This window comes from Bartonella machadoae, from assembly GCF_022559585.1.
Lineage (GTDB): Bacteria > Pseudomonadota > Alphaproteobacteria > Rhizobiales > Rhizobiaceae > Bartonella > Bartonella machadoae.
This window is the reverse complement of sequence record NZ_CP087114.1, coordinates 2,569,214-2,684,556: the sequence shown is the minus strand read 5'-3', so window position 1 is coordinate 2,684,556 and position 115,343 is coordinate 2,569,214. Positions and strand designations below refer to the sequence as shown.

The 115,343-nt window shown below is 38.7% G+C and carries 76 protein-coding genes, 1 tRNA gene and 11 pseudogenes (2 of these 88 running past the window's edge); 45 read left to right on the top strand and 43 right to left on the bottom strand.

The annotated features are described in order from the left end of the window. The 3 genes from ilvD to LNM86_RS12615 form a co-directional block, all read right to left on the bottom strand. Positions 1–573, bottom strand: the 5' end (the start) of a protein-coding gene (ilvD, locus tag LNM86_RS12625; RefSeq protein WP_241437943.1) for a dihydroxy-acid dehydratase. It extends 1,266 nt beyond the left edge of the window; the window shows 573 of its 1,839 coding nt (coding positions 1–573); the start codon lies at positions 571–573; its stop codon lies beyond the left edge, outside the window. A 459-nt stretch (positions 574–1,032) separates the two neighbouring features. Beyond that, positions 1,033–1,108: transfer RNA gene (locus tag LNM86_RS12620), tRNA-Ala, on the bottom strand. A gap of 123 nt (positions 1,109–1,231) precedes the next feature. Continuing rightward, positions 1,232–1,615 carry a TIGR02300 family protein gene (locus LNM86_RS12615; RefSeq protein WP_241437942.1) on the bottom strand — a complete coding sequence of 128 codons (384 nt, stop codon included), beginning with the start codon at positions 1,613–1,615 and terminating at the stop codon, positions 1,232–1,234. A 186-nt stretch (positions 1,616–1,801) separates the two neighbouring features. Here LNM86_RS12615 and aroA point away from each other — a divergent pair, with 186 nt between their 5' ends. The 5 genes from aroA (at position 1,802) to pncB (ending at position 15,867) form a co-directional block, all read left to right on the top strand. Further along, a complete protein-coding gene (gene aroA / locus LNM86_RS12610; protein ID WP_241437941.1) occupies positions 1,802–3,130 on the top strand; it encodes a 3-phosphoshikimate 1-carboxyvinyltransferase in 1,329 nt (442 codons plus the stop codon). Continuing rightward, entirely contained in the window at positions 3,127–3,774 is a 648-nt protein-coding gene (cmk, locus tag LNM86_RS12605) for a (d)CMP kinase (RefSeq protein WP_241437940.1), read from the top strand. The genes aroA and cmk overlap by 4 nt, the downstream gene beginning before the upstream one ends. A gap of 146 nt (positions 3,775–3,920) precedes the next feature. Then, positions 3,921–5,621: a 30S ribosomal protein S1 gene (gene rpsA / locus LNM86_RS12600; protein WP_241437939.1), complete on the top strand. Its 1,701-nt coding sequence runs from the start codon at positions 3,921–3,923 to the stop codon at positions 5,619–5,621. 234 nt (positions 5,622–5,855) lie between these two features. Then, positions 5,856–14,447 (top strand): glycoside hydrolase family 94 protein, encoded by an 8,592-nt coding sequence (locus tag LNM86_RS12595; protein WP_241437938.1) that lies wholly within the window; start codon positions 5,856–5,858, stop codon positions 14,445–14,447. Between the two features lie 115 nt (positions 14,448–14,562). After that, positions 14,563–15,867 (top strand): nicotinate phosphoribosyltransferase, encoded by a 1,305-nt coding sequence (gene pncB, locus LNM86_RS12590; RefSeq protein ID WP_241437937.1) that lies wholly within the window; start codon positions 14,563–14,565, stop codon positions 15,865–15,867. 412 nt (positions 15,868–16,279) lie between these two features. Here pncB and LNM86_RS12585 read toward each other — a convergent pair whose 3' ends face one another. From LNM86_RS12585 to nth, 10 genes are all read right to left on the bottom strand, one after another. Beyond that, positions 16,280–16,666 carry a YbaN family protein gene (locus tag LNM86_RS12585; protein ID WP_241437936.1) on the bottom strand — a complete coding sequence of 129 codons (387 nt, stop codon included), beginning with the start codon at positions 16,664–16,666 and terminating at the stop codon, positions 16,280–16,282. 389 nt (positions 16,667–17,055) lie between these two features. After that, entirely contained in the window at positions 17,056–17,961 is a 906-nt protein-coding gene (locus tag LNM86_RS12580) for a metal ABC transporter permease (RefSeq protein WP_241437935.1), read from the bottom strand. Beyond that, entirely contained in the window at positions 17,958–18,824 is an 867-nt protein-coding gene (locus tag LNM86_RS12575; protein ID WP_241437934.1) for a metal ABC transporter permease, read from the bottom strand. The genes LNM86_RS12580 and LNM86_RS12575 overlap by 4 nt, the downstream gene beginning before the upstream one ends. Then, positions 18,821–19,651 carry a manganese/iron ABC transporter ATP-binding protein gene (locus tag LNM86_RS12570; RefSeq protein WP_241437933.1) on the bottom strand — a complete coding sequence of 277 codons (831 nt, stop codon included), beginning with the start codon at positions 19,649–19,651 and terminating at the stop codon, positions 18,821–18,823. The genes LNM86_RS12575 and LNM86_RS12570 overlap by 4 nt, the downstream gene beginning before the upstream one ends. Further along, positions 19,648–20,556 (bottom strand): metal ABC transporter substrate-binding protein, encoded by a 909-nt coding sequence (locus LNM86_RS12565; RefSeq protein WP_241437932.1) that lies wholly within the window; start codon positions 20,554–20,556, stop codon positions 19,648–19,650. The genes LNM86_RS12570 and LNM86_RS12565 overlap by 4 nt, the downstream gene beginning before the upstream one ends. Positions 20,557–20,834: 278 nt before the next feature. Continuing rightward, a complete protein-coding gene (gene pheT / locus LNM86_RS12560; protein ID WP_241437931.1) occupies positions 20,835–23,249 on the bottom strand; it encodes a phenylalanine--tRNA ligase subunit beta in 2,415 nt (804 codons plus the stop codon). A gap of 31 nt (positions 23,250–23,280) precedes the next feature. After that, positions 23,281–24,366: a phenylalanine--tRNA ligase subunit alpha gene (gene pheS / locus LNM86_RS12555; protein WP_241437930.1), complete on the bottom strand. Its 1,086-nt coding sequence runs from the start codon at positions 24,364–24,366 to the stop codon at positions 23,281–23,283. Between the two features lie 95 nt (positions 24,367–24,461). Further along, on the bottom strand, positions 24,462–24,863 hold the full coding sequence (gene rplT / locus LNM86_RS12550; protein ID WP_241437929.1) for a 50S ribosomal protein L20: 402 nt from the start codon (positions 24,861–24,863) through the stop codon (positions 24,462–24,464). 33 nt (positions 24,864–24,896) lie between these two features. Continuing rightward, entirely contained in the window at positions 24,897–25,100 is a 204-nt protein-coding gene (gene rpmI / locus LNM86_RS12545; protein ID WP_241437928.1) for a 50S ribosomal protein L35, read from the bottom strand. Between the two features lie 190 nt (positions 25,101–25,290). After that, positions 25,291–26,040 (bottom strand): endonuclease III, encoded by a 750-nt coding sequence (gene nth, locus LNM86_RS12540; protein WP_241437927.1) that lies wholly within the window; start codon positions 26,038–26,040, stop codon positions 25,291–25,293. 118 nt (positions 26,041–26,158) lie between these two features. Here nth and LNM86_RS12535 point away from each other — a divergent pair, with 118 nt between their 5' ends. Further along, entirely contained in the window at positions 26,159–26,590 is a 432-nt protein-coding gene (locus tag LNM86_RS12535) for an Hsp20 family protein (RefSeq protein WP_241437926.1), read from the top strand. A 26-nt stretch (positions 26,591–26,616) separates the two neighbouring features. Further along, positions 26,617–26,868, top strand: coding sequence for a BQ00720 family protein (locus LNM86_RS12530; RefSeq protein ID WP_241437925.1), 252 nt, complete (start codon positions 26,617–26,619; stop codon positions 26,866–26,868). 838 nt (positions 26,869–27,706) lie between these two features. Here the strand turns inward: LNM86_RS12530 and LNM86_RS12525 are convergent. After that, the gene (locus LNM86_RS12525) at positions 27,707–28,294 is read right to left on the bottom strand and encodes a transglycosylase SLT domain-containing protein (RefSeq protein WP_241437924.1); all 588 of its coding nucleotides are present in this window, start codon (positions 28,292–28,294) and stop codon (positions 27,707–27,709) included. Positions 28,295–28,704: 410 nt separating this feature from the next. On the opposite strand from LNM86_RS12525, the pseudogene LNM86_RS12520 reads away from it, so the two are divergent. After that, positions 28,705–29,143, top strand: a pseudogene (locus tag LNM86_RS12520) (phage integrase central domain-containing protein); the annotation flags it as partial. A gap of 16 nt (positions 29,144–29,159) precedes the next feature. Here LNM86_RS12520 and LNM86_RS12515 read toward each other — a convergent pair. Continuing rightward, positions 29,160–30,350 (bottom strand): DNA recombination protein RmuC, encoded by a 1,191-nt coding sequence (locus LNM86_RS12515; RefSeq protein ID WP_241437923.1) that lies wholly within the window; start codon positions 30,348–30,350, stop codon positions 29,160–29,162. Between the two features lie 90 nt (positions 30,351–30,440). Here LNM86_RS12515 and def point away from each other — a divergent pair, with 90 nt between their 5' ends. From def to truA, 3 genes are read left to right on the top strand one after another with little or no spacing between them, the layout of a single operon-like run. Continuing rightward, complete coding sequence (gene def, locus LNM86_RS12510; protein ID WP_241437922.1) at positions 30,441–30,971, top strand: peptide deformylase; 531 nt, start codon at positions 30,441–30,443, stop codon at positions 30,969–30,971. Then, a complete protein-coding gene (gene fmt, locus LNM86_RS12505) occupies positions 30,971–31,900 on the top strand; it encodes a methionyl-tRNA formyltransferase (RefSeq protein ID WP_241437921.1) in 930 nt (309 codons plus the stop codon). The genes def and fmt overlap by 1 nt, the downstream gene beginning before the upstream one ends. A gap of 1 nt (position 31,901) precedes the next feature. Beyond that, a complete protein-coding gene (gene truA / locus LNM86_RS12500) occupies positions 31,902–32,645 on the top strand; it encodes a tRNA pseudouridine(38-40) synthase TruA (protein WP_241437920.1) in 744 nt (247 codons plus the stop codon). Positions 32,646–32,678: 33 nt separating this feature from the next. On the opposite strand, the gene LNM86_RS12495 is transcribed toward truA, so the two are convergent. Further along, positions 32,679–33,542 carry an LOG family protein gene (locus LNM86_RS12495; protein ID WP_241437919.1) on the bottom strand — a complete coding sequence of 288 codons (864 nt, stop codon included), beginning with the start codon at positions 33,540–33,542 and terminating at the stop codon, positions 32,679–32,681. Positions 33,543–33,648: 106 nt separating this feature from the next. On the opposite strand from LNM86_RS12495, the gene dapD reads away from it, so the two are divergent. Beyond that, complete coding sequence (dapD, locus tag LNM86_RS12490; protein ID WP_241437918.1) at positions 33,649–34,497, top strand: 2,3,4,5-tetrahydropyridine-2,6-dicarboxylate N-succinyltransferase; 849 nt, start codon at positions 33,649–33,651, stop codon at positions 34,495–34,497. A 71-nt stretch (positions 34,498–34,568) separates the two neighbouring features. Here dapD and lepA read toward each other — a convergent pair whose 3' ends face one another. The 5 genes and pseudogenes from lepA to argB form a co-directional block, all read right to left on the bottom strand. Next, entirely contained in the window at positions 34,569–36,374 is a 1,806-nt protein-coding gene (gene lepA, locus LNM86_RS12485; protein ID WP_241439028.1) for a translation elongation factor 4, read from the bottom strand. A gap of 300 nt (positions 36,375–36,674) precedes the next feature. Further along, positions 36,675–36,896 carry a hypothetical protein gene (locus LNM86_RS12885; protein ID WP_308219217.1) on the bottom strand — a complete coding sequence of 74 codons (222 nt, stop codon included), beginning with the start codon at positions 36,894–36,896 and terminating at the stop codon, positions 36,675–36,677. A gap of 306 nt (positions 36,897–37,202) precedes the next feature. Beyond that, positions 37,203–37,733, bottom strand: a pseudogene (locus tag LNM86_RS12475) (Arm DNA-binding domain-containing protein); the annotation flags it as partial. 566 nt (positions 37,734–38,299) lie between these two features. Then, the gene (locus LNM86_RS12470; RefSeq protein WP_241437917.1) at positions 38,300–39,214 is read right to left on the bottom strand and encodes a DMT family transporter; all 915 of its coding nucleotides are present in this window, start codon (positions 39,212–39,214) and stop codon (positions 38,300–38,302) included. A gap of 31 nt (positions 39,215–39,245) precedes the next feature. Then, positions 39,246–40,151 (bottom strand): acetylglutamate kinase, encoded by a 906-nt coding sequence (gene argB / locus LNM86_RS12465; RefSeq protein ID WP_241437916.1) that lies wholly within the window; start codon positions 40,149–40,151, stop codon positions 39,246–39,248. 1,508 nt (positions 40,152–41,659) lie between these two features. Here argB and LNM86_RS12460 point away from each other — a divergent pair. Next, a pseudogene (locus LNM86_RS12460) lies at positions 41,660–41,741 on the top strand (DUF4102 domain-containing protein); the annotation flags it as partial. 151 nt (positions 41,742–41,892) lie between these two features. On the opposite strand, the gene dnaJ reads toward LNM86_RS12460, so the two are convergent. Both dnaJ and dnaK read right to left on the bottom strand, forming a co-directional pair. Then, positions 41,893–43,038: a molecular chaperone DnaJ gene (dnaJ, locus tag LNM86_RS12455; RefSeq protein ID WP_241439027.1), complete on the bottom strand. Its 1,146-nt coding sequence runs from the start codon at positions 43,036–43,038 to the stop codon at positions 41,893–41,895. Between the two features lie 157 nt (positions 43,039–43,195). Then, on the bottom strand, positions 43,196–45,088 hold the full coding sequence (gene dnaK / locus LNM86_RS12450) for a molecular chaperone DnaK (RefSeq protein WP_241437915.1): 1,893 nt from the start codon (positions 45,086–45,088) through the stop codon (positions 43,196–43,198). 800 nt (positions 45,089–45,888) lie between these two features. On the opposite strand from dnaK, the gene LNM86_RS12445 reads away from it, so the two are divergent. Continuing rightward, positions 45,889–46,443 carry a copper chaperone PCu(A)C gene (locus tag LNM86_RS12445; protein ID WP_241437914.1) on the top strand — a complete coding sequence of 185 codons (555 nt, stop codon included), beginning with the start codon at positions 45,889–45,891 and terminating at the stop codon, positions 46,441–46,443. Between the two features lie 121 nt (positions 46,444–46,564). Here the strand turns inward: LNM86_RS12445 and lysM are convergent, their stop codons facing one another. Next, on the bottom strand, positions 46,565–47,020 hold the full coding sequence (gene lysM / locus LNM86_RS12440; RefSeq protein ID WP_241437913.1) for a peptidoglycan-binding protein LysM: 456 nt from the start codon (positions 47,018–47,020) through the stop codon (positions 46,565–46,567). Between the two features lie 372 nt (positions 47,021–47,392). Here lysM and LNM86_RS12435 point away from each other — a divergent pair, with 372 nt between their 5' ends. The 7 genes and pseudogenes from LNM86_RS12435 (at position 47,393) to thpR (ending at position 52,726) form a co-directional block, all read left to right on the top strand. After that, positions 47,393–48,115: a response regulator transcription factor gene (locus LNM86_RS12435; RefSeq protein ID WP_241437912.1), complete on the top strand. Its 723-nt coding sequence runs from the start codon at positions 47,393–47,395 to the stop codon at positions 48,113–48,115. A 39-nt stretch (positions 48,116–48,154) separates the two neighbouring features. Beyond that, positions 48,155–49,936, top strand: a complete 1,782-nt coding sequence (locus tag LNM86_RS12430; RefSeq protein ID WP_241437911.1) for a sensor histidine kinase — start codon at positions 48,155–48,157, stop codon at positions 49,934–49,936. 22 nt (positions 49,937–49,958) lie between these two features. Then, entirely contained in the window at positions 49,959–50,423 is a 465-nt protein-coding gene (locus LNM86_RS12425) for an HPr kinase/phosphatase C-terminal domain-containing protein (RefSeq protein WP_241437910.1), read from the top strand. 132 nt (positions 50,424–50,555) lie between these two features. Then, complete coding sequence (locus LNM86_RS12420) at positions 50,556–50,945, top strand: PTS sugar transporter subunit IIA (protein WP_241437909.1); 390 nt, start codon at positions 50,556–50,558, stop codon at positions 50,943–50,945. Positions 50,946–50,969: 24 nt separating this feature from the next. Continuing rightward, positions 50,970–51,266, top strand: coding sequence for an HPr family phosphocarrier protein (locus LNM86_RS12415; RefSeq protein ID WP_241437908.1), 297 nt, complete (start codon positions 50,970–50,972; stop codon positions 51,264–51,266). A 411-nt stretch (positions 51,267–51,677) separates the two neighbouring features. Next, positions 51,678–51,807 (top strand): annotated as a pseudogene (locus LNM86_RS13050) (integrase); the annotation flags it as partial. A 379-nt stretch (positions 51,808–52,186) separates the two neighbouring features. Further along, complete coding sequence (thpR, locus tag LNM86_RS12405; protein ID WP_241437906.1) at positions 52,187–52,726, top strand: RNA 2',3'-cyclic phosphodiesterase; 540 nt, start codon at positions 52,187–52,189, stop codon at positions 52,724–52,726. Positions 52,727–52,847: 121 nt separating this feature from the next. Here thpR and grpE read toward each other — a convergent pair whose 3' ends face one another. Next, entirely contained in the window at positions 52,848–53,510 is a 663-nt protein-coding gene (gene grpE, locus LNM86_RS12400) for a nucleotide exchange factor GrpE (protein ID WP_241437905.1), read from the bottom strand. A gap of 126 nt (positions 53,511–53,636) precedes the next feature. Continuing rightward, positions 53,637–54,707, bottom strand: coding sequence for a heat-inducible transcriptional repressor HrcA (hrcA, locus tag LNM86_RS12395; RefSeq protein WP_241437904.1), 1,071 nt, complete (start codon positions 54,705–54,707; stop codon positions 53,637–53,639). Between the two features lie 313 nt (positions 54,708–55,020). Here hrcA and rdgB point away from each other — a divergent pair, with 313 nt between their 5' ends. Next, positions 55,021–55,668 (top strand): RdgB/HAM1 family non-canonical purine NTP pyrophosphatase, encoded by a 648-nt coding sequence (gene rdgB / locus LNM86_RS12390; protein ID WP_241439026.1) that lies wholly within the window; start codon positions 55,021–55,023, stop codon positions 55,666–55,668. Further along, the gene (gene hemW / locus LNM86_RS12385) at positions 55,665–56,864 is read left to right on the top strand and encodes a radical SAM family heme chaperone HemW (RefSeq protein ID WP_241437903.1); all 1,200 of its coding nucleotides are present in this window, start codon (positions 55,665–55,667) and stop codon (positions 56,862–56,864) included. Before rdgB ends, hemW begins: the two co-directional genes overlap by 4 nt. 89 nt (positions 56,865–56,953) lie before the next feature. On the opposite strand, the gene dapE is transcribed toward hemW, so the two are convergent. The 4 genes from dapE to LNM86_RS12365 form a co-directional block, all read right to left on the bottom strand. Beyond that, positions 56,954–58,135, bottom strand: a complete 1,182-nt coding sequence (dapE, locus tag LNM86_RS12380) for a succinyl-diaminopimelate desuccinylase (protein ID WP_241437902.1) — start codon at positions 58,133–58,135, stop codon at positions 56,954–56,956. A gap of 205 nt (positions 58,136–58,340) precedes the next feature. After that, positions 58,341–59,108, bottom strand: coding sequence for a M48 family metallopeptidase (locus LNM86_RS12375; RefSeq protein ID WP_241437901.1), 768 nt, complete (start codon positions 59,106–59,108; stop codon positions 58,341–58,343). A 17-nt stretch (positions 59,109–59,125) separates the two neighbouring features. Then, a complete protein-coding gene (locus tag LNM86_RS12370; protein ID WP_241439025.1) occupies positions 59,126–59,917 on the bottom strand; it encodes an alpha/beta hydrolase in 792 nt (263 codons plus the stop codon). A gap of 174 nt (positions 59,918–60,091) precedes the next feature. Further along, entirely contained in the window at positions 60,092–60,883 is a 792-nt protein-coding gene (locus tag LNM86_RS12365; RefSeq protein WP_241437900.1) for an alpha/beta hydrolase, read from the bottom strand. A gap of 191 nt (positions 60,884–61,074) precedes the next feature. Here LNM86_RS12365 and infC point away from each other — a divergent pair, with 191 nt between their 5' ends. The 4 genes and pseudogenes from infC to LNM86_RS12345 form a co-directional block, all read left to right on the top strand. Then, entirely contained in the window at positions 61,075–61,593 is a 519-nt protein-coding gene (gene infC, locus LNM86_RS12360) for a translation initiation factor IF-3 (protein WP_241437899.1), read from the top strand. A gap of 217 nt (positions 61,594–61,810) precedes the next feature. Continuing rightward, positions 61,811–63,577 (top strand): ABC transporter ATP-binding protein, encoded by a 1,767-nt coding sequence (locus LNM86_RS12355; protein WP_241437898.1) that lies wholly within the window; start codon positions 61,811–61,813, stop codon positions 63,575–63,577. A gap of 58 nt (positions 63,578–63,635) precedes the next feature. Beyond that, positions 63,636–64,031 carry an ATP-binding cassette domain-containing protein gene (locus tag LNM86_RS12350; RefSeq protein ID WP_256460926.1) on the top strand — a complete coding sequence of 132 codons (396 nt, stop codon included), beginning with the start codon at positions 63,636–63,638 and terminating at the stop codon, positions 64,029–64,031. A gap of 427 nt (positions 64,032–64,458) precedes the next feature. Beyond that, a pseudogene (locus tag LNM86_RS12345) lies at positions 64,459–64,613 on the top strand (integrase arm-type DNA-binding domain-containing protein); the annotation flags it as partial. Between the two features lie 1,238 nt (positions 64,614–65,851). Here the strand turns inward: LNM86_RS12345 and LNM86_RS12340 are convergent. Then, positions 65,852–70,499 (bottom strand): annotated as a pseudogene (locus LNM86_RS12340) (translocation/assembly module TamB domain-containing protein). After that, on the bottom strand, positions 70,499–72,460 hold the full coding sequence (locus LNM86_RS12335; protein WP_241439024.1) for an autotransporter assembly complex protein TamA: 1,962 nt from the start codon (positions 72,458–72,460) through the stop codon (positions 70,499–70,501). Before LNM86_RS12335 ends, LNM86_RS12340 begins: the two are co-directional and overlap by 1 nt. Before the next feature lie 432 nt (positions 72,461–72,892). Here LNM86_RS12335 and LNM86_RS12330 point away from each other — a divergent pair, with 432 nt between their 5' ends. Then, positions 72,893–74,425 (top strand): YifB family Mg chelatase-like AAA ATPase, encoded by a 1,533-nt coding sequence (locus LNM86_RS12330; RefSeq protein WP_241437897.1) that lies wholly within the window; start codon positions 72,893–72,895, stop codon positions 74,423–74,425. A 12-nt stretch (positions 74,426–74,437) separates the two neighbouring features. Here the strand turns inward: LNM86_RS12330 and LNM86_RS12325 are convergent, their stop codons facing one another. Beyond that, positions 74,438–75,322 (bottom strand): transporter substrate-binding domain-containing protein, encoded by an 885-nt coding sequence (locus LNM86_RS12325; RefSeq protein ID WP_241437896.1) that lies wholly within the window; start codon positions 75,320–75,322, stop codon positions 74,438–74,440. 710 nt (positions 75,323–76,032) lie between these two features. Here LNM86_RS12325 and LNM86_RS12320 point away from each other — a divergent pair. Further along, positions 76,033–76,207, top strand: a pseudogene (locus tag LNM86_RS12320) (integrase); the annotation flags it as partial. Positions 76,208–76,966: 759 nt separating this feature from the next. Here the strand turns inward: LNM86_RS12320 and LNM86_RS12315 are convergent. The 9 genes and pseudogenes from LNM86_RS12315 to LNM86_RS12275 form a co-directional block, all read right to left on the bottom strand. Next, a complete protein-coding gene (locus LNM86_RS12315) occupies positions 76,967–77,746 on the bottom strand; it encodes a hypothetical protein (protein WP_241439023.1) in 780 nt (259 codons plus the stop codon). A gap of 76 nt (positions 77,747–77,822) precedes the next feature. Then, the gene (locus LNM86_RS12310; protein WP_241437895.1) at positions 77,823–78,320 is read right to left on the bottom strand and encodes a hypothetical protein; all 498 of its coding nucleotides are present in this window, start codon (positions 78,318–78,320) and stop codon (positions 77,823–77,825) included. A 73-nt stretch (positions 78,321–78,393) separates the two neighbouring features. After that, positions 78,394–79,077 carry an LbetaH domain-containing protein gene (locus LNM86_RS12305; protein ID WP_241437894.1) on the bottom strand — a complete coding sequence of 228 codons (684 nt, stop codon included), beginning with the start codon at positions 79,075–79,077 and terminating at the stop codon, positions 78,394–78,396. Between the two features lie 84 nt (positions 79,078–79,161). After that, complete coding sequence (locus LNM86_RS12300) at positions 79,162–79,833, bottom strand: LbetaH domain-containing protein (protein WP_241439022.1); 672 nt, start codon at positions 79,831–79,833, stop codon at positions 79,162–79,164. 1,388 nt (positions 79,834–81,221) lie between these two features. Beyond that, entirely contained in the window at positions 81,222–86,189 is a 4,968-nt protein-coding gene (locus LNM86_RS12295) for a DEAD/DEAH box helicase (RefSeq protein WP_241437893.1), read from the bottom strand. Between the two features lie 575 nt (positions 86,190–86,764). Beyond that, complete coding sequence (locus LNM86_RS12290; protein ID WP_241437892.1) at positions 86,765–88,366, bottom strand: YfjI family protein; 1,602 nt, start codon at positions 88,364–88,366, stop codon at positions 86,765–86,767. A 70-nt stretch (positions 88,367–88,436) separates the two neighbouring features. Beyond that, positions 88,437–88,995: pseudogene (locus LNM86_RS12285) on the bottom strand (DUF7146 domain-containing protein); the annotation flags it as partial. Positions 88,996–89,095: 100 nt separating this feature from the next. Beyond that, entirely contained in the window at positions 89,096–89,302 is a 207-nt protein-coding gene (locus LNM86_RS12280; RefSeq protein WP_241437891.1) for a helix-turn-helix transcriptional regulator, read from the bottom strand. Positions 89,303–89,520: 218 nt separating this feature from the next. Continuing rightward, on the bottom strand, positions 89,521–90,687 hold the full coding sequence (locus tag LNM86_RS12275; RefSeq protein ID WP_241437890.1) for a tyrosine-type recombinase/integrase: 1,167 nt from the start codon (positions 90,685–90,687) through the stop codon (positions 89,521–89,523). A gap of 198 nt (positions 90,688–90,885) precedes the next feature. Here LNM86_RS12275 and LNM86_RS13045 point away from each other — a divergent pair. The 6 genes and pseudogenes from LNM86_RS13045 to LNM86_RS12250 form a co-directional block, all read left to right on the top strand. Beyond that, positions 90,886–90,993, top strand: a pseudogene (locus LNM86_RS13045) (tyrosine-type recombinase/integrase); the annotation flags it as partial. A gap of 335 nt (positions 90,994–91,328) precedes the next feature. Next, positions 91,329–93,761, top strand: coding sequence for a DNA topoisomerase (ATP-hydrolyzing) subunit B (gyrB, locus tag LNM86_RS12270; RefSeq protein ID WP_241437889.1), 2,433 nt, complete (start codon positions 91,329–91,331; stop codon positions 93,759–93,761). 121 nt (positions 93,762–93,882) lie between these two features. Continuing rightward, entirely contained in the window at positions 93,883–94,665 is a 783-nt protein-coding gene (gene ubiE, locus LNM86_RS12265; RefSeq protein ID WP_241437888.1) for a bifunctional demethylmenaquinone methyltransferase/2-methoxy-6-polyprenyl-1,4-benzoquinol methylase UbiE, read from the top strand. Between the two features lie 2 nt (positions 94,666–94,667). After that, on the top strand, positions 94,668–96,254 hold the full coding sequence (gene ubiB, locus LNM86_RS12260; protein ID WP_241437887.1) for a 2-polyprenylphenol 6-hydroxylase: 1,587 nt from the start codon (positions 94,668–94,670) through the stop codon (positions 96,252–96,254). 62 nt (positions 96,255–96,316) lie between these two features. Next, positions 96,317–97,714, top strand: a complete 1,398-nt coding sequence (gene coaBC / locus LNM86_RS12255) for a bifunctional phosphopantothenoylcysteine decarboxylase/phosphopantothenate--cysteine ligase CoaBC (RefSeq protein WP_241437886.1) — start codon at positions 96,317–96,319, stop codon at positions 97,712–97,714. 526 nt (positions 97,715–98,240) lie between these two features. Beyond that, positions 98,241–99,027, top strand: a pseudogene (locus tag LNM86_RS12250) (tyrosine-type recombinase/integrase); the annotation flags it as partial. Here LNM86_RS12250 and LNM86_RS12245 read toward each other — a convergent pair. Continuing rightward, positions 99,009–99,311 (bottom strand): hypothetical protein, encoded by a 303-nt coding sequence (locus tag LNM86_RS12245; RefSeq protein ID WP_372712441.1) that lies wholly within the window; start codon positions 99,309–99,311, stop codon positions 99,009–99,011. The pseudogene LNM86_RS12250 and the gene LNM86_RS12245 sit on opposite strands and share 19 nt — an antisense overlap. A gap of 622 nt (positions 99,312–99,933) precedes the next feature. On the opposite strand from LNM86_RS12245, the gene LNM86_RS12240 reads away from it, so the two are divergent. The 10 genes and pseudogenes from LNM86_RS12240 to addA all read left to right on the top strand — a co-directional run. Continuing rightward, positions 99,934–100,656, top strand: coding sequence for a sulfate transporter family protein (locus LNM86_RS12240; RefSeq protein WP_241437885.1), 723 nt, complete (start codon positions 99,934–99,936; stop codon positions 100,654–100,656). Between the two features lie 552 nt (positions 100,657–101,208). Further along, positions 101,209–102,129 carry an acetyl-CoA carboxylase, carboxyltransferase subunit beta gene (accD, locus tag LNM86_RS12235; protein WP_241437884.1) on the top strand — a complete coding sequence of 307 codons (921 nt, stop codon included), beginning with the start codon at positions 101,209–101,211 and terminating at the stop codon, positions 102,127–102,129. Between the two features lie 4 nt (positions 102,130–102,133). After that, complete coding sequence (locus LNM86_RS12230) at positions 102,134–103,453, top strand: bifunctional folylpolyglutamate synthase/dihydrofolate synthase (protein ID WP_241437883.1); 1,320 nt, start codon at positions 102,134–102,136, stop codon at positions 103,451–103,453. Between the two features lie 42 nt (positions 103,454–103,495). Then, entirely contained in the window at positions 103,496–104,494 is a 999-nt protein-coding gene (locus LNM86_RS12225) for a complex I NDUFA9 subunit family protein (protein ID WP_241437882.1), read from the top strand. A gap of 535 nt (positions 104,495–105,029) precedes the next feature. After that, positions 105,030–105,235: pseudogene (locus LNM86_RS12220) on the top strand (integrase); the annotation flags it as partial. 422 nt (positions 105,236–105,657) lie between these two features. Then, on the top strand, positions 105,658–107,055 hold the full coding sequence (ahcY, locus tag LNM86_RS12215; protein ID WP_241437881.1) for an adenosylhomocysteinase: 1,398 nt from the start codon (positions 105,658–105,660) through the stop codon (positions 107,053–107,055). 38 nt (positions 107,056–107,093) lie between these two features. Beyond that, positions 107,094–109,559 carry a sensor histidine kinase gene (locus LNM86_RS12210; RefSeq protein WP_241437880.1) on the top strand — a complete coding sequence of 822 codons (2,466 nt, stop codon included), beginning with the start codon at positions 107,094–107,096 and terminating at the stop codon, positions 109,557–109,559. A 52-nt stretch (positions 109,560–109,611) separates the two neighbouring features. Next, positions 109,612–111,105 (top strand): tRNA (adenosine(37)-N6)-threonylcarbamoyltransferase complex ATPase subunit type 1 TsaE, encoded by a 1,494-nt coding sequence (gene tsaE / locus LNM86_RS12205; protein ID WP_241437879.1) that lies wholly within the window; start codon positions 109,612–109,614, stop codon positions 111,103–111,105. Between the two features lie 272 nt (positions 111,106–111,377). Next, positions 111,378–114,491 (top strand): double-strand break repair protein AddB, encoded by a 3,114-nt coding sequence (addB, locus tag LNM86_RS12200; protein ID WP_241437878.1) that lies wholly within the window; start codon positions 111,378–111,380, stop codon positions 114,489–114,491. After that, positions 114,488–115,343 carry the 5' end (the start) of a double-strand break repair helicase AddA gene (addA, locus tag LNM86_RS12195; RefSeq protein ID WP_241439020.1) on the top strand. 2,621 nt of this gene lie beyond the right edge of the window, so the window shows 856 of its 3,477 coding nt (coding positions 1–856); its start codon is at positions 114,488–114,490; its stop codon lies off the right edge, out of view. The genes addB and addA overlap by 4 nt, the downstream gene beginning before the upstream one ends.

Here is a 115,343-nt window from a genome sequence, read left to right as displayed (position 1 = left end):
TGTAGGACAAGCAGCCCGTTCTATCTCCGCAACTTCTTCTTCTGAATTCTGCTCTGAAGCCGCAGCAATCATTGCATCAACTAAGTCAACAGTAAGATCTTGGCCTTTCCATTTAATCTTACCGGCTTCCATAGGACCACCTGAAATAAAAATTGTTGGAATATTTAACCGCAAAGAAGCCATTAACATACCAGGTGTAATTTTGTCACAATTGGAAATACAGACAAGCGCATCAGCACAATGTGCATTGACCATATATTCAACAGAATCCGCAATGATTTCACGCGAAGGCAAGGAATAAAGCATCCCATCATGCCCCATAGCAATTCCATCATCTACAGCAATTGTATTAAACTCTTTCGCAACACCACCAGCAATAGCGATCTCATGTGCTACCAGCTGCCCAAGATCTTTTAAATGAACATGCCCTGGTACAAATTGCGTAAAAGAATTGGCAATGGCAATAATGGGTTTACCAAAATCGCTATCTTTCATCCCTGTTGCACGCCAAAGACCACGGGCTCCGGCCATATTGCGCCCATGAGTCGATATTCTTGAACGGTAAGAAGGCATTATTTTTTCCCCTCAAATAATTCCATTTTCTTTGTTGTGCTGCAAGCCAACCTTAAAAACAAGAGCGCATGCATAAAAAAGAAAAAAATACCTCTTTTGAGACATTTAAATCACAAAATCCGAAGTTAACTATAAAACCTCGTGCGACAGTATTTTTCATATTCTTATAAAGTTTCTTTTCATCGTTTTTACCGCTGCTCCTTTTTACAAATGATATTAATCGGCATAAAAAATGCGCCTTTTATAGGCATCCAATGAATATCACGCACTTATTTTTTCGCTTCTATGACAGTAAAGCTCTATAAACAACGAAAAAGCATGGTCAAAAACTGCAAACAAATATTGTTTAAGAAACATTAAAATACGGAAAGAATAGCAGCAACTATACCTGCATCCCTTCAAATGCATAAATTCCTGTTATAAATAACGGTGCTTTTCTTACAAAAATTTGTCTCTTTTTGGTGGAGCTAAGCGGGATCGAACCGCTGACCTCTTGCATGCCATGCAAGCGCTCTCCCAGCTGAGCTATAGCCCCATATTAAAGACAGATCATCTCCAAAAAGGATAAAAATACTCTCAATGTGATTTTCTAGAACGAGAAAAATCGAAGATCAAGAAAAATTTATATTTAATTAAAAGAAGCCCCTCTTAACTTCTTTTATAGATCATCATCGTTAGAAACACCACCTCCGATAATACCCGTCACGTCATCGTCATCATCATCTTCTTCATCGTGAGATAAAAACGTATCATCGTCATCACCGAGATCCACATCACTATCTTCCAAATCAGGAAGATCATCATCTTTAGAATCGTCATCATCCTCTTCAAGAAGCATAAAGGCAGACTTTTCAAGTGCTGTATCAAGTTCTTCCGCATCAACTTCTTCTTCATTACTCGCTTCAGCTGCTGCAACTTCAAAATAAGAGCGTGGGTAAGAAATTCCCGTATAAGGTGATACAATGGGGTCGCGATTAAGATCATAAAACTTTTTTCCTGTTTCTGGATCAATACGCTTCGTTCCAAGTTCTTGTTTTGCCATGAACTATCCCTCTTTAATTAACTCCAATTGCGTTAAAAGATAAATTTTACGGTCCTTAATCGAAAAATAATGTCTTTGTCAAAGATAAATACCTCGTTCCACATAGATTTTCTCATGACGCTTGTCAAAGCATGTGCTAGAAAGTACTTCATTAATCAAATTTCGATAAAGTTAAATAGAATTTCTATGCAAAAAGCAATATCCATAACTTCTTACAAATCTACTAATCTTTCTGGTAAAATTAAAATACCAGGAGATAAATCAATCTCCCATAGATCTCTTATATTGGGAGGCTTAGCAAATGGTGAAACACATATCCACGGCTTGCTGGAAAGCGATGATGTGCTCAATACAGCTGCTGCTATGCAAGCTCTGGGTGCTTATATCCAAAAGAAAAATGATCTCTGGGTCATACGAGGAACGGGGAATGGCTGCCTTTTAACCGCACAAAACCCTTTAGATTTCGGAAATTCTGGAACAGGGGTTCGCCTCGTTATGGGATTGGTTGGTCCTTATCATATGAAAACAACTTTTATCGGGGATGCCTCTCTTTCCAAACGCCCAATGGGTCGTATTCTCGACCCACTTCGTTTAATGGGTGTCGAAATTGAAGCAACTCAAGGCAACCATCTGCCTTTAACGCTTTATGGACCCAAAACGGCTAACCCGATTCGCTACCGTATTCCAATGGCTTCTGCCCAAGTTAAATCCGCCGTCCTTCTTGCTGGGCTTAATACTGCTGGTACCACAACTGTTATTGAACCCATTCCCACACGTGATCATACGGAAAAAATGTTAAAAGCATTTGGCGCTGAACTTGAGGTGGAAATAAATACAGAAGGGGCGCGCTTTATTCATCTCAATGGTCAACCGCACCTTACTGGACAAGCAATTGATATTCCAGGTGATCCTTCTTCTGCCGCTTTTCCACTTATCGCTGCCCTTCTTGTAGAGAATTCTGATATCACTATTGAAAATGTTCTTATCAATCCTTCTCGCATGGGACTTATCGAAACATTATGGGAAATGGGTGCGCAAATTACGCTTTTGAACCAACGCCAAACAGGAGGAGAAAATGTTGCCGATTTGCGCGTCACATCCTCAAGGCTCAAAGGTGTCACGGTGCCTAAAGAACGCGCCCCCTCAATGATTGATGAATATCCCGCTCTAGCGGTAGCAGCAGCCTTTGCTGAAGGAAAAACAACAATGCGCGGAATCGAGGAATTACGCGTTAAGGAATCAGATCGCTTGTCTGCTCTTGCGCAAGGACTCAAAATGAATCATGTAGAATGTGAAGAAGGGAAAGATTTTCTCATTGTTCACGGAAAAGGCTCCGAAAAAGGACTGGGTGGTGGAAATGTTATCACATATCTTGATCATCGAATTGCCATGTGTTTTCTCATCTTCGGGCTCGTATCAGAAAAACCTGTTACTATTGATGATAAACGAATGATTGCTACGAGTTTTCCAGAATTTATTCCTTTTATAAAACAACTTGGGGGAAAAATCTCTTGAAACCTTTTGTGATTGCAATTGATGGACCAGCAGCCTCAGGGAAAGGAACATTGGCACGAAAAATTGCTGCTCATTATCATCTTCATCATCTTGATACTGGTCTTACTTATCGCGCTGTTGCTTATGCACTTTTACAAAAAAAATTGCCTCTAGAGGATGAAAAAAGTGCTCTTGCTTGTGCTATAGAGCTTGATTTTAGTACTTTGAATCCAGCTCTTCTCTCTTCTCATCAACTTGGTGAAGCCGCTTCAAAAATAGCGCTCAACCCTGCTATACGGGAAGTTCTTGTCGCTAAACAACGTGATTTTGCTCACATTTTACCCGGCAGTGTCCTTGATGGACGTGATATTGGCACTGTCGTTTGTCCCAATGCTGATATTAAATTTTATGTTATAGCCAATGTTCAAACACGTGCAAAACGTCGCTATCAGGAAATTTTAAAAAAAGGCATACAGGCAGATTATCATGAAATCTTAGCTCAACTTGAACAACGCGATAACCGTGATGCAACGCGCAAACAAAGCCCGTTAAAGCCAGCAAAAAATGCCCACTTGCTTGATACATCAGAATTGAGTATAGAAGCAACATTTGCAATTGCATGCGCTTTTATTGATCCAATCATAAAATTGCGTATAATTGGATAAAGTCGTCAAGGTGATTTTCAGCCTAGCGCTCATTTTTCTTCTTATATTAAAGATAATTATATTAAGAAAAAAGGCATGAAGTCATCCGTGTTAACACTAACCTAGCGCTTATACCTTTTAAATGAAGGTATGTATCAGGAGTTCTTATGTCACAATACAATCCCACAACAGCGGATTTTGAAGCCCTTTTAACAGAATCTTTTCAAACCAATGATCTCAACGAAGGATCCGTTGTTAAAGGTCGTGTCATTGCAATCGAAAAAGACATGGCCATTATTGATGCTGGACTTAAAGTCGAAGGACGTATTCCACTCAAAGAATTTGGAGCTAAAGGAAAAGATGGTTCCTTAAAAGTTGGCGATGAAGTTGAAGTTTATATTGAACGTATCGAAAATGCCATGGGTGAAGCCGTCTTATCGCGTGAAAAAGCACGGCGCGAAGAAAGTTGGATTCGTTTGGAAGAAAAATTCAATGCTGGCACACGCGTTGATGGGGTTATTTTTAGCCAAGTTAAAGGAGGTTTTACAGTCGATCTCGATGGTGCTATTGCTTTCTTGCCTCGCAGCCAAGTCGATATTCGACCCATTCGTGATGTTTCCCCTCTCATGCACAATGCACAATCCTTTGAAATTTTAAAAATGGATCGTCGCCGTGGCAATATTGTTGTTTCACGCCGTACTGTCTTAGAGGAAAGTCGTGCCGAGCAACGTTCAGAAATTGTACAAAATCTTGAAGAAAACCAAATCGTTGAAGGTGTTGTTAAAAATATCACTGATTATAGTGCCTTTGTTGATCTTGGTGGAATTGATGGTCTCTTGCATGTTACAGATATGGCTTGGCGCCGTGTTAACCACCCATCTGAAGTCCTCACAATTGGTCAAACGATTAAAGTGCAAATTATTCGCATCAATCAGGATACACACCGCATTTCCCTTGGCATGAAACAGCTTGAAAGTGATCCTTGGGAAACCATCAGTGCTCGATATCCCGTTGGTACAAAAATTACTGGTGCTGTTACTAATATTACCGATTACGGTGGTTTTGTTGAAATAGAACCAGGAATCGAAGGATTGATCCACGTTTCTGAAATGAGTTGGACAAAGAAAAATGTGCATCCAGGAAAGCTTCTCTCCACATCACAAGAAGTGGAAGTTGTGGTTCTTGAAATTGATCCTTCTAAGCGACGTATTTCCCTCGGCTTAAAGCAAACATTTGAAAATCCATGGATTGCTTTTGCCAATAAGTTTCCTGTCAATTCACAAATTGAAGGGGAGATCAAAAATAAAACAGAATTTGGTCTCTTCATTGGGCTTGAAGGTGATGTTGATGGTATGGTTCATCTTTCCGATCTTGATTGGAATCGTCCGGGTGAACAGGTCATTGATAGTTACAATAAAGGTGATGTTGTTAAAGCCGTGGTTCTTGATGTTGACGTGGAAAAAGAACGTATCTCTCTTGGCATTAAGCAACTCTCCAGCGATAAAGTGGGAGAAGCTGCTGCGGCTGGCGAACTGCGCAAAGGGGCTGTCGTAACGTGTGAAGTTACTGCGGTTAATGAAAATGATATCGATGTCAAATTGATTGATCATAATCTTGAAACAACCATTCGCCGTGCTGACTTGGCTCGTGATCGTGATGAACAGCGCCCTGAACGTTTTTCAATTGGTCAGAGAATTGATGCGCGTATCACCGCATTTGATAAAAAAACACGCAAGCTTTCAGTGTCTATCAAAGCTTTAGAAATTGCCGAAGAAAAAGAAGCTGTTGCACAATATGGTTCTACAGACTCAGGGGCTTCTCTTGGTGATATTCTTGGTGCCGCTTTGAAAAAACAAGAACAAAATTAACGTTCAATCATTAAAATACATTATCAAAACGAAGGTCGCTCATCTTTTGATGCGGCCTTTTTTTTAAAGAAATTGTTTGCTTTTTTCTTCAATGATCTCTGCAAAAAACGCAAAGACTCTTAGAAGAGAAATAAAAATTTTACTTTTTCCTCTCAACCCCTCATTATTAAGATAAAATATTTATAGATTATTCAATATAAAGAAAACACGGAATTGAACAGCACTTAAAATATTATGGCACGCACAATATCTTTTATGAATTATCTCTTTTCTCAAAAAAGCAAAACCTATCATCTTATTAAAACCAATTCCCCTCTTCGTTCAACTTATAAATCACAAGATGAATTGTATCAATTAGGCTATGATATCGCCTCTCAAAAAGAAATTTTACTTCCTGAATATAACGGAGAAAATAATTTTCACAAAAGCTTGAGAAAAAATGCTAAACTTATTCTCCGTGCCTTTCAAACCAGTGATATCGCTGCTTGGAATGATGAAACCATTGCTCCAGCTGCCCAATGGCTCATTGAGAATCATTATACTATTGATAAAACGATACAACAACTGCGTCGTAATCTCTCTAAATCCTTTATCAAAAAGCTTCCTGTTTATAAACAAAATACAGGCATACCACGTATCTTTGCTTTAGCTTGGCTTTATATTGCTCATACAGATAGTGGATTTTCACAAAAAACACTCACGGCCATGATCAATGGGTTTCAAGAAATTTGTAACCTTAAAATTGGTGAATTATGGGCACTCCCTTCTGTCATACAAATGCTATTAATTGAAAATGTTTGTCGTCTTTCACAGCGTATTGAACAAACACGATCTATGCGCCATCTTGCTCATAAAGTCGCTGATAAAATTTCTCTTGCAGATAATGAAACAAAATTACAGTCTCTTTTTATACGGTATGAACCATTTACTGTAGATCCAACTTTTTCAACGCATTTATTCTACCGTCTCCGTAGCGCATCTGTTGATTCAACAAACGCATTAACTTGGCTTGAAAAACAATTACAAAATCGAGAAAGTAACTTAGAAAATGTAACATCTGATGAACACAGCCGCCAAGCGGCCGATGGTGTAACCATGGGCAATATTGTTCGTTCCCTTAAAGCCATTGATGATGTTGATTGGACAGTATGGTTTGAAACTGTCAGTTCTGTAGACGCTATTTTGCGTGAAAATAGCGATTTTTCCGAAATTGATGCTCGTTCACGCAATATTTATCGACAAGTCATCGAAAAAATTGCACGTCTTTCGCCTCTTAGTGAATGGGAAGTTGCACGTAAAGCTGTAAAAATGGCATACGCTTCTGCTAAAGGGTCCTCTCATCATAATCATTCCTCTGTTGGTTGGTATCTGGTTGATGATGGTCGTTATGCTTTTGAAAAAGCTTGTCAATACACGCCTCCTTTGTTCATAAAATGGGCACGCGCTTTCACTTCTTTACGAATAAAAACTATTACAATTCCTGTTTCTTTTTTAACCTTTGCTTTTTTGCTTACAATTTATTTTCTACTATCGATATCTGGCATAGCTCCATGGATGACTATTTTCTTTACCGCTTTAGCACTTTTTCCTGCTATGGATGCGGCTTTTGCCTTCTTTAACACTGTTGTTTCATGGACTATTCCATCAAAACAGCTCATTGGTTATGAATATAAAGAGGGAATTCCTAAAAATGCACGCACAATGGTTGTCGTACCTACTCTGATTTCATCCCATGAGTCTATTGATGAACAAGTGCGTAATCTTGAAATACACTTTCTTTCTAATCCGAAAGGTGCCATTCATTTTGCTCTGGTAACAGATTGGGGTGACGCTCCCTTCGAACAAACGCAAGATGATCTTGATCTGCTGCATTATGCACAAAAAAAAATTGATCAACTCAATCGTTGTTATCATCGTGATGATATTCCCCTTTTTTTTCTTTTACACCGTCGGCGTCTTTATAATACCAGCGAAAAATGCTGGATGGGATGGGAGAGAAAACGTGGCAAACTTTATGAACTCAATCTGTTATTGAGAGGCGATAAAAATACAAGCTTTTACCCTCCAAATCCACATCTTCCCACGGATTGCCGTTTTGTTATGACGCTCGATTCAGATACACGTCTTACCCATGAAAGTGTGACAAAACTCGTTGGAAAACTTAACCATCCGCTCAATCAACCAGTCTTTGATACACAAAATAAAAAAATTGTAAAAGGTTATAGTATTTTACAACCCCGTATAACACCTTCCCTTACAACAGGAAAAGAAACATCAATTCTGCAACGTGTTTTTTCTACAAACCGTGGTCTTGACCCTTATGTCTTTGCCGTTTCTGATACTTATCAAGATCTTTTGGGAGAAGGAACCTTCATTGGTAAAGGCCTTTATAATATCGATGCATTTCAACAGTCCCTTGAAGGAAAGATTAAAGAAAATACTGTTCTTAGTCATGATCTTTTAGAAGGAGGATATGCACGCACTGCCTTGGTCAGTAATGTAGAAGTAATCGAGGATTATCCAACATCTTACAATATTGATGCGATGCGTCATCACCGTTGGATTCGCGGTGATTGGCAACTGTTGCCTTATCTGTTTTCCCCCAAGAAAATCAGTTCTACAACACGTTGGAAAATGCAAGATAATCTACGTCGTTCTCTCACACCACTTATGTGGATAATCGCTGCCTTCGCGGGGTGGTCTCTTTTACCATTTAAAAGTGCAATCATCTGGCAAATATTTCTGCTTCTTAGTCCCTTCATCTCACCAATTTTAGGCGTATTACAAACTCTTGTTCCATCCACGATTGATTATTCTCTGCAAGGATATTTTCAATTCATTTTGAACAAAATTACCCTTACGGGGGCAAATATCTTTCTGAAAATTATATTTCTTGCCCATTCAGCTTATTTTATGACTGATGCCATCATGCGCACACTCTATCGCATGACGATTTCAAAACAACATCTGCTTGAATGGAAAACTTCTGTGGCAACAAAGTCAATGCCCAACAGTTTAGGCTTTTATATCCTTACAATGTGGCCTGCATCGCTTATTGGTATTCTTGCCGCAACATACCCTCTTTTTTTTAAGAGTTCCGCAAGCCTTATTGCTTTGCCTTTTGGGCTTGCATGGTTTTTTTCACCCTTGATTGCTTGGTTTGTCAGTCAACCTTCAGAATTTCAAAATACCCTTGATATCTCTTCCGAAGATAAAAAAACACTACGATCTCTTGCACGGCGCACATGGCTTTATTATGCAACTTTCGTCAATGCACAAAGCAATTATTTACCACCTGATAATTTTCAAGAAGATCCAGAACCTCTTATTGCTCATCGCACATCTCCTACTAATATTGGAGTTTATCTTCTTTCCATTATTTCTGCACGTGATTTTGGCTGGATTAGTTTTGAAGAAACAATGACACGCGTTGAATGTACATTAAACTCTCTTGCAAAAATGGAAAAATTCCGTGGACACTTCTACAATTGGTACACGACTGATACACTCAACCCTCTCTTGCCAACTTATATATCAACAGTTGATTCAGGAAATCTCGCCGGTCATTTGGTGACACTCTCTTCAGCCTTAAGCCAATGGGCTGAAAAACCTCATGTTTTTTTCCAAAGTGATCGAATGGGACTCTGGGATGTTTATACTATTCTCGAAGAAACTGTAAAAGAAATTCCCAACAATCAATCTAACACATATTCCTTACGCAAACGAATCGAAGAGCATATCTCTAACTTTCATTGCGCCATGCGCGCTCTCATAGAACAATCAGAAACAACCTCTTTCTCTACCACAAACCTTTTACTTAACGCCGGCAATATTGCACACTTAATAGAGGAATTTCATCAAAAAACGCAAACCGCAGAATCTGCCCGTGCATACTGTTGGGCTCAATACCTCGTAGAAACATGCCAAGCACATCATCATGATAACACTTGTGTCTACGATACCCAAAAAATATGTCAAAAATTAGATACTTTAGCGACAAAGGCACGACAAATAGCCTTTAATATGGAATTTGACTTTTTAGAACAGCCGGAACGGCAACTCTTGTCCATTGGCTACCGTGTTCAGGAAAACAAACTTGATGAAGGATGTTATGACCTTTTGGCGTCAGAAGCACGCCTCTCAAGCTTTTTTGCCATCGCAAAAGGCGATCTAAAATTCAAACATTGGTTTCATTTGGGTCGATTACTCATCCCAATTGGTGGGAAAGGTGCGTTATTATCGTGGTCTGGCTCCATGTTCGAATATCTGATGCCATCTCTTATTATGCACGAACCTAAAGGTTCAATCCTCAATCAAACAAATAGGTTAATTGTTCGTCATCAAATACAATATGGTTATGAAAAAAAATTGCCATGGGGCATTTCAGAAGCCGCATTTAATGCGCGCGATCATTTAATGAATTACCAATATGCTAGCTTTGGAGACCCAACCCTTGGACTCAAACGTGGTTTATCACGCAATACCGTTATTGCTCCTTATGCAAGCCTTTTAGCAGCACAATATATGCCAACCCATGCTGTAAAAAATTTAAAACGACTCCGTGATCTTGGCGCTTTAGGAACATATGGTTATTACGACTCTATCGATTTTACGCCTTCACGTGTTCAAAAAGGAGAAAAATACGCCATTGTACGTAATTATTATGCACACCATCATGGTATGTCAATTCTTGCTATCAACAATGTCATTTTCGAAGGACGGATGCGTAATCGTTTTCATCGTGACACAGTCATTGAAGCAACACAATTGTTATTACACGAAAGAGCACCACATCAAATTCCCATCATTCACACAAAAGTTACCAATCCCACCCGCAATAACGCTCAGGAATTTGATAATATCTCTACTCGTATTATTACGAACCCACTTCTCAAACCACGTGCAACTTTACTCTTATCTAATGGCGTTTATTCTACAATGTTGACAGCTAATGGCTCAGGTTATAGCCGTTGGCATGATTATGCGATTACGCGCTTTATTCCCGACGCCACAGAAGATCAACAGGGACTTTTATTTTTTCTACGTGATATGCATAGTGGACGTTGGTGGTCTGTCACCGGTGAACCAACACGCGTTGCTGAAGAAGAAGCAATTAGCATTTTCACCGATGAAAAAGCTGATTATATGAAAATGGTTGATGGCATAAAATCAACACTCGAATGTCTCGTTACATCCGAAAATGATGGCGAAGGACGGCGTCTCCAACTTATCAATATGACCAACAAAGAGCGCTTCATTGAAGTGACTTCCTATGGTGAATTAGCGCTCGCAACTATGGAGACAGACTGCGCTCATCCTGTTTTTTCACATATGTTTATAGAAACAGAAATCGCTGAAGAAGGAAGAACAATTTTTGCTAAAAGACGCAAACGCTCGCCTCATGATCCTGAAATTCATATTGCCCATTTTGTAAGCGATATTATGAATAGTATCCAAGAAACAGAAGCTGAAACAGACCGTTCTCTGTTTATTGGTCGGGGTAAATCCATTCATCGCCCTGCTGCATTTGATCAAAATGCTCGTTTTAGCAACAGTCAAGGCTGTGTCCTTGATCCAATCATCTCACTTCGCTGTCGTGTAAAAATCCCTGCCTATGAAAAAGTCGAACTCATTTTTTGGACTTTTGCTGCTCATGAAAAAGAAACATTGCACAATCATATTAAACATTATCGACAGCCCAATATATTCCAGCAAGAATTTTCAATGGCGTGGACACGCTCACAAGTCTCGCTCTATCAACGTGATATAAGCCTTAAAGAAGCTATTACTTATCAAAAATATGCAACACCACTTATCTATCCAGACCATACATGGCGTCTTCCCCCTGAAATACTAACAAAAACTCTTGGCAAACAATCTGATCTTTGGCCAATGTCCATTTCAGGAGACAACCCCATCTGCCTTTTAAGATTAGATAATGAAATGGATATACCTGTCCTTCGCGAACTCCTTAAAGCACATGAATATTGGCGTATACGTGGTCTTATTGTTGATCTTGTTATTTTAAATGAGCAAGCCTTTTCCTATATACAGGATACACAACGCGCTATTGAATGGGTATGCGAATCCTACCGGCATCACACGCATAACATGGATGAACGCCAACATATTTTTACCCTGCGGCGTGATCAAATGAATGAACAAAGTTTCAAAACACTCCTTGCATCAGCCCGTATCATCCTCTATGCGCAAAATGGATCTTTGTCTGAACAACTCAAACGTATGGAAAATATTGACTCTGATCTGGCGACACGCAACAGTAATCAAGAATTTGATAATAAATTCAATGACAGCAAATATGACAAAAAAAAGCAAATAGCGATACCAACTCAACCCAATCCCTTTACTTCTATTGGCCTTATTGGCCAACAAAAAGCCTCACCCCTTGCTACAAAAGGCAAAGATCTAAAATATTGGAATGGTTACGGTGGCTTTAATCATGATAATCATTATGTTATCCGTCTTCATGGACACACAACGACACCGCATCCGTGGATTAATGTCATTGCTAACCACGGCTTTGGCTTTCATGTTTCTGCTGAAGGTGCACTCTTTACTTGGGCGAACAATAGTCGTGATTATCAATTAACACCTTGGGCAAATGATCCTGTTTCTAACCGACCAGGAGAAGCGCTTTATCTGGTAGATCGCCTAACTTTAAAACGTTTCTCACCCGTTTCTGCCGTTGAATGTGATGAAAATGTTACTTATGAAGCCTGTCATGGTTTTGGATTCTCAACATTTAAATCTACACATTCAGAAATTGCATTAGAGCTTACCCATACGCTTGATCAAGAAAAACCTGTTCGCTTTTCACGTCTTATTCTGAAAAATGAAGGAAAAAAGTTGCGCAGTTTACGCCTCTATCATCATGTTGAATGGGTTTTAGGAAATGTTCGGACCAAATATGCACCTTTTATACTTCCCTCTTATGATCCAAAACAGGGTGCGCATTTTATTCAAAATCCCTATCACATTGAAAAATCTCAACAAACAACATTTTTATCAGCATCCGAAATGCCAACCAGCACTACTACCAATCGCACCGAATTTATTGGTTCAACAGGAACGGTGACACATCCTCATGCAATCCGCAAAGCTGATGTCCTTTCAAATAAAATTGAAGCAGGATGTGATCCTTGCTCGGTATTTTCTTATGATATTGATCTGTTACCAGGACAAACAAAAGAAATAATCTTTTATCTTGGTAGTGCTGAAAATAGGCAAGAAGCAGAAAAACTCCTCGATCAAGTGCGCACAAGTGATTTTGAAATTCTGCTTACACAACAAAAAAAGCAATGGAGTGATTTTGTTTCCCCACTCCAAGTAAAAACACCTGATCCCTCTTTTGATATTATGGTCAATCATTGGCTTCCTTATCAAATTTATGCATGCCGTATGATGGCGCGTACAGCTTTTTATCAAGCAAGTGGTGCTTTTGGTTTCCGTGATCAATTGCAAGACAGCTTGTCCTTGTTATTATTAAAACCACAACTTGCGCGTGAACAATTGTTAAATGCCGCAGCGCATCAATTTCTCGAAGGGGACGTACAGCATTGGTGGTTGCCTGACACCAATGCGGGTGTTCGTACACGCATTTCTGATGATATTGTCTGGCTTGCATACGGAACAGCTCTTTATGTCAATACAACTGGTGACTATGAATTTCTTGATACCCTCATTGCTTTCATTGAAGGCGCTGCTTTGAATATCGAACAACATGATGCTTATTTTCAGCCCACACAATCTTCAAAGGTCGCAACACTTTATGAACATTGTGCTTTCGCTTTAGATCTTGCCATCGAACGCTGTGGACAACATGGACTCCCACTTATTCTAGGTGGTGATTGGAATGATGGTATGAATTTGGTAGGAATTAAAGGAAAAGGGGAAAGCACTTGGCTCGGTTGGTTTCTTGGTGCAACGTTAAACGCTTTCATCCCCATTGCCAAAAAACGTGGTGACAACAGCCATGTGCAAATATGGAGTACATATCTTAAGCATTTGAAAAAATCTCTCGAAAAAAATGGTTGGGATGGTGCTTGGTATCGACGTGGTTATTTTGATGATGGGACCCCTCTTGGTTCCAAGATAAATGATGAATGCCAAATTGATACCATTGCTCAATCTTGGGCTGTCATTTCTCAAATGGCATCACTTAAACGTCAAAAACAGGCAATGGCATCAATGCTTGAACGTCTCTATGATGAAAAAAGCAATCTTATACGCCTTTTCTGGCCGCCTTTTGATAAAAGTACCCTTGAACCCGGTTATATCAAAGGTTATCCACCAGGAATTCGAGAAAATGGTGGTCAATATACACATGGTGCCATTTGGAGCATTTTAGCCCTTGCCCAAATGGGGGAAAGTGATAAAGCTTATACTTTATTTTCTATGATAAACCCTGTTAATCACGGGAAAAATCCTGAAATTTATCGTGTTGAGCCTTATGTGATGGCCGCAGATATTTACGCTATTGAACCACGTCGTGGACAAGGTGGGTGGACATGGTATACAGGCTCAGCAGGCTGGTTTTATCATGCCGCAACACAAGCCATTCTTGGCATTAAGCGTCAAGCGCATCAATTGTTTTTACAACCAAATTTACCTTCCTCCTGGCCTGAATATGAAGTAAAAATGAAATTGTATGACGCTGTTTATACCATTAAAGTAAAATGGGGCTCTAAAAATATGCTTAGCGTTGATGGTAAAAAATATGCTGATGTTGATGCGGGTATACAATTACAAAAAACGGGAAAGCATAAAATCATACGAACCATTAAATCTTTAAAAGAGAAAAGATAAAAAGCGTTTTATTCTTGCCCAAAAACTTAGAGTTGTTATAGTTTTTGTAGCCCCTATATTGTTCGTGTTGGTACACAGTAATTTTAGATTTGATGAAACTGAAAGAAGTAGGGTTATGAATCACCCAGATATTGCTAGACGCGTTTATGATCACACTTGGAAACTTGATCCCATTATTCGTTCACTTCTGGATACGGATTTTTATAAACTTCTTATGGTACAGATGATTTGGGGACTTTATCCTCATGTCAATGTCACTTTCTCTCTCATAAACCGTACCAAAACAATCCACCTCGTCGATGATATTGATGAGGGTGAATTGCGTGCCCAACTTGACCACGCTCTTAGTTTGCGTTTTACAAAAAAAGAAATGATCTGGCTTGCTGGTAATACATTTTATGGACGTAAACAAATTTTTGAACCAGATTTTCTTCATTGGCTTGAAAATTTTCAACTCCCAGAATATGAACTAACCCGTAAAGATGGCCAATATATTCTCCATTTTCATGGCCCTTGGGCCAATAGTTCTATGTGGGAAATTCCCGCCCTTGCTATCATAAGCGAATTGCGTTCACGTGCCGCTATGAAAAACTTAGATCGTTTTGCTCTTGATGTGCTTTATGCACGTGCTAAAGCAAAAATGTGGAGTAAAGTTGAACGTCTCAAAAAATTGCCTGATATTAAAATATCCGACTTTGGCACAAGACGTCGCCATTCTTTCTTATGGCAACGATGGTGTGTTGAAGCATTAAAGGAAGGAATTGGCGATTCTTTTGCTGGAACTTCCAATGTTCTTCTGGCCATGGATACAGATTTAGAAGCGCTTGGTACCAATGCACATGAATTGCCCATGGTCATTGCTGCCATTGCCAATGATGATAGCGAATTGTGTAAAGCACCCTATAAAGTTCTGCAAGATTGGAACCGTTATTATGGTGGAAATCTTCTCATTGTTTTACCTGATACCTTTGGTACAGAAGCGTTTTTACGCAACGCTCCAGATTGGGTAGCAGATTGGACAGGTTTTCGGCCTGACAGTGCTCCACCTATTGAAGGTGGTGAACGCATTATACAATGGTGGAAAGAAAAAGGAAAAGACCCAAAGGAAAAATTATTAATTTTTTCCGACGCCCTTGACATCAATACAATCGAAAAAACCTACCATCATTTCCATGGTAAAGTGCGTATGAATTTTGGATGGGGAACAGATCTTACGAATGACTTTGCAGGCTGCGCTCCTCAAGAAATTGCAACCTTTGATGCTCTTTCCCTTGTTTGTAAAGTCACCCATGCCAATGGTAAACCCACCATAAAACTCTCAGATAATCCTGAAAAAATGATCGGTGATCCACAAGAAATACAACGCTATCTCAATCTATTTGGTAATGAAAAACGTGTTTCTAGACCTCTAAAAAGTTAACCATAGATGCATTAATGAATTTATAAAGTTGTAATGTAATTTCCTTCCTTTCTAAATATATGAAAAATAAGCAGATATAAAATCCTATTATTAATGGATATTAGTAGAAATACACCAATTCTCTCAGCACCAATAAAACCGCGCTCTTTGTATAAATGTCGTCTATCGTTACTGATCAAGGGGGCTTTTAAACTCTTAATTCAGCTATTCGTATATCATCTTCTCTACTCATAAAACTGTTTGCACGAACACATCATTCTACCTCATAAACCATTTTTAAAAAGCGCATTGTCTTATATATTCTTGATAGCGAAACGTGACTTTTAAGCTTTGAGAAAAAACTGTACCTTTAGTTCTCATAAACCAACTAAAGACAAAGAAACATTTGGTCCGTAAGATCCTGTTTCTGTCATTATGAAGATGGACGTGTCACAATATAAACGGCAATAAACAGCAAAACAGTGGCAACGAATAAAGCAAGCCACAAAGCAGGACGCATCATCACTAAAAAAGATAAAAAACCACCTGCCATACTCACCACCGCAAAAATTTTAACAAATTTGGAAATAGCCCCTTTTTCCTCCCATTGTTTAATAGGAGGACCGAAGACACGGTGATTGTGCAACCAACAATGAAAACGTGGTGATGAACGAGCAAAGCACCATGAAGCAATTAATAAAAAAGGTACGGTCAGCATAACAGGCAATACGATACCGATAATACCTAATGCCATCATAACCCACCCTACTATAGAAGTAAAAATACGCAAAGGGTGAGATATTTTAAAATTTTTCTTCATATTTTAGCACTATTTCCCTTTATGAAAAACCATTATACATTTTTCTTCTTCTCAACACTTTCGTGCATAACGCCTATACATTTTTATTGGTAAGCATATTTTCTATGATAACCTCCTTTAAAGCATAAAATGGCTTATGCAATATGATGATCATTTCAAAATTTTCAAGAAATCAGCAAGAATTTTCAAAAAAGCTAAAAATAAAAAGGCTGCAGAATAAATCAATGCAGCCTTTTAATTACAAATGCAGTGTTCGGGGGAGAATATATACTGCACTCATCTGCTAGACATTAGGAGGAAAATATACTAGCACCACGTCTTCTAGTTAAAGCACGCATGACAGGCAACATACAAAAATGCATGTCTGCTATGCATAAATCTTATTGCACTTAGATCTCCTGAATTGTCGTTCGACGAAAGAAGAGTGATATAAAAATGGTGATAAAGATGAGTGTTAAAATCAACACAATTGTGGAAGCAGAATCAGAACCGATAAATAAGCTTAAATAAATGCCTAAAAAACCAGAAAAAGCTGCAACAAGGATAGCAATCACTAACATAAAAGAAAATCGCTTTGTGATAAGATAAGCTATTGCTCCTGGTGCTATCAATAAAGAAATAACCAGAACAATTCCAACAGCTTTCAAAGCCGCAACAATCGTGAGAGAAATCATTGTTAAAAGAGTATAGTGGAGTAACGATATTCGCAACCCCATTGCACGGCCTTGAACTGAATCAAAAATATACAGCATAAAGTCGCGCCACTTCGCTCCTAAAATACAGGTGACAATAGCAGAAATTATTGCTGTCTGGGTAATATCAAGCCAATTAACACCCAACAGATTGCCAAATAGAATATGATTCAAATCTAAGCTACTGTAAATAGCTGTTGCTAAAACAAGCCCTAAACCAAACATGGATGAAAAAACAACACCCATCACTGTATCCTGTTTGATACGGCTATTGCTTCCCAAAAAACCCGTCAGAACAGAACAAATCATACCCGCAACAAAAGCACCACAAGTAATCAAAGTCATGGTAACATTTTCTGGACGCATATGCTGAAACCAAGAAAATGACAAAGAAGTTAAAAATGTTAATACCCACGGTGTTGCCATATAACCAACCACAACGCCAGGAAAAACTGCATGAGAAATTGCATCACCCAAAAGGGCCCATCCTTTCAAAATAAGAAAACAGGAGAGCATCGCCATTGGAACAGAAAGGATCATGACAATAAGCATGCCCTTAAGCATAAAAGAAAACTGAAAAGGAAGAAGTAATTGATCAATCATGATAATATCATCCCTTTTTTTGCCGCTTTTATCCGTAAGCGTGCGGCAATAAACCCGTGTTTTGGGGCAAAAATAAAAGCTACCATAAACAGAAATGCTTGGAACAGTACAACAACACCACCCGTTTGCGCATTCAAAAAATAGCTTACATAAACACCCAATATGCTTGTGAATGTTCCAATGATAACGGCAATAATCAAAACATTTATAAAACGATCACTTAAAAGATAAGCTGTTGCTCCAGGTGTCACAACAAGACAGATGACTAAAAATGCTCCAACTGTTTGCATGGCAGCAACGGTACAAGCGGCAAGGAGTGTGAAAAAAAGAATCTTGAGAAACTTTACATTTAACCCAATGGCACGTGCATGGGTTTCATCAAATAAAGAAACGAGGAGATCTTTCCATTTCAAAAGCAATATAAACAAAGAAAGAAAACCAATAAAAGCCAATTGTATAATATCTGATGAACTCACGGCTAAAATATTTCCTAAAACAATCGTATCAATATTAACTGCCATGGGTTTTAATGATTTGAGAAACAATCCAAAAGCAAAAAAGGAAGAAAAAATGAGACCAATAATGGTATCTTCTTTTAGCTTCGTTCGGTGGTTAAAAAAGAGCATTGCTGCGGCGGCAAGACCACCAGAAAAAAAAGCTCCAAGTGAAAAAGGTAACCCTAAAAGATAAGCCCCCGCTACGCCAGGAACAATCGAATGGGAGAGGGCATCACCAATCAAGGACCAACCTTTCAACATCAAAAAAGCAGAAAGAAAGGCACAAACACATCCCACTAATCCCGAAACCCACATCGCATTAACCATATATTGATAGCTTAAGGGTTCAAGCAACAAAGAAATCATGCAACATGCTCCATATTTCGCGTATTTTCAAGAATGAGAGGCTGTTTCCCCCCTGTCAAAACATCCTTTTTTTTTGTGCTTTGAAGATCAAAAATATGATGGTGCAAAGATCCACCAAAAGTTTTCTCAAGATTTTCTTTTGTAAAGACAGTTTCCGTTAGCCCTGAAGCCAAAACCGTTCCCTTTATTAAAACCGTATGATCACAAAACTCACGAACAGAACCCAAATTATGGGTAGAAACCAAGATCACAGCGCCTTCTTTACGCAGATCTTGTAACAAAGAAATAATTTTATCCTCTGTTGTGACATCAACGCCTGTAAATGGCTCATCTAATAAAATGGCTTTTGCCTGCTGGGCAAGAGCACGCGCCAGAAAAACACGTTTCTTCTGTCCACCAGAAAGTTCGCCAATTTGACGCTTGGCAAATGCCAACATATCGACACGTTCTAATGCAACACGAACAGCTTCATAATCCCGTGCACGGGCATAACGAAAAAAATTCATGTGGCCATATCGTCCCATCAAAACAACATCTTCAACGAGAACAGGAAAATTCCAATCAACATCTTCACTCTGAGGGACGTACGCAATAAGATTTTGCTTTAAAGCCATATCAACGGGCAAACCAAACATGCGAATTTTTCCTTTTGATGGTCGCACGAACCCCATAATAGCTTTAAACAACGTTGATTTACCTGATCCATTAACACCAACCAATGCCGTAATGGAACCCGTTGGACTCTCAAAATTTACTTCACGCAAAGCTGTATGCCCATTACGATAAGTTACTGTCACACCTTGAGCAAATATTCCAGATTTTGTCATTTGCTTTGTACTCCCTCTAATAAGGCTTTGCTAATACGCCCGCTTGTGACACGCAATAAATCAATATAGGTTGGAACTTCACCGTTTTTTTCACTCAAAGAATCCACATAAAGAACACCACCATATTTAGCCCCTGTTTCTCTCGCAACCTGTTTAGCCGGCGCAGGGGAAATAGTGCTTTCAGAAAAAACTACGTGAATATTATATTTGCGAACCATATCAATAACATGCTTCACTTGCTGCGGGGTCCCCTGCTGATCAGCATTAATGGGCCATAAATAAAGTTCTTTTAGACCAAAATCACGCGCCAAATAACTAAAGGCTCCCTCACTCGTTACAAGCCAACGCTTGTCTTGTGGTACTGCTTCTAATTCAGCCTTAATTGGATCAATTGTTGCGCGTATCTTTTGTTTATAAATTTCAGCATTTTCTCGATAAAGAGCAGCATGCTCAGGATCATACTTTACAAAAGCATCACGAATATTATCAACGTAAATCAAAGCTGCGGTTGGTGACATCCATGCATGAGGATTGGGCTTACCACTGAAAGGTCCCTCACCAATTTTAATTGGTACCACGCCTTCAGAAACAACAGCACTTGGAACATCTTTAATATTTTGAAAAAATTTCTCAAACCAAAGTTCCAACTCTAACCCATTCCACAATATAAGATTTGCTCCTTGTGCACGCATCAGATCGCGAGGTGTCGGTTGATATTCGTGAATTTCAGCACCTGGTTTGGTGATTGATTCAACGTCAGCGGCATCACCTGCTACATTTCGCGCCATGTCAGCAATAATTGTAAATGTCGTAACAGCTTTAAACTTACCAGCACACAAAGCTAAATGAGGTGTGAAAAAAAGAACACTTCCCCAAATTATGGTAAAAAACACCTTTACGTTCATTGATCCTCTCTCTCGTTTATTGTCTTTGCTTATTGCTAATGATTTGCATTATTATTTAGCAGTAACAGTTATTTTTCATATTTGCAATGAAGGATTCTGCTAAAAATAACTTTTTAGGATGTTTAAAAACATGCTTTCTGGCTTGAAAAGACGGATCATTAAAAACTTCTAATATGGAAAACTTGCCTTTTAGAAGCTCTAGAGATCTTAAATGCCAAAAAATAAGGGAGCACTCAAAAGTACTCCCGCTTTATAAAATCATCTGATAAAGAATGGATTCAACAACGCAAACGTGCACCCGTTGCTTTAGTAACATTTTCTACTATTTTTAAAGTAAGCTCTTCTAAATCTTCATCCGTGAGCGTTCGTTCGATGGGTTGAAGAGCGATTTCTATTGCGACGGATTTTTTATCTTCACCAAGACTTGAGTCTTCAAAAACATCAAAAACCTGCACTGACTGTATAAGCTTTTTATCCGTTCCACTTACAACGCGAACAATAAGAGAGGCAGCAACCGTTTTATCAACGACAAAGGCAAAATCACGTCGTACCATTTGAAAAGGCGATAGTTTTAAAGGAGAACGGCTTTTTGTTGCCTTTTTCTTTGGTTCTGGAATCCGATCTAGGAAAACTTCAAATCCACATAAAGGACCACTCACATCTAACTTTTCTAATGTAGCAGGATGAAACGTACCAAAAAAACCGAGAATAATCTTTGATCCAAGCTTCATAACCCCTGAAAGACCAGGATGATACCAATCGGGTGCTCCAACCTCAATCTGCACCTTATCAATATCCATACCACACGCTTCCAAAACAGCTAATGCATCTGCTTTTGCATCAAAAACATCAACGGCCTTTGCATTCCCATTCCAAAAGCGCCCCGCGCCTTCAAATCGTTCTGTTCCACGGCGAATTCCACTAGCAACGCGCTGTTGTTTATCCGGTGTATCACCTTCGTAAATGCTTGAAACTTCAAATAAAGCAAAATCTGGCAAACCACGATCAGCATTTCGTTGTGCCGCGACTAGCAAACCAGGTAAAAGAGAAGGACGCATGACAGACATGTCAGAAGAAATAGGATTGATTAACTTAAGCTCTGCTTGCCCCCCTCCAAAAGCAAGTGCTTGTTTTTCAGAAACAAAAGACCACGTCACTGCTTCCTTCATACCACGCTGTGCTAAAGCCAAACGCGTAACACGTGAACGAAGCTGCGAATATGTTAAACCTTGATCTTTTCCCTCTGTAAAATTTTCTAACGGAATGGGCTTAATTTTATCCAACCCATAAATTCTCATTACTTCTTCCACTAAATCTGCTTTACCAGCAATATCAGGGCGCCATGTTGGTACTTGAACCGTTACCACATCGCCTTCCCCTTCAATACAAAACCCAAGCTTTGTTAAAATAGTAAGAACTTTCTCACGTTCTATTTGTAAATTTGTCAAACGCTTAACTTCAGAAAAGGGAAAAGGTATCTGTTTGATCTCCGGCTGCTGATAATCAACAATTTTCGTCTTTGAGCTTTCACCACCACAAAGTCGTAGGACCAATTCTGTTGCGATCTCAAGCCCTTTTTCCATAAAAGCGGGATCAACACCCCGTTCAAACCGATAGCGGGCGTCGCTGATAAGTCCCAATGTGCGACCCGTTTGTGCAATGCTTTGCGCATCCCAAAGTGCTGATTCAATAATAACGCGACGCGTCGTCTCATCACAGCTCGTTCTTTCACCACCCATAATACCAGCAATCGAAACAACGCCCTCATCATCGGCAATAACACAATCTTTCACACTCAAATGATAGACTTTTCCGTTTAGTGCCTGAAGCTGTTCACCTTCACGCGCACAACGTATATGCAAATTGCCTTTAATCTTATCGGCATCAAAAACATGAAGTGGACGCCCAAAATCAAAACTAATGTAATTGGTCATATCAACCAGCGCATTAATCGGTCTCAAACCAATTGCATTCAAACGCTGTTGCATCCATTGCGGCGATGCACCATTTTGAACATTGCGCACTTCACGCCAAGCAAAACCTAAACATAACGATGAATTTTCTGGAAAATCTAAAGAAACATCAAGCGGTGTTGCAAAAGTAGAGGGAAATTGTGGTATGGATGACTCTTTTAACTGACCAATTCCAGCCGCCGCAAGATCACGCGCAATACCATAAACACCTGTGCAATCAGAACGATTAGGTGTTAAACCAATATCAATGATCGGATCATCTATACCTGCATAAGTAGCAAAGGACGTTCCAATAGGTGCATCTTCTGAAAGTTCGATAATGCCATCATGTTCACTTGATAATTCAAGCTCTGCTTGTGAACACATCATCCCAAAACTTTCAATCCCGCGGATTTTTCCTACCGATAATGTCACATCAAGCCCAGGAACATAAGTGCCCGGAAAGGCAAGAACACCAACGAGTCCAGCACGTGCATTGGGTGCCCCACAAACAACTTGTATAGGCGTACCAGATCCCGCATCGACAGATAAAATCTGGAGTTTATCTGCATCAGGATGTTTTATGGCCGTTAAAACTTTGGCAATAACAAAACCTTTCAAAGAAGAACGGTCATCCACATGATCAACTTCAAGACCTATAGCCGTTAGTTTATCACAAATTTCATCTAAAGATGCATTTGTCTCTAAGTGATCTTTCAACCAAGACAATGTAAATTTCATTTTAAAACCTCACATCAAAGCTATGATAAGATCACGCATTCTTTAAACCAGGGAAAAAAGCCGGCATATCAAAGCAGCGAAAGCCATAATGCTCTAACCAACGAAGATCGGCATCGAAAAAAGCCCGTAGATCTGGCATACCGTACTTCAACATGGCAATGCGATCAATGCCCATCCCCCACGCAAAACCTTGATACTCATCGGGATCTAGACCAACATTTTGCAATACATGAGGATGTACCATTCCACATCCTAAGATTTCTAACCAATCTTCTCCCTCTCCGAAGCGGACTTCTGAACCAGAACGATCACATTGAATATCCACCTCCATCGATGGTTCAGTAAAAGGAAAAAAAGAAGGACGAAAACGCATCTTTACAGAGGGAACTTCAAAAAATGCTTTACAAAAAGTCTCATGAAGCCACATCATATGTGCAATGGTAGAGGTTTTATCAATGACAAGACCTTCTACCTGATGAAACATTGGTGAATGCGTTGCATCCGAATCCATACGGTATGTTTTGCCAGGAATAATGATACGTATCGGTGCTTTTTGCTTTTCCATTGTACGAATTTGTACAGGTGATGTATGGGTGCGTAATAATTTCCGCTCTCCCGTTTTATCAACATCAAAAAAGAACGTATCATGCATTTCGCGCGCTGGATGACCTTCAGGAAAATTCAATGCCGTAAAATTATAATAATCCGTTTCAATATCTGGCCCCTCTGCAAGAGAAAAGCCCATCTGCGTATAAATAGCTATAATTTCTTCAATGACATGTGAAATAGGATGTATGCGCCCCCGTTCTATAGGAGAAGAGCGCACAGGCAAAGTGATATCAACCGTTTCACTAGCAAGACGCGCATCCATTGCTTGGCGTTTGAGAAGATCACGCTTTTGTGCCCACAGTTCTAAAACACGATTTTTTAATCCATTAAGCAATGGTCCAATTTTATGGCGCTCACTAGCATCCATCTTTCCTAATGCTTTTAATCTTTCAGAGATACTGCCTTTTTTGCCTAATGCCGCAATACGTACGGCTTCAAGTGCCTGTTCATCACTTGCTGCTTCTAAAGCCAAACAAATTTCTTGTTCCAAACGCTCAATGTCGCTCATATTGTTGCCTATTTTTTGAATAGAAAAAAACCCGCACTCGTAAAAACCAGTACGGGGTCCCGAAAAAATGAATGCTTTAAGAGAACACGACTGGCTTACTTAACAGCACTCTCAAAAGCATTAGGTGTTGTGTTTTTCAAATATTCCAAAGCCTTCTTTGCCGAAGCAACTAAAGCAGAAAATGCTGCTTCCTCATGAATTGCTATATCTGAAAGAACCTTACGATCAACTTCAATACCCGCTTTCGATAAACCATCAATAAAGCGCCCATATGTTAAGCCTTCTGCCCGTACAGCGGCATTAATTCTCTGAATCCATAAAGCACGGAAAGTCCGCTTTCTATTTTTGCGATCACGATACGCATACTGTTTCGAACGATCAACAGCTGCTTTTGCTGCACGAATAGTATTTTTACGCCGACCGTAAAAACCTTCAGCCTGTTTAAGAACTTTTTTGTGTTTAGCGTGCGCTGTCACACCTCTTTTTACACGTGCCATGTTATATTCTCCTAAAAATCAAAAGCGTAAGGCCTATAAACCATTTGGCAAATAATGTTGAATAACTTTTTGAGCATCTTGTTCGCATAAAACCATTGTTCCACGCGCGTCACGAATAAATTTATTCGAACGCTTAATCATGCCATGGCGCTTACCGGCAGCTGCTACTTTAATTTTGCCTGACGCAGTGATTTTAAACCGCTTTTTAGCGGATGATTTGGTCTTCATCTTGGGCATTTTGCTACTCCATACATTTTATATATTCAATTGAATTTCTTTATTCTTATTTATTTAAGTTCATTCAAGTCAATTTATTGATTCAAGCGGACCAACACTTGAACAAGCCTTTAAGCAGCCACGGCATGCCCTGCCGGGCGGCTTTAACAGCGTTTTCATAAGCTAGTATCAACAAAATAGCAAGAGTATATCAAAAAAAAATCGGCGCGCCGTTTCCTTGAACTTCAACCAAAGGTGCTGGAATGGCGTTTGTTTTGATGGCAGCTTTACACAAATCAGCAATAATGCATTGCCTACAGTGTGCTTTACGTGCTTGGCAAATATAACGCCCATGTAAAATGAGCCAATGATGCGCATGACGAAGATAACGCACTGGTATAATCTTTAAAAACTTTTCTTCAACAATTTCTGGTGTCTTGCCGGGTGCTAAACCAAGACGGTTGCCAAGACGAAAAATATGTGTATCTACCGCTAGTGTAGGCTGACCAAAAGCAATATTCAAAATAACATTCGCCGTTTTACGCCCTACTCCAGGAAGAGCCATAAGGGCTTCACGACTGTTAGGCACTTGACCACCATATTGATCTATTAAAAAACAGCAAAGTGCATAAACATTGCGCGCTTTTGCGCGCCAGAGACCAATGGTACGAATATGACGTGCAATCTCTTCTTCTCCCAATGCAATCATTTTTTCTGGTTGATCCGCAAGATGAAATAATTCTTTTGTTGCTTTATTAACACTGGTATCTGTCGCTTGCGCCGAAAGAACAACTGCAACCAAAAGCGTAAAAGCATTGGTATAGATAAGATCACTCTTAGGTGTTGGACGTTGTACAGAAAAACGGCGAAAAATTTCCTCAATTTCCTCTTTCTCATACAATATTTCAGAAATTTCAGAAGATTTTTGCATCTTTGACAATTTACGCGTTCTTTGAATCATTGAACTCTCTTATCTTCTCTCTTGAAGTTATCGTCTATGCTTGCCATATGAGAGGAATGCAGCAAACACTTTTTATAGAGTTTGGTCAAATAAAGCCGCTTTGAAGAGGAAATTCACAATGACACATGTGACGCCTTTCTCCAATCCCTTTCTTTTAGGATTTGAAACGATAGAAAAAACGTTGCGACGTCTCGGTAAAGCTGATGAGACTTATCCCGCTTATAATATTGAACGTTTACATAAAAACGATGACGCAAATCACATACGTATAACTCTCGCTGTTGCTGGATTTAAAGTTGATAACCTTAATATCTTGCTCGACGATAATCAATTAATCATTCACGGTAAGCAAACAGACAATCAAAATCATCAATATTTGTATCATGGGATAGCAGCACGTCAATTCCAACGTACTTTTGTTCTCGCAGAAGGAATGCACGTTACAAATGCTGAGTTGAAAAATGGTCTCTTATCAATTAATCTACATCAACCAAAAGTAAAAAAACAAACAAAGCAGATTCCAATCGGAGTCAGTGATAGTGAGTCGTAAAAATTAAAGCGTAAAGGAATAGTGAAATGGGAGAACACAAACAAAACTTGTTGTTGCAAGATACTACCCATTTTGATGCGGGGCAGATTGCTTATTTAAAAAAGGTTTGTACAGATGATTTGGCTAAAAACTTCCCAGATCTTCCACCAATGACTCCAGGCATTACAATATGGGCTCTTTTTGGTGAAACAGGTTATCCAATTATTTTGTCTGACGAACGCTCTATTGCTCTTGCAGGTGCTAATGAGCATGAACTACAAATTGTAACTCTACACTAACCTGTTTTATGAAAAGCAACTGAAACATCTTTCTAGACCCTTTCAGTCTTGCCCAATAAGGCATGGCTATGGGTCTTTTTGTAAATAAGATAAGTTTTTTTGTAAATAAATTGAAAGAAAATCTTTTTAATTTTACAGAGTGTCACTCTTCGTAAAATTTCGTAAAATAAAGTGTTGTCATAAAAATGAGCACTGCCATAAAAACATCATCGTGCTTCACTTTGCACTCTTCCACCACATATCATTAATTTTTTTAAGCAAGCGGTATCTCTGTTTTTTTCATACAAAATATACTTTTACGAGGAAAAATTTTTACTAAACGGAGCTCTTTACAATATTTTAAGCTAGCCTTTGTTCGCACAGAGTCCATTACTCTTACAAAAATATAAAAGATAATTTTTACATTATCTCGCCGGTTATATTGATAAAGTCAACGATGATGATTGCGATGTGTATAAAAATGTATACGCACTTTTATGCGTTATGGTTCTACTATAAGGTCTACTGTATAACCAGTATTAAAGTATTTATACATGATATATATAATAGAATTAAATAGAAATTTTGGTGTCATCAAAATAATAGCTTTCTCTGTCTAGTTTTGATCTTTGTAACGGTATTGCTTTTATATTGAACTTTTTAGATCTTGATATCGCTTCTTTCTTTAATAAAGATCTTGAGACAAATCCTGTCCATAATGTTCTCAAATACCTTATAAAGGTTCCTGTTGTCTCGATATCTTCAATGTGGCAAGCGCAAAATCATATCTGCTTATAAGCAATCCTGCCTGCGTATTAATTTTAAAACGCGCACAAGCCTTGGTTGAGAATATTTCTTTCTAACGCCATCCACATGTCCTTAATTGTTGCTCATAATTTCTAGAAAGGCTTACCATACGCTGCGCCGCTTGTGTAAGCGCTGTAGAGACATAACCTCCACTGCGTGCATAAGCACCATGACCCATATGATAGTTTAAATAAAGGCTATAGGCATCATTAAATCTTACACCATTGCGTTGAACCGTTTGACGATGATACCAAGCAACAAAATCAGCAGCATCTGCAAAATTGGTACGCCATGCAAAAGATCTTCCTGTGGAACGTAGATACATTGCCCAAGTACTATCAAGCGCTTGCGAATAACCATATGCTGTCGACCGGCGTTTCCACGGAATAAAGCCTAAAAGTTTGGTACGTGGAGGGCGTGCATTGTGACGAAAATTTGACTCCATTTTAATGGTGGCAAGAATGATAGGCATCGGAATTCCATAGCGCATTTCCGCACGTTTAGCAGCCTTGCCCCAATTATCAAAAAAACCATTTTTTTGAGCTAAAATGGCGCAAGCATTGTTTGTATACAGGGGGCGGCTTGTTGTGCATCCCTCCAGCAAGAACACCAATACTCCTAACAACAAAAGGTGTCGCATCTTTTCTATTCCTCTCATTGGGAAATAAAATATGTTATAGGTAGCAAAAAAAGATTACCAACCAATAAAGAACGCTTATCTATAATACAACACATTGATTTATAATCATAATTTATCATTTTTCCTGTTGAATGAGACCCCCGAATATTATAAGACATTCTCATCTTAAATCCTCTTATGTTGAATCAATCAAAACTATGTTTCTGCACGTCATAAGCGGTGCTGTCATGTGGGTAAAAACTCTAAAGAAAGAAGTAAAAATGCCTTTAATGAATTGTCTAAATACCAAGAGCTGTCGCAACATTGGAGCCGGTAAAGAGTATGATGAGACCGGCTTGTATCTTCATAAGCGTAAAGATGGTGGTGCTCAATAGTTTTTACGCTATACCATCCACGAGTGCCGTCGTGAAATGGACTTCTGTGCACTGAGAGAGATGTCTCTTTAAAACAAGACTGTGAATTGGCAACTGGGTGACGTTCTGTTTTACGTGAGGGTCGTGCCCCCATAAAAGAACGTGAGAAACAAAAGCGTGGGCAATGCGTAATCTCCATTACTTAAAAGATATTACTGTATATGCCTTTGAAAGTCGTAAAGCTGAACGAAAAGGAGATGGTAAAAATGGCGAGTGGTTTTCATCTTTAAAACTTCATATTCTCCCTAAATTAGGCTGTTTACCGGTTTCAGAGATTACGCAAACTGATAGACGCAATACACTTGCTCCCATCTGGCATACAAAAGCTAAAACAGCAGAGAAAGCATTAATCCGCCTTAATCTTTATCTCAAACATGCTGCTGCATTGGGTTTGGATGTTGATTTACAAGCAACAGAAAAAGCACGCGCGCTCTTATACTGAAAAGCGCACTTTATTCTTCATCAACCAAACGCAATGTTTGGGACTGAACAGGAGAAGGCATTTGCTTTTGCTTTGACCCTGAATCTTGCTCTTTTAATTCAAAAGTTTCAATACGACTGGCCCGTTTCATAATTTTTGAGGATGATATTAAAATCCCTTCAATATCTTCACCTGCTTTGGAAAAATGTTTCTGTAAAGCACGCACACGTGTGTCCATTCGCCCAAAATCTTCCATCAACTTTACTACTTCTGATTGAATCAAATGCGCTTGTTCACGCATCCGCGCATCTTTCATTATGGTTTGGACAACCTGAACAGATAACATCAACAAAGATGGCGAGACAATAATCACATGTAATCGATTGGCTTTTTGTACCAATGGCTCAAAATCTTCATAGATTGTTGCAAAAATGGATTCCGATGGTACAAAAAGAAAAGCCGTATCATGTGTTTCTCCAGGAATTAAATATTTCTGCGCAATATCGCGAATATGAACGTCCATATCAGTGCGAAATTGGCGTTCTGCCTCCTGACGTTCTTGAGCTGATGCTGCTTTACGCATGGCATTCCAAGCTTCCAGAGGGAATTTAGCATCAACAACAAGAGAAGGTGCCTTATGAGGCATATGAATGAGACAGTCTGGACGTTTCCCATTGGAGAGAACAGCTTGAAAAACATAAGAATTCGCTGGTAAAGCATCGGCAATAATTGCTTCCATCCTCCCCTGACCAAAAGTGCCTCGCGTTTGCTTATTGCTTAAAATAGCCTGCAACTGAACAACTTGTCCCGTAAGCGATTGAATGTTATTTTGTGCCGCATCAATTACTGCTAAACGCTCTTGTAGACGATTCAGATTTTCATAGGTAGATTTGGTTTGTACCTGAAGAGTTTGACCCAAATTGGTGGTCATTCCATTGAGTTGTTCGCTGATAGATTTATTTAATTCTGCTTGTCTTTGACCAAAAATTTCTGCCATAGTCTGCATCCGACCTTGCATTTCAGCCTGTGTTTTCAACAATGTGTCCATCTGTATCTGTGCCTCACGAGCACGGTTAGCAATTTCACTTTCCAAAAGTGCCTTTTTCCGATGAGAATGTATCAACATAAAAAATGCTAAGCAAACAAGCACAAATAAAAGTACAATCATCCACTGAACGAAAGACTCACTGAGAAGCATAAAAGAAGGAAACGAATCAAACATAAGAGATAATATAACGCTCTTACCGTAAAAAAGTGCAAGAATCTGTTATTCTATATTGACCCATAACAAACCATTGATTAATCTACGCTTATGCCAATAAAATCTTTAGTTACTTTACCTGATCCGATTTTACGGGAAGTGTCCAAGCCTGTCGAGCATATTGATGCTGCTCTCCAGAGGCTTGCTGATGATATGTTGGAGACGATGTATCATGCCAAAGGTGTTGGTCTTGCTGCTATTCAGATTGGCATACCACTGCGTATGTTGGTTATCGATGTTTCTGGAAATGAGACCCCAAAAAATCCACTTGTTATTATAAACCCTGAAATTTTATGGCTTTCGGATGAACGCAGTATTTATAAAGAGGGTTGCCTTTCCATTCCTGAGTATTATGCGGAAGTTGAACGTCCCAAACGGTTGCGTGTTCGCTATCAAGATCGTGAAGGAAAACAAACAGAAATTGAAGCAGATGATCTCTTAGCTACTTGTTTACAGCACGAAATTGATCATTTAAATGGCTGTCTTTTTATTGATCATATTTCGAAGCTTAAACGTGATATGGTGATACGAAAATTTAAAAAACGCGCAAAAGAAAAAAAGACAGAGGAAGCACTTTTGTAATGGCATTAAGATTAAGTTTTATGGGAACACCTGATTTTTCTGTTCCCATTTTACATGCTTTATTGGATGCCGGTCATGATGTTGTTGCTGTTTATAGCCAACCTCCTCGTCCAGCAGGACGTCGTGGTCTTAAACTTATTCCCTCAGCTGTGCAAAATGCAGCACAAGAAAGATCTATTCCTGTATTTACGCCCCAAACACTGAAAACAGCCGAACAACAAGCGCAATTTGCCGCACTTTCTGTTGATGCTGCTGTTGTTGTTGCCTATGGACTCCTCCTACCGAAAGCTGTTCTTGAAGCACCCCGTTTTGGTTGTTTTAATGCCCATGCTTCACTCTTACCACGTTGGCGGGGTGCTGCACCTATTCAACGTGCAATTATGGCTGGTGATAAGGAAACAGGGATGATGATTATGAAAATGGATGAAGGACTTGATACTGGTCCTATCGCTCTTTCCCACTCCATTCCTATCACCGACAATATGACGACCTTTGAACTTTCAAATGAACTTTCACATATAGGCGCTAAACTGATGGTAGAGACACTATCTGCTCTTGAAAAAGGGCAGCTTAAACTTACCCCACAATCCGAAAAAAATATCACCTATGCCTCCAAAATTAAAAAAGAAGAAACCCGCATTGATTGGACGAAGCCTGCAGAACTTATTCATAGACATATCTGCGCGCTCTCTCCCTCTCCTGGTTGCTGGTGCAATATGATGATTGGTGGAAAAGAAGAACGCGTGAAAATTCTTGGTAGTCGTTTAACAACAGGTCCTTCCCTTGAAATTGGTCGGATAGAACCAGATTCTTTGGTTATCCATTGTGGACAAGGGCGTCTTGAAATAACCCATCTGCAAAGATCTGGTGGTAAAGTTCTTGAGAGCGCAACATTTTTGCGAGGCGCTCCTATTTCTGCTGTTTTTTAATATGCCCCGTTTTAAACTCATCCTTGAATATGATGGCTCAAATTATGCTGGTTGGCAGCGCCAAGTCGAGCTTCCTACCATACAAGGTGCCATTGAGCAGGCTATTTTTCACTTCTCTGGACAACAATTAACCATTACGACAGCAGGTCGAACTGACGCAGGTGTACACGCTACCGGACAAGTTGCACATGTTGATTTTGAAAAAAACTGGCACACACATACTATATGCGATGCACTCAATGCTCATTTACAAAAACAGGGGGAAAATATTTCAGTCTTGAATGTACAAAACGTTCCTGATAGCTTTGATGCACGATTTTCCGCTGTAAAACGTCATTATCTCTTTAAAATTCTCAATCGCCGCTCTCCACCTGCTCTAAATGCTAAACGCGTGTGGTGGTTGCCAAAACCCCTCAATGCTGAAGCGATGCATGAAGCTGCACAAAAACTCGTAGGACGACATGATTTTACCACTTTTCGTTCAGCGCATTGTCAAGCCAAAAGCCCTATTCGTACTCTTGAACGACTCGATATTCAAAGGGAAGGAGAGGAGATTCTTCTCTATGCGCAAGCGCGCTCTTTTCTTCATCATCAAATTCGTTCATTTGCTGGAAGTCTCATGGAAGTTGGTGTTGGACGCTGGACAGTAAGTGACCTTGAAGCAGCCCTTCATGCTAAAGATCGCACACGTTGTGGTGTCGTCGCCCCCCCTTCAGGACTCTATTTGACACAAGTTGATTATTAACTCCCCTTTAAAAATCATTTCCCTACAAAGTGGTTAGGACAGCTTATAAAAGACACGAATTTGTTCAAATGCTTCTGCTGCTGTATCAACAAATGTTATAAGTGTGAGATCTGAAGGAGAAATTGTACCTTGCGCAGATAAATAATCAAAATTGATTACATTGTTCCAAAATTCTTTGCCAAAGAGCAAAATTGGAACCTTTTTCATACGCCCTGTTTGCATTAAAGTGAGTGTTTCAAATAACTCGTCCAGAGTGCCAAAGCCCCCAGGGAAAATAGCTAATGCCTTTGCACGCATTAAAAAATGCATTTTGCGCATTCCCAAATAATGAAAATTAAAACATAAATGCGGTGTCACATAAGGATTAGGGGATTGTTCATGGGGTAACAGAACATTTAAACCAATTGTTGGCGCACCAACGTCAAAAGCACCACGATTTCCTGCTTCCATTACCCCTGGACCTCCCCCCGTGACAACCACAAATTCGCGATATTCAGTTGTAGCAGAATAGCATGAGCACAAACGTGCAAATTCCCTTGCTTCATTGTAATAATGCGACATAGCATGCAAATTTTTCTTTTGTATGTCATTTTTTGCTGCCCATGCTTCTTGCCCAGGCTCAGGAATACGTGCTCCACCAAATAACACAACAGTTGATTGAATATCGCATTCTTGGAGTGCTATTTCTGGTTTCAAAAACTCCAAACCAATACGTTGTGAACGTAGTTCAGGACGCATCATAAACTCTTGGTCAAGATAAGCTAAACGATAAGCAGGTGAACAGATTTGCGCTGAATTAGAGACTTTATGTCCCTGTTGGAGAGCATCTTTCACATGAAAAAATGAGCAGTAACTGTTTTTTTCTTCTTTTCTTTTTTCTTTATAGCCTTTTTTCATGCATCTGTCCTATTTCTTTATCGTTTTATTGACTGAAAACATTTCTTCACGTAGATCATAGACAATAAATCTTGAAGCTTTCAACTTGTTTAACGGAACTGCGATCATGACTCATCTTACGCAACTTGAAATGGTTATTGAAAAAGCATTTGAAGAACGCGATTCTATCAATACTATGACAAAGGGGGAAATCCGCGAGAGTGTCGACCATGTATTAAACCTTCTCGATAAGGGTGAGATCCGTGTTGCACAACGTCAAGAAAATGGGCAATGGCATGTGCATCAATGGTTAAAAAAAGCTGTTCTTCTCTCTTTCCGGCTCAATCCTATGCACCTTATTGCTGGTGGAATAAATGAAACATATTGGTGGGATAAAGTCCCTTCAAAATTTTCTGGTTGGCAAGAAACTGAGTTTAAAAAAGCTAATTTTCGTTGTGTTCCTGGAGCAATTGTCCGTCATTCTGCCTACATTGCTCCCAATGTTATCTTAATGCCATCCTTTGTCAATCTTGGTGCCTTTGTCGATGAAGGGACGATGGTTGACACATGGACAACCGTTGGTTCTTGTGCACAAATTGGCAAAAATGTTCATCTTTCCGGTGGTGTTGGAATTGGAGGGGTATTGGAACCACTGCAAGCAAACCCAACAATTATTGAAGATCATTGCTTTATCGGCGCACGATCTGAAATCGTTGAAGGTTGTATTATCCGTGAAGGAGCCGTTTTAGGAATGGGAGTCTTTATTGGAAAATCTACCAAAATTATTGATCGTAACACAGGTGAAGTTTTTATAGGTGAAGTACCCGCCTACTCTGTCGTTGTTCCAGGTTCTCTTCCCGGAAAAACACTCCCAAACGGTGAAGCAGGTCCAAATCTTTATTGCGCTGTCATAGTAAAACGTGTTGATCAAAAAACACGAGAAAAAACATCTATTAATGATCTTTTGCGTGATTAAAAAAAGTTCTGAAAATCTTAACCAATCAACGCAAAAGCGCAAATGGATAATGAAGAAGGCTCTTTTTTTCGTTATTTACTCATTTTGAGCGCTTGAATAAAAGCTGATTGAGGGATTTCTACTTTTCCGAATTGGCGCATTCGTTTTTTGCCCTCTTTTTGCTTTTCTAAAAGTTTGCGTTTACGCGTTACATCCCCGCCATAACATTTAGCCGTCACATCTTTACGCAATGCACGAATTGTCTCACGCGCAATGATTTTACCACCAATTGCTGCTTGAACTGGAATCTGAAACATATGTTGAGGAATAAGATCTTTTAGTTTTTCGCACAATGAACGCCCACGTTTTTCTGCAATCGTGCGGTGCACAAGCATCGACAATGCATCAATGGCTTCTCCATTTACCAAAATAGACATTTTAACCAAATCTCCCTCGGCATAATCCTTCATTTGATAATCAAAGGAAGCATATCCCTTCGAGATTGATTTTAAACGATCGTAAAAATCAAAAACAACTTCATTCAACGGTAAATCATATGTCACCATAGCACGTGTGCCAACATAGGACAAACTAACCTGTACCCCTCGCCGTTCTTGGCAAAGTTCTAAAATTGAACCAAGATAGTTATCAGGAGTCATTATTGTTGCCTGAATCCATGGTTCTTCGATAGAAGAAATTTTAACAACATCAGGCATATCTGCTGGATTATGCAATTCTTTGACAGAACCATCATTCATATTCATGCGATATACAACCGAAGGTGCTGTCGCGATTAAATCTAAATTAAACTCGCGCTCCAACCGCTCTTGAATAATTTCGAGATGAAGCAGACCTAAAAAACCACAACGAAAGCCAAACCCTAAAGCTGCGGACGTTTCCATTTCAAAGGAAAAACTCGCATCATTTAAACGCAATTTTCCCATGGCTGCACGTAAATCATCAAAATCAGCAGCATCAATGGGAAAGAGTCCACAAAAGACAACCGGTTGCGCAGGTTTAAAACCCGGTAACGCCTCTTCGCAAGGACGGCGCTCTTCTGTAATGGTATCACCAACCCGTGTATCCGCAACTTCCTTGATAGAAGCTGTTATAAAACCAATCTCCCCTGGACCCAATTCATCCATCTGAATCATTTTGGGCGTAAAGACCCCAACCCGTTCAACCGGATATTTTGCTCCTGTACCCATCATACGAATGGTTTGGCCTTTTTTCAGCACACCATCAATCACCCGTACCAAAACGATAACGCCAAGGTAACTATCATACCAACTGTCAACCAACATTGCCTTTAAAGGCTTATTAACATCACCAGTACGTGGAGAGGGCAATTGTGTAACAATTGCTTCCAAAACATCGGGAACACCCAAACCCGTTTTTGCAGATATTTCTACGGCTTGAGAAGTATCGATGCCAATCACATCTTCAATTTGCTCTTTAACACGCTCAGGTTCTGCTGCTGGAAGATCAACCTTATTGAGCACAACAACCAATTCATGAGAGTTATCAATAGCTTGGTAAACATTTGCCAAGGTTTGTGCTTCTACGCCTTGGCTCGCATCTACAACCAAAAGGGAACCTTCACAAGCTGCCAATGAACGTGAGACTTCATAAGCAAAATCAACATGTCCAGGTGTATCGATAAGATTTAAAATATACGTTTCACCATCTTTTGCTTTATACTGCAAACGCACTGTCTGCGCTTTAATGGTAATTCCACGTTCACGTTCAATATCCATGGAATCGAGCACTTGCTCTTTCATTTCTCGCGTCTCAAGTCCCCCTGTCATTTGAATCAAACGATCAGCCAAAGTTGACTTTCCATGGTCAATATGTGCCACTATAGAAAAATTGCGGATATAATTACGATCTCTTGTCATAGGAGGCGATTTAGCAAAGAATAGCACAAAACGCAAAGACCAATTATGATCCTTTGCAAACCTTTTAAAAAATACAAATAAAAAGAACCTTGCCAAAAACAATGTTTCATAATCTAAAAATGAGGCTTTTGTTCGCTCACCAAGCCCATAAACGAGAATGAAAACCCTGCGGGCGCATGCTTTAAGTCCTGTCTCTCATAGATTGGATAGGTAACTCATACTAAGGAGCCACAACCGATTACAGAAAAAAGAAATCATTTCATGATAGCAAGCGCACTTGTTGCAAAACTTCTAATGCTTCTAATGATAAGGGGATACGCGAAACTCTGTTGTACTATCACAGAGACCTTTCATATTCTCATTCTCAGCAGAGATGGTCCAAATATCACAATCAATCTGATTTAAAATATAATATAAAAGATTTGTACAAATGCCTGTAAAGATAAGAAACCACCAAGCTAAGTAGATCATTGTTGTTGTTTCACAAAGTATTTTATAAAAGCTGGTATCTTTCCAATCCATAGCAGGTATATTTTTGACTTTATGGCATTGTTTTCCTAAAAGCGCGCGCGCTTTTGCTATTGTCTGTCAATCAACATCTAACTCCAATGTAGCAGCATATTTGAAACAAATATGACAAGATATTGATTTATAAAGATAATTTATTTTTTGCATATTGAATTAGCCCCCCGAACATTGTAAGTTTCTCTCATCTCAAACCTGCTTATCTTGAATCAATCAAAATCTCTTGCTTGCACGTCACAAACGGGACTGATGCGTGGGTAAAAAACTCTAAAGAAAGGAGTAAAAATGCCTCTTATGAATCGTCTCAATACCAAGGGCTATCGCAATATTACGGCGGTTTAATGCTCCCTCTGCTGTTACAGCTTTTGTATGCGAATGAGAGCGAGAACATTGCATATATTGGTGGTCTGTATCACTTCTGAAACGGAGAGACTGCCTCATTTTAGAAGAATATAAGGTTGTAAAGAGAGAAACCAATTTCCAACTCCATCATCATTTTTAAATTCAGCTTTACGACTTTCGAAAGCATCCCCAGCAATATTTTTTAAATAATGAAGATTACGCATTACTTCACGTTTTTGTTTGTTACGTTCTTTAATGGGGGCACAACCTACACGAAGAACGCAATACCATTGAGTTGTACATTTACAAGCTTGTTTTAAAGAGATATCTCTTAAGGCACCCAAACCTGTTTCACGGTGCTACCTATGAAAGCTATACCGGTAAATCCATTGAGCACCACCATCTTTACGCTTGTAAAGAAGCAAAACCGCACCTATCATACTCTTTACCAGCCTTCAATATTGCAACAGCCATTGCCTTTAGATGATTCATTAAAGGTGTTTTTACGTCCTTTCTTTAGAGTTTTTGTAATCCACATGATCATTCCACTTATAGATATGCAAAAAAATGGTTTTGATTGATTCAATATAAGTAAAAATAAGCAAGATTGAAATGAGAGAATCTTACGGTATCTAGGAGTCTCATTTAATATGAATAGATTATTTTTATAAATCAATGCGTTATAAGATAAATGCAATATCAGTGATAAAAATAATAACAATGCTCTTCATGTTCTTATATCCGTTGGTATGCGTCGCTTATGTTACAATATGAGAAATGCATATATAGCTAAACTTGCGACTAAAATTCGCAAAAAATTCTGTTTTAATTTGCACACGATAAAAACGATAGAAGCAGATTAATCTGTTCAACTCTTTAACTTTTCGAAATATATTTTTTTGCGCAATACCTCTTGAAAAAGGGTATCTTGCTAAAAGATTTTTTCTCTCTTCTTGTTTAAAAGTAAAAAAGAATCCCCTTCGTTTTTATGCAAAAACAATGAAAGTTCTTTCAATAAAAACATCATAAAAAAGCACAACAGGAAAGATGAGACAAAATTAATCCGTTTTTTTAATGACTTTATCTTTTTTACGCCATTGTGAAGGTTGTAACTCCGCCACGATGATTCCAATCAGAATGAGCATTCCTCCCAATAACGCTAAAGAGGATAAACGCTCACCAGCTAAACGCCCAACAATACCAGCCCATACCGGTTCTCCTGCATAAATAAGTGTTGCGCGCGTAGGTGAAATAGACTTTTGTGCCCAATTCATTGCTAATTGAATGATAGCACTCATCAATGCCAATCCTGCACCAATACTCAACCATATCCATGAAAACTCAGGAATTCTTTCCCCCACTAAAGGCATACAAAAAAATGAAAAAAGACCACCAAAAAATAACTGTATAATTGTTACCCGTCGACTATCAACTTTGTTGGCAAAAATTCCGATGAGTATAATTTCTCCAGCAATTGCTAAAGCACCTAATAAAGTTAGAATTTCACCTTTTGAAAAATCAAAACTCCCTGGCTTTTGTCCAGAAACAAGGATAAGACCAATAAAAGCAAAAACAATACCAATCCAACAAGCTAAACGAGGGGGCTTTTTAAAAACAATCCACTGCAAGATTGGAACCATCGGAACATAAAGTGCCGTAATAAAAGCAGACTGACTACTCAGAATTGTTTGAAGCCCCATAGCTTGCAAACCATAACCCAAAAACATCCCTAAACCAATCGCTATCCCTGCAAAAATTTCATAAACAGTTACACCTTTCAGAGAACGCCCAAAAATTACCCCACACATAAATGACGCAACCATAAGACGAAATCCAACAAAAAAGAGGGGACCACTATAGCGTACCGCAATGTGAGTCACTAAAAAGGTAATGCCCCATAATATTGTCGCAGCAAATAACGCCAATTCCTGCTTGCTCAATAACGGATGTTTCAACAGTTCTCTATCAACCATGAAAGATTTTTGCCTCCAATTTTTCCACATCTTATGCAACAATAAGTGTTCCAACACCTTGTTCAGTAAAGAGTTCTAGCAAGACAGAATGGGGGGTTTTACCATTTAAAATAACCACACCTTCTACACCATTTTGAAGAGCCTTTATACAGGTTTCTACTTTTGGAATCATTCCCCCTGAAATTGTCCCATCTTTGATGAAACTTTCCGCTTCAGAAATAGTCAATTCTTTTAAAAGTTTACCCTGTTTATCCAAAACACCAGGGACATCGGTGAGAAATAAAAGGCGTTTGGCCTCTAATGCACCGGCAATAGCTCCAGCAAAAATATCAGCATTGATATTATAGGTTTTGCCATCACGGCCTGGAGCTACAGGAGCAAGAACTGGAATCATTTCAGAACATGCTAAAAGATCTAATAATGTGCGATCAACTTCAACGGGTTCACCAACAAACCCCAAGTCTAAAACACGTTCAATATGCGAATCAGGATCAATGACCGTTTTATATGTCTTTTCGGCAAAAACCATATTGCCATCTTTGCCACACAATCCTATTGCCCATTCACCCTCAGCATTAATAAGAGCAACAATTTCCTTGTTTATGGAACCTGCTAAAACCATTTCAACCACTTCAACGATACGCTCATCAGTGACGCGTAAACCGTTTTCAAAGCGTGATTCAATCCCCATTTTCATCAAAATTTCAGCAATTTGAGGTCCTCCACCGTGAACAACAACGGGGTTAATGCCTGATTGTTTTAATAAAGCAATATCACGGGCAAATGCCCGTCCCAAAGCAGCATCGCCCATAGCATGACCGCCATATTTTACAACCACCGTTTCATTTTCATATTTTTGCATATAAGGTAGAGCAGACGATAAAAATGCTGCTTGTTCTTCAAAAACATCTGCAACATCGCTTTCAACATCATCCATCAAAAAGCCTCCTCTTTACTTTTTACCCAATCTTTATGGAATTTAGGGAAAGTGAAAAAAATTTAAAGCACGTTTTACTCTATCCATCCCCCTGAAAAACATTCATTTTTCTTTCAATGACCTCAAAATTTATAACGAGATGAAACAAAACAGCTTTCTTAAAAAGAACTATTATCTAAAAATCAAATAAAATAGGCGTACAAAATTTCACTGTTTCATAACCTCATATGTATAAAATTTGGAAGCAGAATTTAGAATAATTTTTAAGCTGCATTGTACATTCAACTTAATATTTTTACCTCAAAATGGAATCTTTAACAATCAATAGAAAGATATACAATCATTGATTTTATAAGATGCAAACAAAATCATATATAATAATGAAATGAGGCATCATATCGCAAATACAGGAAATGACTCAATCATACATCCATTCTTTCTAAATAGACTAAAATTTGAACTTAAAATTCGTCTTTTTCTCAATTATTGAGAATGAAAAATATCAATTATATGATTTATGACTCTATATTATGAAAAAATATAATATATTAATCTATAATCATAATTTGTCATTTTTGACTTAAATAAAAGCCTTTCATATAGGAATACTTCCCCCAATTCCAACCCCCTTTTTATGATGAATCACAATAAAAGCCATTTGTTTATATGTTACAAATGGTATTGGCATATAAAATACTTTAAAAAGAACGAAAAAATCTCTTATGGCACATCCAATGTAAGAGATATTAGAGACGAACAAATAAATGATAAGATAAACCAGTGTAGTGCTATATCTGAAAACTTGTAGCACAATACAACCTCTTATCTTTAAATCATAAAAAACCCTTGAAGAGAGCTTAAAATTATTCGATTGTTCCTCTCTTCGTTATAGTCCTAATAGCTGAAGCCATAGACAGAGAGTCAGTAAAAAGTATTATGAAAGAAATGAGAATAACGCTTCACAGAACTTCTTTGATGATAACAAAAATCTTTTTGTTATCATCAAACTAAAAATGGTTCTCTCTCTTCTCTCTATAAAAGATCGTTCGGTTCTTTTATTGAAAAGACCACAGAGCTTATATAGCAAATGTGTATAGTGCTTTACTTAACAGTGTGAAAATCAATAAAAGGCTTTTATTTTTTCAATTTTTTATAGAATAAAGGCATTACTCTTTTATTTTCCCGTCTCAAAAATAAACAAGAGCAGAATATTCATCCTAAACCTTTTAAACCTGATACGCTTCTTGCTTTAAGTGCTTTTCTTGTTCATAAACCCTCTGCTCCTTTTAAAGAGACGTGTCTTTTCGTAAGGAGTCATGAAAATTCTGTTCAACGGCAACACATTGATTTATAATGATAATTTACTGTTTTGCATATTGAGTGAGACCCCCGAATATTGGAAGATTCTCCCAATTCAAATCATATTATGTTCAATCTTAAAGTCACTTATTTGCACGTCATAAGTGGGGTTGGTGTGTGGGGTGAAAACCGTTTAGAAAGGAGCAAAAATGCCTTTAATGAATCGTCTCAATACCAAGGGCTGTCGCAACATTGGGGGCTGGTAAATATAATGATGGTGCTGACTTGTTACGGATTCACTTCATGTTCTCGCAGTCATCCGCTCTTTCAGAAAGAGGAATGTTCCTTCATCCCTCTACAAAAATTGCGATACAATAAAAACTTTAATGAAAAGTGATTTTTCAAATATGCTCTTCCAATCATTAATTCTAGTGTGCATATATTAATGTTGTCTCGAGATATTTTCAAAAAATTCTTTCATGCGTGAAAAGAAACCATGCGATTGCGGTGAATTCTCATGATTTGAAAGCTTCTCAAACTTTTGTAACAATTCGCGTTGCTCTGATGTTAATTTCTGCGGTGTTTCAATAGTGATATGAATATAAAGATCACCCCTAGCTTGTTGACGACGCAACATGGGCATTCCTTTCCCTTTAAGGCGGAACTGACGCCCGTTTTGGGTCCCTTCTGGAACCTTAACACGCGTTTTGGTACCATTAAGGTCGGACACCTCAAATTCACCCCCTAAAGCAGCTGTTACCATCGAAATAGGAACACGACAATGAAGATCCGCCCCTTCTCGTTGAAAAAACTCATGCGGCTTAATAGAAAGAAAAATATAAAGATCACCGCTAGGACCACCACGAATACCGGCATCTCCCTCACCAGAAAGACGAATACGCGTTCCATCTTCAATACCAGCTGGAACATTCACGCTCAATGAACGATTTTTTTCTATCCGTCTCGTCCCCTGACATTTTGGACATGGATCGGTAATGGTTTCACCACGCCCATGACATGTAGGACATGTGCGTTCAATAGAAAAAAAACCTTGTGCAGCACGTACACGTCCAGATCCATGACATGTTCTACAAACTTGTGGCTTAGAGCCCTTTTTCGCGCCAGATCCTTCACAAACATCACAAGTAACCGAACTCGGAATATCAATTTGTGCAGTTTTTCCTGAAAAGGCCTCTTCCAAGGTCACTTCCATATTGTAACTCAGATCCGCACCACGCTCGCGGCCATCATTGCGTTTACGGTGCATCCCCCCCATAATCTCACCAAAAAAATCTTCAAAAATGTCAGCGAATCCACCTCCCGCAGCAAAACCACTAAAGGGATTTGCACCCTCGCGGCCATTACCTTCAAAAGCCGCATGACCAAAACGATCATAGGCAGCACGCTTTTGAGGATCTTTGAGAACTTCATAAGCTTCGCCAATTTCCTTAAATTTTCGTTCTGCTTCTTTATCCCCTGCGTTGCGATCAGGATGATATTGCATTGCCAACTTACGAAAAGCAGATTTTAACTTTTTATCATCGCATTCGCGTGTCACGCCAAGAATTTCATAATAATCTACTTTCATCATGTATTCCTGATAATTTCTATTATCCATCTTGATGGATAATCTTTGCTTTCAATTTATATTTTTAGTAAAAAAGTTGCAACTCATCCCAAATGATAAAGCCCAGCCTTATATTTCAAAAGCCGGGTTTATCAAGGGGTTACCACATTTGCTTATACTATTTCTTCTTATCATTAATTTCTTCAAAGTCAGCATCAACCACATCATCATCCTTTGTCTCTGTGTCTTCAGTGGCTGTTGCTGCTTGCGAAGCTTCATACATAGCCTGTCCAAGCTTCATACTCACTTCTGCTAGTTTTTGCATTTTTGCTGTTACTTCTTCAGTATCGGTGCTATCAAGCACAGACTTTAAATCAGATATCGCGGTTTCAATCTGTTCTTTATCTTCAGATGATACCTTATCACCATATTCTTTCAGCGATTTTTCAGTTGAATGGATAAGAGCCTCGGCTTGATTTTTAGCCTCCACACCTTCACGGCGTTTTTTATCCTCAGCTGCGTGATCTTCTGCATCTTTTACCATTTTTTCAATATCAGCGTCACTTAAACCGCCCGATGCTTGAATACGAATTTGATGCTCTTTACCAGTTCCTTTATCTTTAGCCGAAACATTGACAATACCATTTGCATCAATATCAAAAGTAACTTCAATCTGAGGCATACCACGCGGTGCTGGTGGAATACCAACAAGATCAAATTGCGCTAATAACTTGTTATCATTAGCCATCTCACGTTCACCTTGGAAAACACGAATAGTCACAGCATTTTGGTTATCATCAGCTGTTGAAAAAACTTGCGATTTTTTCGTTGGAATAGTGGTATTGCGTTCAATAAGGCGTGTGAAAACGCCTCCCAATGTCTCAATTCCCAAAGATAAAGGCGTCACATCCAAAAGCAACACATCTTTCACATCACCCTGCAATACCCCACCTTGAATAGCCGCTCCCATTGCGACAACTTCATCGGGATTAACGCCTTTATGGGGATCCTTGTTGAAAAATTTTTGCACAACTTCTTGAATCTTGGGCATACGTGTCATGCCGCCCACTAAAACAACTTCATCAATCTCACCCGCTTTCAAACCTGCATCTTTTAACGCAGCTTTACAAGGCTCGATAGTGCGTTGAACCAAATCATCAACGAGAGATTCAAATTTTGCCCTCGTCAATTTCATCGTTAAATGCTTGGGACCAGATTGATCCGCCGTGATAAATGGCAAATTAATTTCTGTTTGTTGTGAAGAAGAAAGTTCAATCTTTGCTTTTTCTGCTGCTTCCTTTAAACGCTGCAATGCCAATTTATCATTCTTTAGATCAATCCCTTGTTCTTTCTTGAATTCATCGGCAAAATAACCAACGAGGCGCATATCAAAATCTTCACCGCCTAAAAAAGTATCTCCATTGGTCGACTTAACTTCAAAAACACCATCTCCGATTTCAAGCACAGAAATATCAAATGTACCGCCACCAAGGTCGTAAACAGCTATGGTTTTGCCGTCTTTTTTATCCAAACCATAGGCTAAAGCCGCAGCTGTTGGCTCATTGATAATCCGCAAAACTTCAAGTCCAGCAATTTTACCTGCATCTTTGGTAGCCTGACGTTGTGCATCATTGAAATATGCAGGGACAGTAATAACCGCTTGCTCAACTTTTTCACCAAGATAAGACTCGGCTGTTTCTTTCATCTTTTGCAAAATCATCGCAGAAATCTGTGATGGAGAATATTTCTTACCGGCTTCTTCCACCCAAGCATCACCATTATCGCCTTTAACAATTTTATAAGGCACAAGTGCTTTATCTTTTTCAACCATGGGGTCATCAAAACGACGGCCAATCAAGCGTTTAACTGCAAAAACCGTTCCTTCAGGATTCGTAACAGCTTGCCGTTTAGCAGGTTGTCCCACAAGTCGCTCTCCACCATCTGTAAAAGCAACAACAGAAGGTGTTGTACGTGCTCCTTCTGAATTCTCAATCACTTTTGCGTTTTTGCCATCCATAACAGCAACACAAGAGTTCGTCGTCCCCAAATCAATACCAATTACTTTTGCCATATTATAATCTCCATTCAGCAAGCTACCTCAACCTTCATCAAGCATCTTTCTAAGACAGCTCCTCGTAAAACTTAAAAGCCTGCACCTCACTGCAAAGTTACACAGACAACAAACAGCAAGTCGCAATAGCCTTTTCTGCTCCGTATATAAGAACACGCTCTTATCGCTACAAGAGAAGAATGAGAGAAACATTCTTAAAATAAAATTTTTCTTTAAAAAGAGGCATTCTTATTATACTCAGACAGCCCTAATTGTATAAAAAAGCTGCTTTTTTTCATTGAAATTGAAAAAATACAAGATAATGACAAGACTTTTTCCTTGATTCCTCACAAGAAAAATTTCTTAAAGGCCACTCAAACGCAAATGATTTATATCACAATCATAGCTTCCCGTACCCAAATCTCTATAATGAATGATACTATAGAGGCACAACGCCCCCTATAACATGAAATCTCATCATGCTAAATGTATAATTTATAAGAAGTTCCGCCAATCGCCCCTAATAGTTCCACCTCTAATGGCTTAGAGAGTCAACATTCCTTTAGATATACCTTACATAACATTCTTCTAATAGAATCTTTTTTCTCTGCTTATTAAATTTGTAAATATATTAAAAGTTGTCTTTTGCCTTTAAGCACACTGTTATCTTAAAATTTACCGCCTTCCTCTAAAACCAAGAAGCTCTTCTCTTTGCTTCTTACATTTAAATTCATATAACTCTCGCAATTCCCTCTTTTATTTTGCATAAAAATTCTGCTAAAAGTAAGTAAAAGTGAAACACACTCAAAGAGGGTAAATCAATGATAATATTTATTGTCGGAAGAATAAAAGATCTTATATCTAAAAATCTAACTCTCACACAATCTCTACTCAGGAATATTATCAAAAATATTGTGTGGGCTTGTTTCTTTACTTTTGTAACCCTGCCTGCAACTGCTCAACAATATAAAATTGGAGATATCGAAATCCTTCATCCTTGGACGCGCGCAACACCTAAAGGTATAAAAGTAAGCAGTGGTTATCTCTATATCATTAATCACAGTGATACCCCTGATCGTTTGGTTTCTGTTTCAACAAATGGCGTACAAACAACAGAAATCCACTCCATGGCTGTCGTTAATGATATTATGAAAATGGAAAAAATGCACAATGGTGTTGAAATTCCTGGAGATGGTGAAGTCTCTCTTAAACCTGGAGGTGACCATATCATGTTCATGGGGCTTTCACAGCCATTTAAATCAGGTGAAAAAATTAACGCAAAATTAACATTTGAAAAAGCAGGAACCATTGACGTTGAATTTTCCGTACATGCTATACATGATAAATCACCTGCCAAAACAGATTCTACGCATTAAACTCTTTTATGACAATTTAACGCGTAATTAAGCATAATATTAATGAAGGAGCATGAAGAGAATTTTCATACTCCTTCATTTTATGTAACTCCGTAAAAATAAGATTTAATCTCTTTCTGAATTAAGCGCGGTCAATTTCAGGAATACGCAAAACTTGTCCAGGATAAATTTTATCGGGAGATTTGAGCATTGGCTTATTGGCTTCAAAAATAAATGTGTTTTTATTCCCTTGTCCTTTTCCATAGACTTCTTCAGCAATTTTCCAAAGATTATCACCAGATTTAACCTCATAAAAGCGAGACGCTTTTGTAGATTCAGCATTGGCAATCTTTAATTGGTCAATATCAACAGAAGAAATACCCTGTGAATTACCAACAACCAAAAGCGCTTTTTCAAGAGTTTCTCTATCTGGAACCTCACCGCTCAAAATAGCTTTGCCGTTTTCAACCTGAATATTTACTTTTTCCGTACTCAGTTGAAAATTATCAAAGGCATTTTTAAAATCCTTTTCTTCTGGCTCTTTATCCCCAATACCTAGTTTTTCCCCAACCGTTTTCATAAAATTAAAAAATCCCATTGTGTCCTCCTATTGTGCGGTGGAAAAAAATCTTTTGTATATATATCACCGCGCTTCTTTGCTCTTAAAAACAGATAGGCGGTTTTTCTAAACTTCAACAATCAAAAACAAAACTGTTCAATTATGGGACAATGCCAATAATAAATTTTGATAAAAAATGACTCTATGAAAAATTTCTCTCAAGAAAATGGATCTTAACACACGCAAAAACATTATAAAATTATGAAAGCAAAACAAGCTTTTATCGTCATGATGAAAGGTTTTTTACTCTGCTACAATTTGTATCATATTTGTTTTGCAAAAAAAATGTGAAATCCCATATAAATAATATGGTTAGTTTGCTACTACAGCAATAGAAAGGTCTGAGAAACCATGAAAGATGCACCAGCAATCACGCAAACGATTGTACTTGTTGATGATGACCGCAATATTTTAACATCTTTATCTTTTGCGCTTGAGACAGAAGGCTATCGAGTTGAAAGCTACACAGATGGAGCATCTGCACTCAAAGGCTTAACACTTCATCCCCCACATTTAGCCATTTTTGATATTAAAATGCCCCGAATGGATGGAATGGAACTCTTGCGTCGATTGCGTCAAAAATCTGATATTCCTGTTATTTTCCTCACCTCTAAGGATGATGAAATTGATGAGCTGTTTGGTCTCAAAATGGGCGCAGACGACTTTATTACTAAACCTTTCTCTCAACGCCTGCTTATTGAACGGGTAAAAGCTATTTTGCGTCGTTCCAGTGCACGTAACCAGCCGCTTGCAACTGGAACTTCTCCCACCTCTTCTCTTAAACGTGGTGATCTGGTGATGGACCAAGAGCGTCATACCTGTACATGGAAAGATAAACCTGTTACCTTAACTGTTACAGAATTTTTGATTCTGCAGACCCTAGCACAAAGACCAGGAGTTGTAAAAAGTCGTGATGCTTTGATGGATGCTGCTTACAGTGATCAAGTCTATGTAGATGACCGCACCATCGACAGTCACATTAAACGTTTGCGTAAAAAGTTTAAACAAGTGGATGATGATTTTGCAATGATTGAAACACTTTATGGTGTAGGCTATCGTTTCCATGAGGTATGAAGTTCTTTTGTCGCATTCGTCTAAACACCAATCAAATCGATGACAAAAAATACACAACCGGAAACAATACAAAAAACGATACCAAAGAGTATAGCGGCATTATTTTCTATGTTTGTCCATTTGTGTCTTCGGGTACAACGTCTCATCAGACAATTGCTGTTTTCTAGTCTTACACGCCGTATTGTTATACTTAATATTGCTGCTCTTGCCGTTCTGGTGACAGGCATTTTATACCTTAATCAGTTTCGTGATGGTTTAATTGAAGCGCAAGTAAAAAGTTTATGCACCCAAGGAAAACTAATCGCTGGAGCCATTGCCGCTTCTGCAACCGTAGATACAGATTCTATTTTTATTGAACCTAAAAAGCTTTTAGAATTACAGGCTGGAGAAAGTATCACACCCACACCCCAATCAACTGACTCTTGGGACTTTCCTATTAATTCTGAACGGGTTGCCCTCCTTTTACGATATCTCATCACACCGCAAACAACAAGAGTGCGTATTTATGATCGTGATGCTACTTTACTTCTTGATTCGCGTGTTCTTTATTCGAGTGGTGAAGTTTTTAGCTATAATTTACCCCCACTTAAAACTGAACAAAACATTTGGCAACGTCTTACATTATGGTTTTCAAATGTATTTTATGGAAAGGGTATCACGGTTGATAAAGAGCAAACAAAAAACAGTGATATTGCTCACCCTGAATTGCACCAAGCATTAAAGGGAACTCTTACTACCGCCAAACGGCGCAATAGACAAGGTCAACTCATCGTTTCTGTTGCCGTACCTGTTCAACGCTATCGTACGGTGGTAGGAGCGCTTCTTCTTTCAACCGTAAATGCAGATATAGATGACATTGTAAAGGATCAAAGACTCGTTATTTTAAAAATCTTTGCCGTTGTATGTAGCGTGCTTTTGGTACTTTCCCTCTTTTTAGCCCACACGATTGCGCATCCTTTAAGCAAACTCTCTGCTTCTGCCAACCGTGTGCGTAATGGCAATAATAAACGTATAGAAATTCCTGATTTTTCAATGCGTGAGGATGAAATTGGCCATCTTTCATCCTCTATTCGTAATATGACCAATGCTCTTTATATGCGTATTGAGGCCATCGAACGTTTTGCTGCAGATGTAAGTCACGAATTAAAAAATCCCCTTACCTCACTACGGAGTGCTGTTGAAACGCTACCTTTGGCTAAAAATGAAGAAGCGCAAGAGCAGTTATTGGAAATTATTCAACATGATGTGCACCGTCTTAACCGTTTAATTACTGATATTTCTGACGCATCCCGACTAGATGCAGAGCTTGCGCGTGAAACAGCACAGATTGTTGATATGAGACTGCTTTTGGAAAGTCTTGTTCGTGCTGTTCAAGAAGTATATCGGAATACACAAGTCATTGATATAAGCCTTAATATTATCCCACGTCCTCATGGAAAAGCCTATTTTGTTTTGGGTTACGAACTTCGTTTGGGACAAGTCATTTCCAATATCATTGAAAACGCACGTTCTTTTATTCCCCATGATAGTGGTAAAATTTCTATAACTATGAAAAGTCAGGCTTCAACTCTCATTTTAACGATTGAAGACAATGGACCTGGTATTCGTTCAGAGAATATTGAACGTATTTTTGAACGTTTCTACACGGATCGACCAAATGAAGATACTTTTGGGCAAAATTCAGGACTCGGACTTTCTATTAGTCGACAAATTATCGAAGCACATAATGGGACAATTACAGCCGAAAATATTATTGATCCTAAATTTAAAAAGAATAAAATTGGTGCACGCTTTATTATTATGCTTCCCTTAGCAAAATAAATCTTTTATCCAAATAAAAGGTATGAAAACAGAAAATGAAATATTGCACGCAAATTGCCTCCACCTAGGAGGAAAGGGATTGCTCGTTATAGGTCCATCAGGATCAGGAAAATCGACCCTCACTCTTTCTTTGCTTGACCGTGCTAAATGGTCAAAACGTGAAGCAAAACTTATCAGTGATGATTATACTCTTCTCCGTGTAAAAAATGGAAAACTCTACGGATACACTCCTGAAGGTTTACAAGGTGGTATTGAAATTCGCGGTGCTGGCCTTTACGCGATAGAGTTTGAAACACAAACAACTATCGATTGCGTTGTTCTTCTAGGACCTGAATATGAACGCTTTTCCACAAACCAGACTTTTCAATTTGCAGATATACATATTCCTCTTTTAAAACTTCCTAGCCTTCATGAAGCCGATTGCACAGCCATTTGTCAGGCTATTGAAGCCTTCTTTTTTAGAAAAATATGGTGCAAATCTGTCTAATTTTTTCAAATAAGAAAAAAATCACTCTTTTTGCCTTTTTTTTGCAAATTTTTCTTGGCAGCAGTACAAAGTCTTGTAAAATACTCTTTCCTCCAATATGGTTGGATCTTTAGTTAACAGGAGTTTGTGTAAATGATTGGACTCGTGCTTGTAATGCACGGCGAGCTGGCTATTGAATTTCTACATGCTGTAGAACATGTTGTTGGAGCACAAGAAAAATTCGCAACAATATGTGTCTATCCTGATGATGACCTAGATCAGCGCCGAAGTGATATTGTAGCCGCAGTTTCCTCTACAGATACAAACCATGGCGTGATTATATTAACAGACGTATTCGGTGGAACACCATCAAATATGGCTATTCCTGCTATTGAAAAGGGACGTGTTGAAATGATTGCCGGTGTTAATTTGCCTATGCTCATTAAACTGATTTCTATTCGCCAATGTCCTGATATTTCATTATCAGAAGCTTTAAGAATAGCACAAGAAGCGGGGCGTAAATATATTAATGTACCAGTATGATTTTATAGCGGATAATAAACACTGATGCTTTCCAAAAACCCTCTTCCCTCTCAACTAAGTCGTCATTTCAATATTTGTAATAAACGTGGACTGCATGCACGTGCTTCTGCGAAATTTGTCCAAACTGTTGACAATTTCAACGCCATTGTTGAAGTTGAAAAAGATGGCAAAATCGTTGGTGGCTCATCAATTATGGGACTGATGATGTTAGCGGCTTCATCTGGTTGCAATCTTACCGTCCGAGTTTCAGGACCAGAGGCAACGGATGCTCTCAATGCTCTTGAAACGCTGATAAACAATAAGTTTGGAGAAGAACACTAAAGTTCTTCACAAGAAAAAACATCATGATTATTCTCGAGATAAGAAAGTTTTCTCCCATCATGATATGGGTTGATTTGCTTGTTTGTCTCTTCAAAATACCAATGTCCATTATATGATTGATATCACGGTTATCGTGAGTATAGCTTAGAACCATTGTGCTGTGCACAATATTTGTATTCGTGTTCTTTTACCAATAATATTTGAATGTTTGTTGCATATTATAGCTGCTAACAACTTACAACGCATTGATTTATAATGATAATTTACTGTTTTGCATATTGAATTAGACCCCCGAATATTGTAAGATTTTCTCATTTCAAATCATTTCATATTGAATCAATTAAAGTCACTTATTTGCACGTCATAAGCGGGGTTATCATGTGGGAAAAAACCGTTTAGAAAGGAACAAAAATGCCCCCTATGAACCGTCTCAATACCAAGGGTTGTCGCAACATTGGGGAGCGGCAAATAGTATGATAGTGCCGGCTTGTACCTTCATAAGCGTAAAGATGGTGGTGCTCAATGGCTTTTACGCTATACGAAGAGGTATGATTAAATTACAGAAAAAAGAGAAATATGCATCCTTCACAGAAAAGGCTTATTTTTAAGCCCCTTGAGGAAATGTCAAAGTGTTCTCATAATGAAAAATCTCTTCACTTTCCTCTTTTTAAGCTGTTGTGGTCATGAGAATAAACGCTCATCCACTGCATATTGTTACAATAAAATGCATGTAAATATAGGTTTTATTGACTGCATAATTGTTTCGTGAAGATGAATAAAGCTTACGAATCAAATTCATCGCCATTGTGGACATTTCTTAGCCATTCTTTCTCACCATAATTGTCTTATTTGAATGATATATTTGGTTTTCACAATCCGCCATTGTGCTTACTGTAACGTTTTTATTGTAAGGAGATACCATGCAACGTCTATTTAGTGCTCTTCAGATTCCTCAACAAACTACACAAGCACTCATCTCACTGCAAAATGGCTTACCGAATGCGCAGTGGATTAATCCACAAAACTTTCATATTACTTTATCTTTTTTTGGCGAAATTGAGAGCTCCGTAGCAGATGCGCTGATTTGTGCCTTTGATACAATAAAACTCCCTCCTTTTGTGCTACAACCAAGGGGATTTGAAGTTTTTGGTTCAGAAAACGCTCCCCATTCTCTCGTTGTTCGTATTGAACCTTGTAAAACTCTCAATCTTCTACACGAAAAAATGCAATCTATTCGAAACAGCTTGCACTTAACACCGGATGAAAAACAATTTACTCCACATATCACTCTTGCACGATTGCTTGCTATTAAACCTGAAGATCTTCCTCCTTATCTGTCATCTCGAGGTGATTTTTCATTTCCTTCTTTTGAAGTTGATTCTTTTGTTTTATTGTTCTCGCCATCTCCCTCAAGCAATGTCCCGTATATTGTGGAAAAAAGATGGGCACTACAAGGATAAAAGGGTGTTTCAAACACCCTTTCTCGTTCTCGGTTATCAATATCTAATTTATAAATTGCTTAATGAATACGGATTGATAATGCCTATGCTTCTGTATCAATAATGTTATTATTTATAGAATTTAGGCCGAATCAGCTTCAACAGGAGCTTCTTTTGTTCCTCTTTTGGCTACACCTACTATAGCAGGACGTAAAACACGTTCACCAATAATGTAACCGGCCTGAACAACTTGCTGAACAGTGTTATCGGGAACATCAGAGTTAGGAATCTCAAACATCGCTTGATGAAAGTGAGGATCAAATTTTTGCCCCTCTGGATGAATTTTTTGCACCCCGTGACGTTCTAATGCTGCTATCATTGCACGCTCAGTCATTTCCACACCTTCAGCTAATGTTTTCAAACCAGCGTCATTCTCTTTTGCCCCTTCTGGAATAGCCTCTAAAGCCCGATTGAGGTTATCAGAAACAGAGAGCATGTCACGTGCAAAACTCGCAATTGAATACGCCTTTGCATCCGCAACATCACGCGCGGTACGACGCCGAAGATTTTCCATATCAGCAGCAAGACGTAAAAGTTGATCTTTCAACGCTTTGTTTTCATCCTGCAAAGCAACCAAGGGGTCGATAAATTCATCTTTTTCTTCTTCAACCTCTGCACGAGATTCCGCTTCACGCGTTTTTAAAAATTCATCAGCTGCTTGTTTAAGCGCAGCACAATCCGTTGGATTCTTCAAATCGCAATTTTCAAATGAAGCGTCAGTAAATTTGTTTTTTTCATCAGACATAGAAATTCCATTCCTTCATAAGATTTATTATTCTCGATATCGAAATTTTGCAGACAAAAATCAAGAGGCATTTACGCATCTTAAAGAGAATAAGCGTTTATAGCACAAATATTCCACCTAATCGTTTTAACGCAACAGTTGCGATACAAGTTGAGCCGTATAATCAACCATAGGTACAATCCTCGCATAATTAAGTCGTGTGGGTCCAATAACCCCTAAAGCACCAATGACTCTTTGTTTTGAATCGCGATAAGGTGCTACCACTAAAGAAGAACCAGAAAGCGAAAATAACTTATTTTCTGAACCTATAAAAATACGAACCCCCGAACCTTCATCCGTTAAATCGAGAAGTTGCGCCATACTTTCACGCGTTTCAAGATCATCAAACAGATGTCTTAACCGCTCTAAATCTTCTTCTGCTTTCACATCTTCAAGCAAATTACTACGCCCACGAACAATAAGATGTATTTTATGATCGGCATCTTCTCCCCCCCAAACAGCTAATCCCGTTTCAACAAGATGATGAGATAAATGATCGAGCGCAGCACGTGTTTCTGAGCATAAACGTGCAATTTCTTCTTTTGCCTCACTCAATGTGAGTCCCTGAATATGGGCATTAAGAAAATTCGTTGCTTCTGTCAATTGCGCATGCGTAACCCCTTCTGGTAAATGCACAATACGATTTTCAACCTCACCTTGTTGTGTCACTAAAACAGCAAGAGCATGCTCTCTATCAAGGCGCACAAACTCAATATGCTTTAACGTCCCTTCTTGTTTTGTGGCTAAAACAAGCCCTGCTCCACGGGAAAGATCTGAAAGAACACGACTTGCTTGGATAAGAAAATGTTCAACTGACTGCGCATGACCAGCCTCTTTGACTTGCATTTCAATACTTTCCCGCTCCTCATTTGGCAAATCACCCGCTTCCATGAATACATCAACAAAAAATCGTAATCCTGATTGTGTTGGCATTCGTCCCGCAGAGACATGAGGTGCATAAATCAAACCAAGATGTTCAAGATCACTCATCACATTGCGAATTGTCGCAGGAGATAAAGTCTGTCGTAAAAGCCGCGAAAGATTTCGTGATCCTACAGGTTCACCATCATTAAGATAGGCTTCCACAATATGGCGAAAAATATCACGCGAACGTTCATCAAGATATTTTAGTTCATCGTCAATAGGTTTGTGTTTCATTACAATTGTTTCACTACTTTAAAAACACTTCTCTCTTATATAAACTTTGCCAAGGGTTGGTCAAATAATCTAAAGTAGTACAAAAACATATTATAATTTTATTATAAAAAAATGCTATCATAAAACAAAGGAGCATACTATTTAATCATTGGTCTCATCAAATACGAAAATTTTTCATCTCAATGGAATATCAATGATATATATAAAATCATATCGTATAAAATCCAGCAAGATGTATCTATACTGAGTATTTAAGCTCATTTTAGGTTTTTAACATCAAAGAACTCCCTTCTATCTTTGGAGAAAAATGTCTATGAGAAGCATAGCAACCGAAAAACTTGTCATTGCAACACATAACATCGGCAAATTGCACGAAATTACGGCTTTGCTTACTCCTTTTGGTTTAACGATACAATCCGCAAAGGAGCTCGGATTGCCAGAACCAAAAGAAACAGGAACAACATTTGAAGAAAATGCCTATATCAAAGCCTTTGCAGCAGCAAAAAAGACAGGACTTCCTGCTCTTTCTGATGATTCGGGCTTGGAAGTAGATGCATTGGACGGCGCACCGGGTGTTTATACAGCTGACCTTGCTCTTCAACCCGATGGTACACGTAATTTTGCAAAAGCTATGCAAAAAATAGAAGATGAACTGCAAAAAATTGGAGCGCTTAAAAAAAGCCAACGGAAATGCCGATTTATATCGGTCATTTGTATCGCATGGCCTAATGGCTATGCAGACTATTTCCAAGGCAGCGTTGAAGGAACATTTATTTGGCCCCCACGTGGAGATAAAGGTTTTGGTTTCGACCCCATTTTTTTACCAGATGGATATGAAAAGACCTTTGGTGAAATGTCAACGGAGCAAAAACACGGTTGGAAACTCAATGATAAAACACCTCTCTCGCATCGTGCACGTGCTTTCAAGCTTTTAGCAGAAAACCTTTTGACAGTCTCATGAATGAATTTTTTGGCATTTATATTCATTGGCCCTTTTGCGCAACAAAATGTCCTTATTGTGATTTTAATTCACATGTGCGGATTCATGGCGTTGATCAACCACGTTTTGTAACCGCCTTTGAACGCGAAATAGAAACGCAATATCATAAAATAGGTCCACGGCGTATTACCAGTATTTTTATTGGTGGAGGAACGCCTTCTCTTATGATGCCTCAAACTGTTGATGCCTTATTGCAAGCACTTGCAAAAAAGTGGACAATCGATGATAAAGTTGAAATTACACTGGAAGCTAATCCATCAAGTGTGGAAGCAGAACGCTTTCGCGGGTATCGCGCAGCAGGTGTTAACCGCTTGTCTCTAGGGGTTCAAGCGCTCAATGATAAAGCATTGCGAAAACTTGGCCGTCTTCATGATGTGAAACAGGCTCTTCACGCTATTGCTTTGGCACGCGAAATCTTTCCACGTTTATCCTTTGATCTCATTTATGCCCGCCCTGAACAAACGTTAGAGCAATGGAAATCTGAACTGTTTCAAGCGCTTGATTTGGCAGCAGATCATCTTTCTCTCTACCAACTCACAATCGAAGATGGAACCGCTTTTAAACGGCTTCATGCCGCAGGAAGACTTATCCTTCCCACTTCAGAACTTGCAGCAGACCTCTACCATCTTACTCAAGAAATTACTGCGACACACGGACTGCTAGCCTATGAAATCTCAAATCATGCAATCCCGGGTGCCGAATCGGCACACAATCTTCTCTATTGGCGTTATCATGAATATGCAGGCTTTGGTCCAGGAGCTCATGGGCGTTTTATTGAACATACCCCGAATCACTCCCCTCCCTCTTCAAAAGCATCTATCTCTCAAGTTGAAAACTGTAAACGTTATGTCACAATAAATGAAAAACACCCTGAAAGTTGGCTCGAATTGGTAGAAACAACAGGGCATGGCTGTATTGAAACAGAACAATTAACCCCATTACAACAAGCAAATGAAATGCTCCTCATGGGACTGCGTCTTTGCGAAGGCTTGGACCTTCCACGTTATGAAACCTTAAACCCAAAGAGCTTACCAATGGAAAAGCTTATCGATTTACAACAACAAGGACTTATAGAAATATCCGGAAACCAGCGCTTAAAAGCAACAAGCAAAGGACGTATTCTTCTTGACCACATCATTAGCCAATTAGCAAACTAAAATCTCTATGATGTTATCTGCCATTACATCTACTTCATTGCATAATCTTTATGGTTTTCAATTTGAGAGGCAGATTCTTTAAAAGGTAATCACTTTGTCTGCGCAAAAAAATCAATAATGAAACGTTCATAAATAGAAGTGAGGGTTTCCAATGCCTCAAGAGTTACACACTCATCCACCATATGCATTGTTTGCCCCGGTAGACCGAATTCAACCACTGGGCAATAATCCTTAATAAATCGCGCATCGGAAGTTCCCCCCGAAGTTGAACATTCTGGTATAGTTCCGGTTATATCTTTAATAGCATTTGATAAAGTTGTAACGAGTTGATCATTGTTGGTCAAAAAAACATCTCCCAAACTTGGAATCCATTCAAGCTGATAGTAGGGGTATTGATTCTTGTTGTTGTTTGACTCTACTGAAGCAAGACGTTTTTCAATCTCTGTCTTGAGCGTTTCTTTTGTCCAGAGATCGTTGTAACGTATATTAAAACGAACCGTTGTTTGTGCTGGAATAACATTTGCTACACAATTACCCGTATCAATCGTTGTCAATTCCAAATTACTTGGTTGAAAATTTTCTGTCCCTTGATCCAAAGCCGTTTGTATTAATGCTTGAATAAGCCTACTTGCTAAAGGCAATGGATTAGCTGCCCGTTCAGGAAATGCCACATGACCTTGGCGACCTTTCACTGTAATGATACCAGAAATTGACCCTCGGCGACCAATCTTTATGATATCACCAATAAATTTTACGCTTGTCGGTTCTCCCACAAGTGCCGCAGTCCATTTTTCACCTTTTTGTTCTGCCCATTTGAGAAGTTTAACCGTACCGTTAATGGCAGGACCTTCTTCATCACCCGTAATCAGAAGACTTACTGTCCCTTTAAGAGGCTGTTTTTCAACAACTCGCGCCAACGCCGCAACAAAACAAGCAATCCCGCCCTTCATATCAACAGCGCCTCGCCCGTATAATTTCCCTTGATCTACGACAGCTTCAAAAGGAGGATACGTCCAATTTTCCAACGCACCTGGTGGCACAACATCCGTATGACCAGCAAACATCAGATGCGGACCACTCTCCCCCATTTTCGCATAAAGATTTTCCACATCTTCGGTATTTTTATCCGCAAAAATAGGACGTTCGACACAAAATCCTATCTCTTTTAAAAATCGCTCCAAAGTTGATAAGACGCCCGCCTCATGAGGTGTAACCGAAGGGCAACGAATAAGTGCCTGTAAGAGCTGAAGGGGATCTGTAAGAACAGGCATAAGCGCTTTTCCAATCTGAATTTTAAAATTATCCAAGATTATTAAGCTGAATTATCCAAAAGATAAAGAAAAAACATTGAAGACACTCAACAAACCAAGTAGGGGAAGACAATCGTGCTGAGCGCTTCAATGAATTCCTCATCATACGATGAAGCACCTACATAATGGAAAGCGCAATAAAAAGTTCCATCAAAGAGTGTTCTCTTCAAAACTCCTCCACATTTTCAAATCCATCCAACCTATGCGAATGAAAATTAATCGCTTGAAGCATACGACCATTTTCCTTCAACCAAGTGCGATGTTTTTGACTTTCTGGACAAAGCTTTTCACAAAGAGCCCAAAATTTTGGTCCGTGATTCATTTCAACAAGATGGGCAACCTCATGTGCGACAACATATTCAACAATTTCTTTTGGTGCCATAATAAGGCGCCAAGAAAAAGAAAGACGCTTGTCTATTGAACAAGATCCCCAACGGCTTTTCGTATCTTTATAGCTAATGGACTTTACTTTACGCTCTACTTTCTGTGCATAATATGCAACCAATGGCGTTATAGTAAGAGCAGCCTGTTTTTTTAAAATATCCGCAATACGCCTTGGCAAATATTCTAATTGACCATAAACAATAATTTGCGGTTCTTGTCCTACATCCCCGGCAATGATTTCCGTCACCCCACGCCCTGTCTTATGCCTTATCGTATGTGAAACCCCTAATAAAGGAACTGTAGCACCCTCTTTGAGATAAGAATTTTCATGAGAAATTTTTACACAAGTAAGACGCGCTTCAATCCAAGATCGGTGTTTTTCAATAAAACTTTGAACTGAACAACGACTTATCGCTGGTGGTGTTATGACACAAATCTTCTGCCCGCTCGCCTCAACGCGCAATGTAAGGCGACGCGCGCCCCTATGTTCACGTATCTGTAGAGGCACAACGCGACCAGAGAAAATAAAATGCTGTTCAGAAATGGTCATATATTATATCTTCATCATCAATGAATTTGATCCTCTCTATTAATTCGGTCTATCAATGACCTCAACACCATTTCAAGACAATCCGCATCTTGCGGACGCGAAAAACGATGATCTGCATCACGAACAAGTGTCAATGTCACATCATGTAAAGGCAAATGATTCAGTAGATTCAATGTATGTTGATAGGGTATCTCAACATCTTCCATCCCTTGTAAGATATGGATTGGGCATCCAACATCAATGCATCCCTTCATGACACAATTGTCTCGTCCATCTTCAATAAATACTTTTGTAAAGGGAACCGGTTCTGTATAACTAATTTCTGATCGTTCAATATGCTCTGTTTCTTCTAAAATTTTCCACTTTTTGCGACCCAACCCTGATTCTATCAGTGTTTTTGTAAAATCAGGAGCTGGCGCAATCAAAACCATGCCAGCAAGCCTCTTATTTTTTTGTGCGAGCATCATAGCAAGCTTTAAAGCAATCCATCCCCCCATAGAGGTACCAATCAAAATTTGTGGCCCCTCACAATAAGCTTCAAAAACTGCTAAACTTTCCTGAACCCAACGTGAAATGGTTCCTTGAAAAAAATCACCCCCTGATTCTCCATGCCCAGAATAATCAAAACGTAAGCAGGACAAATCGTTCTTCTGAGCAAAACGATCAACAAACATCACCTTATCTCCTGACATGTCCGATAGATAGCCATGAAGACAAAACAAACCTAGAGAGCTACTGCCTTTGCGGTGGCGTACGGCAAGAGCTGTATCTTTAAACGAAAAAAATTGGCAAGGAATATCATTATTCATCATTCTTTATTCTTTTTCTCTATAAAACACTTTTACTTATAAAAGAAAAATCTCCACTTCCAAACTAAACCTTAAAGTCATAAATCAAATATGAAAGAGGCACAACGCGACCAAAGAAAATAAAATGCTGTTCAGAAATGGTCATATATTATATCTTCATCAATATCTTTATCATCAATGAATTTGATCCTCTCCATTAATTCGGTCAATCAATGATCTCAATACCGTTTCAAGGCAGTCCAAATCTTGCGGACGCGAAAAGCGATGATCTGCATCACGAACGAGTGTTAATGTCACATCATGTAAAGGTAAATGATTCAATAAAGTCAATGTATGTTGATAGGGTATATCCTCATCTTCCATCCCTTGTAAGATATGGATTGGGCATCCAACATCTATACATCCCTTCATGACACAGTTGTCTCGTCCATCTTCAATGAGCGCTTTTGTAAAGGGCATCGGCTCTGCATCACCAACTGCTGGTCGCTCGATATACCCCTTTTCTTCTAAAATTCTCCATTCCTCTGGACCTAACGCTGGTTCTACCAATGTTTGCGTAAAATCAGGAGCCGGTGCAATCAATACCATACCGGCAAGCCTTTTGTTTTTCTGCGCTAGCATCATTGCAAGCTTTAGAGCTATCCACCCCCCCATAGAGGAACCAATCAAAATTTGTGGTCCTTCACAATAGGTTTCAAAAATCGCTAAACTCTCTTTAACCCAACGTGAAATCGTTCCTTGAAAAAAATCACCCCCAGACTCTCCATGACCAGAGTAATCAAAACGTAAACAAGACAGATCATTCTTCTGAGCAAAATGATCAACCAACATCGCCTTGTTTCCTAACATATCAGATTGATAGCCAGAAAGCCAAACCAAACCAGGAGAGCCACACCCTTTACGATAGCGTACCGCAAGAGCAGTGTCTTCAAATGAAAAAAATTGGCAAGGAATATTTTCATCCATTATTCTTTTCCTCTATAAAATACTTTTACTCATAAAAGAAAAATTTTGACTTCCAAATTAGACCTTAAAGTCATAAATCAAATATGAAAAAAGCACGAATTCTAGTTGTCTTTCTGTGTATAATTGTATATTAAATTACGTGTTAGATAAATCAAAATTAAGGAGCATAAACCATTCGTAGACCATTTAAAATGACACCTACCCAGAAAGATGGGCCACGTTCAAATCAAGATATTAGAGTTCCTCGCGTCCAGCTTATCAATGATGAGGGACAACATCAGGGTATTGTTGCAATACAAGAAGCACTTGCTATGGCTGCAGAAGCAGGGCTTGATTTGGTTGAAATCGTACCAAATGCCGAACCGCCCGTGTGTAAAATTATCGATTTGGGAAAACTAAAATATCAGACCCAAAAAAAAGCAGCTGAAACACGTAAAAAACAAAAAGTCATCGAAATCAAAGAGATTAAGATGCGTCCAAATGTCGATGTCCATGATTATGGCGTTAAACTCAAAGCTATTCACCGCTTTATTGGTAATGGCGATAAAGTGAAGATTACTTTGCGTTTTCGTGGCCGTGAAATGGCGCACCAAGATCTTGGATTAAAGCTTCTTCAACGTGTTAAAGAAGATACAAGTGAAATCGCCAAAATCGAATCTGAACCAAAACTCGAAGGTCGTCAAATGATGATGGTAATAGCAGCAAAATAATTTTTATGGCAATTATGTAGAGAATACAAATTATTTAGAGTTGGTGTGTAGGGTATGATTTAAAAGCATCACAAAGTGGTGGTGCTTTTGAATAACTGGTTGATATGTATCAGAATCTTTATTGAATAAACGGCTTTTTTTATATTAAAGACTAAATCTCTTTGAATGAGAGTGCTTCAATCTTGCATAAAAGAACAATAAAATATAGAAGCGCTTCATGATCAAAAAACAAATTTCTACTTTTGATAAACATCTTATCATTCGACTTTTGCGGGAAAATTTTTATAAGCATGCGCGTTGGTATAGTGCAGCGATTTTTTCGATGATCATTATTTCTGCTACAACTGCGGCTAGCGCATGGATTATGCGTGATGTTGTCAACTCTATTATTGATGCGCAAAATTTTGCTCTGATTGTTTTAATTTCTAGTATCATTGCTTTCATTTTTATTCTCAAAGGAATGGCGACTTTTGCTCAAACTTACTTCTTGAGTAAAGCAGGTAACAGCATCGTTGCTGAACAACAGCGTAAAATTTATGCACGTCTTATGGAACAGGGCGTCTCTTTTTATCACAACAACACTTCATCTGACCTGCTTGTCCGTGTAACCCACAATGCGACGGCCATACGTAATATCATTGATACAATTATCACAACTTTTGTGCGTGATTTGCTTTCCGTTAGTGGCCTGTTGCTTGTCATGTTGATTCAAAATTTTACGTTGATTGCCATTACCTTAATAGTGGGACCACTAGCTTTTTTCGGAGTCCGCATGGCTTTAAAACATGTTCGTAGTCTTGTGGAAAAAGAACTTCTGTCAATTGGTGAAATTATCAAGATTGTACAAGAAAGTTCTATTGGTATTCGAGTCATTAAGGCTTTTTCATTAGAAGAACTCATGAAAAAACGTATGGAAAAAGCCATTTGTAATGTTGAAAAACAAGCAAATACTATTGCAACGCTTCAAGCCATTACAAATCCGATTATGGAAACACTCGCTGGTGTTGCTATTGCCGGTATTATCTGTTTTTCCGGGTATCTTGCTACCCAACGTACAGGTGTTCAAGGGGAATTCATGTCCTTTATTGTCGCCTTGCTTCTTGCTTACGAACCAGCAAAAAGGCTGGCAAATGTACGTGTTAAAATTGAAGCAGGCTTGGTTAATATCCGTACAATGTACGAAATACTCGATCATCCTCTCACGATTATAGAACATGAAACAGCTAAAGATCTGGATAAAAAACAAGGAGGCATCCGTTTTGAAAATGTTTCTTTTGCATATTCAGATAATAAAACAGTGTTGAAAGACATCAATCTAGAAATAGAACCTGGAAAAATGACCGCATTGGTAGGACCTTCCGGAACAGGAAAATCAACCCTTATTAATTTAATTATGCGCCTTTATGACCCGACACAAGGACGCATATTGATCAATGATCAAGACATCCGCTATGCGACTTTCCGTTCTCTTCGCAATTTAATAGCTTATGTAGGACAGGATACGTTTCTCTTTCAAGGAAGCATTAAATATAATATTGGACTAGGAAGAGAAGGGGCTAGTGATGATGATATCATCAAAGCAGCGAAAACAGCCAATGCCCATGACTTTATTATGGAACTCCCCAATGGGTATGATACGCAGATAGGCGATAATGGTTGTAATCTTTCGGGTGGGCAAAAACAACGAATCGCTATCGCTAGAGCAATGCTTCATGATGGTGAAATTCTCATTTTTGATGAAGCAACAAGTGCTTTAGACTCACAAACTGAAGCACAAATTAATGAAGCCCTTCATCATCTCACCAAAGGGCGCACGACTATCATCATCGCTCATCGCCTTTCAACGATTGCTCGTGCCCATAAAATTGTTGTCATACAAAACGGAAAAGTGGTTGAGCAAGGGACACAAAAAGAATTACTGAAAAAAGAAAACGGTTTTTACAAAAAACTCCATAACATCCAATTCGAAAAGCAAACATCCTAGATGTCTATACATCTCAATAAAATTTAATAGAAAAAAGGGTTAAGGACCGCATTCCCTCATAAAAAACAAGAATGTTATCTTGGAAAAGTGTAGTATTAATAGGAGCGAGCAGATAGGCGATAATGGTTGTAATCTTTCGGGTGGGCAAAAACAGCGAATCGCTATCGCTAGGGCAATGCTTCATGATGGTGAAATTCTCATTTTTGATGAAGCAACAAGTGCTTTAGACTCACAAACTGAAGCACAAATTAATGAAGCCCTTCATCATCTCACCAAAGGGCGCACGACTATCATCATCGCTCATCGCCTTTCAACGATTGCTCGTGCCCATAAAATTGTTGTCATACAAAACGGAAAAGTGGTTGAGCAAGGGACCCAAAAAGAATTACTGAAAAAAGAAAACGGTTTTTACAAAAAACTCCATAACATCCAATTCGAAAAGCAAACATCCTAGATATCTATTCATCTCAATAAAATTTAATAGAAGAAATTGATAGACAACATACTGATTTATAATGATAATTTTCTGCTTTGCCTATTGAATTAGATCTCCAAATATTGTAAGATTCTTTTATCTTAAATCATCTCATTTTGTATCAATTATAATCAATTATTTGCACATCATAAGCGAGGTTGGTGTGTGGGTAAAAAACTCTAGAGAAAGAAGCAAAAATACCTCTTATGAATCATCTAAATACCACGGGCTGTCGGAAGCTGACAAAGAGTACGATGGTGCTGGCTTGTACCAACCCACATTGAAAAGCGCGCTGACCCCTAGGGATATTTCTAAAGACACCATTAGAAAATCCCATATTTTAATAGGTTTTGAGAACTGTCCAATAGCACAAAGAAGTCAAAAATGACAAATGATGTGAGTTACGGGTGGTGCTCAATGGCTTTACCGCTATACCATTCACGGACAGCATCGTGAAATGGGCTTGGATGTGCTTTGAGAAATGTCTCTTTAAAGCAAGCGCAAGAATGTGCAACTCAATGGCGGTCTGTTTTGAATGAGAGTCGTGACCCCATTAAAGAACCATATTCCCTCATAAAAAACAAGAATGCACTTTTGGAGAAGTATTGCATAATAAGAATGACGCGTAAACATTGAGAGTTCGTTTTAAAAATTGTGAGAATTCCCATGAAAAATAAAAAACTTGTCTGCCCCTTTGTAAAAAAAATCACCTCATTTTAAAATAAAGACTCGATAGTGAGACTTTTTGTCATCTAAAATGTGATCCAATATCCATAAATATTCTCGCTAATGTGCGAAAAGAAAGCGAATATAAAGAAAAAACTTATCAATGATTATGATAATGAATCTGTAATGACCAAGACTACCCTTCTATACTTATCCCTCTATTGTTCGTTATAGATTGTGCTGCACGTTATGAGAGAAGCTTAACATGTGAAGAAGTGATAAGCAGAAGGGAAAGTATAAAACTATCTGTCATCCCCTTATCGCTTAAATAAGACAACATATTCATTTATAATGAATTTTTTTCTATTGAACGAGAAAACCAACACCGTCAAATATTCTCATTACAAATCCTTGCATTCAAAATCAGAGAAATCGGTGTGTTTGCAAGTCACAAGAGAATCAAAAAGCGTTTAAGAAAAGAATGAATATGACTCTCATGAATTTTCTCAATACATAACAAACCAGCACCAACATTACATGTCCAAGCCCCCAATGTTGCAATACCCTTTACATTAAGACGATTTCATTAAAGGTATTTTTACGCCTTCTTCTCGTGTTTTTATCCACGCGATAATTTCACTTGTGATGTCCAAGGGAATGGTTTCGATTACTTCAGCATAAGCAGATTTGAAATGAGAAAACCTTAGGATATTCGGGTCTCTTATTCAACATGCAAAGCCATGAATTATCATTATAAATCAATTCTTTTCCACATTGTAGGCTGGAAAAGGAAACAATGACTCTAGCCACTCGCTTAGAACCGTAAAAGAGAGTGATAACTCATGGAGTTTGTATTCTATCATTTATTCATGGGCAGCATCATGGGATAAGATTAGGACAACGAGAGATATCAAAAAAACAAAAATCAGTGGCACAATAACACACCATTCTCAATAACAGGCTCTCTCTTATCAAAAAACGTGGTAAAAAAATCAAATACTTCAGATATATCTTTTTATGATTCGATAAAAATTTTTTCTTTCATGAAATTTCGCTTTACGCGGCAAACTTCCTATGACCTAGAGAGTAAGATATAAAAAAAACCTAGCAATTGGATTTCAGAGCTTCAATTTCTAATAGTCTTTTTCATAAAAGATACCAATGCTAGAATTCTTTTCATTCCCTATCGCGCCTTTAGCTTTGAGATGACGTGAAATATCTAAATTAATTGTTCCTTTTGTCCTTCCATCTGATCCCGCCTCAAAGCCTAAATAAATGTTGTTGTGTATATAGCGTCCAACACGCAAACCCGTATTGCCCTTTTCATCAACGATAACATCAAGATCATCAAGGCCAATTTTAGAGCGTAGAGTATTCAATAAGGATGTATTAGAAGCACCGGCAAGCTCCGCTGCCGCTGCCGCAAGCTGTGCAATCTGGAATGGTGATAATTCGCTAAGAGAGCGATTAAAAATTAAACGCGCCAAAACTTCATCTTGCGGCAAGTTAGGTTGTGAAGAAAAATAAACATCAATATCATCAATTGTTCCGCTTACAGTAACAGTGACACGAATGTCACCACTGTTCTTGTTTGCCACAAAATAAACGGTAGGATTAAGATTCCCACTAAAACTCGCCTGTCCATGTTCAAAATTAAGGCGCTGGGAAAGAATATCAAAACGCCCACGAATCATCTGAAACTCACCAACAGGATGAACATCATTCAATGGGCCTGCTATATTGATGCGTCCTCCCAGTTCAGCGTCTAACCCGCGCCCACGTACAAAAAATTGATTGCGTGCACTAAGCCGCATATTTAACAGCACAACAGAAGAAGAGTCTTGAGAAGCACCACGGTTTTGACCAGAGCTTTTAACTTCAGCACGTTCAAGTGTTTTTTTTTATCGATTTTGTCAAATTTTTATTTTTAACATCAAGAAACTTCGCATTTCGAAAATGATCTGGAACCAAAACTTCAGCTTTTTCAACTGTGATATCACCACCAATAACAAGATTATCTAAAAAATGACCTGTCATTGTCATCTTGCCTGACAATGTTGCAAAAACCATCGAGCCATCATTATAATTGGCATGATCGAGATCAAACATCAAATCTGGTTGTAGATCATTAGAGATACGGCCTGAGGCAGATAATTTTCCGCCCTCTGAAGAAGAAGCTAACGCTTTTTCTATAAGAATATGGTCACCGTTTAATTTGCCTTCAATTGTGATATTGTTCAGTCCCAAGTTTGTTTTTGAATCAGAAAAACTACCATTGGTTACAGAAAAATTTCCTAGCAATTGTGGCTGTGATAATGTTCCTTGTAGAGTTGTATCAATTCTTGCTGTGCCCGTTACATGTGCACCACGTTTAGCTAACAAAAAATCCATAAAAGCAAGAGGCATTGTTCCATTAATGTTCAATTTGGTTGCTGAACCTTTTAAAGAAACAGGTCCATTAATGGAAAGATCGAGTCCTTTATCTCCTGCAGCTTGCACATTCTCAATATGAATAATCGACTTTTTGTAAGAACCACGAGCATGCATATTAATCAACAGAGGTCCTTTATGCGTCATAGCGGTAAAGCTTTGACTGGAAAGTTCAAAATCAACAGAGGGATCCTTTATTGTTCCACCAATATTAACCTTGCCGACAATCGTTCCTTCAAGCGCTTGCTTTTCAATAAAACTATTAACGACACGTGCAGACAAATCTTGCAAATTAACATGCAAATTAAGTGTGTTCTCCTCTAAAGAGAGACTTCCCTTAGCTTGTGCTTGTACTCCCTCCCCTGTTAAATTTGCATTCAAATTCAGATTTTCATCTACTGTCTTACCTGTAGCCGTGAGCATAAAAGGCATGATTTTCTTATCTTGAAGAGCAAGGGTTGTTAGCCCCTCACCTTTTATATCGTAGGTTATATCAGGTTTTTTTAAATGACCTCGAATCATCACTTGCCCTGTTACAGTACCAGCCGCTCCAAGATCAGATTTCCATAGATTCACTAAAGCAACAGGAAGCGCATTCATGTTAAGCTGCAAGTTAAGAGTCTCTCGCACATTACCTGCAAGCACAATCCTACCCCCATTAACCGCAACTTCTAATTCATTTACCGTCATTCCGTCTTTATCAAAAACAACCGTAGCCGATTGAGGTAATGTCATATGAAGATTAGATTGTTTTACATCTATCGTTTCAATCTGCACTTCTCGTTTTATCCCTTCTGAAAGTCCTACCATAGTCATATGTCCAGAAAGCTGTGCATTTGTGTTATTATGCAACATTGCTTGAACAGTAAAAGCTGTTTGCTCATTCTTTCTATTGGCCTGAGCATTTAAACGATTAACCACCATCAAAGGTGTTTGGATATGCTCTGCATTGATAAAACCTTCAAGCTGTGTCATGCCAAAAGGATCAAATATATCTGCTTTGACTTCCAATTTTTTAATTTTATTTTTTGCAAAACTTAAACGGCTAATATTCGCCTTTAAATTGGCTTTTTGTTTGCCATTTTGTTCATCAAAAATAAAATCTCCTTTTATCTTTCCGCTCCCTTCTTGTAAAAATAACGCAGCAAGATCTGAAATATCATCAGCATCAATATGCATAACGCCTTTTACCAAACCTTCTGTTTGAGAAAGACCACCCGTTATCTTTGCGCTTCCCCCTTTAATGTCGATATTTTCCAGTTTACGAATGTGATTAGAATCCTTAAAAGAAGCAGATAAAGATAACGGCTTGTTAGCAAAAGTTCCTTCACCCTTTATCGACCCTGTTAAAGAAGGGACTGATGATGTATTATCCATAAGTGTTTGTATCGTGAGTGTTGTTTTTTGAAGTTTTTTTCCAACCAAAAACGCTTCAGCAACGTGAGCCTGTGTGCTAAATTTTATAAGACTATTGCGCCCTCTCGCAGTACTACGGAGTGTGAGCGCACCCTTTATTCTTGGATCCACTTTGGTGAGATCAGATATTTGTGCAGACAAATCCATCTTAGCATTTTCATTTGAAAAATGACCATCTGCCTTTACGTTTGCATATTTATTTTTCAAATCCAAATGACGTAAAATGAAACCCATCTTGTTGTGTACAATACCTCCTGAAAGGGTCATTTTTCCTTTCAATAAACGATTAAAAGAGTCTGTGCCTATTTGCATATTATCGGCCATCCCTGATAATTCCAGATCAAAAATACCATCGATCAAGCCGATCATTCCCTTGGCTTTAATATCTGCACTTCCAGAGAGTGGCTGTTTACCAAACGCGCTAAAAGGAACGAGTGTTTGCGCTTTTAAACCAAGATCACCTTTAAAAACAAAGTGATCCATTTTTCCTTTTAACCAAGCAGAAAAACCCTGACCTGTAATACTCAAATCATGAATCAAAATGGGATTCCTAGAAACAATATCTGTATCTAAATGTATATCAACTGTTTGTCCTAGACCCTCTATCCGCGTGCCTTTACTATCTTCAATCCCTCGAAGCGTTCCCTTAACTTGAATGCCGACGTGACGAGAAGCAGGATTATCGAGGTTCTCACTCACTCCTCCCATAACAAAAAGTGCATCATGAATATGAATATTTTTATTGCGCAAATGATGTAAAACAAGCTGACCATTCCACGATTGTTGCCCCTCACGACCATAGTCAATATTCAAAGCAAGATTATCAGCATGCATTGGTCCTTCTGATGTTGTTAAACGCGTCGCTCCATTTTCCTGATCAAGAGCCATTTTGCCATCAATAAAAAGCCGTCGCAAAAAACCATCTGCTGTTATTTCAGCATTGGCAACAACATTCATCGCTTCACCCTCAATCACCATATGATCAAGGTGTGTCACACCTTTTTCTGTCATTCTTGCCTCTGCTTTTAACGTGACATCAGATTTAAAGAGACTCCGATATTGAGGAGGCATTAAAGAGCTAAGCGTGCCCACGAGTTTAGTAGAAAGACTGTGCCCTTCTGCAACGCTTGCAAGTATAACATCGCCATTTAAAATAGGATTGTGATCAACTTCTAAAGAAAGCTTGATAGGCAAATCATCAAAAGTACCATCACCTTTAATGGTAAAATTTAATGCTGGACGTTCTTCAATTTTAAAAATATTCGCCAAAATACCATTTTGCGGTTCATCAGCAGAAATATCAATTTTCGCTGTACGATTGCTCTTGGATATTTTTGTTAAAATAGAAAAAGATCCCTGTACATCTAGACGACGCGCTGCCAAATCAGCATCAAAAATTCCGTTGGCTAAAGTAAGACTCCCTTTTAAGGATACATCAGCAAAAAAATCAAAAAGTTCCTGTTCAAACATCACATGTTGAGCGGTAAGGGTATCGATAGAAATGGCAAGGGGTAATTTTGGTAAAGAAAGCTTCTTCGCTTCAAGAGAAGACATGAAAGAAGAATTGCCTTGTGGTTTGCGTAAAACTGTAACCTTTTCCAGAGAAAGCTGGTTAATATTCATGCGCCCCCTCAGCAAAGATAAACGGCTCCAATCCATTTTAGCATTGGTAATTTTAAGCCAGACACCTTTTTTATCACTCACAGTAATCGTATCAATTGATGTTTGAGAAGACAGTGCTCCTCGCACATTATATAATCGGACTTGGCGATTAGGCGCTGAAAGTCTGCGTTCAATTAAAGAAATAAACCATGAGCGATTACCCGCTGTCACTTCTCTAGAGGATGAATTGCCTCTTTGCGCAAAAACAAGAACACTCAGTAAAAAAAATAAAAATCCAAATAAGAAAGCCGATAAACGTACAGTTTTTTTCATTAAAATGCTTGTCCTATTCCCACATAAAAACCAATGCGAGGATCACCTTTCTCTCTCTTAAGAGGAACAGCTAAATCCACGCGCAAAGGCCCAAGACCTGTCATATAACGACCTCCAATACCAGCACCCCATTTAATTTTTTGAGAAAAATCAAATTGCGCCTTTTCCCCTACCAATCCTCCATCGAGAAAACTAACAAGCCCTATTTTATCATTTAAAGAAAAACGTAACTCTGTTGTACCCTCAACAAGTGATCGCCCACCAACAACAGCGTCATTATCTATTTTGATCCCAATATTGCGATAAGCATAACCACGAACAGACCCTCCTCCTCCAGCAAAAAAGAGTGTATCAGAAGGAACTTGTACTGTATTGCTTCCCAGAATTGTACCAAGCTTTGCTCGTGCGGCAAAAACAAAACGTTCCTTTTCATCTAGTGCCCAATAAGAACGACCTTCTACAGTCATTTTTGTTACAAAATTGTGAGAACGTATTTCATAAAAAGGTTCAATAAACACTTCACCATACAAACCTTTTGTCGTATTGAGCTTATTATTACGACTATCGTAAATCAAACTACTCGGTAAGCCTATCATTGTAAAATTACGGCTGCCAAAATAGATATCGCGTGAATAACCATTGGAAACTTCTACAGCAACTTGTCCCGAGAGATGACCATTAAAGATATGCGTTAAGCCCAGCTTCCCTTTGATGGCTTTTGTTGTGTAATTATCTAGAACCTCTTGCTGGATTTTTAGTTCTGATCTCAAGTCTGTATCAGGAGTAAATATACCAGGCTTTATAAAGATACCGCCAAGAAGATAATCAAAATTCTTTGGATTATATGATTTTTCTTTTTTGCGACCAATACCGCTTATTTTTGTCTCAATTTTAAGGTGTTCTGCGTGACCAAAAAGATTGTTATGCATCCAATAAGCTTCAAAACCAGCACCATCTAATGTTGAATAACCACCACCTATACCAAAACGACGTGGTTTGCGTTCTTCTAAAACGAGTGTAAGCGGTAAACTACCATCAGGATTTATTGTGTCCGCTTCTCGTATATTCATAGCACGAAAAACATTAAGTCGTGCAAGTCTTTCATTCGCCTTGGCTAATGCATCAGAGTCGTACTTTTGACCTTCTTTCAATCCCGTCATCCATGCAATATAGGCTGAATCTACACTTGGCTTCTTACTAATATTACGCACACGTAAAGGGCCATAATAAGCTTCTCGCCCAGGATCAACAGTAATCTGCGCATCAATGAGATGGGTAGCATGATCAGCAACGACCTCATTCTTCACAACTTGAGCCTTAGCATAACCTTGTCGACGCCACCCTTCAGTCGCCCATCTCTCTGCTTTCAAAATGGTTTCAGATTTGGCAATAGTCCCAATTTTATAACCCAATTCTTCAATTTTAGGCATTCTCTTGGTTTTATATTTTACAAATGGAGCAACTTTATCGATACCTGCGGTACTAAAAACATATTGGGGGCCAGCATTAATCGTAATAATAATATGAGATTGTGCAGGAAGCTGCGTTATCGGACTCAAATCAGCAACTTCTAACCCATTAATCTTAATACTAATAACACCACCATAACGCCCATCAGCATAAAGAGCAGAGAGAATTGTCCGATAATCTGAACGCGCTTTCGCTAACAAACCAGAAGAACTAAATGCTTTATCTTGATCAGAAACAAGAGAAGATACAGATTTAACGATTTTAATCCCTTCAGATGGTGCTCCCTGTGGTGCAACAACATCAACTTTATAAAATTTCTCTGTAGCGTTGCCATTATACGAAGAGGAATTTGCTTTCTTTTGACCAAAAAGAGGAATACCAAATAATTCAAACGCCGCAAGTGATTGAGGAAAAGCACAAGCGAAGCATAAACCTATCAATAGATTGCGTATGGTCCCTGATTTAAAAAAAACACCCACCTGATATACCACCAAATCAGATACCTTCAATACACTTCACATCACCTTATACTATAAATAGCGTCGTACTATAAATAGCGTTAAAAAAGAAAGATAAATATACCTTGCCCTAGATATTTCACATATTTAATCACATTTTTAATCACATTCTTTTCTTGTAAAACATAACATTTTCTTCCCTTAATATTTAAAATATCCAGCATGGCTGTGTAGCGTAAACAACCTTGCTTCTTTTTTTCCTACCATATTCACTTAACGCATTATAAATGATTTATTTAACCGCATGTAATCATGGTTAAATTTGTGCAAATTATTCTTCACAATTACACTAAAAAAAGCTTGCATAGATATATAGATCTCTTCACTGCAAAAACCATAGAGACTGCTTGATTTTTATGCAGAGATATGCTTGTCTCTGCTAAGCTGAAAGGGGGGAATAAACTGATGATCGCGCGTATTACAACTGTTGCTTTTCGCGGTCTAGAAGCAGTACCTGTTGATGTACAGGTCATGATTTCCCCTGGTAAAATAGGAATGGCTATTGTTGGATTAGCCGATAAAGCAATCGCTGAAAGTCGTGAACGGGTGCAGGCATCCCTTCATGCTTGTGGGCTTTCACTGCCTAACAAACGTGTGACTATTAATCTTGCACCAGCTGATTTACCTAAAGAAGGATCGCATTACGATTTGCCAATTGCTGTAGGCTTAATGCTTGCTATGGGGATTCTTCCTCCCGAAGTCGCACAAGATTACGTTATTTTAGGCGAATTATCATTGGATGGTTCTATCACAGCTGTCAATGGCGTTTTACCAGCCGCAATGACAGCTTTAGCACTCGATAAAGGACTGATCTGTCCCCATCCATGCGGACCTGAAGCAGCATGGGCTCATGAAGAGATGAATATTCTCGCTCCCGAAACTCTTCTTACCATGGTCAATCATTTTAAAGGAACCCAAATTCAAAAACGTCCACAACCACGCCAATATACCATTCAAACCGATCTTCCAGATCTTTGCGAAATTAAAGGACAAAAAACGGCCAAACGCGCATTAGAAGTTTGCGCTGCTGGGCGGCATAATCTTTTGTTTGTCGGTCCTCCGGGCGCAGGAAAATCTATGTTAGCGCAACGCTTACCTTCTCTTTTGCCCCCTCTTGATAGTCGTGAACTTTTAGATGTTTCTCTGATTGCTTCTATCACAGGAGAAACAAACCATAAGAGCATTTCACTCCATTGTCCGTTTCGTGCTCCGCATCATTCTGCTTCCATGGCTGCAATGGTCGGTGGTGGACTTAAAGGACGACCAGGAGAGGCTTCACTGGCGCATAATGGCGTTTTATTTCTCGATGAATTGCCGGAATTTTCTCCACAAGTTCTCGATTCTCTTCGTCAACCCTTAGAGAGTGGAGAATGCGTCATCGCCCGCGCGAATCACCATATCAGCTATCCTGCTCGCTTCCAACTCATCGCTGCTATGAACCCTTGTCGATGTGGTATGGCAGGAGAAAAAGACAATGTTTGTGCAAAAGGAATACGCTGCCAAATTGACTATCAATCCCGTATTTCTGGTCCTTTACTCGATCGAATTGATTTACGGATTGATGTCCCTGCACTCACAGCTATGGATCTTATGCAACCAGAACAATCAGAAAAAAGCTGTGATGTGGCAAAACGTGTGGCACAATGTCGTGCCATTCAAGAAAAACGTTTTAAAACATTGGGTCTTGACCATATTCGTACCAATGGCGATTGTCCTGCTAAAATCATCGAACAAATTGCCGTTCCTGACCAGAATGCTACTAAACTCTTACGAGATGTGAGTGAGAAAATGCGCCTTTCTGCACGCGCCTATCATCGCATCCTCAAAGTTGCACGCACCATTGCTGATCTCGAGGAAGCGGACCACCTATCACGCCATCATCTCGCGGAAGCTATTTCTTACCGGTTGGGCACTGAAAGATTAACGGCACATTCTTGAGAAAAATTTTTATCAATAAAAACCAATTGGAAAATAACGCAGATAAAGTTCCGCAAGCTTGCCATCATTTTCTAAAGATTTTAGAGCATAATTCAGTACATTAATTAATTTTTCGTTCTTTTTGGCAACAGCAAGCTGCATTCCCTGCCCCAATAACTGAGGAGCTATATACGCTCCTCCAATAAAATGACAGCAATCAGCTGATTTTGCATCATTTAGCCATAATGATAAAGCAAATCCATCATCAAAAATAAGATCAATTTTATGATCTTGGAGTGCTTGATAAAGCTCTGCCCTGTCTTTAAATCCTTGCCATTTAGCTTCAGGAAAATAACTATGGAACAGCTTTTCGTGAGCACTGTTAAACAATAATCCACTGTTTAAATATGTTAATTTATCGCTTATTGGTCCATCGAAATTTACAAATTGAGACGCTATAAATTGAGATGCAACAAATCGAGCTGGAAAACGTAAATAAGACCTTGTAAAAAAAAGATCTTTACGTGTTTTCATTGTTTCTTTTAAACCTGCAATGATAACTTCTGCACCACCATTTTTGACGTGATCTATGAGCTCTTGCCAAGGAACAACTTCTACCTCACAAACTGTTTCAAGGTTCAATTTTGCGCAAATAGCGCGCAATAAATCAATATTATAGCCTGCAAGATGTCCTGTTTTGTCAAGAAAATTAAAAGGAGGAAAATCAAATGTTGTTACAAAACGCAAACGCGTTATATCTTTTGTATCAGGCTGTAGAAAATGTTCATGCGCACCAAAAAAAGAGGGAAGCCCTGCTGTTGTTTCAGCTTCTACGAAAGAGGAAAATAAAAAACCCCATTTTACGAATAAAACTCCAATAAGAACATTGAGTCCCTTTATAAGTTTTTTTATTGGCAAAATTCTCCCCCCATGTTCAAAGTGATAATACAATTCTTCTCAACTATAATATCTAATGCACTTCACTGAAATATCTGTTCCTTTATGGATTAAAATCGCTGCTATTCTCCAAAAACTGTCAAAAACAACAGGTTCGCTCTCATTTTCAGAACAGATGGAAAGATGTTTTCTCGAAAAATCCTTAATGCAAATGCACAAAAGGAAATCCTTTGTAAGGAAGTGATTTTTTAGCCTGAAATGTCAATAAAAAACTGAACTCTCCTTGATTTTATTTTCTTCTAAGCATCTTTGTTAAACCAAGAATCTTTCTGATGTTTTTTACAAACGCAAAATTTTTCTTTAAAAAAACGCATTTTGATTTTTCTTCTATTAGACAATAAGCTGTATATATTTCTGGTTTCACCAGAGAGTTTTATCCAAATCCCTTACATACCCAAAATATGATGCGAAAAAATATCACCCGTTTAAAACATTATGTTAAAATGACACACAAAAATAACAGAATTCTATTAAATCATGCATTTCTACACCGTAGGCAAGGCATTGATTTATAACGATAATTCATCGTTTTGCATGTTGAATGAAACCCCCGAATATTGTAAGATTCTCTCATCTCAAATCATTTCATTTTGAATCAATTAAAGTCACTTATTTGCACGTCATAAGCGGGGTTATCGTGTGGGTAGAAAACAGTTTAGAAAGAAGTAAAAATGCCTCTTATGAATCGTCTCAATAGCAAGGGTTATCGCAACATTGGGGGCTGGCAAATAGTATGATGGTGCCGGCTTGCTCCTTCATAAGCGTAAAGATGGTGGTGCTCAATGGCTTTTACGTTATACCATACGTGGGCACCGTCGTGAAATGGGCTTGGGCGCTTTAAGAAATGGTATTATATAAAAAAACATAATAAAGTCAATATATTATATGTATTTATTTTATATGAATCCTCTTAAGAATCCACACTTTTATGCACGATTCAATTGACCATTTTTTACAAACAATAGCCATCTATAAACAGAGCATAAAAAGCAAATCATGATGCCAATGTTATAACACATGAGAGCATTCAAATGAAATGCAAAGCAGTTATCAGTCATAACAGGTCATAAATTTTACAAGACGTTTTTATCATAATAAATCGCATTGTTAAAACGATATGCTTTTAATGATAGAATGCAAAACACGTTTCAAAAGCTGTTTTGATAATACGGTTAAAGTAATAAATGCAATTTGAATTGGGTGATTAAGGACTCCTCAAAAATGAGGGCATCTTTTTTCATAAGCAGAGAGAAGTTGAGAGTTGATATAACTTTACAAAGCGTTTTGAGAAGGTGCTTTTTTTCAAATTAACCGCTTTAAAAATGAGGGCATTGTTATGAATAGGTTTTAAACCATCACAAAGCTAATAGGCTTTTAAATGTGATGATCTCAAAGAACGCTTTCATAATCATTCCTTTATATTATTTGGGATAAGTTTTTATAAAGCGAATACAAAGCTTGCAATATAATACGTTTTGTATATATGCATTTATTACTCCATTAGAGTTGAGACATGAAAGCCGCGTCACGTAAAATGGCACGGCTTTCTTTTTTGTATTCTTGTCTTTTGAAATGGCATGAAACCAACGCCCCCCGCATTTGTTATTATTCTTCAGTATCAACAATCTCGATAAGAATATCGCTCTTATTAACCTCCTTATTTTTTGGAACCTCTCTTATCTCACTTCTTCGATTCAGTTTTGCACGCCCACAAGCACGACCAAAGACCTTGATCGTATGGGAAACCTGAGCTTTTCCATAAACAGAGCCATAAATTTGTGCACAGCCACTCACTTTTGCATAATCATAAACCTTGCCATAAATCTTTGCACGGCTATTAACAACAGCATAGCCATAAACACGCGCAGTGCTAAAAAGACAAGCAGAGCCTAACACTCTAGCGTTGCCATAAAGCCTTGCATATTCAAAAAGATAACTATTATGAAAAAGATGCGCATTGCCATAAACATGGGCTTCAATTGAAACGCGACTATTGCCATAGACACGAGCCTTGCCATAAACATAGCCCGCCACATGCGCACTATCATAAACAAATGCATTGTCATAAATTTTTGCATATTGAGAAATAAACACCTTATCATGCACCTGAGCATTGCCATAGACAAGACCACAAATTTGCGCATTGCCTCGTATTTTTGCATTGTCATAAACACGGGCATGTTTATAAACCAATGCATTATCATAAACCCAGCAAAGACCGTTATGAGAAAGATTTTCTTCCTTTTCAATAAAGCCACCGAGTTGACCAGCCTTGACATCAGAAAAGCTTTTTAAAGCCTGAATGCGATAAAGCGTTGTAATTTTTTGTGTAATTTTATCTTTCAGTTGTTTTGTTTCATTAGTTAGTTTGTATTTTTTGGACATCATAAGACCCCTCACAATCTCTCTTGTGAAAAAAGTTGCATGGAAAATGTTGGAAAAAGGGAATGACCGCCGCGCTTTAAAGATTTAAAAAGGCTTTATTACGCAGCCAGATGATTTTTATTTCATTATCGGAAAGCAATTCGATATAAGACCTTGTTTCAATATCATCACGAGTCTTTTCTAAAATCATAACAATGCCGTGACTATTAGCATTTTCATAAATATGAACATAATTGACGACACGGGCGTGATCATAAATTTGTGCATTGCCATAGACATGGGCATGGTCATAAATGATCGATTTACCAAGAACGATAGCATTGCCATAGACATAACCAGCGATAATAGCGTTATGATAGACCCTAGCATTTTCAGAAACCCGACCTGAGTTTAAAACCAGAGCATTACCATAAACCCAGCAATTGCCATCATGAGAGAGGTTGCTTTCATTTTCGATAAAGCCACCGAGTTGACCAGCCTTGACATCAGAAAAGCTTTTTAAAGCCTGAATGCGATAAAATATGCGATTACCAAAGAGACGCGTTTCATTTGTAAGTGCAAATTTCTTTTGCATAGGAACAATCCTTATAGAATATGAGATTTGAAATGAAAGAATTTTGGAAAGCAGGCGCCCCCCGTGCCGTGATTTATGCTGCTTTATTTATGATTTGATCACAAATTTTGATATTACCATTCAATTTTTTTGTATCTATATATGAATTACCAAAAACACTCACTTTATTGCAAATGTATGTACCACCTGTAATTTTAGCATTGTCATAAATACAAGCATCATCACAAACCACAGCAAAAAACCAAACTTGTGCGTTACCAAAAATCTTTGCATTCCCATAAGCTTGCGCATAGCCAGTTAGCAAAGCGTTATCATAAATTTTTGCATTGCCTTTTATAACAGCCCTGTCAGAAACTTCAGAATTATTCAAAACACAGGCATGATTGTAAACAAAAGCCCTTCCAAAAACCCTAGCATTATCAGCAATTTTTGCATTGTCATAAATTTTTGCACAATCAAAAACCTTTGCATTGTCACAAACCGTTGCATTATCGAAAACGCTAGCATAATTGAAAATTTGCGCATTATCAGACACGACGCCATTGTCAGCAACCCACGCATCATCATAAACCCAGCAATTACCATCATGAGAGAGATTATTTTCATTCTCAATAAAACCACCCAATTGACCAGCCTTGACATCAGAAAAATCTCTTAATGCACGAATGCGATAAAGGGTACGATTACCAACGACATGCGTTTCATTTGTTAATTCATATTTTTTGGATACAATTTTAGATACATTTATAGTGGTCATAGGGAGCTCCCAATCTAAATAATGGATAAAATTTGAATGAAATGTTCTTAAGAAGGGGCGCCCCCGCCGCGCCCGCGGTGTTATTTACGCAGCTTGATTTGCATCTTCAGAATTGCAATCATATTGGTAATCATCATCATAACCATAATCATCATAATATTCATGACGATAATAATCATCCTCACTACCAAATTCAGGAACCGCTGCATCATAAATATCATCATCAGATGATAAAGAGGCGTCACTATGAATACAAGAATAACCAGATACGGTAGCCCCACAAACCACAGCATCATCAATGACATAAGAATTACCACAAATATAAGCAGCGCCGCTTATTTTTGCATTGCCTCCAATTTGAACATCATCACAAATCACGGCATCATCAGAAATATGAGCATGCCCACTTACAGAGGCGTTATCATAAATTTTTGCATTGCCTTCAATAACAACCGCCCCTTTAATATGAGCATTGCCATAAAGGCGCGCATTGCCCCCCATAAAAATAGATTCGAAAATAGCATTTCCATAAATTTTTGCATTGCCACAAACGTCTACAAAATAGCTTTTTACTTTTGCATTGCCTGAAACCTTTGCATTTTCAAAGACACGGGCTTTATCATAAACCCAGCAATTGCCTTTATGTGATAAGTTGCTTTCTTTTTGGATAAAACCGCCTAGATCCCCTTTTTTCACATCACCAAAGTCTTTTAAAGCACGGATACGGTACAATGTGAGACCAGTCATAAAATCCATTTCATTGGTCAATTCATATTTTTGGATGATTTTCTATTTTTAACAGTAGCGCTCATAGCTAGTGTCTCCTTTAGGTTTATAATGTTTTCAATTAGACACCCTATAAAGGCGCCGGGTGTTGAAAACACGGCCTAAAGTCCGTTGTATGCTTTCCCTATAAAGGTCTTGTATAGCATAACCACACCCGACAAGATCTTTATATACTAACAAGAGCATAAAAAACAGTCAGTTTTTTTATAAATGGGAAAGGTTGTTTCGTAACCCATCCGCTTTAGGTTAGTGTTTTCATCACTTGATTATTTATATAACAAAATACGTATTTATTGTCAACCATATTTTATTGTTTTTTGTGTTTTTTGTAATTATTTTTTTATGCCATTGTGTATAAATATGCGTCATATGCTTATGAATATTTTCTGTTTTATTGTCTCTATTTGACTCTATATTACGCAATTTCGTTATTTTTCTCTTTTAAACATCATAATAACTAAGAACGCTCTCATAATGCCTATTTTTAACTTTATAACGCATCATTATTTTTATGAGATAACTTGTGAATATTTTTGTGAATTTTTTATAAGAGGTTTGTAATTTAAACAGCTTTAATAGAGACCGCGTCTTTATAACCAGCGCTTTTGATTCAAATCTATTGTTTTGATTCATTCTCATAAAAGGATAATATGATCATGCGGTTTTGATTTTTATAAAAACATTTTGAATTCTTACATCCTTATCAAAATACCTTTTTATGGGCTTTTGTCTCTTTTATCAGTTTCATTAATATTATTGAAAAGACAATATCTTATAAGGAACATATGAATCTTTAAAGCCTTTCAAAAGACAGCTCGTGATTATGAGAAATGCTATCAAGGCTTTTATAGCTATTAATTTTATAAGTTTTGGGGGTTTTGGGGGTTTTGGGGGTTTTGGGGGTTTTGGGTGTTCTTTTGGGGGTGCATTTTAAAAAAATTTTTAGCAAAAAATAAAAAGTATTATATTTCAATAGGTTAATTTTTTATCAATTTTTAAATAACAACCAATAGTTGACTAAAATTGACAATATAGTATGTAAATACAACCAATGTTATATGTTTTGGGTGTTTTGGAGGTTTTGGGTGTGATTTATTTTTACGAAAATAAGTCATTAAAAGAGTAAAAAATAGAGAGATTCATTCTTCTCTTTAAAGAGAGCTTTTGCAAGATATGATAGCATCATTTTAGATTGCGAGTTAATCTTTTAAAGGCAATGTAAAAAATCTTATCATCTCTTTTTAGAATAGCGCATGGTAAATCATTCCTTTAAGATTATAAGTACGCAACCTAATAAGAGAGTATAGATGATGGTTATAAGATCTATACTCCTTATAAGATTGGCATGATTCATAAATCTATTCAGTTTCTCTTAATTCCAAATTTGGCAGGTTTTTAACAATTTTCATTGTTTCTAAACTTACCGTAATAACCCTTTGGAACAATTCCAATGGATAAGCAGGGTTTCCAATGGTCTCAAGAGCATAGCGATTGGCATCATTAACAATGCCACTCTTTTTATCAGTCTTTACACATTGACGCCCCATAACCCATTCAAGAGCAGATTTACCATTCACGATATACTCATAAGCTTCCTTAGGTATATCTGTTATTATGATATTGCTATTGTAAATAACTGTAGACTTATCCTTTTCCTTACTATTTTTGATTTTTGCGAATTTCATTTCTGTAACGTAATAAAACTTTTCGGGATTAGAGATCTCTGTAAGTTTTGGATTGCCTTTTTTAAAGGTCACGGGATAAGTCTCTACGGTTTCATAATTGACGTGCAAATTGCCTAATTCACGACCAGCATTAACGAATGCCCAGAAATCCTCAGCACTCTTTACGCAAGGGATGCGAGGGAGTTCTTTAGAGAGGTTATCAGCATAGCGAGCACGGTAATCTTCTGAATGCAAGAGTCCGTAAACATAATAGAAGATATCATCTTTCGTTATGGTCTCATTAGGATAAGCAGCTTTAAAATGTGCTAATCCCTCATCAGTAATGGCATCACGACGTTGTAAACCAGCAGTTTCGCTTTCTTCTGTAGAATCTGTAAATAAATGGGATTGGCTATTACTTCTATTTTTTGAAAGCGCAGTATCTTCGTAAAGGTACAATGGAAAACATTGGCTAGCACCATCCATCATGTTCAAGTCAGGTAAATTTTTATTCATCAAAACAGAAAAGCTTTTTTTCCCTCCTACGCCAGTAACTTGTATCACCCTATTATCAACTGCTTTTCCCATAGGGAATATACGGGGCATTTGATAAACCATTTCATTGAAAGCACGATTATAATAGAGCCACTGTCGTGTAAAAGGACGACATAGACTTCGAGTAAGGCATGTCTCTTCAAATTCAAAAACTTTTCTTTTTGCTAATTCTTGTTTAAGCGCACGGCTCCAACTAATTTTTTGTGTATCCGAATTGACAAAATTGTTCACAGCCTTTGCACGTGTTCTACGGTCAGTATGTGGATAGGTTTCGTTAAAACGTTCCACCTCGCTATTATAGAACGCAATCATATTACGCATATTTTTTGCTAAAATCTTACGACTTGAGTTGTATACCCAAGCATCACGACTGGTTACTATACCACAAGAGAATGTTTCAAAGATCTTTTCATTATGACCTTCCTTAACACCCATGGCTAAAAACGCTTTAAAACTTTCATCACGTTGATTTATCCAATCACCATGCTTGTCTGGTGTAATGATTTGCCAACCGCGATTACTCCGTGTAATGCCATCAATACTACTAAGGGAATCGATTATCGTAAGCTTTTCTTGCCTCGTGAGATAATCACCAATATCACGAAAGTATATTTTACCATGCTGTTGTGCATTTGGATTTTTTACGAGAATAGAGATTGCAATAGGTGCGCGTGATCCAGAACCAAAAATTTTACCTCCTTCTTTTCGAGAAAGTTCTCCAGAGGTTCGTTGATTACCCCGTAAATGGAAAATATAAAGGCTGCTAAATTCTTCAACTAAACACTTGCGTAAACCATCCATAGAATTTGCATCTATAAAACTTGCATTTGTAACAAAGCCGATAACCCCAGCATTCTCAATACGGTCACTTGCCCAACGGATGGCACGGATGTAGCTATCGTACAGAGCTTGCATACTCGTTGCTTTTGAATGAGCGGCATAAGTCTCACTGATACGTTTATCTAAGAGTGGATAAGGGGTATTTTGGGCGTTGTCATTTTCACTTTTTTGTCTCAAAGAATAAGGGGGATTACCAATAATCACTTCAATATTGAGTTTTTTCTGAAGTTCTAAATAGGCGCTGTTTTCCTCTAGTAAGCCCTTCATTAGATCTTGTTTTTCAACCCTCTGAAACGTATCAGTCAAACCAATATGCTTAAAGGGAATATAATCTCCTTTCATAAGACTATGATAGGTCGATTCAATATTAATCGCTGCTATGTAATAGGCAAGCAAGACAATCTCATTGGCATGGATATCATGACGGAATTTATATTCCATATCTTCTGGTTTTATCAGGTTGGATTGTAATAAACGCGTTATAAAGGTACCTGTTCCCGTAAAGGGGTCAAGAATAGAAACACCTCGTGATCCCAAGCTCTTGCCAAATTCTTTTTGCAACACATCATCAACAGAGCGAATAATAAAATCGACAACCTCAACAGGGGTGTAAACAATGCCAAGCCTATCTGTTGTCTTTTTAAACGCCTTGGCAAAAAAACTTTCATAAAGAGTAATGATGAGGTTTTGTCTTGCTTGCGGGGTGGTAATCCCAGAAGCACGTAATTTTACACTATCATAGAATTCTTTAAGTTCTTTTGACTCTTCTTCAATATTGGTCTCATCCAACACAGCTAAGATCTTTTCCATCGCTTGCGAGATGGTATTGTTTTGAACAAATTGATTGCCATCAAACAAAGCTTCAAACACAGGACGCGTCACAAGATGCTGTGCGAGCATCTCAATGGCTTCTTCTTGCTTGATATCACTGTTTAAATTGTTCTTTAGTTCGAGATAAAAGCTCTCAAAAGCATGAAAGGCTTCACTCTTTTCATCAGCAAGCATGTTTTGCAGGCGGTTGATATGGTTTTGTGCAATCTCAGCAACATTGCCAGCCCAGTTTTCCCAATAATCCGTAATGGCAAATTTCTTCGTTAGAAGGGTTATCAGAGCATTACGGAACTCTTTAAAAAAGGGTAATCTTGTTTGTACTCCAACACTTTGAGCAGGTTCATAGGCGGGTTTTCCTATCTTCAATCCCACACTTTCTGATTTTTCATAGATTGAGATTTTATCCTCAACCGCAGTCATGCTGTCTAAGGCAAGAATCTCTAGGGTATGACTTACATCTTGCCCTAAAATCATTTGGTTCAGGGTTATCTCAAAATTCTCATCATGGGCAAGCAAGGCATTGATGACTTGCCAGACAACCTTGTATCTCTTATTGTGTCTTAAAGCCTGTTCAGCAGAAATCCCCGCAGGAACGCCAACCGGTAGAATGATATAGCCTCTTTTTTTGCCTTTGGCACGGCGCATGATACGCCCCACCGCTTGTATCACATCGACATGGCTTTTGCGCGGGTGTAAAAACATCACCGCATCAAGAGCAGGAACATCCACACCTTCAGAGAGACAACGGACATTGCTTAACACACGACAAACATTTTCCCCCGCATCTTCCTTTAACCAATCAAGGACTTGATTACGTTTTTTAGCACTTTGTTTTCCGTCAATATGTTCAAACTTACAATGAAGAGGGGAGGTCTTTTTATAGCTTTCATAAAGAGTCCGTAATTCAGACTGAATTTCTTCAGAATTGAAGGTATCACGAATGCGTTCAGAGGTTTTAATATCTTTACAAAAAGCCAATGCCCTCCGCATGGGGTTAGGGTCATCACTTAAATCAACCTTCAAATCGATTTTACTCAGAGCTTGATAACAGCCTACGATTTTGGTCTTATCATCAAGGATAAGTTCATAATTATCATCGGTCATAAGATGTTGAATGGATTGAGCCACTGCTTCTTCATTCACACCCAAGACAATAATCTTATAAGGTGCTAACAGGTTATTCTGAACGGCTTTTGAGAAGGTATAAGTGTAAAGGGTTTTTCCATAAAGATCTTCATCATCCATGGATGCTAACACAGCATTAATTTCATTGGCTTGTTTTTTGGCATTATCAGCAAAGATCTTTGGTGTTGCTGTCATATAGAGACGTTTTTTGCCCTGAACAATGCTGTTATCATGAACCTTAACAAACTCTGATTCACTGTTGTCTGTACCCAATACAGCGCCCGTTGTCCTATGGGCTTCATCGCAAATGATTAGATCAAATTCAGGTAAATCATAGTTCTTTTGTGCATCGGATATCACTTGGATGGAATGATAAGTCGAAAACACCACAGTCATCACATCAGATGAAATTTTATTGGCTTTGCTAGCAAGCTCTTTTGCATCTGTTGTAGCAGGTAGGACAAGATCAGATGCGTTAAAATCAGCAGCATCCTCTTGGTTTTTACGCCGCTTGCCAACTTGTGTATCAGAACACACCGCAAAGGAACGCAACGGAACTTGTGTATCGCTTGTCCATTCTCTGATGGTTTGTGACATAAGAGCAAGAGAAGGTACCAAAAACAAAACACGCTTGCCTTGACCAGCAAGAGTTTCTGCTATCTTAAGACTTGTAAATGTTTTACCTGTTCCACAAGCCATAATCAGCTTGCCACGGTCTGCTTCTTTTAAACCCTCACAAACAGCGTCCAGTGCTTCTATCTGATGATCTAAAAGCTTTTTCTTCTTTTGCTCTTTAAGAACAACATCCCCTTTTTCTTCAAAGGCACTCCAATCGATTTGACTGTTTTCGAGATCAAACAGATTAATCTGTTGAATACGGATTTCTTGTCCTTCACAGGTATGAGAAGCATTATCACTCCAATCACTTTCAGTGCTGTCAATAAGAATGCGACGGGAGAAGATCTTTTTTCCAGAGGCAGCAATAAAGCTATCAATATCTTCTTTTTTAATGCAATAAGAGGCGTCATAGCATTTGCATTGGATGGCAGCATAGCTTTCCTGATCACGGATTTTAGCAACCAAATCAATTCCAATATCACGACCATCTTCCCCACGCTCTTTAGCCCAATCGCAATAGGTTTGAACCTTTTCGTATTCTTGGCATTGCAGCGGGTCATGGGTCAAATAAGCCATGACAAGGTTTTCGAAAAGAGTTCCTAATTCACGGGGCGATTGTGCTTTATTACGATAAGATTGTAAGAGAGAGCGTAAAGAGGATTGTTTATTATCAGAATTGATGGATTGAAGCATTATAGAGAAACTCCATAGTCTTATGACATTTATCAATTAACTTCGAAAGAATCGAAATGGAGTTTATTAAATACATTTAGGATAAATATCGAGTCTGAAATGGGAGAAAATCGCCAGAAAACCTATCAAATGCGTTAAAAAAATTTAACAAGTTGCAATTATAAACAGCCTATAAACAGCAAAGTATTGAAATTTACTATTCATTTTACGGAAATAAAGACAAATTCAAACCGTGTTTTAAGAGATCAAAATGATTGTTTTGAAGTGTTTTATGATCACAAAATATCATAATTGCTGTCAGTTAAATTTTTTGACAGATACTGACAGGTTTTATTCAAGTGATCCTATTAATTCTCTATACAGATCATCTTATTGGGATGGTTTTTTTGTAAAAATATCATAACATATTGAAATGTAATGTTTTTTACTTTTTGCTAAAAGGTGTTTTTTAAAATGAGGGGGGTAAATCAACCGACAACGACCGACAAGAATATGACCTGAGTTATGGTTATTCATTCAGGTCATATCTTTCTCTTTTGCCAGCACTCTTTAAAATCATCTTTTGTTCATTCGCTTTATTGCCTTGCATTCTCGTTTTTTACCAAAGGATGCCATTCATAGTAGGTACTCGATTTACTTGTCTGATGGGTTATAAACTTTTTGCGAATGTGGTTTGTATGGCATAAAAGCTCTAAAGCTTGTTTGACCGCTTCCTTGTCTTTTAAATGCGTCCAGCAGCGTCTGTAGATATCACGAGCAGTAAAAACCTCAGGTAAGCAATTACAACGTTCTATAATCAAATTTGCACGCTCCTTTACCAAGATATCGCCCGCAGTATAAAACCGTTTCGCATGGCTTAACAGATAGCTTGACCAACGCAAGGCTGTTGAGAGAGAAGGCAAAGTGATCTCAAAACGCCCATCCTCAACAAGTTCGATAATGAGGGCAAGACTTGCTATGGTTTTAGGCATTTTTAAAAGATGCGCTTGGTAAGAGACAGAAACTTTGCTTTCCTTGATTTCTTTATGATGATTTTCCCACCATTCACGAAACAATTCTTGAGCATTAGCAGCAAAGCGCATGATCCGCGGGTGCTTAGGTGATCCTAAGGGTTTGTCATAAAAAGAACGAAGCACCTTTTCATATTCTTGATAGGCTTCTTGATTGGGATTTTTATCTTTCCATTCCCACTCTTGGTTTTCATCAGGCCATACCATCATTTGAAACCGTTGCAATAAACCATCATCTCCTTTCCCAGACAGCATTGCCTGAAGTAGGGGCATAATCCTTAAAGGTTGAATCCCTCCAATGATAGAAAGCGTTGCATTGGGAATATGAAGGGTTCCACGTCCAATACGGTCATAGGTAAATTGACCATCCCCATTAAAGGTTTCCAAATAAAAAGCCCGCTCCGATTGATATTCAACCCGCTCCATATTTGCTAAAAAACCAGAAAGTTCATCACGAACTAACAGTAACCCACGTGGATTTTCTTTGAGTAATTCTCCTAGCTTTTCGACCGTTGTGTCATTGACAATAAAACGTGAATTTTCCTCATCATGCTGGTTATCTTTGGCTATGTTTTCAGCTAAAATAGAACGGGCAGCTTGGGTATCTCCATTCTTTAAAGCTTTGCCGGCTTGTTTATTCTTTTGTTTTTGGTTTAGCGCCTCAAGAGCCTGTTCAATCTCTGCTTGTTTATTCTTTTGTTGGTAAGCTTGCAAAGCTTCTGTTTGAAGATCAGCAAGGGGTTGAAGAGCGGTTTTCAAAGCCGGTGTTTTTCGTGTAGAAGGGTTACCAATAATAGCCCCCCACAGATTAGGAACAATGTACCAATTATCATGCTGTTTTGGAGCAATGCGCACGCCATTGCCAATCAGAGCAGCTAAAGCACAGATAGCAGAGACAGCCACAAAATCGAGAGGCGATTGTTGACGGTCAGCAATATCGTAAACATATCTGCTTAGTCTATAAGGCATTTGTAAAATATTAAAAGGCTCGACCGGTAAAAGAGCGGTGTTAATCGGTTTTAATTCGCCCCATCCCATTTGTTGCAAAGCCTGTTCATAAGGAATGGCTTGTAAACAGGGATGCTCCTTTAAAGAGACAGGGGTGTTATCGTTATCAGTATCATTTACAGAACTATTTTCATTGTTTTCTAGAATATGTTTTGTCATTGTTTTTCGCTTTCATAATTTAATAATAAAATGTTGAAGTCAGAGCCATGGGGGGCTTGCATCATCAAGACATTGAAGCCTTGGCGATAAGCATGGGCAGCAAGCATCCATTGTCTTGTAAAAAGGTTCTATGGATTGCAAAGGAGCCACCACCCTCAACAAGAGCAACCAACGCGGGGAATGTTTTCCCAGAGGGATGGGGGCAGTTGCTATGAAAGCGTAAACTAGGGAGGCAAGTTACAAGTGATACCACGCTTGCGTAAATAAAGCTCTGCTATGGTTCCTTTAATCGGTTGACTTTGCTTCCAAATCTTTTGAGCTTTAGCAGCTTTCTGTTTTGCCTTGTTATCTTCACAACAAAACTGTTTTGAGAGAGAAAACCTATAATCATAAGTTTTATCAAAACATGTTTGTGTATTGATAAGACCAATGTTCTTAAGAGCTTGTAAGATCTCTCTAAAAGAGCAGCCGGCATAACAATAAAGCAAGAGACGCCCATCATTTCCATTGGCAAGAGCTAAACTAGGCACTTGATCATCATGGGCAGGGCAACGGGCTAGTCCATAAGCACCATACCAGACACCCCGCAAGGCATTTGTAATGCCCCGAGCATTTATAAAATGATACATTTTTCTTGTCCTTAGACGTTGCGTCACAGGACGGTTTTTGCTATTTTCAATTTGCGATAATTTGAGAAAGCCTTGTCCGTCCTTACGTGACAAGGTTTTTTTATGCCACATCACTGAGATGTTGACGTTGCGTTTTGGCTTTTTCAATCACATTCATCAGATCCGATTTTAACCAACGTGATAAAGAACCAAATTTTAAGGGCTTTGGTAAAGCTCCATTGGTGACATGGCGACGGAATGTTGAAACGCTTATATGCAATAATTTTGCACTTTCGCGGTCTGTAAGAAGAACATCATTTTCAGTCATAACTAAATCCTTTCAATCTAAAAATAGTAACAAATCATAAGTATTTATTAACCATATTTTACTGAGATTGAAAAGTAAGTTTAATCATAAAAAACAGTACTTTATGATGTATTTTCTCATTTGATAATTTATGAGTCTTATTGAAACGGAATGAGAGAACGAAGAGAGAAAGTTATCCACAGATAATGGAATAAAAATGGGGTACAAGACCCCATCTTTTAAGATTTGCTCGTGACATAAGCCGCCCATTTATCCATATAAACACGGCGCTGTTCTAAATAATCAGTACGACGATAAGCACGCTCTACTTTACCCCCGACCACATGACCTAGAATGGTTTCAGCTACCTCAAAAGGAGCATCGGTTGTTTCTGCTAGCCAATCACGTAAACTAGACCGAAAACCATGGGGACAAGCATCAAGTCCAATTTTCTTCATATAATGTGACATGCAACTATCAGCAAGCGGACCACGACCAGTTGCAGAAAAAAAGAAATCATTACGAGAGAGAGGACGCGCTTGTTTCAAAATTTCCAATGCTTCTGATGATAAGGGCACGCGAAATTCTGTTGTAGTATCACGTCTTCCTTTCATATTTTCAGCAGGGATGGTCCAGATATCATCTTTAATCTGATCTTCACGAATATGGCGCAAAGGATAGGTACGAACCCCTGTAAGGATAAGCAAACGTAAAGCCAGTTGTGTTAGGGTTGTTGTTTGGCAAAGCGTTTTATAAAAATCCGGTATCTCTTTCCAATCCATTGCTGGTCTATTAATAACTTTATGCCGTTGTTTACCTAAGAGCGCGCGTGCTTTTTCTGTTACTTGTAAATCAACATCCAAACCCAAGGCAGCAGCATGTTTTAGACAAAGATTGAGACGAGTTAGAGCTTTATAAGCAACACCAGCTTTTGTATGCCAGATGGGAGCAAGCGTATTGCGTATATCAGTTTGCGTAATCTCTGAAATCGGCATACAACCTAATTTAGGGAGAATATGAAGGCGTAAAGATGCTAACCATTCACCATCTTTACCATCTCCTTTTAGTTCAGCTTTACGGCTTTCAAAAGCATCTAAAGCAATATCTTTTAAATAATGCAGATTATGCATTGCCTCACGCTTTTGTTTCTCACGTTCTTTAATGGGGTCACGACCCTCACGTAAAACAGAGCGCCACCCAGTTGCCAATTCACGGGCTTGTTTTAAAGAAACATCTCTTAAAGCCCCCAATCCCATTTCACGACGCCGCCCGTGGATGGTATAGCGTAAAAGCCATTGAGCGCCACCATCTTTACGCTTATGAAGTAACAAGCCAGCACCATCATTATATTTGCCAGTCCCCAATGTTGCGACAGCCCTTGCATTAAGACGATTCATTAAAGGCATTTTTCTTCCTTTCTAAACTGTTTTCTACCCACACATCAGCCCCGCTTGTGATGTGCAAGGGGATGGTTTGGTTTGATTCATCATAAACAAGATTGAAATGAGAGAATCTTAGGGTATTATGGACTCTCATTCAACATGCAAAACAATGAATTATCGTTATAAATCAATACCTTGTCCGCTAAAGAAATGTCTCTTTAAAAACAAGCCCGTGAATGTGCAACTGGGTGGTGTTCTATTTTACGTGAGGGTCGTGACCCCATTAAAGAACGTGAGAAACAAAAACGTGAGGCAATGCGTAGAAGGCATGCTTGCACAAAAAGCGTGCTTTATGCCCCCTCACGAAAAAGCACTATCATCTCACGCTTGATGTCATTGTAAAATCCAAGTGATTATTGGTTCCCATGAGAGACATGAAGCTCGGTGGCAAATAAACTTCCTGAAATCAATTTTACCTGTTTTTAGCCTCTGATATGTAATACAATGTGTTTAATCATTTTTTCCTTGTGAACCAACAGGTGTTGAATATCAATCTGATATACAGTAAATATCTGATATGGTTATTCCATAGATAACTGGACAGAATGTTAAACTTCAAAAAAGTTGGTAAATATTGTAAATCGAATAGAGGAATGGATTAACTTATGAGTGACGAAACAACCTCACCGATACAGAATGGTGATTATGATGCCGCTTCCATCAAAGTTCTCAAAGGTCTTGATGCTGTACGTAAACGTCCTGGTATGTATATTGGCGATACAGATGATGGTTCAGGCTTACACCATATGGTCTATGAGGTTGTGGACAATGCTATTGACGAAGCTTTAGCCGGTCATGCTACCCTTGTAAATGTCACTCTCCATGCTGATGGCTCTTGCTCTGTTCGCGATAATGGACGCGGAATTCCAACCGATATCCATCCGACAGAGGGCATTTCAGCAGCTGAAGTTATCATGACACAGCTCCATGCAGGGGGAAAGTTTGATCAAAACTCTTATAAAGTTTCAGGTGGGTTGCACGGCGTTGGTGTCTCTGTTGTGAATGCATTATCTGTTTGGCTCAAATTGCAGATTAAACGCAATGGTAAAATTCACCAAATGTCATTTACGCACGGCGTTGCTGATTCTCCTTTAAGCGTTATTGGCGATTGTGATGCAGAAAGTGGAACGGAAATTAGATTTTTACCAAGTTCTGAAACCTTTACAATGGTTGAATTTGATTTTGAAACTTTGGAACGTCGTTTGCGTGAACTCGCTTTTTTAAATTCTGGTATCCATATTCTTCTCGTTGACGAACGTCATGCTGACATTCAATCCGTTGAGCTTCATTATGAAGGTGGGTTAATTGAATTTGTCAAATATATTGATCAAACGAAAAAATCATTGTTGGATACCCCTATCTACATTGCCAATGAAAAGGATGGGATGAGTGTTGACGTTGCCCTATGGTGGAATGATTCCTATCATGAAAAAGTGTTATGTTTTACAAATAATATTCCTCAACGTGATGGTGGAACCCACTTAATAGGTTTCCGTAGTGCTTTAACGCGCCAAATTAATGGTTATGCTGAATCTTCAGGCATTGCAAAGAAAGAAAAAGTGAACTTAACCGGTGATGATTGTCGTGAAGGACTTACAGCTATTCTTTCGGTCAAAGTTCCTGATCCAAAATTTTCTTCTCAGACAAAAGATAAGTTGGTTTCTTCTGAAGTGCGTCCTATTGTTGAAAATTTAGTCAATGAAGGTCTTTCCGTATGGTTAGAAGAGCATCCTAATGAAGCAAAATTGCTGATTGGTAAAGTGGTAGAAGCTGCAACAGCGCGTGAAGCAGCACGTAAAGCACGTGAACTCACAAGACGAAAAGGCGCTCTTGATATCACTTCTCTACCGGGAAAGCTTGCCGATTGCCAAGAACGTGATCCAGCAAAATCAGAAATTTTTATCGTTGAGGGAGATTCTGCTGGTGGTTCAGCAAAAAGTGGACGCTCTCGTCAGAATCAAGCGATTTTGCCTTTGCGTGGTAAAATTCTCAATGTCGAGCGAGCACGTTTCGACCGGATGCTTTCATCAGATATGATTGGAACTCTTATTACTGCTCTTGGAACTTCCATTGGTAAAGATGAATTTTCACCAGATAAATTGCGTTATCATAAAATCATCATTATGACAGATGCTGATGTTGATGGTGCACATATTCGCACACTTTTGCTTACCTTCTTTTTCAGACAAATGCCTGAATTGATTGAACGGGGACATCTTTATATCGCTCAACCGCCCCTTTATAAAGTATCGCGCGGGAAATCTTCCCAATATATTAAAAATGAGACAGCATTCGAGGAATTTTTAATCAATGCTGGATTGGAAGAAGCAACTCTAGAATTGTCAACAGGTGAGATGCGCGCAGGAGCTGATTTGCGCCAACTCGCTGAAGATGCGCGTATGTTACGCCAACTTTTAAATGGTCTTCATACACGCTATGACCGCACAGTTGTAGAACAAGCAGCAATTGTTGGGGCTTTTAATCTTGAAACTTTTGCAACACCAGAAAAAGCACAAAAAACAGCCGATACAGTTGCAAAACGCCTTGATTTAATCGCTGATGATATAGAACGTGGTTGGAGCGGTCAATACAGACAAGATGGAAGTTTATGTTTTGAACGTATTTTACGTGGCGTGAAAGATGTTATTACTTTGGATGCAGGACTGATCAATTCAACGGATGCGCGTCAAATCGATCGTGTTTCTAAAAGTTTCATAGAAATATATAACCCTCCACCACTCCTACACCGCAAAGATAAATCAGAACGTATTTTGGGGCCTATGGGTTTATTGGAAAGTATTTTTACAAACGGTAAAAAAGGTATCACGCTCCAACGTTATAAAGGTCTTGGAGAAATGAATGCTGAACAGCTTTGGGAAACAACCCTTGATCCTGAAGCGCGCTCTCTTTTACAAGTTAAAATCAATGACGCAACGGATGCTGATTCACTCTTTTCTCGTTTAATGGGCGATGAAGTTGAACCGAGACGAATTTTTATTCAAGATAATGCTTTGAGCGTTGCCAATCTTGATATCTAAAGGTACTCTTTTGTTTCTAGCTGTATAAAAATAGCAGTTTTATAAGATATTTTTCGTATTTGAATATTCCTTCTATACTTCATCTACGATAAAAAAAGAAAAACGAAGGAAAGTCATGCACATGACAGCTGAAACAGAACGTGTTGGAACCAAGGGTGGTATGGAAAGCTCTTTTGGCTTTACAAAAGTTAATGAAGAGCAAAAACAATCCATGGTTGATGGTGTATTCCACTCCGTCGCTGAAAACTATGATATGATGAATGATATCTTATCATTAGGACTCCATCGAGTGTGGAAAAATTCTATGGTTGCATGGCTTTCCCCACCAGCACTTGCCAATTGGAAGGTGCTTGATGTGGCTGGAGGTACTGGTGATATCGCTTTCCGCATTCTTAATGCTTCACGCCAAAAAGCACATGCTACAGTACTTGATATTAATGGTTCAATGCTTAGTGTTGGCAAAAAACGTGCACAAAAAAATGGTCTTGCTCCTCTGATTAATTTTGTTGAAGCCAATGCTGAACAGCTGCCTTTTGAAGATCAAAGCTTCGATGCATATACTATTGCCTTTGGAATTCGCAATGTTCCACATATTGATAAAGCCCTTAGCGAAGCTTTTCGTGTTTTAAAACTCGGTGGACGCTTTTTATGTTTAGAGTTTTCAAATGTTGAAATGCCTTGGCTTGATAAACTCTATGACCTTTGGTCTTTCCATGCTATCCCTAAGCTTGGCCAAATCATTGCAAATGATGGTGATGCTTATCGTTATTTGGTTGAATCTATTCGCAAATTTCCTAAACAAGATGATTTTGCCTCTATGATCAAGCAAGCCGGTTTTTCGCGCATATCGTATCGCAATCTTACAGGTGCAATCGCAGCGCTGCATTCAGGTTGGAAAATTTAAAAATGGTGCAAATTTCTACTTATTTCCAATTGATGCGCACAGGATGGGTTTTAGCACGTGAAGGCGTTTTGAGCGCCCTACCTCACGACGATCTTCAAGGATTTCCAGCATTCTGTCATCGTATCGCAGGTATGTTAGCACGACGCAAAACCAAAAAAAAGCGAAGGTCTGAAAATCTTTCCTATGCCATTAATAAACTCGGTCCTTCTTATATAAAACTTGGTCAATTTCTTGCTACCAGACCCGATATTGTCGGACATGATATTGCAGAAGATTTGGCGCAACTACAAGATCGCGTGCAAACATTTTCTTGCGCTGCTGCTATTACTCAAATTGAAAGTTCGCTTGGCCGCTCTATCAATGATCTCTTTGTAAACTTTTATCCCCCTATTGCTGCCGCTTCTATTGCTCAAGTTCATGTAGCTGAATACGATGATGAAGCTGGTCATAGAAAAAAATGTGCTGTTAAAGTCATCCGTCCCAATATCAGAACACGTTTTGCTAGAGACCTTAGAAGCTTCTATCTCGTTGCCCATTTACAAGAGCGTTATATACCGGCTTCTCGACGGCTACGCCCTGTTTGTGTTGTTGATACTTTGGCACAAACGACACGTATCGAAATGGATTTGCGCTTAGAAGCAGCTGCCATATCAGAAATGGCTGAAAATATTCAACAGGATACAGGATTTCGCGTTCCACAAGTTGACTGGGAAAGAACAGGACGTAATGTTTTAACCATGGAATGGATTGATGGTATTAGAATATCTGAAATTTCTGCCCTCAAAGAAGCGGGTTTTGATTTGCAAGTGCTTGCAATTACGCTTATTCAATCTTTCCTTCTTCATACATTGCGTGATGGTTTTTTTCACGCAGACATGCACCCTGGTAATTTATTTGTAGATCCAAAGGGATGTATTGTTGCTGTTGATTTAGGCATTACAGGACGGCTCGGTAAAAAAGAAAAGCATTTCCTTGCCGAAATCCTTTATGGCTTTATTACCCGTGATTACCATCGAGTCGCACGTGCTCATTTTGAAGCAGGATATGTGCCCCCACACCATAATATTGAGAGCTTTGCTCAAGCAAATCGCGCTATTGGTGAACCCATTCACGGACAATCCGCGCAAAGCATTTCTATGGCAAAATTGCTTACACTGTTGTTTGAAGTCACGGAACTCTTTGATATGCAAACACGTCCTGAACTGTTATTGCTACAAAAAACTATGGTTGTCGTTGAAGGTGTAGCACGCACATTGGACCCTCATTTTAATATGTGGAAAGCCTCTGAACCGGTTGTTAGAGAGTGGATTGGTAAAAATTTAGGACCCATTGGAATTGTAAAAGACTTCAATGAAGGCTCACAAACTCTCCTTTCTCTGGCACGCAAAACACCGCAATTGATACAAAATTTCCAACGGATGGAAGAAGACCTCAACCAAATGGTAAAAACTGGATTTCATCTTTCACCGGTTACCCTTAAGCAACTGGCGCGTGAACAAAGTCGCACTAATCGTTATGGTCGTTATAGTCTGTTCATCATTGCACTCTGTTGCGTTTGCCTCACTTTTTACTTTTTTTATCTTTTCTAATCCACGCACTATGCTATAAAATATGAAATCATTGCAATCAATTTGTTTCTTGGAGGTATTTTATGGCTAGTATTACCATTCGCAACCTCTCTCCTGAAATTAAAGAAGCTTTACGCGTACGTGCCGCAAAAAATGGCATTTCTATGGAAGAAGAAGCTCGCCGTATTTTAAGTAACCCTGTCACGCAATCTGTTTTCCCCTCTCAAGCAAGTGCCATTGAAGCGCAATCATTGCAATCAAAATCATTGCTTCTTATTATTGGTGGAAGTATTGCAGCTTATAAAGCCCTTGATTTGATTCGTCGATTGCAAGAACGTGGAGCACGTTTAAACATTATTATGACAAAAGCGGCACAAAAATTTATTACGCCTCTCGCCGCCGAAGCTCTCAGTGGTCATACGGTCTATAGCGATTTATTTTCACGGGAAGAAGAGCATGATATTGGACATATTCGCTTGGCTCGTGATACTGACCTGATTATTTTAGCTCCTGCTACAGCCAATCGCATTGCCAAAATAGCCAATGGCATAGGAGATGATCTGGCTGATTGTGTGCTTTTAGCGGCACGCTGTCCACTCTTAATTGCACCAGCTATGAATCCTGCGATGTGGACCCATTCAGCCACTGTGCGTAATGTTGCAACATTACGCACAGATGGCGTTCATATCATCGGACCAGAAGTTGGCGAAATGGCTGAATGCGATGAAACAGGCTGTGGACGCATGAGTGATCCTCTCACGATTGTCGCGGCAGTAGAAACTCTTTTAGGTGTGCAAGAAAAACCCTTTGTTGGTCGCCATTTTATTGTTACTTCTGGTCCTACCCATGAACCCATTGATCCGGTACGTTATCTTGCTAATCGTTCATCTGGCAAACAAGGCCATGCCATTGCAACAACTCTTGCAAATTTGGGCGCCAAAGTGACACTTGTTTGTGGACCAGTTAATCTTGCCGCCCCACAAGGAGTCGAAACTCTTCATGTTGAAACAGCATGCCAAATGCTACAGGCTGTTCAAGATGCATTGCCTGCTGATGGTGCTATTTTTGTCGCCGCCGTTTGCGATTGGCGCAGCCAAACACAATCTATACACAAAATCAAAAAGCATGATCATCAAACACCACCATCCTTACAAATGGTTGAAAATCCTGATATTTTAGCAACAATTGGGCATGCTCCAAATCGCCCACCTCTGGTTATTGGATTTGCTGCTGAAACCTCTGACCTTATTGTCAATGCGCAAAAAAAATGTATCGAAAAAGGAGCGAATTTCATTCTTGCCAATGATGTTTCTCTTCACGCTGATGGTACAAGCGTCATGGGTTCTGACACAAATCAAGTTTGTCTTGTGAGTAAAGACACTGTTGAACAATGGCCGCGCATGAGTAAACAACAAGTCGCACAAAAATTAGCAAAGGTTATTGTGTCATTTTTTGATCCTCAGACCTCCGCTTATCGATAAAAGAAATTTTCTCTATTTCAAATAAAAATAGAAATTGCTAGAGAGCAGAGAGCAGAGAGCAGAGAGCAGAGAGCAGAGAGCAGAGAGTTGAATACCATAAAAATGCGAAACAAAAAATAAAATTTATTTACCAGACTACCTAAAAATACCTAGATAATGTTTCTCACTGAGAAATGATCTTCTTTGGACAAAAAACAATCTCCTCCTATAGAAAGAAAAACTCCTCTGATTTTAGTTTATTGTACAATGGTTAGCATGGGTGACCCTCATTGCCATGTACGTATCGCACTGCTTCACGCTTTTGTTTTTCACGTTCTTTAATGGAGTCATGCCCCTCATGCAAAACAGTACAGTACATTGATTTATAAAGATAATTTACCGTTTTTCCTGTTGAATGAGACCCCCGAATATTGTAAGATTCTCTCATCTCAAATCCTGCTTTATGTTGAATCAAATGAAACGATGTTTCTGCACATCATAAGCGGGGTTGGTGTGTGGGGAGAAAACCGTTTAAAAAGGCGCAAAAATGCCTTTAATGAATCGTCTCAATACCAGGGGCTGTTGCAACATTGGGGGGGCGGTAAAGAGTATGATGGCGCCGACTTGCACCTCCATAAGCGTCAAGATGGTGGTGCGCAATGGCTTTTACGCTATACCCCACGGGCGGCGTCGTGAAATGGGCTTGGGAGCTCTTTAAGAGATGTCTCTTTAAAACAAGCGCGTGAATGTGAAACACAATGGTTTTACATGAGGGGGCGTTCTGTTTTCCGTGAGGAGCATGATCCCATTAAAGAACGTGAGAAAAAAAGTGTGAAGCAATGCGTAATCTGCATTATTTAAAAGATATTGCCGTGGATGCTTTTGAAAGCCGTAAAGCTGAACTAAAAGGAGATAGTAAAAATAGTGATTGGTTTTCACCTTTACAACTTCATATTCTCCCTAAGTTAGGTTGTCTACCGGTTTCAGAGATTACACAAACCGATATACGCAATACACTTGCACCGATTTGGCATACAAAAGCTGCAACAGCAGAGAAAGCTCTCAATCGCCTCAATCTTTGTTTCAAACATGCTGCGGCAATGGGATTGGATGTTGATTTACAGGCTACAGAAAAAGCACGCGCGCTCCTAGGAAAACAACGCCATAAAACGCAAAATATACCGGCAATGAATTGGAAAGATATACCGGCTTTTTATAAAACACTTTGCGAAACACCAACTCTAACACAACTGGCTTTGCGTTTGCTTATACTTACTGGGGTTCGTACCTATCCTTTGCATCATATCCATAAAGATCAGGTTGATGGAGATATATAGACCATCCCTGCTGAGAATATGAAAGAACGCCACCCAGTTGCACATTCACGGGCTTGTTTTAAAAAGACATCTCTCAGTGCACCCAAACTCCATTTCACGATAGCGCCCGTGGATAGTATAGCGTAAAAGCCATTGAGTACCACCATCTTTACACTTATGAAGGTACAAGCCAGCACCATCATTATATATATTTGCCAGCCCCCAATGTTGCGACAGCCCTTGGTATTTAAACGATTTATAAGAGGCGTTTTACTCGTTCCTTTAGAGTTTTTTACCCACACGATAACCCCACTTATGACGTGCAGAAACATCGTTTTGATTGATTCAACATAAAGCAGGATTTGAAATGAGAGAATTTTACAATATTGGGGGCTCATTTAACATGCAAAACGATAAATTATCTTTATAAATCAAATATCTTGCATCGCGTCTATTGTTTATTCCTTAGCATTACAGAAAAATTCGCTCGAGATTTTCTTCCATGTATAAAAATTTTCCTCATCGCAGCCTTAAAAGATAAGAATTGTTACCCCTCAACAATCTGTTATTTTCTTGATTTCTCTCAAGAAATTTGCATCTTCTGGCTGCTTATGGGATTTACTTTATAAAATCTATGAAAAAACTCTCAATTCACTATTGTTTTCAAAACCATACTTCTATACTGAGTTAATGCAAAAGAAAATTGAAATCATACCGTGATAACACTATATTTTTTACCATAAATGAATGTGCTTTATGTTACTGTACTAAAGGAAATATTTTACAGCATTATAGGAAATATGATCTTTTGCTGTCTCTTCTTCATCAAAAAAATTGTAGAATTTATAAAAATACGTGCATATTTAAAGCGTTTTTCAAGCTCTCTTTTGTCTTCGTCGTTTTTTTCTTACTTATTGAGTTGTTATGATTTTTACCGCTGCCTATCGTGCTTTACAACGTCTTATAACCTCACCATATCGCATTATGATCTTAAAAGCATTGGGAATCACCTTTGTGGTGCTCGTCATTTTATGGTTATGTGTGCGTCAACTTTTTCTATCCTACTTTTGGCCTTTGATTGCTGATTTTCTCCCGGGATTACCCAGTTGGGCAGGATGGTTGGGATTTGGCATGCTCATTATTTTGAATCTTGGCTTGGCTTTGCTGATGGCTTTTTTGATTGCTCCAATTACCGCTATGATTGGTGGTTTTTTCATTGATTCTGCTGCTGAAATTATTGAAAAAGAAGATTATCCAAACGAGCCTATTGGACATGCTCTGCCATTTGGGCGTTCTCTCATTCTTTCCTTGAAATTTGTTCTTTTAAGCCTTTTGGGCAATGGAATCGCTTTTATTTTATTTTTTGTGCCAGGTATCAATTTGATTGCCTTTTACGTTATTAATGGCTTCCTACTTGGTCGTGAATATTTTGTGTTTGCTGCCTACCGTTTTCGCTCTGAACAAGAAGCACATGCTTTTTTACACGCTCATTACCTAACAGTTTTTGGCGCAGGGTTGTTGATCGCACTTTTTGTCTCAATTCCTATTCTTAATTTAGCATCACCGCTTTTTGCTGCCGCTTTTATGACACACCTACACAAAATGCTTTCCCAAAAAACCAATGAACATGCCACACAAAAACAATGACACGCGTTCACTTAGAATCTACAAAAATGTGTGAATAGTGAATAATAGAGAGCTTAAAATTTAAACGTTTGTTTTTACTCCTCTCATCAAAGGATACCTTTAAAAAAATCTTGCTCTCGTGCTGGCGGTTCATTAACATGATGTTATCATATCCATTGTTTTATGAATCGTTATAGTCTTATTGATATTTTAGAATGCAAGGTTTCTCTGCTGTAAAACTATTGATGCTCATGATTAAACAGATCTTCGTTTTTATCAGAGGCTAATGGGGCATTCATCAATGTAGAGAAGAGATTTTGATATCAAAGCAAGAGAAGAGTATAAGTTATTTAAAATGCTAAGAGATTTTTTGTAAGGAATACTCTTTAATGCAAATAATCACTATGACATCGGAAAGAAAAATTAAAAGACAATGGAAGGTGGGCTGTACGTATACTTGTAAAAGTATTAAAATGGTTCGTTTTTTGAGCTGTGAAGCGCATTTAATCATTTAAATCCTATCTTCTTTCAAATAGTATAAAAGTGTATAATATTCAAAGAGAGGCTATAAAGATGAACTGGATTACAAATTATGTTCGTCCTAAAATTAATTCTATATTGAGACGCCGTGAAATTCCAGATAATCTATGGATTAAAGATCCTACCACTGGTGAGATGGTTTTTCATAAAGATCTAGAGATGAATCAATATGTCGTTCCTAGTTCTGGTTATCACATGCGCATCAGTGCCAAAAATCGTCTCATGCATTTTTTTGATGATGGTGCTTATACGCCTTTGGAAAATCCAAAAGTTGTAACCGATCCTTTGAAATTTCGCGATGAAAAACGCTATATTGACCGATTAAAAGATTATCGTTCTAAACTTGGCGTTGATGACAATATTTTAAATGCACGCGGTACTATTGAGGGCTTGCCAATTATAGCGACGGTTCAAGATTTCGCCTTTATGGGGGGATCTCTCGGTATGGCTTCAGGAGAAGCTATCATCAAAGCTTTTGAGACTGCCATTGCTGAAAAATGCCCTTTAGTTCTTTTTGCTGCTTCTGGTGGTGCACGTATGCAAGAAGGAACCCTCTCACTCATGCAAATGCCCCGCACAACCGTAGCAATTGAAATGCTAAAAGAAGCAAAACTTCCCTATATTGTCGTTCTTACCAATCCTACTACCGGTGGTGTTACAGCTTCTTACGCTATGCTTGGCGATATCCACATTGCCGAACCGGGCGCTATGATTGGTTTTGCTGGACCACGTGTGATTCAACAAACCATCCGTGAGACTTTACCAGAAGGTTTTCAAAGCAGTGAATACCTACTCGAACATGGTATGATTGATATGGTTGTATCGCGTTTAGAAATGAAAGCTACCATTGCACGGCTTCTACGCTTGATGATGAAGAAATCTGCGGCTGTTCATCCTTCCAGTCCATCTCCAACAGATTCTCAAGTATCGCTTTCTAACACAGCAGCTGCGTAATCGCATGGAGAAAAGCCAAATACAAGAAATGGTGGATGATTTACTAAAAGATTATCCCAAAAAATTTGATCTCTCTTTAGAACGTATTCTTCGTCTTTTAGAGTCTCTTGGCAATCCGCATTTAAAACTTGCGCCTGTTCTTCACATTGCTGGAACAAATGGTAAAGGGTCTGCTTGTGCAATTTGTCGTGCTCTTTTAGAAAGTGCGGGCTATCGCGTTCATGTCTACAGCTCACCTCATCTTGTTCATTGGAATGAACGTTGCCGGTTAGGTCAAAAAGGGGGGGGGCAACTTGTCACAGAAAACCAATTGGCTGAGACAATTCGTGAAATTATAAAAGTAAATCGTCAAGAACCGATTACTATTTTTGAAATTTTTACAGCAGCCGCTTTTATGCTGTTTAGTACACATCCAGCTGATGTCGTAATTTTAGAAGTTGGATTAGGAGGACGGTTTGATGCTACCAACGTGATTCAAAAGCCAGCTGTATCGCTTATTATGCCCATTGATTATGATCATGAGACTTTTCTTGGAAACACAATTGCAGAAATCGCTTTTCAGAAAGGTGGGATTATCAAACCAACAGTTCCTGTCGTTATTGGTAAGCAAAATCACCAAGATACCCTTTCTGTTTTAATATCTATCGCAGATAAAAATAAGGCACCTTACTCTCTATTTGATCAAGATTATCAAAGCTATAGAGAACATGGTCGTATGGTCTTTCAACATAATCAAGGACTCATGGATCTTCCACTTCCTAATCTCATTGGCGCTCATCAAATTGCCAATGCCGGCGCTTCTCTCGAAGCTATTTATCAAGCGGGTTTTCAACTTTCAGAACAAGCAATAAGTCATGCTTTGCAAAATATTTATTGGCCCGCACGGATGCAACATCTTACCCATGGCTCTTTAGTTGATAAGCTTTCTCCCAATATCGATTTATGGTTGGATGGTGGTCATAATCCCGCTGCTGGAAAAGTTGTTGCAGAAGAACTTACTCAATGGAGAAAAAAAACAAATCGTCCCATTGTTATGATTGCTGGCATGCTTAACACGAAAGATGCTGTCGGTTATTTTCGCCCGCTTGCCAATCTCGTAGATAAAATCTATACAATTCCATTAGCAGACAGCACTGCTGGTATTTGTCCAAAAAATTTAGCAGAATCCGCGCAAAAAGTAGGGCTCTTCGCCAGCCCACAAGCCCATCTACAAGATGCTCTACAGAAAATTAATGCAGAGCATAATAATGCAATTGTCCTTATTGGTGGTTCCCTTTACCTTGCCGGTGATATTTTACGTGACAATAAAACACCACCATGTTAGAAATTGATTATTCATAGAGCTTTGAAAGATAGATCTGTAATTATGCAACTTGATTGTGCACTTTATCAACATCCTAAACTTATTACTGTTTTTGGCGGCTCTGGTTTTGTAGGGCGCCATGTTGTTGAAACCTTAACAAAACGAGGTTATCGTGTTCGTATTGCCGTTCGTCGTCCGCAAAAAGCTTATTACATGCTCCAAATAGGAGAAGTGGGGCAAACCCAAATGCTCAAAACTGATATCAAGCACCGTGGCTCTGTTGCACGAGCCTTGCTTGGAGCAGAAGGAGCCGTGTTTCTTCCTGGTAGCTTAACACAAGCAAATCAAGCAAACTTTCAAAAAACACAAATTGACGGTATACAGAATGTTTCTGAATTAACAGCTGAAGCTGGTATACCTCTCATTTATATGTCAACCCTTGTAGCAAATGAAAACGCTTCATTTCTTTATGCTCGCGTCAAATTTATGAGTGAGAAAATTGTTCAGGATAAGCATCCTCAAGCAATTATTATGCGTCCATCTGTTATCTTTGGTCCAGAAGATTGTTTCTTTAACAGCCTAGCAAACTTGTCTTGTTTTTTACCAATCATGCCTCTTTTTGGAGGAGGGCAAAGTAAATTGCAACCTGTATATGTTGGTGACGTTGCTGAATTTGTCGTGCGTGCTTTAGAAGAGCTAGCTCTTTCTGGAAGAAGTTATGATCTTGGTGGTCCTCAGATTATCACATTTCAAAATGCCCTTGAAAATATCTTAAAAATCATTCACCGTAAAAAAAGAGTCCTCTCCATGCCTCTTTCTGTCGGTCTATTTTGTGGAAATATCTTAGGAACTCTCGGTAAATTGCCCCTTGTACCAACGCTCGTGACAAATAATCAGATACGTTTCCTACAAGTGGATAACATTGTTTCTCAAGAAGCGAGAGAAAATGGATATACTTTAGAAGGTGTAGGAATTACCCCCAAAGCAATGGCTGCTCTCTTGCCAAGTTATCTCTGGAGATTTCGTCCACACGGTCAGTTTTCCAAAAATTTACTAGCCTAGCAAATATTCTTGCAAGGATGTGGCAAAAAACAAACCGCGATATTGATTTATAATCATTTATTGTTTTTTCTATTTAAAATTGCAGTACTGAAGAGAATAACATTTTTTCATTTCGACTTCTTGTGTTCAGAATCTGTAAAAATATTTATTTCTACCTCACAAGAGAAAGCATTCTGTAGCTCAAAATGGTGTGAAGAGGAGCCTAATATACCTGTTTATGAACCATTTTAATGCGAAAATGCGGACAATATTGAAATTAGGAAATGTAATTATGATTTTCACTTATCATGATAAGTATAAGAATGGTTCTTCCTATGAAGGTGCTTTCATTTACAGACAACACATTGATTTATATAGATAGTTTATTGTTTTGCATGTCGAATTAGATACCCGAATACTGTAAGATTTCCTTATTTTGAATCAAATAAAATCATGTACCTGCGCGTTATAAGCGGAACTGCTGATGTGTGGATAAAAAACGTTTAGAAAAGAATCAAAATGCCTCTATCATCTTAGATGCAAGGGCTATCACAATATTGGGGCCGGTAAAGAGTATGATGATGCCGGCTTACTTCTTCACAAGCTGAAAGATGGTGGTTCTTAATGAATTCATCAGTATACCATCTATGAGCGGCAACGTAAAAAGGGCTTGGTGCTTTAAGAGATGTTTCTTTAAAACAAGCCCGTGAATTGGCAACCCAATGGTGTTTTGTTCTTCATGAAGATCGTGACTCTGTTAAAAACCCCTTTATAGAACATAATAGAGCATGCGTTTTATGAGACCCTCTTCTTTTTTCAATCAAATGAACCCTATTTTATGAAAAAATAGCTGTATTGATGTCATTCATATATGTTATTTTTTTAGAAGATATAATCTTTAACAGCCTTTCTTCTTACGCTTCCTTCCTTATAGCTAAAACACAAATGAATACTGATAAATTTTGCTTACTCAAGGCAATTTTCTTTAAGTCTCTCTCAATTTTGTCTGGAACATCATAATTGACTTCATAAATGTGCCTTTTTGCGTAAATTTATAGAAACTTGAAAAGGATTTTTCACATAACGAAGTCATGCTATTGGCTTGCATTTTTTTTTAATTTCTCTTACCGTCTTTTTGGATTTCTTCTATCCTCTAGGATAAAATAATTTTAAAGGAATAAAGAATGACAACTCTAGATTATGTTGTCAAAGATATTGCACTTGCTGCCTATGGACGTAAGGAGCTTGATATCGCCGAAACAGAAATGCCTGGGTTAATGGCTTGTCGTAAAGAATTTGCTTCCAGCCAACCTTTGCGCGGTGCACGTATTTCTGGTTCATTACACATGACGATTCAAACAGCTGTTTTGATTGAAACATTGAAAGCTCTTGGCGCTGATGTACGGTGGAGTTCTAGCAATATTTTTTCTACACAAGACCACGCAGCAGCAGCCATTGCAGCCACAGGGACTGCTGTTTTTGCAGTCAAGGGTGAAACACTTGAAGAATATTGGACTTATATAGATGCTATCTTTCAATGGCCTGATGGCAATCCTTCAAATCTTATCTTAGATGATGGAGCGGATGCTACAAACTATATTTTGATGGGATGCCTCGCAGAAGCAAATAACGATGTTCTCTCTCAGCCCAAAACAGAAGAAGAAGAACTTTTTTTTAAACAAATTCAAAAACGTATGACTGTCACACCAGGATTTTTTACACGCCAACGCGCAGCGATCAAAGGTGTGAGTGAAGAAACAACAACAGGGGTACACCGTCTTCATCAGTTACAAAAGCAAGGGCTTCTGCCTTTTCCTGCCATTAATGTCAATGATAGTGTCACAAAATCAAAATTTGATAATAAATATGGATGTAGAGAATCATTGGTAGATGGTATCAGACGCGCAACAGATGTAATGATAGCTGGCAAAACCGCTATTGTTTGTGGTTATGGCGATGTGGGTAAAGGTTCCGCAGCTGCTCTTTCCGGCGCTGGTGCACGCATTAAAGTAACAGAAATTGACCCAATCTGTGCTCTTCAAGCAGCGATGGATGGCTATGAAGTTGTTCATTTAGATGATGCCGCTGCGAGTGCCGACATTATCATCACGACAACAGGCAATAAAGATATTGTCCGCTTAGACCATATGCGGCAAGTAAGAGATATGTGTATCCTTGGAAATATTGGTCATTTTGATAATGAAATCCAAGTAGCAGCTCTTAGAAACTTGCCATGGACGAATATTAAACCTCAAGTTGATATGATCACCTTTCCTGATGGAAAACGTATTATTTTACTCTCTGAAGGGCGTTTACTTAATCTTGGTAATGCGACAGGACATCCCTCTTTTGTCATGTCTGCTTCTTTTACCAACCAAGTTTTAGCGCAAATTGAACTCTTTAACCGTGGAGAACACTATAAAAATGAAGTGACTGTTTTGCCTAAACATCTCGATGAGAAAGTTGCACGCCTTCATCTTGAACGGTTAGGAATAAAATTAACTGTTTTATCAGAAGAACAGGCTGCATATATTGGAGTTACACCTCAAGGACCCTATAAACCAGATCATTATCGTTACTAAAATGTTTCCTTGGGTTAAAAGAAAAAGGAAAAAGTGCCGTGCTCCGCTTTGGTGATTCTACCCCCAAAGAGAAAGCTTACAAAATGATCCGAATCTGTACGCATATTTTTTGCCTTCTTTTCCTTTTTTTCCCAGCAGACGTTATTGCTCAGTCATTAGAAATCCATCTACCCTTTTTATTCACTTTACCAAAGGGGCCATGGCTTCTTCTAGCATTGTGTGGAGGGGTTTCTTGTGCTTCACTTCTCACCTGTATAGCAGTTATTATGCGTGTGAAAAAAGCTTCACAAAAGCCTCTACAGGCTCTTCAAGCAGACTTTTCTGAAAAACTTAAATATTATGAATGGCTCCTAGAAGAAACTGGGCAATTGCTGCTTATTTGGGAAAATCCAACGGTTTCCCCTCGTATGGTTGGTAATATTCCCACATTACAAAAAGCGGGAATTGTGCAACAAGATTTTCAGCATTTTGCGCTTTGGCTTGAAGAAAATTCAAACCATGAACTTGACTACGCGTTAACGCAATTGCGTTACAAGTCTCATCCTTTTGAACTTTCTGTTACCACCAAAAACAATGTGTTGTTACAAGTGACAGGAGTCATTGCTGGAACAGTAGCCATTGCACGTTTTCAAGACCTCTCAACACAGCAGAGTGAAAATGCCCGTTTACAGAAAGATATCGCTAAAATCCTTATCGAACTGAGAATGCAGCGCAATCTGCTTGATTGTATTCAAGAACCCGTATGGATACGAGATTGTGAGGGAAAGATTTGTTTTGTTAATCGCGCCTTTAGAGAAATAACAGGTTTTCGAGAAGACAGTCATGAAATAGATGATCTCTTCAATGAAACAACACAACGCAAAACAGATGAGGCAGAAACGATTTTTCAAGAACATGTTCATACAGTTCTTGATGGAGAACGGCATTGTTTTCACCTTACACGCATTACGACAGCCGAAGGAATGGCAGCTTTTGCCCATGATGACAGTGCATATGAAAATCTTGCCAATGAACTAAAACGTGTACAGCAAAATCACTGTGAAACACTTGATAAAATCTCAACAGCAGTGGCTGTTTTCGATGCCAATCAGAAATTAAAATTTTGCAACCAAGCTTTTAAAATTTTATGGCCGTTAGAGAGTTCGTTTTTAGAAAGTGAACCAAGCCATACACTACTTCTCGAACGTTTGCGTGAAAAAGGACTCCTTGCTGAACATCCCGATTGGCGTGCGTGGAAAGAAGAACTTTTCAACGCCTATCGACAAACGGAATCGAATCAACAAATTTGGAATCTTCCAGATGGACGCACGGTACGTGTTGTTTCTAGTCCTCATCCACAAGGGGGTGTCACTTGGCTTTATGAAAATCTTACAGAAAAAATTGATCTTGAACGACGTTATAATACGCTCATTAAAATACAGGGGGAAACCCTTGATAAACTTTCAGAAGGTGTGGTGGTTTTTGGTACCGATGGACGTCTTCGTTTATCGAATCCTGCTTTATCAAAATTATGGTCTCTTCCCTATAATTTATTGGTGGAAGGCACCCATATTACGCAATTACAAAGCCATTGTGCTCCCTTAACCATGGGAAAAGAATGGGATCAATTTACCAAATTTATTACAGGTTTTGATGAAAAACGCGACACCTGTTCAGGGCGTATGGATCTCATAAATGGAATAATTATTGATTATACATTGGTCCCGCTTCCCAATGGGGAGACGATGCTTACCTTCGTCAATGTTACAGACAGTGTTCATATCGCGCGCGCTCTTCAAGAAAAAAATGAAGCTTTAGAAAGTGCTGATCGTTTGCGTAATGAATTCGTTCAACATGTTTCCTACGAACTGCGGACACCCCTTACCAATATTATTGGATTTTCCGATATCTTACGTGATCAAATTTTTGGCTCTGTCAATGAGCGCCAAAAAGAATATCTTGGGCATATTCATTCAGAATCAGGCACGCTTTTGAATATTGTTAATGATATTCTTGATCTTGCAACCCTTGATGCTGGTATCATGGAGCTAAATGTACAACCCGTTAATATTGCCGATGCTATGGTACAAGCCATAACACGTGTGGAAGAACGTGTTAATGGGCGTTATATTGTGCTTTCACAACAAATTTCCCCATCATTAAATCTTATCTACGCTGATGCAACACGTTTGCATCAAATCTTTGTTAATGTCCTCAGTAATGCCATTAATTTTGCAACAGAAGCAAGTACGATTGAATTTTGTGCCGATCAACAAGATGATAATATTGTCTTTAGTGTTCATAATGAGGGGTCTGATATTCCAAAAGATGTTCTGGATCGTATTTTTAAACGCTTTTCTGCCCATTCACATCATGGTGGACGCGCTGGAGCAGGTCTTGGTTTGTCTCTTGTGAAAAGCTTTGTTGAACTCCACGGTGGACATGTTGAAATTCTTACCGGTGCTGGACAAGGAACAACGGTTAAGTGTTTTTTCCCGATTTCCAAAGGAGATAAAGTGCTTTAATCTCGTTCTCTTTTATTAAAAAATTTTGTGCATCCATTTCACGGAACAGTTTATGAATTTTAGTTTTTTTCTTGAAAATGAAGAAGCAACAAAGCTTTTTGCGCAAGATCTAGCTCTTGCTCTAAGATCAGGTGATCTTGTAACACTACAAGGTGATCTTGGTACAGGAAAATCAACCATCGCACGGACAATCATTCACACCCTCGCTAACGACAATACATTGGACGTGCCAAGCCCTACTTTCACTCTTGTTCAAAGCTATCAACTACCACAATTTGACATTATTCATGCTGATCTTTATCGCCTTTCTATACCAGAAGAAATTGATGAATTAGGGCTTTATGAAGCACGTGAGAAAAATATTCTGCTTATTGAATGGCCAGAAAAAGGTGAAGATCTTTTAGGACAAGCAACCTTTGCTCTCACTTTACAATATAAAGACCAAGGGCGTTATGTGTCCCTTACATCAGAACAATATGCTACTGAACGTCTCCAGAAATCTTTTGCTATTCGTACATTTTTAAAAAATCATAATCGCGGTCATGTTCATCGTCATTTTTTGGCTCATGATGCTTCTACGCGCACCTATGAACTTCTCAAGGATGGAAATCATCAAGAAGTCCTCATGGATGCACAAATGATGCAGAAGAAACAAAATTCAGATCTTTCCTATACAAAAATGGCATATCTTGCACAGGACATTCGTCAATTTGTTGGCATTAACCAGCTTATTTTAGACAACGGATTTTCTGCCCCTCATATCTTTGTCGAAGACTTTGAAAAAGGCTTTTTGATTTTAGAAGATTTTGGATGTGAAGGGCTTCTAGATCAAAATGCTCATCCCATAGAAGAGCGTTACATTGCTTGTAGCGAATTGCTGGCTTCCTTTCATCAAAAATTGTGGCCTTCACAAAAGCAATTTGCAACATTTTTGCTTCAAATTCCCTCCTATGATTGCCAAGCACTACAATCAGAACTCTCCTTATTGCTTGATTGGTATTTGCCTTTTCAAACACAAAAGAGCGTAGATCAAGAACAACGTGAAGCCTTTTTTAGCTGTTGGCAGCCTTATCTCGATAGTTTGATCCAAGGAGAAAATACCTTTGTTATGCGTGATTATCATTCTCCTAATATTCTTTGGCGTATGCATCAGGAAGGAATGGCGCGTATTGGTCTTCTTGATTTTCAAGATGGTTTAAAAGGTCCAACAGCCTATGATGTTGTTTCTTTAGCACAAGATGCTCGCACCTTTATTTCTCCAACACTCGAGACAAAAATTCTCGATGCTTATTGCAAGGCACGCCATAAAGCACCACGCCCTTTTGATGAAAAGGAATTGCGCGTGCTTTATGCAATTGCAGGCGCCCAACGGGCTTCAAAAATTCTAGGAATTTTCATACGTCTTCACCAACAAGATGGAAAATCATCTTATCTGAAGTATCTTCCCCATATACAAGATTATCTTGCTCGCAATCTTTCACATCCAATGCTTGCACCTTTACAAAGATTTTATCAAGACACAGGACTTCTTGTAAAAGCACAATAAAATCTCACACCTTTAATCCCTAGATACTCTTGCTCTCATTAAAGTGTTTTTGCTAAAAAATGTGAAAATCAAGAGATTCCCATGGCTTTTTTCCAGACCTTTGATAAAAAAAAACAGAGATTATCTGGAAAGTTGGTTGTTTAACCTCTGTTGAAACATTCACTGCACAAGTTTCGCTTTTTAGTTTCTCTCTCCATGAAAATTGTATACAGTAGAGAGAACGTAAATCATTCATGATATGAAACATTTTCACGCATTCCAAACGAGATTACATGACCTATAAACCACGTGTCTTTTCTATTTCTCCGGGAACTGCTTTTCTACCGCATTTTGTTGATGCACTGCTCTCTGGTGCTCTTATTGAGAGTTTTGCACCAAATGGGGATATCCAAATAGCCCTTACCGATACCCTCATTTATGTGCCAACACGTCGTGCTGCCCGTGCTTTACGTACAGCCTTTGTTGAAAGAAGTGGTACAAAATCAACTTTCTTGCCAACTATTCGTCCGTTAGGAGATCTGGATGACGAGAGTTTTCTTTTTTTGGAAAACCATACCAAGACCCTGAATCCTCCCATTGGAGATACCGAACGTCTTTTGCTTTTAGCACGTCTTATTCGTCCTTGGCGTGAAAGTTTGCCGGCACATTTGCGTGCTATGTTTGGAACAGAAGATGTGCTTATTCCCGCTCATACTGCCGATGCAATTTGGCTTGCTCAAGATTTAGCAAACTTGATGGATGAAATTGAAACAGAAGCTGCAGATTGGTCAAAACTTAAAGAAATTGCACCCGATATGGTCGCTGAATGGTGGCAAATAACTCTCGATTTTCTCACGATTGTCACAGAAAATTGGCCAAAAATTTTACAAGAAAGACAACGGAGTAATCCGGCAGAATGGCGCAATCAAGCACTCAAAATACATGCTGAGACTTTATACCATACACAACCTGATAGGCCTATCCTTGCAGCTGGTATATCAGGTTCTATTCCCGCAGTTTCGGCGCTTTTAAAAGTGATTGCCTCCCTCCCCAAAGGTGCCGTTGTTCTTCCTGGACTTGATCTTCATATGGATGAAGAGCAATGGGAAGCACTAGGCGCAACCCATAAAGAAAAAACAAATTGTGATGTTTTCAATCATGCAAAGGATGCTTTTAGTCATCCGCAATATCATTTAAAAAAACTCCTCTCTCTCATGAAATGTCAACGTATTGATGTTCGCGAAATTGGTCAACAAAGTGCAACACAAAAAAGGCGTACGGCTCTTTTATCAGAAGCATTTCGACCAGCCTCTACAACAGAGCGCTGGGTCAAAATTATCCGTGATGATTATGAAAAGCTTTGTGCTGACTGGTCGTTTATTGAAGCTATCAACGAGCGAGAAGAAGCTCTTGCCATCGCTGTTGCTTTACGCAATGCTATTGAGGAACCTCAAAAAACAGCAGCTCTTATCACAAATGACCGTAATTTAGCACGCCGTGTCGCCGCTGAACTACAGCGTTTTGGCATTGAAGCCAATGATTCCGGTGGTGTTCCACTTGCACAAACATTGCCTTCAACCTTGTTACGGCTGCTTTTAGAAAATATATTTCAACCTCATGATCCAATTGCTCTTCTTTCGCTTCTCAAACATCCACTCACAATGCTTGGACAAAACCGGCAGCGTTTACGTGAAATGGCTGAAAACTTTGAACTGTTTGTTCTTCGAGGAAATACAAGCCGTATTAATCTTTGCGAATGTGATCAATTTCTCGAAAAATGGATAGAAATACATTTCGGTAATTCTTCTGAAATTGATGTTCTGGATCAACAAAAGTGTGAAGAAGCGCGTCAGCTTTGTGATCTTTTAGTCAAAGCTATCGAGCCGTTAACATCTCTCATAAAACAAGAGAAGGAATACACACTCAATGAAGTTGCAATAGCAACTGTTGAAGTTTTTGAAAATTTTGGGCGTGATGAAAACAATTCTCTTGTATCTCTTTATCAACATGAAGCAGGACAAGCTTTAGCAACTTTTTTGCGTGAATTGGTCAGTGATCAATCAGAATTAAAATTTTCCCTTTGCGAATGGCCCGCTATGTTTTCGGCTCTGATAGCGCCCCGTTCTGTTACCCCTTCTCCGGGGGGACATCCACGTTTATTTATCTGGGGCGCTTTGGAATCACGCCTGCAAACGGTTGATACAGTAATCATTGGTGGTCTTAATGAAGGATCTTGGCCAATTACAGCCCGTAATGATGCGTTTTTATCACGACAGATGAAAATGATGTTAACGCTTGAACCACCAGAAAAGCGTATTGGTCTTTCTGCCCATGATTTTCAATGGGCTATGGGAATGAATAAGGTGGTGATGAGCAGAGCACTACGGGTTAATCATACTCCTTCCCTTCCTTCACGCTGGTTACAACGCTTGGAAACGGTTATAGGAAAACAGGTTTGGCAACAAATCCGCGCACGAGGAGAAATATTGCTTCATTGGGCAAAAATGCTTGATAATACCAATATGAACACCTGTGTAGAACGCCCTTGTCCTGTCCCCCCTCTTGAGATGCGTCCACGTCATTTTTCAGTCACTGAAATTGCAACATTGCGGTATGACCCTTATGCAATTTATGCCAAAAAAATCTTGCGTCTCAAACCCCTTAAAGCCCTCATAAACGCTCCTAACGCTGCTGAACGTGGAATACTTTATCACGCTATTCTTGCTGCTTTTTGTACAAAAGTAAAAAATCCCAATGCTACAAATGCACTGGACGTACTTCTCGCTATCGGACGTAATGAATTCGATAAATTGAATTTGCCTGCCGATATTGAAGCAATCTGGTGGAATAATTTTGAAAATCTTGCTCCATTTTTACTCCAATGGGAACAAAGTTTAGGACCGCGAAAACGATATGCTGAAGTAGTATCACAAAAAATACCGATAGGAACAACAGGTGTAACGCTTTCAGGGCGTGCGGATCGTATTGATGTATTGCCAAATAAAATGGTTGAAATTGTTGATTTTAAGACCAGCGCTCCTCCCTCATCAAAACAAGTTCGCGATTTGTTATTTCCACAATTGGCATTGGAAACAGCTTTGCTTATGCGCGGTGCCTTTATAGATTTTCAAGATCTTATTCCTGTCAATTTATTTTACATTGCTCTCAATAAAAAAGGAAAAATTACTCCCCAATCAATTTTTTCAGAAAAAGAGCACCAAAACGTCATCAGTCTAGGTGAAAAAGCATGGCAACAGCTTATCGCATTAATGGAATATTATAACAATCCACAACAAGGCTATCTTTCACACGCAGTCCCTTTAAAAAAACAATATGAAAGTGATTATGATCATTTGGCACGGTTATGGGAATGGTCAAGTGGACTTCAGAAAGCAAATCAATCATGACTCTTTTTTCTATCCCTGAAGCAGCCCTTGAAGCACAAGAAACGGCAACACATCCAACAAAAAATGTATGGGTTTCAGCAAATGCAGGCTCTGGAAAAACCCACGTTTTAACCGAACGCGTTATTCGTTTGCTCTTAAACGGTACTCCTCCAGCACGTATCTTATGCCTTACTTATACGAGAGCTGCCGCCGCTGTTATGCAATCGCGGATTTTTCGCACACTCTCCAGCTGGAATGAACTTGATGATGAACAGCTGCAAAAAACCTTATCAAAGCTCGAAAATAAACCCATCAATGCACAAAAATTGACCTATGCACGTCAACTCTTTGCTCGTGCTCTCGAAACACCGGGGGGGTTAAAAATTCAAACTATTCACGCATTTTGTGAATCTCTCTTGCATCACTTTATGTTAGAAGCCAATATTGCTGGACATTTTGAACTCATCGATGATGTCAACCGCAAAAAATTATTACAAGAATCTCGTCGTCTGCTTTTGCAGCATAAAGATGCACAATCCGCTTTAAAACGCCTCCTTCAAGTCGTTAGCGAGCACACTTTTAATCAATTGCTGGATGAAGCAATCGCAAAACAACATAAATTGTCTGTTTTTTTATCTTCACTTCTATCTGAAAATGGAGAAGAAAAATTGCATGCGCTGTTTAACTTAGCGCCCGATGAAACCAAACAACAATTGCTAGAAAAAATTCAACAAACTGCTCGTCTTCCTCTTTATGCTCTTACGCATTGTCAAACCTATGGTAATAAAAACACCAAAGATACAATTGAGACACTTTCCCAATTAAAAACCACTTGTGATGAAACAGCCATCATAAACATTATTGAAAATGTTT

What these genes read in the sequence shown, in the direction of transcription:
- rpsA (WP_241437939.1), top strand. Translation starts at nt 3,921, where the DNA reads ATGTCACAATACAATCCCACAACAGCGGATTTTGAAGCCCTTTTAACA.
- dnaK (WP_241437915.1), bottom strand. Translation starts at nt 45,088, where the DNA reads ATGGCAAAAGTAATTGGTATTGATTTGGGGACGACGAACTCTTGTGTT.
- LNM86_RS12370 (WP_241439025.1), bottom strand. Translation starts at nt 59,917, where the DNA reads ATGAATAATGATATTCCTTGCCAATTTTTTTCGTTTAAAGATACAGCT.
- gyrB (WP_241437889.1), top strand. Translation starts at nt 91,329, where the DNA reads ATGAGTGACGAAACAACCTCACCGATACAGAATGGTGATTATGATGCC.
- LNM86_RS12295 (WP_241437893.1), bottom strand. Translation starts at nt 86,189, where the DNA reads ATGCTTCAATCCATCAATTCTGATAATAAACAATCCTCTTTACGCTCT.
- ubiB (WP_241437887.1), top strand. Translation starts at nt 94,668, where the DNA reads ATGGTGCAAATTTCTACTTATTTCCAATTGATGCGCACAGGATGGGTT.
- LNM86_RS12530 (WP_241437925.1), top strand. Translation starts at nt 26,617, where the DNA reads ATGGGAGAACACAAACAAAACTTGTTGTTGCAAGATACTACCCATTTT.
- pheS (WP_241437930.1), bottom strand. Translation starts at nt 24,366, where the DNA reads ATGAGCGACATTGAGCGTTTGGAACAAGAAATTTGTTTGGCTTTAGAA.
- addB (WP_241437878.1), top strand. Translation starts at nt 111,378, where the DNA reads ATGACCTATAAACCACGTGTCTTTTCTATTTCTCCGGGAACTGCTTTT.
- ahcY (WP_241437881.1), top strand. Translation starts at nt 105,658, where the DNA reads ATGACAACTCTAGATTATGTTGTCAAAGATATTGCACTTGCTGCCTAT.
- LNM86_RS12240 (WP_241437885.1), top strand. Translation starts at nt 99,934, where the DNA reads ATGATTTTTACCGCTGCCTATCGTGCTTTACAACGTCTTATAACCTCA.
- LNM86_RS12445 (WP_241437914.1), top strand. Translation starts at nt 45,889, where the DNA reads ATGATAATATTTATTGTCGGAAGAATAAAAGATCTTATATCTAAAAAT.
- LNM86_RS12230 (WP_241437883.1), top strand. Translation starts at nt 102,134, where the DNA reads ATGGAGAAAAGCCAAATACAAGAAATGGTGGATGATTTACTAAAAGAT.
- LNM86_RS12375 (WP_241437901.1), bottom strand. Translation starts at nt 59,108, where the DNA reads ATGACCATTTCTGAACAGCATTTTATTTTCTCTGGTCGCGTTGTGCCT.
- LNM86_RS12515 (WP_241437923.1), bottom strand. Translation starts at nt 30,350, where the DNA reads ATGTTTGATTCGTTTCCTTCTTTTATGCTTCTCAGTGAGTCTTTCGTT.
- pheT (WP_241437931.1), bottom strand. Translation starts at nt 23,249, where the DNA reads ATGAAATTTACATTGTCTTGGTTGAAAGATCACTTAGAGACAAATGCA.
- LNM86_RS12535 (WP_241437926.1), top strand. Translation starts at nt 26,159, where the DNA reads ATGACACATGTGACGCCTTTCTCCAATCCCTTTCTTTTAGGATTTGAA.
- accD (WP_241437884.1), top strand. Translation starts at nt 101,209, where the DNA reads ATGAACTGGATTACAAATTATGTTCGTCCTAAAATTAATTCTATATTG.
- LNM86_RS12585 (WP_241437936.1), bottom strand. Translation starts at nt 16,666, where the DNA reads ATGAAGAAAAATTTTAAAATATCTCACCCTTTGCGTATTTTTACTTCT.
- LNM86_RS12365 (WP_241437900.1), bottom strand. Translation starts at nt 60,883, where the DNA reads ATGGATGAAAATATTCCTTGCCAATTTTTTTCATTTGAAGACACTGCT.
- def (WP_241437922.1), top strand. Translation starts at nt 30,441, where the DNA reads ATGCCAATAAAATCTTTAGTTACTTTACCTGATCCGATTTTACGGGAA.
- LNM86_RS12580 (WP_241437935.1), bottom strand. Translation starts at nt 17,961, where the DNA reads ATGATTGATCAATTACTTCTTCCTTTTCAGTTTTCTTTTATGCTTAAG.
- argB (WP_241437916.1), bottom strand. Translation starts at nt 40,151, where the DNA reads ATGGATGATGTTGAAAGCGATGTTGCAGATGTTTTTGAAGAACAAGCA.
- LNM86_RS12280 (WP_241437891.1), bottom strand. Translation starts at nt 89,302, where the DNA reads ATGACTGAAAATGATGTTCTTCTTACAGACCGCGAAAGTGCAAAATTA.
- LNM86_RS12330 (WP_241437897.1), top strand. Translation starts at nt 72,893, where the DNA reads ATGATCGCGCGTATTACAACTGTTGCTTTTCGCGGTCTAGAAGCAGTA.
- LNM86_RS12470 (WP_241437917.1), bottom strand. Translation starts at nt 39,214, where the DNA reads ATGGTTGATAGAGAACTGTTGAAACATCCGTTATTGAGCAAGCAGGAA.
- dapD (WP_241437918.1), top strand. Translation starts at nt 33,649, where the DNA reads ATGACTCATCTTACGCAACTTGAAATGGTTATTGAAAAAGCATTTGAA.
- coaBC (WP_241437886.1), top strand. Translation starts at nt 96,317, where the DNA reads ATGGCTAGTATTACCATTCGCAACCTCTCTCCTGAAATTAAAGAAGCT.
- rplT (WP_241437929.1), bottom strand. Translation starts at nt 24,863, where the DNA reads ATGGCACGTGTAAAAAGAGGTGTGACAGCGCACGCTAAACACAAAAAA.
- LNM86_RS12595 (WP_241437938.1), top strand. Translation starts at nt 5,856, where the DNA reads ATGGCACGCACAATATCTTTTATGAATTATCTCTTTTCTCAAAAAAGC.
- LNM86_RS12615 (WP_241437942.1), bottom strand. Translation starts at nt 1,615, where the DNA reads ATGGCAAAACAAGAACTTGGAACGAAGCGTATTGATCCAGAAACAGGA.
- LNM86_RS12305 (WP_241437894.1), bottom strand. Translation starts at nt 79,077, where the DNA reads ATGACCACTATAAATGTATCTAAAATTGTATCCAAAAAATATGAATTA.
- LNM86_RS12570 (WP_241437933.1), bottom strand. Translation starts at nt 19,651, where the DNA reads ATGACAAAATCTGGAATATTTGCTCAAGGTGTGACAGTAACTTATCGT.
- truA (WP_241437920.1), top strand. Translation starts at nt 31,902, where the DNA reads ATGCCCCGTTTTAAACTCATCCTTGAATATGATGGCTCAAATTATGCT.
- LNM86_RS12415 (WP_241437908.1), top strand. Translation starts at nt 50,970, where the DNA reads ATGCTTTCCAAAAACCCTCTTCCCTCTCAACTAAGTCGTCATTTCAAT.
- infC (WP_241437899.1), top strand. Translation starts at nt 61,075, where the DNA reads ATGACACCTACCCAGAAAGATGGGCCACGTTCAAATCAAGATATTAGA.
- LNM86_RS12310 (WP_241437895.1), bottom strand. Translation starts at nt 78,320, where the DNA reads ATGCAAAAGAAATTTGCACTTACAAATGAAACGCGTCTCTTTGGTAAT.
- thpR (WP_241437906.1), top strand. Translation starts at nt 52,187, where the DNA reads ATGCAACGTCTATTTAGTGCTCTTCAGATTCCTCAACAAACTACACAA.
- LNM86_RS12495 (WP_241437919.1), bottom strand. Translation starts at nt 33,542, where the DNA reads ATGAAAAAAGGCTATAAAGAAAAAAGAAAAGAAGAAAAAAACAGTTAC.
- lysM (WP_241437913.1), bottom strand. Translation starts at nt 47,020, where the DNA reads ATGGGATTTTTTAATTTTATGAAAACGGTTGGGGAAAAACTAGGTATT.
- LNM86_RS12225 (WP_241437882.1), top strand. Translation starts at nt 103,496, where the DNA reads ATGCAACTTGATTGTGCACTTTATCAACATCCTAAACTTATTACTGTT.
- LNM86_RS12885 (WP_308219217.1), bottom strand. Translation starts at nt 36,896, where the DNA reads ATGGATTGGAAAGATACCAGCTTTTATAAAATACTTTGTGAAACAACA.
- LNM86_RS12565 (WP_241437932.1), bottom strand. Translation starts at nt 20,556, where the DNA reads ATGAACGTAAAGGTGTTTTTTACCATAATTTGGGGAAGTGTTCTTTTT.
- LNM86_RS12290 (WP_241437892.1), bottom strand. Translation starts at nt 88,366, where the DNA reads ATGACAAAACATATTCTAGAAAACAATGAAAATAGTTCTGTAAATGAT.
- LNM86_RS12315 (WP_241439023.1), bottom strand. Translation starts at nt 77,746, where the DNA reads ATGTCCAAAAAATACAAACTAACTAATGAAACAAAACAACTGAAAGAT.
- LNM86_RS12575 (WP_241437934.1), bottom strand. Translation starts at nt 18,824, where the DNA reads ATGATTTCTTTGTTGCTTGAACCCTTAAGCTATCAATATATGGTTAAT.
- LNM86_RS12275 (WP_241437890.1), bottom strand. Translation starts at nt 90,687, where the DNA reads ATGCCTTTAATGAATCGTCTTAATGCAAGGGCTGTCGCAACATTGGGG.
- pncB (WP_241437937.1), top strand. Translation starts at nt 14,563, where the DNA reads ATGAATCACCCAGATATTGCTAGACGCGTTTATGATCACACTTGGAAA.
- LNM86_RS12430 (WP_241437911.1), top strand. Translation starts at nt 48,155, where the DNA reads ATGACAAAAAATACACAACCGGAAACAATACAAAAAACGATACCAAAG.
- tsaE (WP_241437879.1), top strand. Translation starts at nt 109,612, where the DNA reads ATGAATTTTAGTTTTTTTCTTGAAAATGAAGAAGCAACAAAGCTTTTT.
- aroA (WP_241437941.1), top strand. Translation starts at nt 1,802, where the DNA reads ATGCAAAAAGCAATATCCATAACTTCTTACAAATCTACTAATCTTTCT.
- dapE (WP_241437902.1), bottom strand. Translation starts at nt 58,135, where the DNA reads ATGCCTGTTCTTACAGATCCCCTTCAGCTCTTACAGGCACTTATTCGT.
- ubiE (WP_241437888.1), top strand. Translation starts at nt 93,883, where the DNA reads ATGACAGCTGAAACAGAACGTGTTGGAACCAAGGGTGGTATGGAAAGC.
- dnaJ (WP_241439027.1), bottom strand. Translation starts at nt 43,038, where the DNA reads ATGAAAGTAGATTATTATGAAATTCTTGGCGTGACACGCGAATGCGAT.
- hrcA (WP_241437904.1), bottom strand. Translation starts at nt 54,707, where the DNA reads ATGAAACACAAACCTATTGACGATGAACTAAAATATCTTGATGAACGT.
- grpE (WP_241437905.1), bottom strand. Translation starts at nt 53,510, where the DNA reads ATGTCTGATGAAAAAAACAAATTTACTGACGCTTCATTTGAAAATTGC.
- LNM86_RS12435 (WP_241437912.1), top strand. Translation starts at nt 47,393, where the DNA reads ATGAAAGATGCACCAGCAATCACGCAAACGATTGTACTTGTTGATGAT.
- rpmI (WP_241437928.1), bottom strand. Translation starts at nt 25,100, where the DNA reads ATGCCCAAGATGAAGACCAAATCATCCGCTAAAAAGCGGTTTAAAATC.
- LNM86_RS12355 (WP_241437898.1), top strand. Translation starts at nt 61,811, where the DNA reads ATGATCAAAAAACAAATTTCTACTTTTGATAAACATCTTATCATTCGA.
- fmt (WP_241437921.1), top strand. Translation starts at nt 30,971, where the DNA reads ATGGCATTAAGATTAAGTTTTATGGGAACACCTGATTTTTCTGTTCCC.
- LNM86_RS12525 (WP_241437924.1), bottom strand. Translation starts at nt 28,294, where the DNA reads ATGCGACACCTTTTGTTGTTAGGAGTATTGGTGTTCTTGCTGGAGGGA.
- hemW (WP_241437903.1), top strand. Translation starts at nt 55,665, where the DNA reads ATGAATGAATTTTTTGGCATTTATATTCATTGGCCCTTTTGCGCAACA.
- LNM86_RS12425 (WP_241437910.1), top strand. Translation starts at nt 49,959, where the DNA reads ATGAAAACAGAAAATGAAATATTGCACGCAAATTGCCTCCACCTAGGA.
- nth (WP_241437927.1), bottom strand. Translation starts at nt 26,040, where the DNA reads ATGATTCAAAGAACGCGTAAATTGTCAAAGATGCAAAAATCTTCTGAA.
- rdgB (WP_241439026.1), top strand. Translation starts at nt 55,021, where the DNA reads ATGAGAAGCATAGCAACCGAAAAACTTGTCATTGCAACACATAACATC.
- lepA (WP_241439028.1), bottom strand. Translation starts at nt 36,374, where the DNA reads ATGACAAGAGATCGTAATTATATCCGCAATTTTTCTATAGTGGCACAT.
- LNM86_RS12420 (WP_241437909.1), top strand. Translation starts at nt 50,556, where the DNA reads ATGATTGGACTCGTGCTTGTAATGCACGGCGAGCTGGCTATTGAATTT.
- LNM86_RS12300 (WP_241439022.1), bottom strand. Translation starts at nt 79,833, where the DNA reads ATGGATTTTATGACTGGTCTCACATTGTACCGTATCCGTGCTTTAAAA.